Origin of the sequence: Ruminococcus hominis (assembly GCF_014287355.1) — a bacterium.
Taxonomy (GTDB): domain Bacteria; phylum Bacillota; class Clostridia; order Lachnospirales; family Lachnospiraceae; genus Schaedlerella; species Schaedlerella hominis.
Window position 1 is genome coordinate 173,015 of sequence record NZ_JACOPE010000001.1, and the last position, 115,343, is coordinate 288,357.

The 115,343-nt window shown below is 38.7% G+C and carries 100 protein-coding genes, 3 pseudogenes and 2 riboswitches (1 of these 105 cut by a window edge); of the genes and pseudogenes, 85 read left to right on the forward strand and 18 right to left on the reverse strand.

What is annotated here, in order from left to right; translation table 11 throughout:
• Positions 1 to 20: 20 nt before the first annotated feature.
• The 10 genes from H8S40_RS00700 to dnaB all read left to right on the forward strand — a co-directional run bounded on the left by H8S40_RS00700 (position 21) and on the right by dnaB (position 8,544).
• Positions 21 to 1,544 (forward strand): ATP-binding protein, encoded by a 1,524-nt coding sequence (locus H8S40_RS00700; RefSeq protein ID WP_186864313.1) that lies wholly within the window; start codon positions 21 to 23, stop codon positions 1,542 to 1,544.
• 16 nt (positions 1,545 to 1,560) lie between these two features.
• Positions 1,561 to 2,196: a lactate utilization protein gene (locus H8S40_RS00705; RefSeq protein WP_186864314.1), complete on the forward strand. Its 636-nt coding sequence runs from the start codon at positions 1,561 to 1,563 to the stop codon at positions 2,194 to 2,196.
• 10 nt (positions 2,197 to 2,206) lie between these two features.
• Positions 2,207 to 3,031, forward strand: coding sequence for a class B sortase (gene srtB / locus H8S40_RS00710; protein ID WP_186864315.1), 825 nt, complete (start codon positions 2,207 to 2,209; stop codon positions 3,029 to 3,031).
• A gap of 51 nt (positions 3,032 to 3,082) precedes the next feature.
• Positions 3,083 to 3,271 (forward strand): DUF951 domain-containing protein, encoded by a 189-nt coding sequence (locus H8S40_RS00715; protein WP_022074690.1) that lies wholly within the window; start codon positions 3,083 to 3,085, stop codon positions 3,269 to 3,271.
• Positions 3,272 to 3,392: 121 nt separating this feature from the next.
• Positions 3,393 to 3,680, forward strand: a complete 288-nt coding sequence (rpsF, locus tag H8S40_RS00720) for a 30S ribosomal protein S6 (RefSeq protein ID WP_022074689.1) — start codon at positions 3,393 to 3,395, stop codon at positions 3,678 to 3,680.
• 15 nt (positions 3,681 to 3,695) lie between these two features.
• Entirely contained in the window at positions 3,696 to 4,148 is a 453-nt protein-coding gene (locus tag H8S40_RS00725; RefSeq protein ID WP_022074688.1) for a single-stranded DNA-binding protein, read from the forward strand.
• A 39-nt stretch (positions 4,149 to 4,187) separates the two neighbouring features.
• Entirely contained in the window at positions 4,188 to 4,454 is a 267-nt protein-coding gene (rpsR, locus tag H8S40_RS00730) for a 30S ribosomal protein S18 (RefSeq protein WP_022074687.1), read from the forward strand.
• Between the two features lie 225 nt (positions 4,455 to 4,679).
• Positions 4,680 to 6,725 carry a DHH family phosphoesterase gene (locus tag H8S40_RS00735; protein WP_022074686.1) on the forward strand — a complete coding sequence of 682 codons (2,046 nt, stop codon included), beginning with the start codon at positions 4,680 to 4,682 and terminating at the stop codon, positions 6,723 to 6,725.
• A gap of 1 nt (position 6,726) precedes the next feature.
• A complete protein-coding gene (gene rplI, locus H8S40_RS00740; RefSeq protein ID WP_022074685.1) occupies positions 6,727 to 7,176 on the forward strand; it encodes a 50S ribosomal protein L9 in 450 nt (149 codons plus the stop codon).
• Positions 7,177 to 7,197: 21 nt separating this feature from the next.
• Complete coding sequence (gene dnaB, locus H8S40_RS00745; RefSeq protein ID WP_117992051.1) at positions 7,198 to 8,544, forward strand: replicative DNA helicase; 1,347 nt, start codon at positions 7,198 to 7,200, stop codon at positions 8,542 to 8,544.
• 97 nt (positions 8,545 to 8,641) lie between these two features.
• Here dnaB and H8S40_RS00750 read toward each other — a convergent pair whose 3' ends face one another.
• Together H8S40_RS00750 and fdxA are read right to left on the reverse strand one after the other, a co-directional pair.
• Positions 8,642 to 9,241: a helix-turn-helix domain-containing protein gene (locus tag H8S40_RS00750; RefSeq protein WP_186864316.1), complete on the reverse strand. Its 600-nt coding sequence runs from the start codon at positions 9,239 to 9,241 to the stop codon at positions 8,642 to 8,644.
• 299 nt (positions 9,242 to 9,540) lie between these two features.
• On the reverse strand, positions 9,541 to 9,711 hold the full coding sequence (gene fdxA / locus H8S40_RS00755; RefSeq protein WP_022074555.1) for a 4Fe-4S ferredoxin: 171 nt from the start codon (positions 9,709 to 9,711) through the stop codon (positions 9,541 to 9,543).
• Positions 9,712 to 9,929: 218 nt separating this feature from the next.
• Here fdxA and H8S40_RS00760 point away from each other — a divergent pair, with 218 nt between their 5' ends.
• Positions 9,930 to 11,096, forward strand: a complete 1,167-nt coding sequence (locus H8S40_RS00760) for a substrate-binding domain-containing protein (RefSeq protein WP_186864317.1) — start codon at positions 9,930 to 9,932, stop codon at positions 11,094 to 11,096.
• Between the two features lie 107 nt (positions 11,097 to 11,203).
• Here the strand turns inward: H8S40_RS00760 and H8S40_RS00765 are convergent, their stop codons facing one another.
• The 3 genes from H8S40_RS00765 to H8S40_RS00775 form a co-directional block, all read right to left on the reverse strand.
• Positions 11,204 to 12,607 (reverse strand): sensor histidine kinase, encoded by a 1,404-nt coding sequence (locus tag H8S40_RS00765; RefSeq protein WP_117990736.1) that lies wholly within the window; start codon positions 12,605 to 12,607, stop codon positions 11,204 to 11,206.
• A gap of 73 nt (positions 12,608 to 12,680) precedes the next feature.
• Positions 12,681 to 13,382 carry a response regulator gene (locus H8S40_RS00770; protein WP_022074935.1) on the reverse strand — a complete coding sequence of 234 codons (702 nt, stop codon included), beginning with the start codon at positions 13,380 to 13,382 and terminating at the stop codon, positions 12,681 to 12,683.
• Between the two features lie 13 nt (positions 13,383 to 13,395).
• On the reverse strand, positions 13,396 to 15,771 hold the full coding sequence (locus H8S40_RS00775; RefSeq protein WP_186864318.1) for an endonuclease MutS2: 2,376 nt from the start codon (positions 15,769 to 15,771) through the stop codon (positions 13,396 to 13,398).
• A gap of 143 nt (positions 15,772 to 15,914) precedes the next feature.
• Here H8S40_RS00775 and H8S40_RS00780 point away from each other — a divergent pair, with 143 nt between their 5' ends.
• The 4 genes from H8S40_RS00780 to H8S40_RS00795 are packed head-to-tail and all read left to right on the forward strand — an operon-like array spanning position 15,915 to position 20,275.
• The gene (locus H8S40_RS00780; RefSeq protein ID WP_186864319.1) at positions 15,915 to 17,231 is read left to right on the forward strand and encodes a S1C family serine protease; all 1,317 of its coding nucleotides are present in this window, start codon (positions 15,915 to 15,917) and stop codon (positions 17,229 to 17,231) included.
• Between the two features lie 17 nt (positions 17,232 to 17,248).
• A complete protein-coding gene (locus H8S40_RS00785; RefSeq protein ID WP_118724919.1) occupies positions 17,249 to 18,208 on the forward strand; it encodes a 3'-5' exoribonuclease YhaM family protein in 960 nt (319 codons plus the stop codon).
• Complete coding sequence (gene rlmD, locus H8S40_RS00790; protein ID WP_366482107.1) at positions 18,205 to 19,872, forward strand: 23S rRNA (uracil(1939)-C(5))-methyltransferase RlmD; 1,668 nt, start codon at positions 18,205 to 18,207, stop codon at positions 19,870 to 19,872. The genes H8S40_RS00785 and rlmD overlap by 4 nt, the downstream gene beginning before the upstream one ends.
• A 31-nt stretch (positions 19,873 to 19,903) precedes the next feature.
• Positions 19,904 to 20,275: a TnpV protein gene (locus H8S40_RS00795; protein WP_117636582.1), complete on the forward strand. Its 372-nt coding sequence runs from the start codon at positions 19,904 to 19,906 to the stop codon at positions 20,273 to 20,275.
• Positions 20,276 to 20,354: 79 nt separating this feature from the next.
• On the opposite strand, the gene mobQ is transcribed toward H8S40_RS00795, so the two are convergent.
• From mobQ to H8S40_RS00825, 6 genes are all read right to left on the reverse strand, one after another.
• Positions 20,355 to 22,064, reverse strand: a complete 1,710-nt coding sequence (gene mobQ, locus H8S40_RS00800; RefSeq protein WP_117996605.1) for a MobQ family relaxase — start codon at positions 22,062 to 22,064, stop codon at positions 20,355 to 20,357.
• A 135-nt stretch (positions 22,065 to 22,199) separates the two neighbouring features.
• Positions 22,200 to 22,421, reverse strand: a complete 222-nt coding sequence (locus tag H8S40_RS00805; protein WP_005428277.1) for a hypothetical protein — start codon at positions 22,419 to 22,421, stop codon at positions 22,200 to 22,202.
• Positions 22,422 to 22,590: 169 nt separating this feature from the next.
• Entirely contained in the window at positions 22,591 to 23,448 is an 858-nt protein-coding gene (locus H8S40_RS00810) for an ATP-binding protein (RefSeq protein WP_005428275.1), read from the reverse strand.
• On the reverse strand, positions 23,445 to 24,161 hold the full coding sequence (locus tag H8S40_RS00815; RefSeq protein ID WP_005428274.1) for a replication initiator protein A: 717 nt from the start codon (positions 24,159 to 24,161) through the stop codon (positions 23,445 to 23,447). The genes H8S40_RS00810 and H8S40_RS00815 overlap by 4 nt, the downstream gene beginning before the upstream one ends.
• A 24-nt stretch (positions 24,162 to 24,185) precedes the next feature.
• Entirely contained in the window at positions 24,186 to 24,569 is a 384-nt protein-coding gene (locus tag H8S40_RS00820) for a hypothetical protein (protein ID WP_005428271.1), read from the reverse strand.
• 3 nt (positions 24,570 to 24,572) lie between these two features.
• Positions 24,573 to 25,676: a ParM/StbA family protein gene (locus H8S40_RS00825; protein WP_436286257.1), complete on the reverse strand. Its 1,104-nt coding sequence runs from the start codon at positions 25,674 to 25,676 to the stop codon at positions 24,573 to 24,575.
• Positions 25,677 to 26,027: 351 nt separating this feature from the next.
• Between H8S40_RS00825 and H8S40_RS00830 the strand changes: the two genes are divergently transcribed.
• The 6 genes from H8S40_RS00830 (at position 26,028) to H8S40_RS00855 (ending at position 31,371) form a co-directional block, all read left to right on the forward strand.
• Entirely contained in the window at positions 26,028 to 26,783 is a 756-nt protein-coding gene (locus H8S40_RS00830) for a hypothetical protein (RefSeq protein ID WP_005428267.1), read from the forward strand.
• Entirely contained in the window at positions 26,776 to 27,669 is an 894-nt protein-coding gene (locus H8S40_RS00835; protein WP_005428264.1) for a hypothetical protein, read from the forward strand. Before H8S40_RS00830 ends, H8S40_RS00835 begins: the two co-directional genes overlap by 8 nt.
• 12 nt (positions 27,670 to 27,681) lie before the next feature.
• Positions 27,682 to 28,323: an ABC transporter ATP-binding protein gene (locus H8S40_RS00840; RefSeq protein ID WP_009245407.1), complete on the forward strand. Its 642-nt coding sequence runs from the start codon at positions 27,682 to 27,684 to the stop codon at positions 28,321 to 28,323.
• 73 nt (positions 28,324 to 28,396) lie between these two features.
• On the forward strand, positions 28,397 to 29,917 hold the full coding sequence (locus H8S40_RS00845; protein WP_117636856.1) for a DUF6034 family protein: 1,521 nt from the start codon (positions 28,397 to 28,399) through the stop codon (positions 29,915 to 29,917).
• Positions 29,918 to 30,217: 300 nt separating this feature from the next.
• Positions 30,218 to 30,418 (forward strand): hypothetical protein, encoded by a 201-nt coding sequence (locus tag H8S40_RS15970; protein WP_240577903.1) that lies wholly within the window; start codon positions 30,218 to 30,220, stop codon positions 30,416 to 30,418.
• Complete coding sequence (locus H8S40_RS00855; RefSeq protein WP_226817998.1) at positions 30,412 to 31,371, forward strand: ATP-binding cassette domain-containing protein; 960 nt, start codon at positions 30,412 to 30,414, stop codon at positions 31,369 to 31,371. The genes H8S40_RS15970 and H8S40_RS00855 overlap by 7 nt, the downstream gene beginning before the upstream one ends.
• A gap of 336 nt (positions 31,372 to 31,707) precedes the next feature.
• Here the strand turns inward: H8S40_RS00855 and H8S40_RS00860 are convergent, their stop codons facing one another.
• A complete protein-coding gene (locus tag H8S40_RS00860; protein ID WP_330603360.1) occupies positions 31,708 to 34,017 on the reverse strand; it encodes a tetratricopeptide repeat protein in 2,310 nt (769 codons plus the stop codon).
• A 202-nt stretch (positions 34,018 to 34,219) separates the two neighbouring features.
• Between H8S40_RS00860 and H8S40_RS16260 the strand changes: the two genes are divergently transcribed.
• The gene (locus H8S40_RS16260) at positions 34,220 to 34,354 is read left to right on the forward strand and encodes a hypothetical protein (RefSeq protein ID WP_255646893.1); all 135 of its coding nucleotides are present in this window, start codon (positions 34,220 to 34,222) and stop codon (positions 34,352 to 34,354) included.
• A gap of 40 nt (positions 34,355 to 34,394) precedes the next feature.
• On the opposite strand, the gene H8S40_RS00865 is transcribed toward H8S40_RS16260, so the two are convergent.
• Entirely contained in the window at positions 34,395 to 35,003 is a 609-nt protein-coding gene (locus H8S40_RS00865; protein ID WP_117636858.1) for a GNAT family acetyltransferase, read from the reverse strand.
• Complete coding sequence (locus tag H8S40_RS00870; protein ID WP_117636859.1) at positions 34,996 to 35,181, reverse strand: hypothetical protein; 186 nt, start codon at positions 35,179 to 35,181, stop codon at positions 34,996 to 34,998. Before H8S40_RS00870 ends, H8S40_RS00865 begins: the two co-directional genes overlap by 8 nt.
• Before the next feature lie 294 nt (positions 35,182 to 35,475).
• Here H8S40_RS00870 and H8S40_RS00875 point away from each other — a divergent pair, with 294 nt between their 5' ends.
• The 22 genes and pseudogenes from H8S40_RS00875 (at position 35,476) to H8S40_RS16270 (ending at position 57,963) form a co-directional block, all read left to right on the forward strand.
• Positions 35,476 to 37,161 (forward strand): recombinase family protein, encoded by a 1,686-nt coding sequence (locus H8S40_RS00875; RefSeq protein ID WP_118725392.1) that lies wholly within the window; start codon positions 35,476 to 35,478, stop codon positions 37,159 to 37,161.
• 311 nt (positions 37,162 to 37,472) lie between these two features.
• Complete coding sequence (locus tag H8S40_RS00880) at positions 37,473 to 37,676, forward strand: helix-turn-helix transcriptional regulator (protein WP_186864320.1); 204 nt, start codon at positions 37,473 to 37,475, stop codon at positions 37,674 to 37,676.
• Between the two features lies 1 nt (position 37,677).
• Positions 37,678 to 38,001 (forward strand): hypothetical protein, encoded by a 324-nt coding sequence (locus H8S40_RS00885; protein WP_055061723.1) that lies wholly within the window; start codon positions 37,678 to 37,680, stop codon positions 37,999 to 38,001.
• Positions 38,002 to 38,317: 316 nt separating this feature from the next.
• Positions 38,318 to 38,419: pseudogene (locus H8S40_RS16510) on the forward strand (antirestriction protein ArdA); the annotation flags it as partial.
• Positions 38,420 to 38,566: 147 nt separating this feature from the next.
• The gene (locus H8S40_RS00895; protein ID WP_207723242.1) at positions 38,567 to 39,268 is read left to right on the forward strand and encodes a lantibiotic protection ABC transporter ATP-binding protein; all 702 of its coding nucleotides are present in this window, start codon (positions 38,567 to 38,569) and stop codon (positions 39,266 to 39,268) included.
• A gap of 1 nt (position 39,269) precedes the next feature.
• Positions 39,270 to 40,013, forward strand: a complete 744-nt coding sequence (locus H8S40_RS00900; protein WP_077718111.1) for a lantibiotic immunity ABC transporter MutE/EpiE family permease subunit — start codon at positions 39,270 to 39,272, stop codon at positions 40,011 to 40,013.
• Complete coding sequence (locus H8S40_RS00905; protein WP_074048952.1) at positions 40,013 to 40,756, forward strand: lantibiotic immunity ABC transporter MutG family permease subunit; 744 nt, start codon at positions 40,013 to 40,015, stop codon at positions 40,754 to 40,756. The genes H8S40_RS00900 and H8S40_RS00905 overlap by 1 nt, the downstream gene beginning before the upstream one ends.
• A 167-nt stretch (positions 40,757 to 40,923) precedes the next feature.
• Positions 40,924 to 41,583, forward strand: a complete 660-nt coding sequence (locus H8S40_RS00910) for a response regulator transcription factor (RefSeq protein ID WP_021404737.1) — start codon at positions 40,924 to 40,926, stop codon at positions 41,581 to 41,583.
• The gene (locus H8S40_RS00915; protein ID WP_186864321.1) at positions 41,574 to 42,938 is read left to right on the forward strand and encodes a sensor histidine kinase; all 1,365 of its coding nucleotides are present in this window, start codon (positions 41,574 to 41,576) and stop codon (positions 42,936 to 42,938) included. The genes H8S40_RS00910 and H8S40_RS00915 overlap by 10 nt, the downstream gene beginning before the upstream one ends.
• A gap of 312 nt (positions 42,939 to 43,250) precedes the next feature.
• On the forward strand, positions 43,251 to 43,940 hold the full coding sequence (locus H8S40_RS00920) for a response regulator transcription factor (protein WP_186864322.1): 690 nt from the start codon (positions 43,251 to 43,253) through the stop codon (positions 43,938 to 43,940).
• Positions 43,916 to 45,181: a sensor histidine kinase gene (locus tag H8S40_RS00925; protein WP_186864323.1), complete on the forward strand. Its 1,266-nt coding sequence runs from the start codon at positions 43,916 to 43,918 to the stop codon at positions 45,179 to 45,181. Before H8S40_RS00920 ends, H8S40_RS00925 begins: the two co-directional genes overlap by 25 nt.
• A gap of 171 nt (positions 45,182 to 45,352) precedes the next feature.
• A complete protein-coding gene (locus H8S40_RS00930) occupies positions 45,353 to 46,027 on the forward strand; it encodes an ABC transporter ATP-binding protein (protein ID WP_015520995.1) in 675 nt (224 codons plus the stop codon).
• Positions 46,024 to 48,468: an ABC transporter permease gene (locus H8S40_RS00935; RefSeq protein WP_186864324.1), complete on the forward strand. Its 2,445-nt coding sequence runs from the start codon at positions 46,024 to 46,026 to the stop codon at positions 48,466 to 48,468. Before H8S40_RS00930 ends, H8S40_RS00935 begins: the two co-directional genes overlap by 4 nt.
• Before the next feature lie 211 nt (positions 48,469 to 48,679).
• Positions 48,680 to 49,183 carry a helix-turn-helix domain-containing protein gene (locus H8S40_RS00940; protein WP_243238138.1) on the forward strand — a complete coding sequence of 168 codons (504 nt, stop codon included), beginning with the start codon at positions 48,680 to 48,682 and terminating at the stop codon, positions 49,181 to 49,183.
• Between the two features lie 353 nt (positions 49,184 to 49,536).
• Positions 49,537 to 49,686 carry a potassium-transporting ATPase subunit C gene (locus tag H8S40_RS16265; RefSeq protein ID WP_279286794.1) on the forward strand — a complete coding sequence of 50 codons (150 nt, stop codon included), beginning with the start codon at positions 49,537 to 49,539 and terminating at the stop codon, positions 49,684 to 49,686.
• 154 nt (positions 49,687 to 49,840) lie between these two features.
• The gene (locus H8S40_RS00950; RefSeq protein WP_186864325.1) at positions 49,841 to 51,181 is read left to right on the forward strand and encodes a TrkH family potassium uptake protein; all 1,341 of its coding nucleotides are present in this window, start codon (positions 49,841 to 49,843) and stop codon (positions 51,179 to 51,181) included.
• Positions 51,182 to 51,194: 13 nt separating this feature from the next.
• Complete coding sequence (locus H8S40_RS00955; RefSeq protein WP_118738370.1) at positions 51,195 to 51,842, forward strand: potassium channel family protein; 648 nt, start codon at positions 51,195 to 51,197, stop codon at positions 51,840 to 51,842.
• A gap of 345 nt (positions 51,843 to 52,187) precedes the next feature.
• Positions 52,188 to 52,769: a hypothetical protein gene (locus tag H8S40_RS00960; protein WP_055148571.1), complete on the forward strand. Its 582-nt coding sequence runs from the start codon at positions 52,188 to 52,190 to the stop codon at positions 52,767 to 52,769.
• Entirely contained in the window at positions 52,714 to 54,054 is a 1,341-nt protein-coding gene (locus H8S40_RS00965; protein WP_227156865.1) for an ISAs1 family transposase, read from the forward strand. The genes H8S40_RS00960 and H8S40_RS00965 overlap by 56 nt, the downstream gene beginning before the upstream one ends.
• A gap of 295 nt (positions 54,055 to 54,349) precedes the next feature.
• Positions 54,350 to 57,049 carry an ATP-binding protein gene (locus tag H8S40_RS00970; protein WP_186864326.1) on the forward strand — a complete coding sequence of 900 codons (2,700 nt, stop codon included), beginning with the start codon at positions 54,350 to 54,352 and terminating at the stop codon, positions 57,047 to 57,049.
• Entirely contained in the window at positions 57,042 to 57,743 is a 702-nt protein-coding gene (locus H8S40_RS00975; protein ID WP_118724458.1) for a response regulator, read from the forward strand. Before H8S40_RS00970 ends, H8S40_RS00975 begins: the two co-directional genes overlap by 8 nt.
• An 85-nt stretch (positions 57,744 to 57,828) precedes the next feature.
• Complete coding sequence (locus H8S40_RS16270) at positions 57,829 to 57,963, forward strand: hypothetical protein (RefSeq protein WP_278278244.1); 135 nt, start codon at positions 57,829 to 57,831, stop codon at positions 57,961 to 57,963.
• A 39-nt stretch (positions 57,964 to 58,002) separates the two neighbouring features.
• Here the strand turns inward: H8S40_RS16270 and cptIN are convergent, their stop codons facing one another.
• Positions 58,003 to 58,491, reverse strand: coding sequence for a type III toxin-antitoxin system CptIN family toxin (cptIN, locus tag H8S40_RS00980; RefSeq protein ID WP_117990650.1), 489 nt, complete (start codon positions 58,489 to 58,491; stop codon positions 58,003 to 58,005).
• Between the two features lie 288 nt (positions 58,492 to 58,779).
• On the opposite strand from cptIN, the pseudogene H8S40_RS00985 reads away from it, so the two are divergent.
• From H8S40_RS00985 to H8S40_RS01025, 8 genes and pseudogenes are all read left to right on the forward strand, one after another.
• Positions 58,780 to 59,067, forward strand: a pseudogene (locus tag H8S40_RS00985) (recombinase family protein); the annotation flags it as partial.
• Positions 59,068 to 59,326: 259 nt separating this feature from the next.
• On the forward strand, positions 59,327 to 59,839 hold the full coding sequence (locus H8S40_RS00990; RefSeq protein ID WP_117990647.1) for a CarD family transcriptional regulator: 513 nt from the start codon (positions 59,327 to 59,329) through the stop codon (positions 59,837 to 59,839).
• Positions 59,840 to 60,613: 774 nt separating this feature from the next.
• A complete protein-coding gene (locus H8S40_RS01000) occupies positions 60,614 to 62,134 on the forward strand; it encodes a DUF5060 domain-containing protein (protein WP_186864327.1) in 1,521 nt (506 codons plus the stop codon).
• 685 nt (positions 62,135 to 62,819) lie between these two features.
• Positions 62,820 to 63,986, forward strand: a complete 1,167-nt coding sequence (locus H8S40_RS01005; RefSeq protein ID WP_186864328.1) for an MFS transporter — start codon at positions 62,820 to 62,822, stop codon at positions 63,984 to 63,986.
• A gap of 294 nt (positions 63,987 to 64,280) precedes the next feature.
• Positions 64,281 to 64,377, forward strand: a riboswitch (purine riboswitch).
• Positions 64,378 to 64,578: 201 nt separating this feature from the next.
• Positions 64,579 to 65,937 (forward strand): NCS2 family permease, encoded by a 1,359-nt coding sequence (locus tag H8S40_RS01010; protein WP_366482118.1) that lies wholly within the window; start codon positions 64,579 to 64,581, stop codon positions 65,935 to 65,937.
• Between the two features lie 36 nt (positions 65,938 to 65,973).
• Entirely contained in the window at positions 65,974 to 66,315 is a 342-nt protein-coding gene (locus H8S40_RS16365; protein ID WP_366482120.1) for an amidohydrolase family protein, read from the forward strand.
• Positions 66,260 to 66,844: an amidohydrolase family protein gene (locus H8S40_RS01015; protein WP_366482662.1), complete on the forward strand. Its 585-nt coding sequence runs from the start codon at positions 66,260 to 66,262 to the stop codon at positions 66,842 to 66,844. Before H8S40_RS16365 ends, H8S40_RS01015 begins: the two co-directional genes overlap by 56 nt.
• A 366-nt stretch (positions 66,845 to 67,210) precedes the next feature.
• Positions 67,211 to 67,417 (forward strand): hypothetical protein, encoded by a 207-nt coding sequence (locus H8S40_RS01025; RefSeq protein ID WP_118737869.1) that lies wholly within the window; start codon positions 67,211 to 67,213, stop codon positions 67,415 to 67,417.
• Between the two features lie 189 nt (positions 67,418 to 67,606).
• Here H8S40_RS01025 and H8S40_RS01030 read toward each other — a convergent pair whose 3' ends face one another.
• Together H8S40_RS01030 and H8S40_RS01035 are read right to left on the reverse strand one after the other, a co-directional pair.
• Complete coding sequence (locus H8S40_RS01030; protein WP_186864330.1) at positions 67,607 to 68,944, reverse strand: MFS transporter; 1,338 nt, start codon at positions 68,942 to 68,944, stop codon at positions 67,607 to 67,609.
• A gap of 91 nt (positions 68,945 to 69,035) precedes the next feature.
• On the reverse strand, positions 69,036 to 71,048 hold the full coding sequence (locus H8S40_RS01035) for a beta-galactosidase (protein ID WP_118724464.1): 2,013 nt from the start codon (positions 71,046 to 71,048) through the stop codon (positions 69,036 to 69,038).
• A gap of 157 nt (positions 71,049 to 71,205) precedes the next feature.
• Between H8S40_RS01035 and H8S40_RS01040 the strand changes: the two genes are divergently transcribed.
• The 12 genes and pseudogenes from H8S40_RS01040 to H8S40_RS01085 all read left to right on the forward strand — a co-directional run bounded on the left by H8S40_RS01040 (position 71,206) and on the right by H8S40_RS01085 (position 81,719).
• Positions 71,206 to 72,411 carry an AraC family transcriptional regulator gene (locus tag H8S40_RS01040; protein WP_186864331.1) on the forward strand — a complete coding sequence of 402 codons (1,206 nt, stop codon included), beginning with the start codon at positions 71,206 to 71,208 and terminating at the stop codon, positions 72,409 to 72,411.
• 388 nt (positions 72,412 to 72,799) lie between these two features.
• Positions 72,800 to 73,795, forward strand: a complete 996-nt coding sequence (locus tag H8S40_RS01045) for an ROK family protein (RefSeq protein WP_186864332.1) — start codon at positions 72,800 to 72,802, stop codon at positions 73,793 to 73,795.
• A gap of 362 nt (positions 73,796 to 74,157) precedes the next feature.
• Positions 74,158 to 75,186 (forward strand): zinc-dependent alcohol dehydrogenase, encoded by a 1,029-nt coding sequence (locus tag H8S40_RS01050; RefSeq protein ID WP_118724468.1) that lies wholly within the window; start codon positions 74,158 to 74,160, stop codon positions 75,184 to 75,186.
• A 9-nt stretch (positions 75,187 to 75,195) separates the two neighbouring features.
• The gene (locus H8S40_RS01055) at positions 75,196 to 76,560 is read left to right on the forward strand and encodes an MFS transporter (protein ID WP_186864333.1); all 1,365 of its coding nucleotides are present in this window, start codon (positions 75,196 to 75,198) and stop codon (positions 76,558 to 76,560) included.
• Positions 76,544 to 77,506 (forward strand): carbohydrate kinase family protein, encoded by a 963-nt coding sequence (locus tag H8S40_RS01060; protein ID WP_186864334.1) that lies wholly within the window; start codon positions 76,544 to 76,546, stop codon positions 77,504 to 77,506. The genes H8S40_RS01055 and H8S40_RS01060 overlap by 17 nt, the downstream gene beginning before the upstream one ends.
• A complete protein-coding gene (locus H8S40_RS01065; RefSeq protein WP_186864335.1) occupies positions 77,506 to 77,925 on the forward strand; it encodes an amidohydrolase family protein in 420 nt (139 codons plus the stop codon). The genes H8S40_RS01060 and H8S40_RS01065 overlap by 1 nt, the downstream gene beginning before the upstream one ends.
• A 439-nt stretch (positions 77,926 to 78,364) precedes the next feature.
• Positions 78,365 to 78,643, forward strand: a complete 279-nt coding sequence (locus H8S40_RS01070) for a helix-turn-helix domain-containing protein (protein ID WP_118737862.1) — start codon at positions 78,365 to 78,367, stop codon at positions 78,641 to 78,643.
• Positions 78,640 to 78,843, forward strand: a pseudogene (locus tag H8S40_RS16375) (ORF6N domain-containing protein); the annotation flags it as partial. The gene H8S40_RS01070 and the pseudogene H8S40_RS16375, both read left to right, overlap by 4 nt.
• Before the next feature lie 3 nt (positions 78,844 to 78,846).
• Positions 78,847 to 79,095 carry a hypothetical protein gene (locus H8S40_RS16380; protein WP_366482123.1) on the forward strand — a complete coding sequence of 83 codons (249 nt, stop codon included), beginning with the start codon at positions 78,847 to 78,849 and terminating at the stop codon, positions 79,093 to 79,095.
• Between the two features lie 145 nt (positions 79,096 to 79,240).
• Positions 79,241 to 79,423, forward strand: coding sequence for an immunoglobulin domain-containing protein (locus H8S40_RS16385; protein WP_366482124.1), 183 nt, complete (start codon positions 79,241 to 79,243; stop codon positions 79,421 to 79,423).
• A gap of 98 nt (positions 79,424 to 79,521) precedes the next feature.
• Positions 79,522 to 80,844, forward strand: coding sequence for an MATE family efflux transporter (locus H8S40_RS01080; protein ID WP_186864336.1), 1,323 nt, complete (start codon positions 79,522 to 79,524; stop codon positions 80,842 to 80,844).
• An 8-nt stretch (positions 80,845 to 80,852) separates the two neighbouring features.
• Positions 80,853 to 81,719: an AraC family transcriptional regulator gene (locus H8S40_RS01085; RefSeq protein ID WP_186864337.1), complete on the forward strand. Its 867-nt coding sequence runs from the start codon at positions 80,853 to 80,855 to the stop codon at positions 81,717 to 81,719.
• Between the two features lie 279 nt (positions 81,720 to 81,998).
• Here the strand turns inward: H8S40_RS01085 and H8S40_RS01090 are convergent, their stop codons facing one another.
• Entirely contained in the window at positions 81,999 to 83,003 is a 1,005-nt protein-coding gene (locus H8S40_RS01090; RefSeq protein ID WP_186864338.1) for a LacI family DNA-binding transcriptional regulator, read from the reverse strand.
• Positions 83,004 to 83,276: 273 nt separating this feature from the next.
• Between H8S40_RS01090 and H8S40_RS01095 the strand changes: the two genes are divergently transcribed.
• From H8S40_RS01095 to glgB, 21 genes are all read left to right on the forward strand, one after another.
• A complete protein-coding gene (locus tag H8S40_RS01095) occupies positions 83,277 to 84,518 on the forward strand; it encodes an extracellular solute-binding protein (RefSeq protein ID WP_118724475.1) in 1,242 nt (413 codons plus the stop codon).
• Positions 84,519 to 84,530: 12 nt separating this feature from the next.
• Entirely contained in the window at positions 84,531 to 85,910 is a 1,380-nt protein-coding gene (locus H8S40_RS01100) for a carbohydrate ABC transporter permease (protein WP_118724476.1), read from the forward strand.
• A 2-nt stretch (positions 85,911 to 85,912) separates the two neighbouring features.
• Complete coding sequence (locus H8S40_RS01105; RefSeq protein WP_118224767.1) at positions 85,913 to 86,785, forward strand: sugar ABC transporter permease; 873 nt, start codon at positions 85,913 to 85,915, stop codon at positions 86,783 to 86,785.
• An 8-nt stretch (positions 86,786 to 86,793) separates the two neighbouring features.
• Positions 86,794 to 88,731, forward strand: coding sequence for a type I pullulanase (gene pulA, locus H8S40_RS01110; protein ID WP_186864340.1), 1,938 nt, complete (start codon positions 86,794 to 86,796; stop codon positions 88,729 to 88,731).
• Between the two features lie 20 nt (positions 88,732 to 88,751).
• Positions 88,752 to 90,707, forward strand: a complete 1,956-nt coding sequence (locus H8S40_RS01115) for an amylo-alpha-1,6-glucosidase (protein ID WP_186864341.1) — start codon at positions 88,752 to 88,754, stop codon at positions 90,705 to 90,707.
• Between the two features lies 1 nt (position 90,708).
• Positions 90,709 to 92,463, forward strand: a complete 1,755-nt coding sequence (locus H8S40_RS01120) for a glycoside hydrolase family 13 protein (protein ID WP_186864342.1) — start codon at positions 90,709 to 90,711, stop codon at positions 92,461 to 92,463.
• Positions 92,464 to 92,533: 70 nt separating this feature from the next.
• The gene (locus H8S40_RS01125; protein WP_186864343.1) at positions 92,534 to 94,165 is read left to right on the forward strand and encodes a glycoside hydrolase family 13 protein; all 1,632 of its coding nucleotides are present in this window, start codon (positions 92,534 to 92,536) and stop codon (positions 94,163 to 94,165) included.
• A 372-nt stretch (positions 94,166 to 94,537) separates the two neighbouring features.
• Positions 94,538 to 95,527: a LacI family DNA-binding transcriptional regulator gene (locus tag H8S40_RS01130; RefSeq protein WP_186864344.1), complete on the forward strand. Its 990-nt coding sequence runs from the start codon at positions 94,538 to 94,540 to the stop codon at positions 95,525 to 95,527.
• 256 nt (positions 95,528 to 95,783) lie between these two features.
• The gene (locus tag H8S40_RS01135) at positions 95,784 to 97,112 is read left to right on the forward strand and encodes an ABC transporter substrate-binding protein (RefSeq protein ID WP_186864345.1); all 1,329 of its coding nucleotides are present in this window, start codon (positions 95,784 to 95,786) and stop codon (positions 97,110 to 97,112) included.
• A gap of 95 nt (positions 97,113 to 97,207) precedes the next feature.
• Positions 97,208 to 98,080 carry a carbohydrate ABC transporter permease gene (locus H8S40_RS01140; RefSeq protein WP_186864346.1) on the forward strand — a complete coding sequence of 291 codons (873 nt, stop codon included), beginning with the start codon at positions 97,208 to 97,210 and terminating at the stop codon, positions 98,078 to 98,080.
• Position 98,081: 1 nt separating this feature from the next.
• A complete protein-coding gene (locus tag H8S40_RS01145; protein ID WP_186864347.1) occupies positions 98,082 to 98,912 on the forward strand; it encodes a carbohydrate ABC transporter permease in 831 nt (276 codons plus the stop codon).
• Positions 98,913 to 98,950: 38 nt separating this feature from the next.
• Positions 98,951 to 100,294 carry a glycoside hydrolase family 172 protein gene (locus H8S40_RS01150; protein WP_186864348.1) on the forward strand — a complete coding sequence of 448 codons (1,344 nt, stop codon included), beginning with the start codon at positions 98,951 to 98,953 and terminating at the stop codon, positions 100,292 to 100,294.
• Between the two features lie 20 nt (positions 100,295 to 100,314).
• Positions 100,315 to 101,796 carry a glycoside hydrolase family 32 protein gene (locus tag H8S40_RS01155; RefSeq protein WP_186864349.1) on the forward strand — a complete coding sequence of 494 codons (1,482 nt, stop codon included), beginning with the start codon at positions 100,315 to 100,317 and terminating at the stop codon, positions 101,794 to 101,796.
• 60 nt (positions 101,797 to 101,856) lie between these two features.
• Positions 101,857 to 102,819, forward strand: coding sequence for a carbohydrate kinase family protein (locus tag H8S40_RS01160; protein WP_186864350.1), 963 nt, complete (start codon positions 101,857 to 101,859; stop codon positions 102,817 to 102,819).
• Positions 102,820 to 103,026: 207 nt separating this feature from the next.
• Complete coding sequence (locus tag H8S40_RS01165; protein WP_186864351.1) at positions 103,027 to 104,142, forward strand: heparan-alpha-glucosaminide N-acetyltransferase domain-containing protein; 1,116 nt, start codon at positions 103,027 to 103,029, stop codon at positions 104,140 to 104,142.
• Between the two features lie 172 nt (positions 104,143 to 104,314).
• Positions 104,315 to 105,772, forward strand: coding sequence for an SPFH domain-containing protein (locus H8S40_RS01170; protein ID WP_186864352.1), 1,458 nt, complete (start codon positions 104,315 to 104,317; stop codon positions 105,770 to 105,772).
• Positions 105,773 to 105,928: 156 nt separating this feature from the next.
• Positions 105,929 to 106,558: a uracil phosphoribosyltransferase gene (gene upp, locus H8S40_RS01175; RefSeq protein WP_186864353.1), complete on the forward strand. Its 630-nt coding sequence runs from the start codon at positions 105,929 to 105,931 to the stop codon at positions 106,556 to 106,558.
• Positions 106,559 to 106,595: 37 nt separating this feature from the next.
• Positions 106,596 to 106,766: riboswitch (Lysine riboswitch) on the forward strand.
• Between the two features lie 107 nt (positions 106,767 to 106,873).
• Positions 106,874 to 108,484 carry a Na+/H+ antiporter NhaC family protein gene (locus H8S40_RS01180; RefSeq protein ID WP_186864354.1) on the forward strand — a complete coding sequence of 537 codons (1,611 nt, stop codon included), beginning with the start codon at positions 106,874 to 106,876 and terminating at the stop codon, positions 108,482 to 108,484.
• Between the two features lie 139 nt (positions 108,485 to 108,623).
• Positions 108,624 to 109,427 (forward strand): Cof-type HAD-IIB family hydrolase, encoded by an 804-nt coding sequence (locus H8S40_RS01185; RefSeq protein ID WP_022075077.1) that lies wholly within the window; start codon positions 108,624 to 108,626, stop codon positions 109,425 to 109,427.
• Positions 109,428 to 110,141: 714 nt separating this feature from the next.
• The gene (locus H8S40_RS01190) at positions 110,142 to 114,467 is read left to right on the forward strand and encodes a hypothetical protein (protein WP_366482129.1); all 4,326 of its coding nucleotides are present in this window, start codon (positions 110,142 to 110,144) and stop codon (positions 114,465 to 114,467) included.
• Between the two features lie 273 nt (positions 114,468 to 114,740).
• Positions 114,741 to 115,343, forward strand: partial view of a 1,4-alpha-glucan branching protein GlgB gene (gene glgB, locus H8S40_RS01195; RefSeq protein WP_186864355.1) — the beginning only. The gene runs 1,380 nt beyond the window's last position; the window shows 603 of its 1,983 coding nt (coding positions 1-603); the start codon lies at positions 114,741 to 114,743; its stop codon lies beyond the right edge, outside the window.

Consider the following 115,343-nt stretch of genomic DNA (forward strand, 5'->3'; position numbering starts at 1 on the left):
AGTATAGAAGGGAACATAAAATGGATATAAAGCGTGCGAAACAGGAAATCAAAGATTCTATAGAAGCGTATTTGACGAAGGATGAGTTTGGAGCATATCGGATTCCGGCTATCCGTCAAAGACCGGTACTTCTGATGGGACCTCCTGGGATTGGTAAAACACAGATTATGGAACAAATTGCAAAGGAATGTAAAATTGGTTTGGTTGCATATACAATTACGCATCATACAAGGCAAAGTGCAGTCGGATTACCATTTATCAAAGAAAAAATATATGGCGGACAGACTTATTCGGTAACAGAATATACGATGAGTGAAATTATTGCGTCAGTGTATGAGAAAATCGAACAGACGGGAATCAAAGAAGGAATTCTGTTTATTGATGAGATTAACTGTGTGTCAGAAACACTGGCACCGACAATGCTTCAATTTTTACAAGGAAAAACATTTGGAAATCAGAAAATTCCGCAAGGCTGGATTATTGTGGCAGCAGGAAATCCACCGGAGTACAACAAGTCAGTTAGAGAATTTGACATTGTTACATTAGACCGAATTAAAAAAATCAATGTAGAGGCAAATTTGGATGTATGGAAAGAATATGCGTATAAGCAGGGCATTCATCCGGCAGTGATATCATATCTGGAGCTGCGTAAACAGAATTTTTACCGGATTGAGACAACAGTAGACGGCAAAGCATTTGCTACGGCGAGAGGCTGGGAAGATTTGTCACAGCTTATACAGACTTACGAAGTGCTTGGAAAAACAATAGACAGGGATGTCATTGCCCAGTATATTCAGCATAAAATGATTGCAAAAGATTTTGCAAATTATCTGGAACTTTTCTATAAATATAGGAAAGATTATGGAGTGGAAGATATTCTGGAAGGAAAATGGAATACCGCAACGTTACAGAAAATCAAGGCGGCTCCGTTTGATGAGCATTTGAGTGTAGTGAGTCTGTTAAATGGTAAAGCAAGTGAAATGTTCCAGAAAAGTTTCCTGGAGGATGCATATGTTTCAAAAGTATACGAATATTTATTGATTTATAAAGAAAATCTGGAATCTATGCGCCCAGAAGATATCTGGCATCAGGCAGAACGCGATTATCAGGAACAGATACGAAAAGAATTATTGAGCCATACAGAAGAAATTGTAATGAAAAAGGCGGTTTCGGCACTGGAAAAATTTGCAAAACAAAGCCAGAATAATATTTTGGAAAGTAATAGCGAAGAACAATTTGAACAAGTAAAAGAAATGTTCGGAGAGCTTGTACAGAACCGTGAAAATCTGATAGAATTGACTTCAGAGATGCTGACGCATATTTTTGATTTTATGGAGGCTGCATTTGGAGAGAGTCAGGAAATGGTTGTACTGATCACGGAATTGAATGCCAACAGTTATGCGGTGTGGTTTATTAAAGAAAATGGCTGTGACCAGTATTATCGGTATAATAAAGGGCTGCTGTTTGATGAGCGTCAGCAGGCAATTGTGCAAGATATGGATGCAGTAGAGACATTATTAAACAAGCAAGGGGCAATCAGCTAGGAAGGAGCAATCGAAGATGAATGTAAGAGAAATGAGAAATGAAGTATTGGCTAACCGGGTAGTGAAAAATTTGGAATCCCGTAATATGGAAGCATATTTCGTGAAAACAAAAGAAGAAGCATTAAAAAAAGCATTGGAGCTGATTCCAGAGGGAAGCTCAATCAGCTGGGGAGGAACCGCTTCAGCTAAGGAGATTGGATTGTTAGATGCTGTACATGAAGGGAATTATGAAGTATATGACAGGGAAGAAGTCCAGACACCGGAGCTGAAAAATGAAATTGCTCATAAAGCGCTGGACTGTGACTTTTTTATAGGAAGTACAAATGCATTGGCAGAAAATGGCGTGATGGTTAATATAGATGGAAATGCAAACCGTGTGGCAGCGTTTGCTTTTGGACCGAAAAATGTACTTTTAATCGTAGGCATGAATAAGGTTGTAAAATCTGAAGAAGATGCCATGAGCAGAGCTAGAAATGAGGCGGCTCCGATCAATGCACAGAGATTCGGACTTGATACTCCATGTTCTAAAAATGGAATGTGCTATGATTGCAAATCACCGGATTGCATTTGCTGTCAGATTTTGATCACGAGATATTCCAGAGCGGCGAAGAGAATCAAGGTGATTCTGGTAGACGAGAACTTAGGGTTCTAAAGGATAATGCATGAGTAAAAGAAATAGAAAACCAAATAGAAAAAAGAAAAATAAGACAGGGAATATCATTTCCACTATCATATTGATCATAGCTGTCTGTGTATTTGTGGTTGCTGCATATCAGTTACTCCTTAATGTTCTCCCGTATTATCAGGGTGGGAAAGACTATGATAAGGTAAAGGCACTTGCAGTTCAGACAGACGGCACAGACGATAAAGATGCAAAAACTTCAGGTGAAGAACAAGTAGGGGAAGCAGCTTCAGGATTCAAAGTAGATTTTGCAACACTATTGGAGATGAATCCGGATACAGTAGCGTGGATTCGATTCGATGAGCCATCGATCATCAGTTATCCGGTAGTAAAAAGCCAGGATAACAATGAATATTTGACAAAGACGTTTACAGCAAATGACAATAAATTGGGAGCAATCTTTGTTGATAAAGATTGTGCATCAGATTTTTCGGGAAGAAATACGTTAATCTACGGACATCATTTGAATTATGGCGGGGAGATGTTTTCGAGATTAAATGAATATGCGGATGAGAGCTTTTGCAAGGCGCATCCATATTTCTATATTTACACACCAGATGGAAAAACGAGAACATATCAGGTGTTCAGTGCAGGTGTGGTTAAAGATATGGCAGACAATTATATACTGTCCTATGCGACAGATGAGGATTTTATGAAATATATTGAACTGTGCAGGAGCACATCTAATTATGCTGTGGATGTAGAAGTAAATGTACAATCCAAGATCGTAAGTTTATCTACATGTACGAATGTGAATGAAGATGAAAGATTTTTGTTACAAGGCGTATTGGTAGAAGAAAAATAATTGCAAGTCACAGCAGGCTGTGGCTGATAACGAAAAAATAGGAGGAGAGGCATGGAAGATCGTTTTGCGGTAGGAGACATTATCCGGATGAAGAAGCCACACCCATGTGGAAGTCATGAATGGGAAATTCTTCGTGTGGGAGCGGATTTTCGTTTGAAATGTGAAGGCTGCGGGCATCAGGTTATGGTGTCTAGAAAATTGGTTGAAAAAAATACAAAAGAAATACGAAAAAAGGCTTGAAAGAAATAGAACACTATGATAAAATAGCAAATTGTGACATGCCGTTTAAATAAACGGTTGAAAACATTTCCTTGCTCTCGTGCAAAGTCGAGGGCCAGAGACCAAAAGGAGGTAAAAACACATGAACAAGTATGAATTAGCTGTTGTTGTCAGCGCTAAAATCGAAGACGACGCTAGAGCAGAAGTCATTGAAAAAGTGAAAGATCTGATCACTCGTGTAGGTGGTAATGTAACAGACGTCGATGAATGGGGTAAGAGAAGATTTGCTTACGAAATTCAGAAGATGAAAGAAGGATTCTACTACTTCATCCACTTCGAGGCTGAGAGTACTGTTCCTGCAGAGTTGGAACAGCGTATCCGTATCATGGATCACGTTCTCAGATATTTATGCGTTAGACAGGATGCATAATAGAAAGAGGTATATATGAACAAGGTAGTTTTGGTAGGAAGATTAACCAGAGACCCGGAAGTTAGATATTCTCAGGGTGACAGCTCAACAGCAGTTGCCAGATATACATTAGCAGTAGACCGCAGATTCAAAAGAGATAATGAGCCAAGCGCAGATTTTATTCCGTGTGTTGTGTTCGGTCGTTCAGGTGAATTTGCAGAAAAATATTTCCGTCAGGGAATGCGCGTTTCCGTTTCCGGTCGTATCCAGACAGGAAGCTATACAAATAAGGATGGCGTAAGAGTCTACACTACTGAGGTAATCGTAGAAGAACAGGAATTTGCTGAAAGCAGAGCAGAGAGTGAAGCGAACAGAGGTGCGTTCCACCAGTCAGCTCCTAGCCAGGCAGCACCATCACCAAGCGTTGATGCCGGAGATGGCTTCATGAATATTCCAGATGGAATCGATGAGGAGTTACCGTTTAACTAAAGTCTGACTTCCAAATGAATAATTATGGAGGTAAACGAAATGGCTTACGAAAAAGGTAGCAAACCAGAAGGCGGCTTCAAGAGAAGAGGCCCAGCACGCAGAAGAAAAAAAGTTTGCGTATTTTGTGGTAAAGAAAATAACGAAATCGATTACAAAGACGTTGCAAAATTAAAGAAATATGTTTCTGAAAGAGGAAAAATTCTTCCAAGAAGAATCACAGGAAACTGTGCAAAACATCAGAGAGCTCTTACAGTAGCAATCAAGAGAGCAAGACACATTTCTTTGATGCCATACGTTCAGGACTAATTGAAATGATAGAGTTGTCATACTTTTGTGTGGCAGCTCTTTTTTTATATTTTATGAGAAGTCTGATGCGAAAAAATCCCAGTGGATTAAATGTGTAAAAAGTGATATACTAGAACTCAATAATGGGGTAATAAGATTGTTCATTCGTGAACGGATACAGAATAATTACATATTTACGTGCATACTCAAGGGGAGAGACGAGTATAGCCTGAAAGGGAAAGTTTCATGGATAATAGAAATGTGCGTTTAAAAGGGCAGCTGCGAATGTATATGCAGTGGCCGGTCATTATGACAATTCTTCTGGTCGCTATGAATATATGGATGTATAAGGTAGACCGGAAAGCCGGCTTAATGATGTCGGTATTTGTCATCATCTATATGGTAATTGTAGGCGTGCTGTATTTCTACAATCGCTCATTAATTCTTGCGGACATGATCCAATTTTCCACACAGTACAAGGGAATCCAAAATACACTTTTGAAGGAACTTGCAATTCCGTATGCAATATTGATGGCAGATGGAAGAATATTGTGGAAGAATGATAGTTTCGAAGAACTGTTTGTAGATCAGAAGTGGGAAAAGTATATGAACAAACTGATTCCGGAGTTGAATCGCGGTGTATTTCCAAAGCAGAATATGGAACAAGTGGAATTACAAGTACAGTACAAGGAACGCGATTATCAAGTGACACTTAGAAAGGTGTCAATGGAAGGATTCAGTGAGAAAGAAGAAGTGCTCCAGATTCCGAAAGAACAGGAGTATTTTATTGCAGTTTACATGACAGATGTTACAGAATTAAATGAGTATATCAAAGAGAATGAAGACCAGCGTATGATTGCAGGACTCATTTATATTGATAACTTTGACGAAGTCATGGAAAGTGTTGAGGAAGTGCGACAGTCCTTATTAATCGCGTTGATTGACCGAAAGATTAACAAGTATATCGGAGATGTAGATGGAATTGTTAAGAAACTGGAAAAGGACAAGTATTTCATTGTAATCCGAAAAGAAAGCTATAAGAAATTCGAAGCAGATAAATTTTCGCTGTTGGAAGAGGTAAAACAAGTCAATATTGGTAATGCCCGCTCAGCGACATTAAGTATTGGATTAGGATTAAATACAGCAACATATGCTCAGAGTTATAACTATGCCCGTATAGCAATCGATCTTGCACTTGCAAGAGGGGGAGACCAGGCAGTAATTAAAGATTGTAATGGCATCACATACTTTGGCGGTAAGAAAGAGATGACTTCAAAAAATACACGTGTGAAAGCGCGTGTTAAAGCAGAAGCGTTGCGTGAATTTATTGTTGCCAAGGATCAGGTTATTGTTATGGGACATAAGATTGCGGATGCAGACTGTCTTGGAGCTTGCATGGGAATTTATCGAGCTGCAAAGGAGTTGAAGAAGAAAGCGCATATTGTCATGAACAGTGTGCCAAGTTCTGTTCGTCCATTATATGATGAGATTGTGGACAGTACTGCATATGAGGATGATATTTTCCTGACATCAGAGAGAGCAATGGATTATATCAATGATAATACGATGATTGTCGTGGTTGATACAAATAAGCCACAGATGACAGAGTGTCCGGAGCTGCTTAAGAAGTCGAAGACAATTGCTGTATTGGATCATCATAGACAGAGCAGTAATATAATTGAGAATGCAGTTTTGTCTTATGTAGAGTCGTATGCGTCATCTGCCTGTGAGATGGTAGCAGAAGTACTTCAGTATATTGTGGATGATATTAAGATTCCAAGTGTTGAGGCAGATTGTCTGTATGCAGGAATCATGATCGACACGAGAAACTTTATGAACAGAACGGGTGTCAGAACATTTGAAGCCGCTGCATTTTTGCGAAGATGCGGTGCGGATATTACAAGAGTCCGTAAGATGTTCCGAGATGACATGGATTCATATAGAGCGAAGGCAGAGGCTGTCCGTATGGCAGAGGTATATCGCAAGGAATTTGCAATCGCAGAGTGTCCGAGTGATGTTGAAAGCCCGACTGTTCTGGCTGCACAGGCTGCAAATGAGCTGTTGGATATTAGTGGAATCAAGGCATCATTTGTCTTGACTATTTATGAGGGCAAGATTTATATGAGTGCCCGTTCTATTGATGAGGTAAATGTTCAGATTGTTGCGGAAAAACTTGGTGGAGGCGGCCATATCAATGCTGCCGGTGCTCAGTTTGATCATACCGATATGGAAGAAGCAATCAAGGCGTTAAAACAGACGATTGATAAAATGATAGAAGAAGGAGATATTTAACATGAAAGTTATTTTATTACAGGATGTAAAATCCCTTGGAAAAAAAGGTGAAATCGTAAATGTAAACGATGGATATGCAAGAAATTTTATTTTGCCAAAGAAGCTTGGTCTTGAGGCAAATGGAAAAAATATGAATGATCTTAAGCTCCAGAAGAATAATGAAGCAAAGGTTGCAAAAGAGCATCTTGAAGCTGCAAAAGAGCTTGCAAAACAGTTGGAAGCAGGTAAAGTTGAAGTTGCAATTAAAGTTGGAGAGGGCGGAAAAGTATTCGGTTCTGTCTCAAATAAAGAGATTGCAGCAGAGGTAAAGAAGCAGTTAGGCCTGGAAATCGATAAGAAGAAAGTACAGCTGAAGGATGCATTAAAAACACTTGGTACACACAAAGTGCCTGTAAAGCTTCATCCTGAGGTAACAGCTGAAGTGACAGTAGAAGTAAAAGAAGAAAAATAAAGACGTTCTTAAGGGGAATGTATGGAAGAAGCAGTAATTAAAAGAATTATGCCGCACAGTACAGAGGCAGAGCAGGCTGTCATAGGAGCCATGCTGATGAATAAAGATGCAATTATGGAGACATCTGAGATTTTGCATGGTGAAGATTTTTACCAGACTGCTTATGGAATTTTGTTTGATGCGATGGTGGAGATGTTTCATTCTGGTAAACCGGTTGATCTGATTACATTGCAGGAACATTTAAAAGAAAAAAATGCTCCGCCGGAAATTGTCAGTATGGAGTATGTCCGTGATTTGTTGATGAATGTTGACACTTCTGCAAATGTAAAGTATTATGCGCAGATTGTCCAGGAGAAATCAACATTAAGAAAACTGATCAAGATTAATGAAGAAATCGCCAATACCTGTTATATGGAAAATCGTCCGCTTGAGGAGATTTTGGAAACGACAGAAAAAAAGGTATTTGAGTTAGTTGAACGGGGAAATGTACAAGAATATGTTCCTATTAAGCAGGTTGTGTTAAATGCGTTGGATGTAATCGAAAAAGCATCCAAGACGAAGGGAACAGTAACCGGTATTCCAACCGGCTTTATAGACCTGGATTATAAATTATCCGGATTACAGCGTTCGGACTTAGTTTTGATCGCTGCCCGTCCTTCTATGGGAAAAACAGCGTTTGTGTTAAATATCGCACAGCATGTTGCATTTCGCGAAAATCTGGCAGTTGCAATATTCAGTCTTGAGATGTCGAAGGAACAGCTGGTTAACCGACTGTTCTCGCTGGAATCTCATGTAGATGCACAGGTGCTTCGAACCGGTAATTTAAAAGATACAGATTGGGAGAAGCTGATAGAAGGAGCAGGACGAATTGGAAAATCGAAAATGATCATCGATGATACATCCGGTATTTCAATTGCAGAGATGCGTTCGAAATGTCGTAAGTATAAGATGGAGATGGGACTGGATCTTATCATTATTGACTACTTACAGTTGATGAGTGGAAGCGGTGGAAGAAGTAATGAGAGCCGTCAGCAGGAAATTTCAGAGATTTCACGTTCGCTTAAAGGGTTGGCAAGAGAGTTAAATGTTCCGGTTATTGCACTTTCGCAGTTAAGCCGTGCAGTAGAATCCAGAACAGATAAGCGTCCTATGTTGTCTGACTTGCGTGAGTCCGGAGCCATTGAGCAGGATGCCGACGTATGTATGTTTATTTATCGAGAAGATTATTATATTCCAGATACGGAAGATAAAAACATTGCTGAGATTATTATTGCAAAACAGCGTAACGGCCCGATCGGTACAGTGCGACTGGCATGGATGCCTCAGTATACAAGATTTGGAAACGAACTGCGACAGCAGGATCAATAGTTGGGAGAACCGGAGAGCCAAATGGGGACGGAGTTAGTGGCTTTTTGCGTAGCAAAAAGCCACTAACTCCGTCCCCTTGGCTCTCCCCGGTTCTCTCCTATGTAAGAATTTTTCGAAGGCGGGTGAGAGGAGTATCTTTCACGGCCTCTTTTCGAATTGTCTGTTGCTGTCGGATCAAGGTGTCAAGTTTACGATAATGTTCTTCTTCCTGACGTTCATTTGCCTGAAAAAGAAAATCTACCTCTCGCAGAACATCCTGAGTTACTTTTTTGCTAATGTTTGTTTCCAGCGTTTTATTATTTTCAGTTACAACTTCTGTCAATACATCCCCAATGAGATTACGAACCTGTTCCAATTGAGTGATAGGAATTACATCAGCAGAGTCCACTTCTTTTTTAGTGATATCAGTGGATGTTACATTTGCCGGAAGTTTAGCGTTTTCTTTTGGCTCGGTTAATTTTTCTTTTGCGATTGTTAGTTCATGAATCATAGGTTTCAAATCTTTTAGCATAACGCCTTCATCTTTTAGTTTTTGGATACATCGGAATAGTTGTATATCATCTTCAGTATAGTATCGGTGTCCCATTTCTGTACGGCCGATTTTCAAATCCAGTTCATCTTCCCAGTAACGAAGTACATGAGCTTCAACATGAACTTGTTTAGCGGCCTCAGAAATCATAAATCTGACTTCACCCATAAAATATAGATACCTCCTTAAGATATTCGGATAACAAGTCTAATAGAAATGATATAAATATGAATCATGTTCCTTAAACAAGTATAGCATAGAGTATACTTATTGCGAGGGAAAATCGTTCGTCAAATTCTGCGCAGAGAAGACAAAAAGTTACTGGGAACAGTAACGATAAAAATGAGGTTATAAAGAAATATTGAGAAAAAAACAAGTAAAGCAATAAAAAAGAAAGCCATACGCCATCTGATATCAGATGAGTAAGGCTTTCTTTTTTGTGATCACTTTGCTTTATAATATGATTCTTAAGCTTCAGAAATAGCTCCTGTAGGACATGCAGCTTCACAAGCTCCACAATCAACACAAGCGTCTGCATCTACAACGTATTTGCCATCTCCTTCAGAAATAGCGCCTACTGGACATTCGCCTTCGCAAGTACCACAGCTTACACATTCATCACTAATTACGCGTGCCATAGTATGTACCTCCTTCGAAAAATTACAACATTTTTCTGTTGTTATTCTCTATTCTAATACAAATGTGTAGAATATACAAGCAGAAAATTATTACAGTATAAGTTGCAAAAAAGAAAGATTTAAGAAAAAATTCCTTTTATTTTCACAATAATCGTGTACAATAAGTAAGGTACAGTAAAGCAAATACAATGATTTGTTATAAAAAGGGGAGATAATGAATGAAGAAAAGATGGATGACTGTTACAGCAGTTGTAATGGCAACGACATTCATGATATGTGCATGTGGAAAACAGCAGGAGCAGACAACAACATTTACCGGAAAAGAAACGGAAAAGCCAGAATACCAGGGGAATCTTAATGCGATATCGCCTGCGGCATATAATAATGTGGAAGGCTTGAATCTTGAGCCGGGTACATATATTTCAATTATCGGAAAAGATGATTCATCATCTTATTGGACGAATGTTAAAAAAGGTGTTATGCAGGCTGCGGACGATTTAAATAAAGAGCTTGGCTATAAAGGCAGCGATAAGATTAAAGTTACATATAATGCACCGGCAAAGTCAGAGGACATCGATGAGCAGGTGAATATTCTGGATGAAGAGCTGTCGCGCTATCCGGATGCGGTTGGAATAGCAAGTATTGACAGTGCTGCATGCAGTGTACAGTTTGACTTGGCAACAGCAAATGGAATTCCGGTCATTTCACTGGACTCAGGAAATGAGTATAAAGGAATCCAGTGTATCGTAAAGACTGATAATGAAGATGCAGCCCGCACAGGAGCATATAAATTGGCCAACGAAATAGGAGATGAAGGACAGGTTATCCGTGTTGTACATGATTCCAATTCTGAGACAGCAAAAGAAAGAGCAAAAAGTTTTGAAGAGGAGATAAAAAATAATTATCCGTCTGTATCAATCGTAGAAACGATATATTGTGATAAGCTGGATGATTTGAAAAAGAAGATTGCAGTAGAAAAGAATCCAAATATGTCAGAAGACCTTCAAAAGGCAGCAGTAGAGAAGATGACAGATGATGAAGTAATGCAGTATTATTTGAAAAAATATCCTGATTTAAAAGGTGTGTTTGGAACAAATGAATCCTCAACAATTTTTGCTCTGGAAGCATTGCAAAAAACAGAGCTTGCAGGCAAAGTGGCACTTGTAGGATTTGATATCAGTGAGGAACAAATCGCTGCAATGAAGAATGGAGAAATCTCAGGACTTGTAGTGCAGAATCCATTTGGTATGGGATATGCTTCCGTTGTTGCAGCAGCGAGAACCATATTGCAGAGTGGAAATGAAGCAGTTGTAGATACAGGATATATCTGGGTTACAAAAGATAATCTGGAAGATGAATCAATTCAGAATATGTTGTATAAATAGAGCCAATGGGGAGAGCCAAGGGGACGGAGTTTAGTGGCTTTTTTGCGTAGCAAAAAGCCACTAACTCCGTCCCCTTGGCTCTCCCATCCCCTTTGGCTCTCCCTGCCTTAGCTTCGAGTAAGCGAAAAAATAAATTCTGTTCCGACACCTTCTGTACTGATGACATTAATATGTTCATCGTGAGCTTGTATGATTTCTTTTACAATAGAGAGCCCAAGTCCGGTTCCTTTTTTGTCTTTTCCACGAGAGAGGTCTGATTTGTAAAAACGTTCCCAGATTTTTCCCTGGTCATTTTTAGGAATACCGATACCGGTATCTTTGACAGAAGTAAAAATCTTGTCGTTTTTCAGTGTGACTTCGACGGTGACAGTAGAATCATTGTCGCTGAATTTGATAGCGTTATCGATTAAGTTATATAGTACCTGCTGGATTTTTCGTCGGTCGGCATGGACCAGAACTGTTTCGTCTACCAGTACTAATTTAATTGAAACATGTTTTGGAGTGCAGACTCCTTCAAAGGATGCAGCGGTATGCTTGATCATTTCCTGCAAGTCAAAATCGGTTTTATCAAGCAAAAGTTCTTTTGTATCAAATTCATTTAAGGTGAGCAGGTCATTGGTCAAATCAGTCAAACGTTCTGTTTCAAATAAAATGATTCCGAGATACTTCTCATATAATTCCGGCGGGATTGTTCCATCAGACATAGCCTGAACATACCCTTTCATAGAAGTAAGAGGAGAACGAAAATCATGAGAAACATTTGCAACGATTTTCTTTTGATAGTCTTCCATATCCTTTAACTGGGCAGCCATATAATTGAGGGATGCTGACAGATATCCCATCTCATCCTGTGTATGTACAGGAGTTTCGTACTCAAGATTTCCAAGCGCATATTGTTTTGCAGCATCTGTAATCTGTCGGAGAGGGAGAAGTATAAAATACTGAAAACCAATCAGAAAAATAAATGCCATAATATAAATTACGAAAATAGTAATATAGAAAGGTTTCATCAGCTGAACACAAATGTTGTCAATATAAGATACAGGGGTGTGGATTAAAAGATATCCCTTGGTATCAAATCCTTGTATAACAGGAGCGATGACTGTAATCATATCTTCTTTAAAATATCCATGATAATCACCTGTTAAATATTGATTTCCGGCGGTTTCAGCCGGATCGAAATCAGCAATAGAAGAAGGCGCACTTGTGTTATTCCAATTGCTGGCAGTAATGATTGTTCCGTCTTCTGATACAAACCAGAGAGAAGAATTCATGTAGATTTTCATAGCACTTAACTGAGTATGCACAGACCAGGCAGTAGTTTCGCCGGAAAAATAAGAAGGCAGGTAATTGGTTGTAAGGATATTGGCCTCTTTGTACATGTTTTGTGCGGTGTTGACTTTAAGAGTCTCAATTAAAAGCTGATTTCCAAGAGTGGCGGCAGTGAAAAAGCTCAAAAATCCAAAAATAATATATAAAATAATAAACTTTAAATTAAGTGTACTTTTCATAGATAGATAAGCCTTTCTTTTTTTATATAATCATTGCCGTACAGCTAAAGGACCGTACGGCATAAGAACATAGTTATTTTGTCTCAAATTTATATCCGATACCCCAGACAGTGCTAAGCCCCCAGGAATCATGATTTTTGATTTTTGCACGAAGGCGTTTAATATGAACATCAACAGTGCGGGTGTCTCCAATATATTCATATCCCCAGATCTGATCTAATAATTGTTCCCTTGTAAATACCTGGTTTGGTGATGATGCAAGAAAATAAAGCAGTTCCAGTTCCTTTGGTGGCATGTCGACCTGTTGTCCATCACAAACAACAGAGTAATTGGTCAGGTTAATAATAAGTCCGTCATATTCTACACATTTAATCTTCTCGGCAGCAGCCGGTTCCGGACGGACTGGCTGATAACGGCGGAGAACGGCGCGTACACGGGCAACCATTTCTTTAGAGTCAAATGGTTTTAAAATATAGTCATCTGCACCAAGCTCCAGCCCGAGCACCTTGTCAAAAACTTCTCCCTTGGCGGAAAGCATGATGATAGGCGTAGCAGATTTAGCACGAATTTCGCGGCACACCTGATAACCGTCAATGCCTGGAAGCATAAGATCTAGAAGCACAAGATTTGGCTGATAAGTGTCAAATGCGTTGAGTGCATCTTCTCCGTTATAGACCATTTTAGTATCGAAACATTCCTTTGTCAGATAAAGAGAAATAAGCTCGGCAATATTTTCATCATCATCTACGATTAAAATTTTCTGTTTTGTGACCATTTCAAATTCCTCCTTATTTCAATTCTACAATAGTAACACCGGCATCACCTTCGCCGTATTCAGCAAGTCGATAAGACTTGACGTGTTTCTGACGGCGTAAGTATTCATGAATTCCCTTTCTCAAAGCACCGGTTCCTTTTCCATGTACGACACGGACGCTGTTCAGATGAGAGAGAAGTGCATCATCCAGATATTTATCCAATTCGGAAACGGCTTCATCGACAGTTTTTCCAAGTAAATTAATCTCTGGACTTACAGAAAGTGATTTACTCATTTTGATTTTACCCTTCGAAGTTCGCTTCATTGCTTTTGGACTGTATGGATTCACATCCTCGATAATTTCCAGGTCAGAAATATTTACCTGAGAACGTAAGATACCCATCTGTACAGTTACATTTCCACGAGAATCAGGTTTAGAACTGATTGTTCCTGTCAGATTCATACTGAGAACCTTAACAGATTCACCAAGCTTAAAATCGGATGGCTTATAAGCTTTTTTCGGCTTCTGTGCTTTGATTGTAGATGCAGCAGAAGTGTCTTTGATTTTTTTGCGAAGTCGTTCACGTTCCTTTTCCATATCAGCCGCAGAAATATTTTCCTTTCCAAATTTACGGAAATTCTTAATCGTTTCGTCGGCAACATCTTTGGCATCACGCAAAATAGCGTTTGCTTTTTCATTTGCTTCTCGTAAGATACGTTCCCTTTGTTCATCCAGTTTATCTTGTTTTTGTCGAGTCTGCATCTTTAAAGCTTCAATCTCACGTTTATATGCAGCAATTTCTTCACGTTCTTTTTCAATTGTACGTTTGCTTGTCTCAAGATCAGTCATCATGTCTTCAAAAGAGACGTCCTGTTCAGTCAGTCGTTTTTTCGCATCTTCAATAATATAATCCGGAATTCCAAGCTTGCTGGAAATTGCGAAAGCATTACTCTTACCAGGGATACCGATTAATAAACGATAGGTTGGCTTCAGACTTTCTACATCAAATTCACAACAGGCATTTTCAACGCCCGGAGTAGATAATGCATACACTTTTAATTCACTGTAATGTGTAGTAGCCATTGCCCGGATTCCACGCTTGTGTAAATATGAGAGAATGGCAGTGGCGAGGGCAGCTCCCTCTGTCGGGTCAGTTCCGGCACCTAACTCATCGAAAAGAACAAGAGAATTCTCATCTACATCCTGCAAAAAGGAAACGATATTCGTCATATGAGAAGAAAATGTACTTAAACTTTGTTCGATACTCTGTTCGTCTCCGATATCAGCATAAACCTGATGAAATACAGCCAGTTCGGAATGGTCGCCGGCTGGGATATGAAGTCCTGCCTGTCCCATCAATGTCAGTAATCCCACAGTTTTAAGAGACACCGTCTTACCACCGGTGTTTGGTCCGGTTACAATTAATAGTGTAAAATCCTTTCCGAGAGAAATTGTAATTGGAACAACTTTACGTGCATCCAGTAGCGGATGACGTCCCTCACGGATATAAATACGTCCTTCGGTGTTAAAAAGCGGGCGGCTTCCGTTCATTTCCAATGCAAGACGTCCTCTTGCAAAAATGAAGTCTAAGTCAGTTAAAGAGCGATAGTCTGTTCGAATCTCTTCGATATATTCTGCAGTATCCTCGCTTAGACGAGCCAGGATCACCTGGATTTCTTCCTGTTCTTTCGCATATAATTCCTTCAGATCATTATTTAATTTCACAACAGCCATAGGTTCGATAAATAAAGTAGAACCCGTAGAAGACTGATCGTGGATCATACCCTGTACATTTCCACGGCATTCTGCTTTGACCGGCAGACAATAACGATCTCCGCGCATTGTGATAATCGGGTCCTGCAAATAAGTTCTAAGAGAACCATTTACAAGATTTGTTAAGGTAGCATGCACTTTGTCATTCATATTATTGATATTACGTCGGATGTGCTTCAGTGTGCTGCTGGCATCATCGCTGATTTCATCTTCGCTGATGATACAGCGCTCAATCTCATTTGCCAAAAGAGTCAGAGGCTCTAGTTGTTCAAAATAGGCATCCAGACAATCAGTAAGTTCATCTTGTGTGTCATGACGGCCATATGCTTTGACACGTCCGGCTGTTTGAAGAAGCTTGAGAATGCGGAGTAATTCGCCGCTTCCGAGAGCTGCGCCAACCTCCAGACGTTTCATGGACTCTTCCACAGGAGCGGCATCGCTGAAAGAAATACGCCCTTTTTTAATCAGTCTGGTAAATGCGGCAGCAGTCTGTTCCTGAGACGTATTAATCTTATCCAGATTAGTCATCGGCTTCAGTTTACGACAAAGCTGTCTGCCACGGAAGGAAGATGCCTGTTCTTCCAACATGGCAATAATTTTATGATATTCTAATTTGGTTAATGTTTTCTGATTCATAATCTATCCTTTTTATAAAAATATTAATTAAAATACTATTTTACCAATCCTCATTATATCTTATTTACAATCCATTGGAAAGGATAATATTGAACAATCCGCAGGAATACGTTATACTGATTTGGTAAAGGAGACTGCAGCGTATGTCGAAGGAACAGAAAGAAAAAAACAGTGACAATTCAAGTGCTGACGAGAAAAAAGATACAAGGAAAAGTCAAAAAGAAGCAGGAGAAAACTTTTCTTTTCTTCAAGAGACTGTAAAGACAAAAAAGAAGAGCGGGAAAAGCCGAGTTATGCAATATATACGGAATATATTGTATGGTATAATTTTCGGGATTTTTGCCTGCTGTAGTTTTTTTGCGCTCAAACCATGGGCAGAAGAGATATTTTATCACGATGAGACAAAGGTAACGATACCTGTTGAGGATGGAGATACAGCACAAGACGATGATTCACAAGACGATGCAGATGATTCACAGCTTAGTACCGAGACTGCGGCAGAACACTATGAAGAAATGTTGGACAGCATGTATTCTATAGCAGAGAAAGCAGAAAAAAGTGTTGTAATAGTTCAAGCGACCGAAAAAGGGGACTGGACAACAGAGACTATGAATCTGAGACAATCTTCAGGAGTGATCGTAGGTGAAAATTCGAGGGAAATACTTGTTTTAACAGACGCTTTGATCTGTAAAGAAGCAACGCATTGGAAAGTGACATTTAACGGGAAGGAAGAATCTGATGCGGCATTAAAAAAGCAAGACAAGAATAGAAATATTGCAGTGTTTAGCATAGATAAGAAAAATGTTTCCGATGCGACACAAAAGGGAATCGAAGTAGCCACATTTGGCAATTCAAATACTTGCAAAAGAGGACAGGTTGTTATTGCACTCGGATACATATTTGGCTATGATGATGGCTTAAGCTATGGTATGATCAGTTCCAAATCACAGGAGGCGGTATTTGATGACAGCCAGTGTCAGGTGCTCAGTACAAATATTTCTTTAGCCGAAGGCGGTACAGGGATTCTTGTGAATCTAAAAGGAGAAGTATTAGGGCTGATCCGAAGTGATGTATTGAAGGACACAGGAAGCAGGACAGCAAATGCACTTGCGATTTCAGATTTGAAGGAAGTGCTTGAGATGATGTTAAACGGAGAAAGTGTACCATATCTGGGAGCGTATGGAAATGCTGTGACAGAAGAAATTTCAGAACAGCAGAACATACCAATCGGAGTATATATTACGAATGTACAGTCAGATTCTCCGGCGATGGATGCGGGAATCCAGCATGGAGATATTATTCAGGAAATTAAAGGAATGACCGTGACAGGAACAGCATCATATACAAAAGCGATTGAAAAGTGTACCGTGGGTGAAACAATAAAAGTCTGTGGACAACGCCGTGGAAGTAATGGGTATGTAGAAGTGACATATAATGTCACGATAGGAAGTAAAGAATAGAGAAAGAGGAAATAATAATGAAATATATTAAAGAGCTGCATGAGGGTGAAACGATCAGAAGTATTTATCTGTGTAAAGGAAAACGCTCAGCCGAGACAAGAAACGGAAAACCATATGATAATCTTATCTTACAGGATAAGACAGGTACGTTGGACGGAAAGATATGGGATCCGAACTCACAGGGGATTGCAGATTACGACGAGAAGGACTTTGTTGAAGTTGTCGGAGATGTAATTACATATAACAATAATTTACAGTTAAATATCAAACAGCTTCGTATTGCAAGTGAAGATGAATATAATCCGGGAGACTACATGCCGACTTCAGAAAAAAGTGTAGATGGTATGTATGAGGAATTACTGGGTTATATTCGTAAAATTTCCAATCCATATTTACGACAGGCTGTAGAATACTATTTTGTAAAAGACGAAGCATTTATCAAATCCTTTAAAGGACATTCAGCAGCAAAGACAGTTCATCATGGATTTGCAGGAGGGCTTTTGGAGCATACTTTGAGCGTGACTAAGATGTGCGAATACTTTGTAAATGCATATGATATTTTAAATGCAGACTTATTGTATGCATCAGCAGTTTGTCATGATATTGGAAAGACGAAAGAACTGTCAAATTTCCCAGACAATGATTATACAGACATCGGACAGCTCGTTGGACATATTGTGATAGGAGTTGAGATGATAGGGGAGGCAATCCGTACAATTCCGGATTTTCCGGAAAAACTGGCAAATGAATGGAAACACTGCATCGTAGCACACCATGGAGAATTAGAATATGGTTCACCAAAGAAACCGGCACTGGCAGAAGCTGTGGCACTGAATCTGGCAGATAATGCAGATGCAAAGATGCAGACATTGAAGGAGATTTTCAAAGATAAATCAGGAACAGACTGGTTGGGATATAATCGTCTGTTTGAATCAAATCTTAGAAAAACATCATTGAGTGAGGAAAGCAAATCATGATGCAGAAAAATGAAACTGCGATTGTAACCATTGAAGACATTGGTGTCAATGGTGAAGGAATCGGAAAAGTAGACGGATATACATTATTTATTAAAGATGCTGTAATTGGCGATGTAGTAGAAGCGAAGGTTATGAAAGCCAAAAAAAATTATGGCTACGCAAGACTGATGAAGATCATCACACCATCGAAAGATCGTGTGACACCAGTCTGTACATTTGCCAGAAAATGTGGCGGATGTCAGATTCAGGAAATGTCGTATGAGCAGCAGCTTCAATTTAAACATAATAAAGTACGTGGTAATCTGGAGAGAATCGGTGGATTTTCTCCAGAACTTTTAGAAAAAATCATGGAGCCGGTTGTCGGAATGGAAGAGCCGTTTCACTATCGAAACAAAGCCCAATTTCCATTCGGAACAGATAAAGAGGGGAATCCCATTACAGGATTCTATGCGGGCAGAACACATGATATTATAGCAAATACGGACTGTGCACTTGGAGTGGCAGTCAATAAAGAAATATTGGAGAAGACCCTTTCGTTTATGAAAAAATATCAGATTCCGTCATACGATGAGAATACAGGAAAAGGTCTGATTCGTCATGCTCTTATCCGATATGGATTTACAACAAAAGAAATCATGGTTTGTTATGTAATTAATGGAAAACACATTCCACATGTTGAAGAACTTGTAGAAACATTGCGAGAACTGGAAGGAATGACAAGTATTACATTTAGTTCCAATACAAAAAGAACAAATGTAATCATGGGTGATTCTTATGAAATAATTTGGGGACAAGGATATATTACAGACTACATCGGGGATGTAAAATATCAGATTTCTCCATTGTCATTTTACCAGGTTAATCCTGTACAGACAGATAAATTGTATGGGCTTGCATTGGAATATGCGGATTTAAAAGGGAATGAGACAGTTTGGGATCTGTACTGTGGAATTGGAACGATTTCATTATTTTTAGCACAGAAAGCAAAAAAGGTTTACGGAGTTGAAATTATTCCACAGGCCATTGAAGATGCTAAGAGAAATGCAGCAATCAACGGATTTGAAAATGCAGAATTTTATGTTGGAAAAGCAGAAGAAATTTTGCCAAAATACTATGAAGAATATGCAAAAACACATGACGGAGAAAGAGCTCATGCAGATGTTATTGTGGTAGATCCGCCACGTAAAGGATGTGATGAGATATTGTTGCATACGATGACAGAGATGCAGCCGGATAAAATTGTCTATGTAAGCTGTGATTCGGCGACATTGGCAAGAGATTTGAAGATTCTTTGTGAGAGAGGATATTGCCTGGAGAGAGTCAGGGCGGTAGATCAATTTCCGATGTCGGTGCATATAGAGACAGTTGTTCTTTTGTCCCAACAAAAACCAGATGACACGATAGAGATCGACTTAGACCTGGACGAGCTGGATGCCACCAGTGCCGAGTTGAAAGCAACCTATCAGGAAATCAAAGATTATGTGCTGAAAGAATTTGGCTTGAAGGTTTCAAGTTTATATATTTCTCAGGTAAAACGCAAATGTGGAATTGAAGTGGGAGAAAACTATAATCTTCCAAAATCAGAAAATGCAAGAGTTCCACAATGCCCGAAAGAGAAGGAAGAAGCTATCAAGGCTGCCCTGGAATATTTTGCGATGATCTAAGGGCATCGCTGATTTCAAGGAGGAATAACACATGAAAAGCACATTTGAAAAAATGGGTGGAACCTACACACTTGGCGCAGACGGAATTTACTATCCGAATCTTGTCAGTACAGATGAAGAACCGTATTATGGAAAATATGGAATGATACGAAAAACGTATTTGAAAGAGCATCGTCCGGCAATATATTCACTGTATATATTGGAGGACAGACTGGTGGAACATCTGAATGCTGTGGACGATGAAGCACAGGAGAGGATGGATATTCTGGTGTGTCAGATGATGAAGAGGCAAGGTATTACAGAAGAAACGAAAGCCTGTGACCAGATGGCTTGGGTAGGAACGGTAAATAATATCCGAAATGCGGCGGAAGAGATTGTGTTGAAAGAATTGATTTACAGGTAGACAAAGAGCTGAACAGGTAGGACGAAAAATCCTATTTGTTCAGCTCTTTGTGTTTGTACGGGTTCAAAGAAGAATCAAATTACAATTCTATATCATGTGATTTTTTCTTAGTTCGGACAGGCTGATTTCGTCGCATCTCTTGTTTTCTCTGATATTCAAGTTCCCAGGCACGATGGGAGAAAACATCAGGATCTTCAACATTGAGATAATCTACTTCATTAGCTGCAATATCACGACGGTGATAGTCATAATATTCACCAAAAGTACCTTTGAGCTGCTCAATCAGTTTATCTCGGAAAGTAGGTCGTATCTGGATTCTGGCATCCAGTAATTCAGTGTATTGCTCCGGGTCAGGACGGAATTTTTCCTCTTGGAAAGCGACAGCATCTTTTTTAAGCTGCCCTTTGAGAGACATATCTTGAGAATCGAGAATATCCAGATTCTTATCCATCTGGTCGTATTTTCTGGAAAGGCTCGCCATATCTTTCTCTGTGGAGCATTCAGCCTGAAACAGCAGCTGTTCTTTGACAGATTTCAGTTCCTCGATTTCTTCTGTTACGGTTGTAAGCTGCTGATTTAACTTTATATGCTGGAATGGATTTAGAATACTGGTTTTACTTTTTTGCACATTTAGTTCTTTCTTTTCAGTAACTTTCGCTTTGAGCTTTTTCTTAATGGTATCATATTGATTCAGGATAGGACGAAAATGCTGCATCCAGTCATGGATCACTTCTTTTTGCATTTCATTATGAAGTAAATGATATTGTGTAAAAATCATATGATTTCGGATTGCTTCTAATGTTTCTGCAATTACCGGAATAGATTTTTCGACAGCTTGGGCAAATTTTTTCACCTGTGCTTTTAATTCCCGAAGCATTTTGTTATCTGCACGAATCTGACGGTTGATTTCACACCGGTCTGCTATCATGCCTTTCTTTTCCATATTCTGGGCAATGTAGCCCTCATGGATGGTTGGCTGTTCTGTGATTCCCTGAGCTGCAAAACTGCGGTGATCAATGGCGGCATTTATCTGATTAAGGGCAAGCATTTTATTTACGGCATCTGCCCAGTTTGCTCTCCAGAGGCAGAGCTGTTCCTCACTGTTCCATTGTTCGGAAATCGGGTTTTGTCTGCCATACCGGGTGCTTTTTGGATGTTTGTCGATACGTTCATAACCTTTCTCCTGTGCTGCCGAGGGAGTCAGATATACTTTCTTTTTCCCAGCTTTATAACGATACTGTTTTTCCCAGCCCTCTTTCTGAGCATCCTTAAATTCAGAAGCAGTAAATCCCTTTTCCTCTCCATCTTTGATGCATAGATATTCTTTTTCGGTTTTATACTGCCATGTTCCGTTTTCGTTTAATGGACGGACAGTAAGTAGAATGTGTGCATGGGGATTGTGACCATCTGTATCGTGAATGGCGAAATCGGCACACATTCCCATATCTACAAAATTCTTTTGAATAAAATTCTGAAGAAGAGAAATATTGCTGTCTTTATCCAACTCAATAGGGAGTGCGACAACAAATTCTCTTGCCAGTCGGCTGTCTTTTGTTTTTTCAGCAGCTTCTACAGCATTCCAGAGTTGCTCCCGGTTTTTCCATTTAGGCGGAGCCATAGGGGGAAGCATTACTTCCTGATAGATCAGTCCATGTTTTCGGGTGTAGTCATGCTGGATGCCATCGTAATCATTGTATATGCGGCTACAGCTCATATAAGCAGATGCAGCGACAGCAGACCGCCCGGAACCACGGCTGACGACCTTGGCTTGCATATGATAAATTGCCATATCTGGCACCTCCTTTCGATGTTGCCTGCAACAGCGGATAGCCCTCGGCAGAGCGCACGAGCCCCGTAGGGGATACCACCGCCCGATTTATCGGGTGGTGAGTAAGTGCGCCCTTTGGGAGTAGAACTTGTGTATTTACATTCCTCTTAGCCGGAGCATCAGCTCCCGCTTTAGGGTATCTAAATCCATTTCTTTAATATGTGGAGCAATGCTTTCCAGAATCGCTCCTTCTTGAATCAATCTGCGTGTTCTGGCATTACGTTCCTTTTTACGGTTTCTTGCTTCGATTTCTTCCAGTCTGTGTTTTGCCTGTAAAAGCACTTTTTCTTCTGGTGTCATAATTCTTTTATTTGCCATATCTGGCACCTCCTTTTTATGCCCGTATCCGGGCGATTTAGTTTTAAAATCTTGTGGTTTAGTACTATAGTTTTAGATAACTGACAGTGGCATGTCTCTGGTGATAAATAAGAAAAGAAAGTAGTACTACTGTCAGTGAAAAATAGTTATTGTGCGATGCTGCTTTGTTTCAACTCTGGTTTGAAGTGTGATTATCTAACAGAATTTTTTTCGTTTTTTTTAAATTAGCTGTTGCATTGTCCTGACGGATATTCCGGTTATTGATACGGATGGGAACACATCTCTCCAGAATCCGGTCATAAATTCGCTTGTGTGCGATATCAGCGGCGTTATTCAGCTCTGATAAAGTGAGATTGGTTGTTATGATCAGGGGCTTTTTACTGCGGTAACGGCTGTCAATCACATTGAATACCTGTTCCAGTGCAAAGTCAGAGTTCCGTTCAATTCCGAGGTCATCAATGATCAGAAGGCTGTAGCGGTTTAAGCTGTGGATGAACTGATTCCTGTCTTCAAAATGCATTCCGGTAAGGGTATTCAGAATCCGGGAAAAGTTGGTCATCAGTACCGGGACGCCTTTTTCCAGAAGGGCATTGGCAATGCAGCCTGCAAAGAAAGATTTTCCAGTACCGACATCGCCCCAGATGAGAAGTCCGGAAGCGTTTGCTTTCATCTCTTCCCAGTTACTTACATAATTGTGTGCAAGTTTCATTTCCGGATTGCTGCCGTTATCTTTGGCAAAGGTGTAGTCATAAAGTGATTTGTCCTGTAAGCCGCTGGTTTTGAGATGCTCTATTTCCATTTGCTTTTCATGAAGTTTTCTCTGGGCTTCCTCCTGTTCAAAGATCTCCTGCTGGCACTTACAGCGGATGGAAGGAATAAGAACCTTTCCCTGTAATTCATGCCTGCACTGTCTTGGCGTATTGCATTTGGAACAGTAGATCAGGTGATTTGTTTCGTTAAAATATTCATCAGACTGAAGCTCTCTGTTTGGTGTGATAGCTGTTGGTTTTTCTGTAAATGTTGTCATAATGTTTCGTATTCCTCACTTTCATAATTTCGTTGCCGGGAAACAGGATGATCCTGTCTTGCCCAACGGATGATGGTAGCTGCATGGTTTTGGTATTGCTTTCCGGTAGAAGCCATATAACCGGATAAGCGTTCCATATAGTCCTGCCAGTCAGGGATTGTCTGCCGGATATTTTCCAGCTCCGTCTCTGACAGAAAAACATTTTGAAATGTTCCATAGGGTGAGCGTGGCTCTTTACTCCCTCTTATTGTTAAATGGTTCTTTTTTATCTCTTTCTTATTACTGGACAGTTTTCTGTCTGTATCAGGGAAAGAATCCTGTCTGTCAATAGGACAGTTTTCTGTCTGTCTTGAGGAAAGAATTCTGTCTGTATTGCTGAGGGTTTCTTTCGGGATTTTTACATAGATCCGATTAGGGTGTCCGGGTCCCTGCCGTTTTCGGAAGATAAGCTCTTGTTTTTCCAGTACTGCCAGAGCAGTTTTCACCGTCATCTGGCTTTTGTGGAGAACTTCTGCCAGTGCTTCAATCGTAAAGTAGAGGAACACATGACCATTTGTATCTGACCAGCCCTCATTTTTCTGGGAAAGCCTTGCACGGTCGAGCAGGATCATATAAAGCATTTTGGCAGTTTCGTTTATTTCCATGTCCAGAAGAAAACGGGGAAACATCATATAAGATGGCAGGCTTGTGTCTGCTGTCAGAAAGTCCGTCATGTGTTCACCTCCAATCACAATGGTTTATTCTCCAAGAAAATCCCAGTCTATATCACGATCCGGCTGTTCTTTTTCAGGAGCTGGAAAGGGCATCCTGATGGGGGATTCCCTTTCCAACATGCCTGCAGTCAGCCCGGACAGAAAAATCGGCAATGACTGTTTCAGGCTGTGTTCTACTGCTTCTACAATCTGTTTCACAAAAAGTTCTTCCCGTTCCCTTGTTTCCAGATAGGGATCAGCCTGAGTGCGGTAGTAGCGGTCAAAATAATCGACCAGTGCAAGGGAGATTACCTGGCTGTAAGATTTAAAATTCTGTCTGTCCATCGTCTGTAAATATTCCCAGGCTCTCCGCTGCTGGTCTTTGTCCAGATTAAATCGCAGGTTTGTGTTGCGGATATGGTTCTGCATGGCTTATCCCCTCCTTTTCAGGCTCATATAAGCCAGAGATTCATAACCTTTGGCAGTGGCACAGATATCATCAAGGATGGTAACTCGTGATTTGTCATACGCTCCAAAGTTACGGATCAGGCATCCACCGCCTCCGACCACATACAGGCGCATCAGGCCAGGATTGTATTCATATTTGCGGAGCGTGGCAAAAATATCTGTGACATACTGTCTGGCAACAGCAGTAATACAATCCAGATAAGACGCTGAAATGTCAGCGGTTCCAAACCGCAGAATCTGCTCTACGGTAGATTCTTCAATCTTTACTCCGAAGTTGTCCAGAACAGCGTTTTTAGCGGCAATCATGCATTGGTTTACGCCAAACTTTTCTGTCCAGCACCGGCTTTCCTGTGCTTTCTTATTATTGATATACAGAATGTTCATGGTTCCGTTGCCGATATCTGCAAGAAGATTTGTCCCCTTGAAATCTCCAAGTCGGTTTACGATAGCCGGATATCCCTGCGGGTAAAGGCTGCATCCCACAAAACGGAGATGATACTCTTTGCTGTTAAATCGGTAATGGACTTCTGGATTCTGGAGCAGATAGGAACGGAAATCTTCTCTCTGGTTTCTGATCCATGTCAGAGGAAGCCCGGCAGCCAGATGAACGTCTGCTTCACGGATGGAAAAGACATTCAGTTCCCTTGCAATCGCCATGAGAGTTAGAAGATAATATTCTTCGTCCATAGCTTTATCTGGGATAAATTCTTTGTGTCCTTCGCCAATCCGGTAGTAAATGCCGTTATATTCCAGAATATTCCCGGTGAAGATGGGTTCTGTTTCATAGGCTTTGATTCCGGTTGGTGTGACGGTATTTGCTGTTTTCATGTTGCCGTAGCCGTGATCTACAGCAATGATTTTTGTGTTTCTGAGTTCTCGCATAAAAAACACCTCCATTTTCGTATTGATTAATTCAGCAGGCTGTACCGGTGTGGTACTGCTTTGCTGTGAGATAAGCATACGAAAGTTGGAGGAAAAAGACATTGAGGGAAAATTGAGTTGGAATTGAAAAATAGGATATAATTTTGTAAAATAGAGCAATTTCTTTAGTTTTTTATAGCCCTGCATTTTTTTGTTATAAACGTTCATTAAATGTTGACATGTTATTATATAAATGGTAAAATTGTACAATAAAACGTGGAAAGTTGGATGGAATTTATTGAATTATAATAAAACTAATCGTACTTAACTGGCGGCTTATGTATTTGTAGAACTTAGAATAATAGAAAATTTAAAATATTATCAATTTTTACAGCTGTTGCAATGCTTTCAGTAGGAACAACAGTTTTTGCAAGTCCTTAACTGTTGTTTGATAAGGAGTGTAGTTTTATACAAATAGTGATATTATTGCAAAAAACTAGGATTTTATAAAAATAAAAAAATCAAGTCTATAGCTGTTTGAAGTGAGGAGAAAAGCGTATGAGAAATGTGTTGGCAACGGACATAAAAAACAATATTCGAAGCATTCGCTTTATTTTGGGGATTTTTCTAATCGTTTCGGCTACCCTGATGTCTGAGCATGAGATGTTGCAGAAGATCATAAATGCAGGCGGATCTGCAGAAGGACCAGGCTGGTTCGTAGCATACACCTATTGTATGAACAGCGTTAATATGCTTCTGTTTGTTCCCATTGCTGTTGCTTTTGCGGGTGGAGAGAATACGGAGGCTGAGCTGCACAGTCGTTTTTTTCTGTTCAGTTATATCCGTTCAGGGAGAAAACAGTATCTCGTAGGAAAAGCAGCAGGATTGTTGGTCTCCGGAGGTTTGACAGCTTTTTTAGCCATGGTGTTCCTTCTTGTAATCTGTATACTGAGGTTCGGTCAGTATCCTTCTCTGATTGACGGAAATTATGAGATGGCAGTGCTTGTGGGCAGAACGGCGGTAAGCTTTCTGAGATTGTTTTTAAATGGCGCTTTTTGGGCGCTAATTGGCGGTACGTCGGCTGTCATAACAAAAAATCGCTATATGTCCTATGCCGTTCCTTTTATTCTTTATTATGTCCTGACCGTATTTCAGGAGCGTTACTATCAAAAAGCATTCTTTCTGAGTCCCCGCTATTGGGCGGCGTCTATTTACTACAATGATATCTTCTGCATTGCTATATTAGCGGTTGGAAGTTTTTTAACGGCACTGATCTTTATGTGCGCAATAGAAAGAAGGTTGCGGTATGCGTGATATTAAACAGGCTTTTTGGATTGCAGGCCAGAATTTCTATGGATGGAAAAAAAGTCCGAGGATCTGGATGACCTTTATTTTGGCAGCTATATTATGTCTGATGCTGTCGGATCAGATTATTTCCCATGCGATAAAATATGAGACAATCCTTCAGGTATTCGAGCCGTTTATTTGGACATATGGGGATGCATCCTCTGTTATGCTGTCCTCCCTGCTTTTAATCCTGCTCTTTGCGGACATGCCATTTATCAGTCAGGCAACTCCGTATTGGCTTGTACGCACAAAACGGAAGATATGGCTTGCGGGTCAGATTATCTATGTGATCCTGGCGACTGTGATCTATAATATTTTTTTGGCTGTGATGCTTGGAATTATGGGAGCTCCCTTTTCCTTTACGGGAAATGTGTGGAGCGAAACAGCGGCAATGTTGGGCTATGGCGGTGGGGAGAGCATAACCGTTCCTGTTTCCATAAAAACAATGGAAAGCTCAACTCCTTATATGTGCGCAGCAATAGTGTTTGGACTTGTACTTTTATATACTCTTTTTATCGCAGTTCTCATGTTGTTTTTAAATCTGGCTGCGGGAAATATGGCAGGGGTGATCGGTGCTTTTGCAGTCAGTCTGTATGGGCTCCTGCTGAACCCAGATGTTTTCCGGAAACTGTTTCATTTTACAGAAAGTCAGGAATATAGGGCGAACGTGTTCTGCGGCTGGCTGTCTCCGTTGAACCAAGCTACCTTTCCCATGCACAGCTTTGGTTATGATTACCTGCCAGGGATCGGGATGAGCATGTTCATATTTGCAATATTAATCATAGCGCTGATCGGCTTGTCAGCCGTCCGAATTAAGGGCTATAATTTCTCTTTTACGCAGACAAACGAATAAATGGAGGGCAAAATGGAATATGCAATCAGGTTGAAGGGACTGACAAAATCCTTTCAAAAAGAAAAAGTATTAAAGAACATTACCCATGATTTTGAAAAAGGGAAGATTCATGGGATTATGGGGTTTAACGGTTCAGGGAAAACCGTAATGTTTAAATGCATCTGTGGATTTTTACAACCTGAGAGCGGCACAGTGCTCGTAGGGGGAAAACAGATCGGGAAGGAGCTGGACTTTCCAGATTCCGTAGGCATTATCATTGAAAACCCTGGCTTCTTTCTGGATCTCAGCGGTTTTGCGAATTTAAAGAGACTGGCGTCTCTGAAACACCGTATTTCCGATGACGATGTGAGGGCGACGATGCGTGCCCTAGGGCTTGATCCTCTGTCTAAAAAGAAGGTAGGACAGTATTCTCTTGGAATGCGTGAACGTCTTGGTATCGCACAGGCAATCATGGAAGATCCGGAGCTTTTGATATTGGACGAGCCTTTTAATGGTCTGGACAAGCAGGGGGCAGGAGAGGTCTGCGAGCTTTTGCGGGGATTAAAGGAACGAGGGAAGACTATTCTTATCGCAGCACATAACATGCTGGAGATCGAATGGCTCTGCGATACGATCTGTGAGATGGATGCAGGTGTCCTGACGCAGATAAAATAAAAATACGGGGGAAAGAGTTTATAATTGAAGTTTCGTGAAAAAGCGACAATTCTATAAGATATATGGAGGAAAAATGAAAAAAAGTGTTTTAGCAATTATGGTAGGTGCGTTGTGTATTATTCTTTCCAGCTGTCAGGAAACACCAGAGGAGAGTTCGGTAGTCAGCAAAGTGGATGGGATTAGCGAGGCGGCTGTCTGTGAACCTCTTAAAAAAGGAGAAAAGAGAGAGACAAATGTTCCAACGCATTGGAAATTTGAAGAAAAGAAAAGCAACGACCGTGTGGTTATCCAGGCAGATATTAAGTTGGCCGAACAAAGCATTGGCAATCTTCCAGTCATAGAGATGCAAAATCACGAGTTAACGCAGGAAGAACTGAATGGATTGATTGATTATTTTACGGACGGTGAGGAACTATATATGCCACAGATGGTGACAAAGGATGCGTATCAGGAAGTGTTAGACAGGATTTCCAGCAAGGAAGGAAGTTACTTGCAATCAGCATATTCTACATCGATTGCAGGGATTCAAAACGCAACCCGAGAGGGGATGGAGCTTGCACCGGATGAAGCGTCTGCACCGGAAAAGATGGAGATAAAATTTCAAAAAAAAACAGAGGATCACGGTGTGGAAGCGGCACGGAGTTGGATGAGTACTGAATTGGAAAACACAGATACAGAGGATTATTTTACTGCAGATGTGGGCGAGGACAGGAAGGCATATATAGAAGCAGAGCGGTATAATCAGGAAATTGACAATGACAGTAGTTTTCTCTGGATGGAGGGTTCTAATTTTATAGAAGAAGAAACAATAGAAACTGAGGAAATGCAGAGTGAGTATTACAGTAGCTTTGGCATGGATACCAACGGCTATACAGAGAAATTTCATGAACTGGCAGATGCGTATCGAAAGTGCATGGACAAGATCACCTTTACAGAGGAAGATGGAAAGGAACAGGCAGAACAAGTTTTAGAGGATTTAGGTATCGATGGAATGGGCCTTGTAGATTCTGATCGTACCGTGTGGTTCCCGAATGGCGCATGTTCAGAGCGCAATGGTCTGGGACTTGGTAGTGATGCTTTGTGGCAGGGAGATCTGGATAGAGGATTACCGGGATATCTGTATTGTTTTTCGAAAAGTGTAGAGGGTATTACTTCAGTTCCTGATGGCGTGGTTGCGGAAGAAACAGTGGATAGTTATGTGCCTCCGTTCCAGGTAGAAACAATCTCTATTCTGATAACAGAGGAAGGAATTAAATATTTTAAATGGGATGGGATATCGGAAGAAGTCTGTACGGTGACGGAAAATACAAAGCTTCTGCCTTTTGAAAAAATACAGGCAAAGCTGACAGATCAGATTTTTTATTGGTATTCCGGAAAAGGCCAGTCTGCCAACGACACTACCGCACTGGAGTATGATGTGGTAAACGCAAAATTGCAGTATACTTATACCACAGCCTATCAGGAGCCGAAACACGCATGGTTGGTTCCAGCATGGATTTTTACTGTCAGGGAAAGTATTGGTGGAAATTCTCTACAGGAGCTTTCTTATGTGATCAATGCTTATGATGGCAGTGTGATTGGAGAAGCATATTAGGGTTCAGCGACACTTGAATTTTTATTGACCATAGAATTACAAGGTTTATCATGAGAATAATAAATATGCGATATTTGGCTTGGATATATAACAGGTAAGAATAGGAATAGTGCAAATGATTAAGCTCGCATTGATTGATAACGGTATACCTTATCATATGAGAAATAACAGGAATCAAAGGATTGTTCATAAATCTTTTTTGGCTTCTAAATGCGATCCAAGTGAGTATAAAGACGATAAATCATTCCATGGCGCTGTATGCGTCGGAATTATCACAAGCATATGTAGTGATATAGAATTATGGGACTTAGTCAGAACGGTTATTACGCAATAAATCTGCAGAAAAATCCTTTAGATGAAAATGTAATTCCTTTAGAATATTATGACGATTCCAATGAGTCATTGAACGATATCCTTTATACAGTATATATAGCTTATGAACCTGATATTATTCTTTTGAATCAAGAGGAAGAAATATTTGAAAGTAGTAAGGCATGCTAGATGAATATAGTACTGTCAGTGTTGTAGTAATAGACACGGTTGTAAATGCGTTATTATATATATTAAGTGGGCTTTTTATAATAAAAGGAGAATTCACTATAGGCGGAGCATTTGCTTTTATTACATATAGTGCATATGTTGTAAATCCAATTTCAGCATTGATAAACATTAAATATTATTTTGCGCAAATTGAGCCATCGGCAAAACGTCTTTTTGAGTTATGGGGACAACCGGAAGAATTGGAAATGAAATTATGTGAAATGAAACCTGAGAAAATTTATCAAGATAGGGATATGGTTTTTGAAGTAAAAAATCTTGTCTTTGGTTATGAACCAGGACACCCTATTTTAAATGGTATTTCACTATGTGTAAAAAAAGGGGAACGAATTGCGATCGTAGGAGAAAATGGAAGTGGCAAATCAACACTTTTGAACCTTTTGGCGGGATTCTACCGGCCACAAAAAGGAATAATAAAATTGTATGGAGCTCCTGTGGAATTGATGGATATACAAGATATGAGAAATAGAATTGCGGTTATAAGCCAAAGGCCATATCTATTCCAAGGGACTATAGAGGAGAATGTTAATATCGATGGAAAGGCGTCAAGAGATGCAGTTGTTGAAGCATGTAGAAAAAGTGGTGCTTTAGGTTTTATTGAAAAATTGGATCATGGATTTGGACAAAAAATTGGACAAGATGGTGCAAAACTTTCTGGAGGAGAAAGACAAAAGATAGCTGTAGCTAGGGCTCTGCTGAAAAATGCAGACATTTTACTTATGGATGAGGCTACAGAAGGATTTGATGTTGAATCAAATGAAGCTTTACGTGAGTTATTACATAGTGAATTAAAAAATAAGACTATCGTTTTTATTACGCATAAGTATAAAGAACTGGAAAGTGTTGATAAAGTATATCGCCTTTCAAAAGGAATTTTAGAATTGGTGCGGAGTTAGAGATATAAATTTCTAATAGAACTGAGCCACTATGCATTTGACATATTGTATCAAACAGTAGGTTGATGACGAGATGATTGTAATGTATCGCAGATTGAACAAGCAGAGGAGCATATTTACAAGTTCTCAGGCATTGATGAAGGCAATATACCTAGACTATAAAAAATTTGAGATAGGAGGAGCGAAAAGTGTCAAAAAAAGAAAAGTGATCCTTATGTAAACGCTCCATGTCTAAGAAAAAATGGAAATGGACAAGCGCCTAGTCTTGGAGTGTATCTCAAAACTAGGCGTTTACATTATTGAGGCAATATATTTTACAAGTGTTTGTAGGAACCGTTAGTGCTTGGTGAGAAGAATACTTTTTGCCAGAGCAATTCCAGCTTGTGGATACAATTCTTGAATTGCTTGATATTTTTCTTCAATCAATTCGGGTTCGTCTGCCCATATATCCTCATAAATTTTCAAGGCTTTTTTAAAATGGGTTTTCGCTTGCGAAATATTTGCAGTGATCAGGCAGATACTTCCAAGGGATTCCTGTACCTGGGCATAATCCAAACAGTGGTTTGAATTATATTCTTTGATAATCTGTGCTAATTTCTGAAGAGCAGACAGGGCAAGGTCAGGTTCTTGTATTTCAATTAAGAGGACAGCATAATTATTAATCTGGGGAATGCTGTCATTAGTATAAAGAAGCTGGTATTGTTCTAAAAGAGAGATACCCATTTTCATGTGTTTTTTAGCCAGATCAAGCTGTCCGTTTGTTCGGTAAAGTCCTCCAAGATTGGAATAGAGGTTGGAAACAAGGTGGGCATTTTCTTTTGTGATTTCTTTTATTTGAGCAAGTGCTTCTTTTTCTAATTTTATCGCTTTTTCTGTTTGGGGTTCCAGAGTTGCCTGATAATCCAATAGTAAGGCACGGTCAGAGGCAGTCCCGTAAGTACTTGCTTTTACAAAATGCTGTAGTTCTTGGACAATTTTTTTCATGCCCTTTTGATAGCGGTACTTCTCCATATATGGAAAAACATCTTCTAAAAATAACAGGTATTGGGGAATATCATCCTTTTCAATGAATTGGATGATATTTTCTGCTGTCTGAAATAATTTTTTATAATAGCTAACTTCAATGCCATGCATTAAACATATTTTTCGCAGAGAATCCAATAACGTGTGGCAGCTTGTAATAGAAGGTGCGGTCTCGGAAACGGCAATTTCCTGAATCAGTGGATGTAGAGAAATAGTATGCCGGAGACTTGACTGTACAAAACCTGTCTCAATCAGATCGTTGATATCATTTAAATTTCTTAATTGAAGCCATTCAGCCCAAAGCCGTGCAGAGATACCACCAGAAGGAAGAAAGCACAGATTACGCATGATTCCCCTTTGTTCCTGGGAGAGAGAATAGAGGGAAAATAGGGTGTGAATATGGTAATAGTAGGTTGCATTACTGCTCTGTCCGTCTTTGAAGGCTTTGATTTTGTCCTCATTTTCGAGAGAAGCCTTTTCTCTTTGAAGCTTTTCTAGTAATTGCTGCGGAGCTAAAATTCCGTTTTCCAGAAGCTTTGCTGCTAATTCTACGGCGAAAGTATGACGATGAACGGTTGCGATGATTTCATCTACAAGTGACCGATGTTCTTCGGCTTCCGAATAAAAGGAAGATACCAGTTGAAACAGGCTGGATGATTCTTTAATCTCTTTTAAGTGCAGGGTACAGTAACTATCGAATTTGCTTCTTGTTGTAAAAAGAATCCGGCAGCGGTATTTTAACATTACGGACAAAAAGGAGTCCTGTGTTGCGGTTGCATTGAAGTTGTCTATGATGATTAAAGTATCATCTTTCAAAGAACGAAGGAAACGGTTGTGTTTTCGGAAACGTTCTTCTTCGGCATCTTCAGGTAAATCATCAGCAAAATCCATATCCGTAACAGATTGATGTAAATCTCCGGCATATTCAAAATACAGGATGTTTGTGTAATGCTTTTTATAGTACTTTGCATAGGATTTTGCCAGTTCGCTTTTCCCGATTCCGGCAATTCCGTAAAGAAATACTTTGCTATTATCTTCCAGAAGGGAATGTAATTCTGTTGTTTCATCTTCTCTCCCTACAAAATGGCGGCATGGTCTTGGGACTTCACTATCCATAATATAATCCAGTACCATTGGTGAGAGGGAACCACCTGCGATCAATTTCTGGTTTTTGGTATCACGTTTAATAAACGGGCGTTCCATACCAAAAGAAATTAGCTTTGCCAGAAACAGCAGACGTAAATTGGCAGGTTTGTATAGAGAGGTAAGCTCTGCTTTTTTGGCCTCAGAAATTGAAGAATCATGGATAAATAAGGTATAAATATCCTGAAGTGCTTTGTCGCAGTCAGCCATTAAGGGGACAATATTTTGGTGTATAGTTTTCGCCAGTTTTTCCTGATTGCTTGGTCTTGCATAAAAAGAAGATATTTTGGGACTGATTTTCGCCTGGCCTGTCATCCAGCGGCAAACCAGACCATTATCCAAAGTAAATTCTTTGTTTTCAGGACTGTCTAAAAAATCTTCAAATATTTCATATAAAAATTCAGGCTGGCTCATCTGATTGCTTTCACTGATTTGGTTTTTTAAATATGTCATTATCGAACTAAAATCACAACGATCCAATAGGCATTTCCTCTTTTCTATAGATTAAATTAAGTGAACAGGTTTGAATAAGTATATCATACCACGAACATATATTCGGTTCAAGATAAATAGAGATTTTCGTTACATGATTTTCTCAATTTACGGTCAATTCCGGTTCAATGTTGTTTATGAAGAAATTCTGTAAAATAAGCTCAGATTAAAACAATGACAGGAGGAGCTTATGCAACAGAATATTGAATTTGAGCGGTGCATTGATTTTCTGGTACGGATGATTGATAAGTACGGCGATGAAGTCCTCCGGGAGTTGGAGGAAGAAAAACAGAATAAAGAAGAAAAAGAAGCGGCAGTTTCCTGAAATACTAAATGTAAATCAGACTGCCGCTTTTTATGTGTTTTCAGATGAATTTCAAAAGCTGATATAGAGTGTGAGGTTCATTGTTCTGGGAAGCGGTAATACGGGTATCAAATGGCTTGAAATGATTTTGTGTATAAAAGCTCAGAAGAAATTCATTATCTTCGCATTCAAGAAATTCCATAACGCCGCCTACGGAATATTTGAGACCGGATATGGTTTCCAGTGCAAATCCCAGCAGGATGTTTCCAGGGATTCGTTTTTCCTTTGGTAGAGAATAGTTCTTTCCTAACTGTGCAATCAGGTAAGCTGCTGTGTTGTAAGACTGTGTTTCTTCATCCAGAATACTGACACGGGACAGCTTCTTTGCCATCGTCTTACTGATATTTGAAGCCCGGACAGATATTGGCTTTACTGTAAGAGAAAAATAGCCGACCAGTGAAGCATCTTCGGCATCGAATACCAGATAAGTGATAGATTGATCTTTTTTGGTAAACTCAACCGCATTATGTAATAAAAAGTATTCCACATCGGGATTTTGGGGACAAGAAAAATCGGAGAGCAAGTCGTAAAGACTTTCCTCTCCGATATATGTCGGTTCGTCTTTATCCAAATATGCCCGAATATTAACGGTAAAATATTTATCAGACATGTTTTTTCTTCCTTTTTGACATTAAAGCTAAGATTTCCTGTGGGTTTGTTAACTGACGTCCGGGAAGTGCCTGCTTTGGTGTGCGGTCACGATCGGCTTCGTCAATCGCTGCGACAAAACGCTTTACACTATTTGGATTGGATACGACAAAATTATGAGTAATACTTGAAGTAGCCATACTAACACCTCCTCTATTTCTGGCTTTTTGTGTATTTATAGTATATGCAATGTGTGATGAAAACACAATATCAAAAACTGAAATAATTTCTAAATAATTTTCAAGCCGGATATTTATTAGATGCTTCCGGTAAGTGGACGATATTTTGATAACAGATATTCTCTATATCTAATTTAATTATACAAGTGACAGAGAAATGCGTCAACATGGAAAATAAGTATTGAAAAGAATTGGAATAAGTACTAAAATAAAGTTGGGACAATAAAGCGGAGTTACTATATAGAGGAAAAGACTATGAAGAATATAAAAATTAAATGTAATATCTATACCAGAGTATCCACAACCATGCAGGTAGATGGATACAGTCTGGATGCTCAGAAAGAAAAATTAAGGCGTTATGCAGAATTTCAAAATATGGAAATCGTAAATGAGTATTCAGATGAAGGTAAATCTGGAAAAAGCGTGGAGGGAAGACCTGAATTTCAGAGAATGCTGGATAATATAGAGAATGGCACAGATGAGATACAGTTTGTACTGGTATTCAAACTTTCCAGATTTGGCCGTAATGCGGCAGATGTGTTAAACTCTCTGCAAAGAATGCAGGATTTTGGAGTGAATCTGATTTGTGTTGAGGATGGGATTGACAGCTCCAAAGATAGTGGAAAGCTGATGATTTCCGTTCTGTCTGCGGTGGCAGAGATTGAAAGGGAAAATATCCTTGTCCAGACAATGGAGGGACGTAAACAGAAAGCCAGAGAAGGGAAATGGAACGGTGGATTTGCTCCATATGGCTATGAACTGGTAAATGGAGAATTACAGATTGCAGAGGATGAAGCAGAGGTCATACGTCTGATTTATGATAAATTTATTCATACGAATATGGGAATTGCTGCGATCGCCATATGGCTGAATCAGCATGGATATAAAAAGAAAAAGAGACAGAATAATACACTGGATGCATTTGCCGCTTCTTTTATAAAAGGTGTTTTGGACAATCCGGTTTACTGTGGAAAACTGGCTTACGGACGAAGAAAGAATGAAAAGGTTGCTGGAACACGAAATGAATACCGTATTGTAAAACAGGAGAATTATATGTTATATGATGGTATTCATGAAGGGATTATCTCAGAGACAGATTGGGAACTGGCACATCAGAAAAGGGTAAAAAATGGAGTGAAATATGAGAAAATCCATAGCTTAGATCATGAACATATTTTATCCGGAATCTTGAAATGTCCGCTATGTGGAAGTGGAATGTATGGAAATGTGAACCGAAAGAAAAAGAAAGATGGAACTTTGTATAAGGATTATTTTTATTATGCCTGCAAACACCGTCGTTTAATGAATGGTCACAGATGTGATTACCATAAGCAATGGAGCGAGGATAAGGTCAATAATGCAGTTGAAGAGGTTATCCGGAAACTGGTACAGAATCCCAAATTTGAAGAAGCGATCCGAAAAAAAATCGGTTCAAGGATTGACACAGATGAAATTGAAAGAGAAATCGAAAATTTGGAAAAACAGCATAGGCAGTTGACAGGAGCAAAGGCAAGGCTAGGCCAACAGATGGATAACCTGGATATCATGGACAAATTTTATGAAAAGAAATATCAGGATATGGAGACAAGGTTATATCGGCTGTATGATGAAATTGAAGGCGTGGAAAATAGCATAGAAGAAGTTAAAAAGCGTTTGCTGAATATCCAGCAGCAGAAAATATCAGAAGAAAACGTCTATCAATTCCTTTTATATTTTGATAAACTATATGATAAGTTCACCGACTTGGAGAAGAAAGAATTTCTCAACAGCTTTGTAGAACGTGTGGACATTTACGATCAGGAGCAGCCGGATGGCAGATTCCTGAAGCACATAAAGTTCCGTTTTCCGGTGTATTTTGGAGACAGGGAAACACAGGAACTTTGTTGGGACAACGAAAGTACCGTTGAGACTTGTGTGTTGCTACAAAGACGAACTATGTAGAAATCCTTAATTTTAGGCACTTTTTTAAGCATATAGTCTTTACGAGCGAGGGCGATAAAATCAGAAATAGAGAGATAAAAAACTATATCAATGTTTCAGTAGTTGTTGATATAGAGTGTGGAGATACAACAAACTAATTCTTATGTTTAAGGGATTATCAATTATGAATGTTAGAACAGAAATTAAAAAAATAAAAATTGAAAATTTGCTTTAAATCATAATTCTATATGTATTCTTGTGTTGACAAAATGTAATGAGTACATTACATTAAAAGTAATCAGTACATTATATTTTGGAGAGGAGCGATAACTTTGATATGGAACAGTATTAAAGTTTTACGTGCTGAAAGGGACTGGACACAAGCAGATTTAGCTGAAAAAGTTGGAATTTCACGACAAGCAGTTATATCAATAGAAAAATATAAATATACTCCGTCATTAGAATTGGCATTTAAAATTGCAGAAGTATTTGGTGTTTCTATTGATGAAGTTTTCGAGCATAGGGAGGACAAATAGTATGAATGAGCAAATTATTATCTTGATTTTTCTTGTTTTAGCATTAGGAGCAACGTTGTGGCTTTATATATTGAAAGCAAAAAAGCAAGTTGAATATAAGGGTGATGAACGCTGGTTGACGATACAGCTAAAAGCAAATCAGTCTGCTAATATAGCAAATTGGACATTGATTATATTATTAGCGATTGCAACATCAGTACCATTATTTATAGATATTCAAATTATGTTTACACTTGACCGAGTAATTCTTTTTGGAGAACTTTTTATTGGTTTGCGTAATTTGCTTGAATTGATTGCAATTATGTATTTTGATAAACAGTTATAAATCATTAGGAAAATATGATAATTTTATACACCTATACACAAAGCAGTTAGTCTTAGGATTGACTGCTTTTTTCTTACCTAAAATCAGATTGGAGTGATGAAATGAGCGATATTTTTAAGGATATGCAGGCAAACGTCGGCTGTGATTATATTTCTAACCTGCCCTCTTACAAGCGTAAAGTGTGGCATGAAATGAAGCGATTACCGCTTACGAATTATGATATAAAACAGTTAGAAGATTTTTCAAAGTATGTGTTTGGTATGTCGTACCAGAGCTTAAAAGATGTGATGGAACAACAGAAAGGACGTGAGGAACAATGCAGGAAACAAGGGTGCTGGTGGAAACGAGAGGAACAACTGGCAAAGAAACAACATCATACTGGTTCGACCTACCGATAGATGTTGCCGAGTTTGAAGAAATCAAAAAATGCCGTAGCTTTATTTTGCATTTATTGCAAGTTACACGCTACGGCTAGATTAAAATATAATATTTTGAAATCTTCATAAAATCTTTAATTTTGCTTTTTATACTTTAACTAAAAAATAAGGAAAGGGTATGAACAATTATGAAAGCAATTTTAAAAACAAATAATCTATGTAAAGATTTCAAAAAGCAAAAGGCAGTGAATAATGTATCTATAACTGTCCGTGAAAATTCAATATATGGGCTACTCGGTCCAAATGGTGCTGGAAAATCTACCACTTTGAAAATGATTACGGGTATGCTCCGTCCTACTAGCGGTAAAGTTCTTTTTAATGGACATGAATGGAACAGAAAAGATTTAGAACAGATAGGAGCTTTGATTGAAACTCCTCCACTTTATGAAAATCTTTCCGCAGTAGAAAATTTAGAAGTCCGTGCAAAATTACTAAATACTCCTAAAACCCGAATAGATAAAGTTTTAAAAATGGTAGATTTGCAAAATACAGGAAGGAAAAAAGCTGGACAATTTTCAATGGGAATGAAACAACGTTTGGGAATAGCTATCGCTTTGTTGAATAGTCCCAAATTGTTGATTTTAGATGAGCCGACAAATGGATTAGACCCTATCGGCATACAAGAATTACGTTCTCTTATTCGTTCTTTTCCCTCTAAAGGGATTACTGTTATTCTATCCAGTCATATTCTATCAGAGGTTCAGCTTATCGCTGATGATATTGGTATCATTTCAAATGGTATTTTAGGATATGAAGGACAGATGAATAAAGATGAAAATTTAGAAAATCTGTTTGTAGAAGTTGTAAGGAAATCACAGGAGGAACGATAAAATGAAAAATTATATATCCTCTGAATATTTAAAACATAAAAATACATTCGCAAAAAAATTAGTATGGTTAGCTCCTATACTAACTTTATGTCTGAATGTACTTACTCCTATGTGGTATCAACAAAATTCATATAACTGGTGGTATGTATTCTTATATCCTGGTTGTTTAACGCTATTATCTATTTTGATAATTCAAAGAGATAATGGCAAATTAAAATTTAGAGCAATTTTGTCATTGCCTGTTGACTTAAAAAAAGTATGGTATGCAAAAATAATCACTTGTATAATATACATTGTACTTGCAAATACAATTTTGATGTTATGCAATGTTGCAGGTGGTTTTATCATTCAACACATTTTTGATATACCTATGACAATTAGCCCAATGCAGGCATTGTTCGGAACACTTTGCATTATTCTGGCAAGTATATGGAATATTCCATTATGCTTGTGGTTTACAAAAAAAGTGGGTGTATTTGCCACTCTCATATTAAATGTTGGAATGAGCTTTATGTTGGGAACATTAGGGGCAAATACAAGTTTTTGGTTCATATGTCCTTATAGCTGGGTTACTCGCCTTATGGTTCCCACATTAGGAATATTACCGAATGGAGAATCAGTAACAGGAAGTGCTTTATCAACTCCTTTACCGTTGGTTATTATGACAATCTGCTTGTCATTGCTTTTACTATATACAATTTCAAAGTCAACGGCAAAATCTTTTATAAAGCAGGAGGTTCTTTAATGTTTAGTATTATCAGATGTTTTCAAGCAGAATGGCTTAAAAGCAGACATACACCATTACTTTTAGTCCATGTGCTTTTTCCGTTAATAGGAGCTGGTGTTTTTGCAGGATATTTTCATATATCCGGTTGGAGTGAGATGACAAATGTAACGACCTTTTTAGAGGTGTTAGCAATTATTTTTCCATTTGTTATTGGTATCGTTGTAGGTATGATAGTCGAACTAGAAAATGGAGCAGGTCATTTTCAGTTAATCTTAGGTACGATCCGTTCACGTATAGCGGTATATATCGGAAAATTAGTATATCTTATCGTTTTAGCAACCTTTGCAACAATACTTTGTATTTTCTTGTTTGCCGTACTCTATCCAGTTATGCCATTTTCGTTTTATATAAAACCTCTTATTATGTTGATATTGTCTGTAATACCACTTTATCTTATTTCCATACCTGTTGGTTTCAGTTTAGGCAAAAGTGTATCTATGGGCATAGGTATTGTAGGAAGTTTATTATCTGCATTGCTAGTTACAGGACTTGGAGATTTTATCTGGAAATTCCTGCCGTGGGGCTGGGGTGTACGATTTATGGATTATTGTGTTTTAAGATATGTTAATGAGGGGCAGTTTCATTCTAACTTACCCGAATTTCAACTAGGTTTTATACTCATGCTGGTTTTTACAGTAGTGCTGTTTATCATAAGCTTAGTGTGGTTTCAGAGATGGGAAGGAGCAAAAGAAAATGAGTAAAAAAATGATGATATTGCTGTTTGTTGTTATTATATGTTTATCTCTTGCAGGCTGTTCTTTGCAGTACAGATAAATGACCGCTACTATATTGCAAAGCGTCAATGACCGATTTTTGTTTTTCTGCCTTTATGGATTATGATATACTAAAAAAGCTAGGAGGCGATACTATGGCAACAATCCTTATGATTGATGATGAACGACCTATTTTAGAACTTGTGAAAAATGGACTGCAAAAGGACGGACATTTAGTTACAGTCTATACGTCCGCCGCACAGGTTCCTCTTGATAAACTGAACAGATATGACTTGATTATACTGGACATTATGATGCCGGATATAGACGGGTTTTCTTATTGTGATAAAATCCGTTCATTAGTGGACTGTCCTATCCTCTTTCTGACTGCTAAGACAATGGAAAATGACATTACATTCGGTCTTGGATTAGGAGCAGATGACTATTTGACAAAACCATTCCGTATTACAGAATTACGGGCAAGAGTAAATGCCCACTTACGCCGCGAACACCGAGAACGACATATAGCTCTTACATTTGACCGGATAAAAATTGATTTATCTGCAAAAGAATTACGGGTAGATAATATACCAGTGCCTTTAACGAAAAGTGAATATCTGATTTGTGAGTATCTTGCTAGTAACAAAGGACAGGTTTTTTCAAAGGAACAAATATACGAAGCTACATTTTCCCTTTATGGAGAAAGCGATAGTTCTACAATCTCGACACATATAAAAAATATAAGGTCAAAGTTTGAGAAAACGGGTGTTCAGCCAATCGTAACAGTTTGGGGGATAGGTTATAGATGGGAATAAAAATGAAAACATCACTTACAAGAACTTTTTATAAATTTCTTGTTTGTCTACTTGGCGGACTATGCTTGTCCGTTGTCGTCCCTTTTGCCTGTATGATGTTTGCTTCCAGTATAGGGCTTGTAACACTTGCAGATAATAACGAACGGCAAACGAAAGCTTTAGTACCGATACTAACTGCAACACCAAATGTATCAGATATACATTTTCCTACTGGAACTAAATTTCTTCGATTAACTAAAAACTATGGATACATAGATACGAATATGAGTGAAGAAGAAAAAGAAAAGGCTTTAATGTTTGCTAAAACGGGGTTCATGGATACAAGTGGTAAAACACAGTTTATTTTCATTACTCGAGATGATGAATATATTGTTTTACAGTATGTTATAGGTTCTCAATATTTAAATGCACAATTTAATCAGTATTTACCATCCCCAGAAATTATGATGATTTCTTTAATCACTATAAGCAGCTTAGGGGTATGTGTTTATCTGACTGTTCATTTTGCTAAAGAGTTGAGAAAAGAATTGACACCTATTTTAGAAGCTACCAAAGAAATTGAGAATAACAACTTAGATTTTACTATCGGACATTCTAAAATATTGGAATTTGAAAACGTGATTATATCCTTTGATAGTATGCGAAATAGTTTAAAAGGTTCATTAGAAAAACAGTGGCGAAGTGAAAAGGCACAAAGAGAACAGATTGCATCTTTAGCTCATGATTTGAAAACTCCATTAACTGTTATGCAGGGGAACATTGACCTATTAGATGAAACAGAACTTGACGAAGAACAAAAGCTATATTTATCGTATGCAATGAGTAGCTCTGAGCAGATGAAACAGTATATAAAAATTTTGATTGATATATCTAAAGCATCTGCTGGCTATCAATTACAAATGGAAGATGTAAATTTTCCAGAGTTTTGGAAACATATCTTATCTCAAACTGAAATCATCTGCAAAGATAAAGGTATTGTTATTCAGCAGACACAGCATAATTTCCCACAGAATATAACTGGGGATAGAATGTTACTGGAACGAGCATTGATGAATTTGGTTTCAAATTCTTTAGAGTACTCGCCTGAAAACTCTACATTATATATAGATGTAAATAGCAAGGACAATTACTTGAATATCTGTATTACAGACTGTGGCTGTGGCTTTTCGCAAGAGGCATTGGATCACGCAAAAGAACGTTTCTATATGGCAGACCAAAGTAGGAGCTCTAAACTGCATTATGGAATGGGTTTATATATTGTTGATAGCATTATAAAACAGCATAAAGGAAAACTTCTGCTAGATAATTCCACAGAAACCAAAGGTGCCAAAGTTACTATAAAGTTACCATTATAAGAGAAGTAATTGTAGGTGGACTTGATGAAAACGGAAATGTTGACCCTGCACAGTTGACTTTTGTTTATAAAACGGGCTTGAAGAATAGCGTAGATGGTGCTAAATTTAAACCACAAAGAAAAAATGCAAGAGGACGACATAGGACTGACGAATTGTGTTCACATGACAGCAACGAGGTTGATATTGAACTTGATGATGTGGATATAACATCTGCAGAGACTAAGGCAACATATGATGAGATAAAGAAAGTGCAATTGTGGAGGCATTGAAGCATTTTAAGATGAATAGTTAATAAAGAGAGGTGCATATGCTATGCCAAGTATACTCGTGGTTGAAGATGATGAAAATTTAAATCGTGGAATTACATTCTCACTGAAAAAATCCGGATATGAGGTTTTTTCAGCAGAATCAGTGAAAAAAGCGAAAAGAATTGCAAGTGATAATAATGTGGATGTTACCATTTGTGATGTGAATCTTCCGGATGGGAATGGACTGGAATTTGTAAGGTGGATGAGATGCAGTCAAAATACATACATTATCTGCCTTACGGCACTAGATCAGGAGATGGATCAGGTTATGGGATATGAAGCAGGGGCAGATGATTATATTACAAAGCCGTTTAGTCTTTCGGTACTTCTTTTGAAAATAGAAGCACATTTCCGCCGCAGACAGGAGAAAACGGAAGCCGGAAAGATGATTTCGGGAGATATCGTATTTATCGCAGGAGAAATGAAAGTCCTGATAAAGAGTCGTGAAATCAGTCTGACAAAAACGGAGTTGAAAATGCTGACTTTTTTTCTTCAGAATCCGAAACAGATTCTTTCAAAAACACAAATATTGGAAAATGTGTTTGATCTGGAAGGGGATTTTGTGGATGAAAATACAATCGCTGTCAATATCAGAAGACTCCGTGAGAAAATCGAAGACAATCCGGCTGCACCGGTCTATATAAAGAATATCAGAGGTCTTGGGTATATATGGAATCAGGGGGTAAGGCAGTGACAAAGAGATATCGCAAGAAGATTACAGTAGTGCTCTCCTTGGTATTACCTGTCATATTATTGTTTGCAATATTAAATTGCTTTACCACGTATGTGTTTTATGAAGATTATAAATATAAAATGAATCTTATGACAGAGATTGCTGCAAAGGAAGAATTTTCCGGGCTGGATGCTGTTTCGGAATTGCTTAAGGATAAGGATGTTGAAACCAACGAACAGGGAATGCAATTATTGGAGCAATATGGATACTGGGGAAATAAAGGAAATGCATGTTATTTGCAATTCCGGCATCAGGTTATGGTGACCGGTGCTGTAAGCACTGTGATATGTGTGCTTCTCTTGACTTTTTTATTTTATTGGAAGAAAAAAGAAGATGCGTGTCATCAGAAAATTTTAGACCAGTTGGAAGAAATTCTGATCAGATTCCGTGAAAACAAATTTGATGATTTACTGAAAACGGAAAATCATGCAGAACTGGAAAAATTGAATGACCAGCTTGAAGCAATCGGACATCATATTCAGTTGCTAAAGGAAGAAGCACGGGCAGAAAAGGAGAACACGAAAGAAATGGTTTCTGATATTTCTCACCAGTTAAAGACACCGGTTGCAGCTTTGGATACATGTTTTAGTGTGCTGATGCAGAATGACTTAAGTGCCACAGAACAGGAGGAGTTTCGTATCCGTTGTCGGAGTGCTCTGGATGGACTGGAGACATTATTGCAGTCACTTCTTGAAATATCCAAGATGGAAACCGGACTGATTCAGATTAATAAGAAAAAACTTCCGCTTATGGATACTGTCATATCTGCTGTGAACCGTACTTATCCCAAAGCGGATGAGAAAGAAATTGAATTCGTTTTTGACTATGCAAAAGAGCTGGAAACATGCACGATTATGCAGGACAAAAGGTGGCTTGGTGAAGCTGTAATCAACGTTCTGGATAATGCGGTCAAGTACAGTCCGTTTGGTTCAAAAATATTTATCCGGTTACAAAAAAGAAACGATCTTGTAAGAATGGAAATTGAGGATCAGGGAATTGGTATTCCGCAGAATGAGTATCACAAAATTTTTCAACGATTTTACAGAGGAAGTTCCAAGGAGGTCATGGAAAAGAGTGGTACAGGAATCGGACTTTTTCTATCGAGAGAAATTATCGAAAAACACGCAGGTACGATTACGGTAACCTCCGGCAAAAAGAAAAAAGGAAGCACGTTTGTGATTCAATTACCATATGTTGGTTAAATTTTAAGTGAGCAGAAATCTTACAATTCTGTAAGACTTCTGCTCGTTTTTTGAAAGTGAAATGAAAGATTGTCCTGCTACAATTTGGATGCAGGTTGAAAATAATATATAAACAGGCAAAGAAAGTGTGCTGAAAAGGTACGTTTTACAGAATTGAAAAGGAGGCAACACATGAGTGTGATATTAGAAACCAAGCAACTTTGTAAATTTTATGGCGCAGGTGAGAATCAGGTCAAAGCGGTCAATCAGGTGGACATTCAGATTGAGCAGGGAGAATTTGTCGCAATTGTTGGAAAGTCAGGTTCCGGTAAAAGTACATTACTTCATATGCTTGGAGGGCTAGACACCCCGACAAAAGGCAGTGTTACTTTAGCAGGGAAAGATTTATACAGGATGAAGGAAGATGCCCTTGCTGTTTTCCGCAGAAGAAAAATCGGATTTGTTTTTCAGGCATTTAATCTGGTTTCATCTGTTAATGTCTGGGAAAATATTGTACTGCCACTGGGGCTGGATGGAAGAAAAGTGGATGAAGCGTATGTAAATGATATCATTGCAACTCTGGGGATTGAAAAGAGGATTTACAATCTGCCAAATCAATTATCCGGAGGACAGCAGCAGAGAGTAGCAATTGCAAGAGCACTGGTGAATCGTCCGGAAATTATATTTGCAGATGAGCCGACAGGAAATCTTGATTCCAAGACCAGTGATGAGGTAATCGCCCTGCTTAAGATGACAGCAAAAAAATATGGACAGACAATTGTAATGATTACCCATGATGACGAAATTGCACAGGTTGCTGATCGTATTCTGGTAATTGAGGATGGACAGGTGGTGGATTTCAGATGAAGACAATAAGCAGAATTGCATATAGCAATGACAAAAAGAACAAGACAAGAAGTATACTGATTATGATGTCCATATGTCTGACTACGATGCTGCTAGTGATTATCAGTACTGTGGGAAATGGAATGATACGTTTGCAGAAAAGTCAGGTGGCAGGCTCATATGGAAGCAATTATGGTCTGTTTGTCGCAGCAGATGCCTCGCAGTTAAAGGAAATAAGCCGCCGTGCAGAAATAGATGCAATAGGAATTATGTGTACAGAAGGCATCATAAAAGGCAATGAAAAAGGTGGGTTTGTCTGCATGGATGAGACTGCAAGAAAAATGCTTCCTTATAATAAAGAATATGAGTTGAAGGAAGGAAAGTATCCGGAAAAAATGCAGGAAATTGCCGCAGGAAGAGCATTTTTTCGTGCAATGGGGTATGGTGATGTAAAGATCGGAGATACGGTTACACTGGATTACCGCGCAGGGATGCAGTCAGAATATAAGCCGGAAGAGTTTGTTGTCAGCGGAATCCTATATGATCGGGATGAGTATACCATCGAGGCATCTTATGTTGCTTTCGGGTCACAGGAGTTTTATGATGAGCACGTCGCAGAGAATGACAGACAGTATAATATCTATTTTACGTTAAACGATTCTGCAAATGTATCTATGAATAATATTGAACCGGTTATAAAGCAGATTGCAGCATCTTGTGGAATCGAAGAAAAAAACGTTATAGTCAATGATCTCTATTTGCAATGGGTCTTGCAGCCGAGTTATGAAACGATTGCGGTATGTGGAATTCTGATTCTTGCAATTGTACTTTTCTCTGTTGTGGTCATTTATAATATTTTTCAGGTCGGTATTGTCAACAAGATACAGGAGTATGGAAAAATCAAGGCTCTGGGAGCGACAAAAAAGCAGATGAAACAACTGATCTTCAGAGAGGGCATTTTTTTGGCAATTTTTTCCATACCGGTTGGATTGCTTCTTGGTTTTCTGATTGCAAAATGCGGTTTTAACTGGCTGGTAGAACAGGGAAACCTTGTATCAACCCAAACTGGCTCTATGGGAGTCCAAAATCAGCAGGTGCCACTGTTTTCCCTGCCTGTTATACTTCTATGTATTTTCGTATCATTTCTTACCGTTGCTTTGGCACTGCGCAAACCAATGAAAATTGTTTCACGGATTTCACCTATCGAAGCAACACGGTATTTAGAAAATGCAGAAACACACAAAAAAGGAAAACGAAATGGCAGAAAAAATGTCACCGTGTTTTCTATGGCAATGGCAAATATAACGGGTAATCCAAAAAGAACCATTGGTACCATCCTCACACTGGGGCTTTCCTGCGCATTGTTTGTGATTATCTCTAATTATGTGGGAAATATTGACACGGAGCATGAAGCACGTCGTTACATAAATCATGGACAATTTGAACTGCAGCTTGACTATTCTGATGAGTATGATGAAAAATATCCGGAGAATAATCTGGATACGATTCTGACGGATAATCCATTGAATGATTCGCTGATTGAAGAAATCAAAAGCATTCCGGGAGTGACAGATGTCATGACGAGAGAGATTGTCTCTGTAAATCTGAACGGAACAAGATTTCCGGCTGATATTGTGAGTAAAAATGATTTTGATTTTATGCGCCAGGACGGGGATATTGGCTCTATGGACTATGATCAGGCGGTAAAGAATGGTGATATTTTCTTTGGCTGGTCAACGTGGATGGAACAAGATGGATATGCTCCGGGTGAATCCATTGCATTTGACTTTGAGAATGGAAGTGGAACCTATACCTATCAGGGAAAGATTGCAGGATCTTTTGTAAGTGCGGACACTTATCTTGTCATTCCGGAAGGTGTATATCGTTCCATGAATCCGAGAGGAACAGCCTATGGCTATCTGTGGGTGGACTGTGATAAAAAAGATGTTGCATCTGTGGAACAGAGTCTGAATGCTTTGATTTCTAATACTTCGCATATAAAAATGGATACCTATCATGCACAGTTACAATCTGCCGAAGTCGCAGCCCGCATGATGAAGCTCGGCTGTTATCTGTTCATGGCGGTTGTGGGACTCATCGGTTTTATGAATATGGCAAACACCATGATCATGAATATTACGACAAAAAAGCAGGAATATGGTGTATTACAGGCTGTAGGTATGACAAATAAACAATTAAATTTATGTCTGCAGTTACAGGGACTGATTTTTACGGTTGGCACCATATGCGTAGCTTTGATCATTGGTCTGCCGCTCGGCTATACACTTTTTTCCTATGCAAAACATAATGGAATATTTGGAATGAATATCTATCATGTTCCAATCGTACCAATTCTTATTATGATTTTTTTGGTCGGCCTATTGCAGATTGTACTTTCCTGCGTTTTAAGCAGTAATCTGAAAAAGGAAACGCTGGTAGAAAGAATAAGGTATCAGGGATAGCAAGTAATATGTAATGAACTAGGTCTTAACGAAGAGGAGAAATAGATAACTTCCATTTTGTATGTATGATAAATCTAAACAGTATTTTAGCAACATTTCCTACTGGTTAATTAAATTAAATAGAAATTAAACACTGTTCAATTGAGCAATCTATATGAATCTGATATGCTGAGTATACAAAAGCTTTTGAATTTTTTAGGAAATGAAGCAAATGGATATAGGCGTTGTTATAAAAAAATATAGAAAAGAAGCTGGTATGACGCAGGAGGAGATGGCAAACAGATTAGGCGTGACGACACCGGCTGTAAACAAATGGGAGAATAGTAATTCCAAGCCGGATATTGAACTGCTGGCACCAATTGCAAGACTGCTTGATATTTCACTTGATACATTACTTCCTTTTCATGAAAAACTTTCAGATACTGAAATCGAAGAAATTATCAGGAAGATGGACAGGATGTTTTCAGAAGAAGGCTATGAAAAGACTTATGAATGGGCATTGAGACTTATAAAGGAATATCCGAATTGTAACATGCTTATCTGGCAGACTGCGGTAATGCTTGATGCAAGAAGAATAACGGATAAATGCACGAATCAGGAAAAATATGATAAGCAGATTAACGCATGGTATGAGCTGGCACTACATGATGAGAATGAAGAGATACAGCATCATGCAGCAGAAGAGATTATGTTAAAAGAATTGATTTATACTTAAAAAAGAGGGCGGCAGCATTTTGACTGTCGCCCTTTGGTTATTTATGGATATTTCTTTTCTAATTCTCTTCAATTTTTTTGGCTATATCCAATGGTACTTACTACTAATGAAATTCCGAAAATTATTACTGCAACAATAGCGGCAACTATCATATATGAGTAAGCAGAGTTCAACATTGCAGATATTCCCGGTCCATCTTCAAAATATTTTACAAAGTAAAACATGGGGATTACCACAATCAATCCCATAGTTTGTGCAGAACGAAAACCAAAGCAATAAGTTAATGGCAAGCAAATTCCTGTCCATATCAATGGGATAATAAATGCTGCAACAATCGAAAATAGCCAGATAAACTGGCAAAACAGGACCGGACAGCTGATGTAAAACCATCCGGAATATTCACTACTATTGAAAAATGCACCGACAGTAGATTTTTAGGTGTTTTTGGAGAGAAAACAGTAAATGTTCTGAAAGTCAATTTGATGTTGGACGGTATCCTGTAACGCGTGCTCTCAAAAGATGAGCAAAAGATTTCAGACTTCTGCTCATCTTTATACAATCTTAATTTCAAAACAAACTTACTTACGCCCATTTAATACAAATAAAGATAGAGTAAAGGCAATATAAAAAAGGAATTAAGATTATGGGGATATAGTTATGCAACAGACAAACAGATCAAGACATCGACATATGACATCATTTCAAGTGATTAGTTTAGGGTTTTTATCCGTGATTCTCTTAGGAAGCCTGCTTTTGATGCTGCCGGTTGCCACAAAAAGCGGTCAGTGTACCTCCTTTTTGGATGCTTTGTTTACCGCAACTTCTGCGGTTTGTGTGACTGGACTGGTTGTTAATGATACGGCAACCTACTGGTCTTTATTTGGACAAGGAATTATTTTACTGCTGATTCAAATCGGAGGTATGGGAATTGTTACGATTGCTATTGCGATTGCTGTTGTATCCGGACGCAAAATCGGGTTGATGCAGCGAAGTACCATGCAGGAGGCAATTTCAGCTCCAACGGTGGGCGGCATTGTACGGAGAACGCAATTTATTATCCGGATTACTATTCTTATCGAAATCATTGGTGCGGCTCTTTTAGCCCCTGTTTTTTGTAGGGACTTTGGGTTTTGGAAAGGAATATGGTATTCGCTGTTCCATTCTATTTCTGCTTTTTGCAATGCAGGATTTGATCTAATCGGTATAAGAACTCCTTTTTCCTCGTTGACCTTTTATTCTGTACAGCCGATTGTAAATCTTGTAATTATGGCGCTGATTGTTGCAGGAGGTATTGGATTCCTTACATGGGAGGATATAAAGAATCATAAATGGCATTTCAAAAAATACCGGATGCAAAGCAAGGTGATTTTTATGGTAACAGGACTATTGATATTCTTACCGGCTCTTTACTTTTTTTATTTTGAATTTTCAAATGTGCCTCTTACGGAAAGAGTATGGGTTTCCTTGTTTCAATCCGTTACACCGAGAACTGCAGGATTTAATACGGCAGATTTGACTTTACTCAGTGAAGTTGGGCAAATGCTTATCATTATTCTGATGCTTATCGGTGGCTCTCCCGGTTCCACTGCAGGTGGTATGAAAACGACAACTCTTGCAGTTCTCGTTTCATCGGCATTATCTGTATTTAGGAAAAAGGAACACACCCATTTTTTCGGCAGACAAATTCCAGATGGCACTATCAGAAATGCAGCTACAATTTTTTTGATGTATATCGTTTTATTTCTTGTCGGAGGAATGGTAATTAGCAGCACAGAAGATATTCCACTTATGACCGCTTTGTTTGAGACGGCGTCGGCAATCGGAACAGTAGGGTTATCGCTGGGAATAACTCCTGATCTGGGGCTTGTTTCCCATATAATCTTGATTTGCCTGATGTTTTTTGGCAGAGTGGGAGGATTGACCTTGATTTTTGCCACCATTTCTGAAAAAAAGTCTAACGGTTCAAGATATCCTCAGGAAAAAATTACAGTAGGTTAAGGAGAATAAAAAAATGAAATCAATATTACTTATCGGTCTGGGAAGATTCGGACGGCATATTGCTATAAAATTAGATGAATTGCATCATCAGGTGATGGCGGTAGATAAAGAAGATACTCGAGTTGATGCTGTACTTCCCTTTGTAACTAACGCTCAGATTGGGGATGCGACGAATGAGGATTTTTTAAGTTCGCTTGGTGTTGGGAATTTTGATGTTTGTATTGTGGCTATCGGAGATAACTTTCAGAATTCATTGGAAGTAACGTCCCTTTTGAAGGAACTCGGTGCAAGAATGGTGGTGTCTCGTGCCGCTCGTGATGTTCATGCAAAATTTCTTTTACGGAACGGCGCAGATGAAATTGTTTATCCCGAAAGGCAGCTTGCCGATTGGGTTGCGATCCGTTATAGTGCTGATCACATTTTCGATTACATAGAACTAGATGAAGAACATGCAATTTTTGAAATATCTATACCGAGAGAATGGATAGGAAAAACAATCGGTCAGTTGGATATACGAAAAAAATATAACATCAATATTATGGCGCTGAAAACAAATGATATTATGAATTTGAAAATAAGTTCCGATACGCAGTTGTTAAAGGACAGTACCATGCTTGTTCTTGGGGAGACAAAACATATTCAAAAATGTTTTCATATTTAATTTTTGAAAGAAGTTGGTGATATGAAAGACTTTGTTTTACTTATAGTGGTATTGGCAGCATTTATTTATGGTTATTTTCTTATGGAAAAGCTGGATAAATTCCTCGAGGAAAATCAATCCTAAAAACTTATTTGTCGAAAAATTGAGTGATTTTTCGGAGCGTTTTCTGCTTTCGGCTACACAGGGTTGTTTCATGAAGGATTTTTAAAAACATAAAAAGATCAGATTTTATCGGGGGTTATGCATGTTATACAAAACATGTGTAACTCTTGATTTTTTGTGCCTGTAGAGGTATAATATCTATATGGTATAGGTGTATTGCACCTATACAGAAAGGAGGATATTATGCCAGTAACTGAGAAAAAGTACCCGGATTGGGTTCAGAAGTATCGGATCAAAGGAACTACCGTGAAGAAAAAAGGAGATTCGTATTATCTCTATAAAAGAACATCCCGGCGCGTGAAAGGGAAAAAGTATCCGCAGCCAGTCGATACCTATATCGGCGTGATTACTCCGGAAGGAGTAATACAAAGCAATAAAAGAAAAGTATCTTTGACAGATGCAGAAGTATGGGAATACGGATTTTCAAAAGCCGTCTGGGAGTTGTGTCCGGATGATTGGAAAAAACCGTTGGGGGATGACTGGCAGGATGTACTTTCCATTATTCTTCTAAAACAGTCTCCAACCTCTTATATCCAGAAAACACGAGTGATGAAAAAAGAATCGGATTTCCGATATCAGTTTGCAGCCCAGACAGCGTCCCTGTCCCGCAGAATTTATAAAAAACAGGGCATTGGCCTGGAAGAATTACATCAGTTAGAGACCATCTATTTAGTATGCCTGGATAAAACGGAAATCATTTCGAAAGTGAATGAGGGGCAACGGAGACTCCTGGAGAAAATACAGGTGGCATTGGAAATGTGCTGAAAAGACTGTTCTGACAGAAAAATTGATCCATTATTTCAGGCAGATTCCGGATTATCGGTGCGGCAGAGAGAAAAGACACGATCTTGGAGAAATGCTGGTATGCGTCACCCTCGGATTCCTTTGTGGCCGGACAACGATCCGCAGGAGCCTGAAATGGTGCAAAACCCACTTGGAAGAGCTGCGGAAGCATATGAACTTAAAATACGGGATCGCCTCGCCTTCCACTATTACCCGGATGTTGAATGGCATTGATGAGGAATTAGCTTTGTATGCTTTTATGGAGTGGATTGGCGAGATCGTGGAATCCAGAAATACCCATCTAGCTATTGATGGGAAAGCATTGTGCGGTGCAACGGAAAAAACGAAAGGTGAGACAACCCCGATGCTGCTGAATGTAGTGGAAACGGTCCGGGGATTGATACTTGCACAGCTTCCGGTAGATTCAAAGACGAATGAGATTACGGCGATTCCTGAATTATTAAAGCTTCTGGATATCAGCGGGAGCATTGTAACGATTGATGCTGTTGGGACACAGACTGCAATCATGGAACAGATTCATGAACAGGGAGGACATTTTGTGTTAACAGTAAAGAAAAATCAGCCGGAGGCCTATGAGGAGATTCATACGTTCATGGATAAACTGGGGGCGGAAGATCTCAAAAGAAAAAAAGGCGAAGCTATGGATCCTGGGATGAAGGAGTTCCTTGAGAAATACGAAGAAATCAGCCAGATGGAAAAAAACCGGGACAGAAATGAGTATAGGACTTGCCAGATATGTAAAGACGCTTCAAATCTGACCAAAAGCCAAAAAGAATGGCCGCACGTTCAAAGTATTGGGCGGATCAAGCAGGTGAGGATACCCAAGGAAAAAGACAGCCAGGGGAATGATGTGACGCCGTCGAAGGAAGAGTTTTTGGAAAAAGGCTCCAGAAGAATCCCAGCTCCTTCTGCTGGAGAGGGAGCCGGGAAAGATGTCCAGTGTACGGCACTGATATCAGACCTGATCCTTACAGCAGAGGAGCTGGGAAGCATAAAAAGAATGCACTGGTCAATAGAGAACCGGCTCCATCATGTGCTGGACGATACATTTAGGGAAGACCGCTCGCCAGCCAAAAAGTCCCGGAACAACCTGTCGCTCATCAGAAAATACGCATACAACATCCTGCGTCTGGCAATGTACGAGACGGGTCTGGCAAATATAATGACAGAAATGATGGACTGCTTTTGTGACAATGCCGCTTTGCGGGAACGGTATGTGTTTCAAGGCATAGCCAGTCTCTATTGACTATATAAAAAGAATACCTCTGAAAAAAGGTCCTGTAAAGGGATATAGAGTTAATTTGCGCTTTTTTACATGACCAATGAATCAGAAACAATATGAGAGATGTGATAGCAAGGATGCAATAAGTTAGATCTGCCCATGGATAGTTCATGAAACAACCCTGTCGGCTACAAGCCCGAATGGAAAAAAAGAAGAAAAGGTGGTATAATCTTTATGCGATTTTAATGTTAGTGTTAAAATACTTTTCTGAAATTTACTTATTATTCTATATAACGTTTTTGTACAAGGAGATGACCGTATGGGTGAAAGCAGACACAATCCGGATCAGTTATTAAAGGCAATCCAAGCTGATGAAGAAAACCGTAATAAAGGACATTTGAAAATCTTTTTCGGATACGCAGCTGGCGTGGGTAAAACCTACGCCATGTTAGAAGCGGCTCATATGGAAAAACAGAAGGGAATTGACGTGGTAGCCGGTTATATAGAACCTCATGCACGCCCCAAGACAGCAGCTCTTTTGAATGGCTTAGAAGTTCTTCCTACAAGAGAAGTTCTCTATAATGGTATGATACTGAACGAATTCGACATTGACATGGCGCTGAAAAGAAAACCACAGATTATTCTTGTAGACGAACTTGCGCATACGAATGCCGAAGGATGCCGTCATGCAAAACGGTATCAGGACATTAAGGAACTTTTGAATGCAGGGATTGATGTCTATACGACTGTCAATGTTCAGCATATTGAAAGCCTTTGTGATACAGTTGCATCCATTACGGAAATTGTTGTACGAGAACGCATCCCGGATTCTATTTTTGATAATGCAGATCAGGTTGAATTAATAGATATTGAACCACAGGATTTGATCAACCGTTTGAATACAGAAAATGTATACAGACAGACACAGGAAAAACAGGCAGTAGAAAATTTTTTTACAATAGAAAATTTGACAGCTCTCCGGGAGATTTCACTGCGGCGATGTGCGGACCGGGTGAATATCCTCACAGAAAATACCCGCATAAAAAATCATGGAGATTATCACACAGGCGAACATATTCTTGTATGTCTATCTTCTTCTCCATCCAATGCGAAAATTATCCGTACCGCCGCAAAAATGGCTTCTGCTTTTAAAGGGGAGTTTACGGCTCTATTTGTAGAAACCCCAGATTTTTCGGTGATGAGCGAGGAAAATGTAAAACGCCTGCGTTCAAATATTCGTCTTGCTGAGCAGCTTGGGGCAAAAATTGAAACAGTTTACGGAGAAGATGTTCCGTTTCAGATTGCGGAATTCACCCGTTTGTCCGGTGTGTCAAAGATTGTGATCGGACGTAGTTCTGCTACAAAACGGCATTTGCTCAGCAAACCGACCCTGACAGAAAAATTGATTGATTATGCCCCTAACCTGGATGTGCATATTATTCCGGATACGGTTTCTAATGCGGCAGTGTATCAGTTAAAAGGGGGAAAGAAAAAGAACCATATTCTATTCTCTGTCACTGATACATTAAAATCTACTGCGATTTTGATTTTATCCAGTTTAGTCGGAATGATTTTCCAGAAATTTGGATTTGACGAAGCAAATATCATTACTGTTTTTGTTTTAGGCGTTCTTGTCACCGCTGTCATCACGAAACATCAGATATACAGCCTAATTTCCTCGATTGTAAGTGTTTTGGTCTTTAATTTCCTGTTTACGGAACCTCAATTTACTTTGCAGGCGTATGATCAGGGTTATCCTGTTACTTTTATTATCATGTTTTTGGCGGCATTTTTAACCGGTTCTCTTGCTATACGGATTAAAAACCAGGCAAAACAGGCGGCACAATCTGCTTACCGTACCAAAGTGTTATTTGATACAAACCAGCTATTGCAACAGGCAAAAGATAAAAATGAAATTGTATCTGCAACTTCAAATCAGCTCATTAAACTCTTGGGAAAAGATATCGTTTTTTATTTAGCTGATGGAGAAGTGTTGGATACGCCGCATATTTTTTCTGTGACGGAGGAAAATTTGGAATCGTGTATTTCCGAAAATGAAAAGACCGTTGCCGGCTGGGTATTGAAAAACAATAAACGTGCCGGAGCTACAACAGGAACGCTTTCCAATGCAAAATGCTTGTACCTTGCTGTTCGCAGCAACAGTATGGTATATGGAGTTGTTGGAATCGTGATGGGGGAAATACCTCTTGATCCATTTGAAAACAGTATTCTACTGTCCATTCTTGGAGAATGTGCCCTGGCTTTGGAAAATGAGAAAAATGCCCGTGAGAAACAGGAGGCGGCTATCCTTGCAAAAAATGAACAGTTGCGAGCGAACCTGCTGCGTGCTATTTCACATGATTTGAGGACACCGCTGACATCCATTTCCGGTAATGCCAGCAACCTTTTGTCCAATGGCGATTCCTTTGATAATGATACAAAAAAGCAGCTGTACATGGATATTTATGATGATTCCATGTGGCTGATTAACCTTGTAGAAAACCTGCTGGCTGTAACCCGAATTGAAGAAGGACGGTTGAATCTCCGTATAATGGAAGATTTGATGGATGACGTGATCACAGAAGCGTTACATCATATTAACCGAAAGAGTGAAGAACATCATATTTCCGTTGAAAGCAAAGAAGAATTTCTTCTTGCAAAAATGGATGCAAAGCTTATTGTTCAAGTAATCATCAATATTGTTGATAATGCTATCAAATATACACCTAAAAATTCTCATATTGTTATTCGGACAGAAAAGCAGGGAAAACAAGCAATCGTATCTATATCGGATGACGGAAACGGAATTGCTGACGAAATAAAGCCACGGATATTCGATATGTTTTACAGTGGTGCAAATCAAATCGCAGACAGCCGCCGAAGTTCAGGACTTGGATTATCTTTGTGCAAGTCCATTATTAACGCCCACGGCGGAGAACTTACTGTTTCAGATAATCTGCCGCACGGAACAGTATTTACATTTACATTACCGGCAGGGGAGGTCAAAGTATATGAATAAGTCACTAATATTAGTTGTAGAAGATGACACATCTGTCAGAAATTTAATTACAACAACCTTAAAAGCGCACGAATACCGATATCTGACGGCGCCCGATGGTCAATCGGCAATTTTAGAAGCATCTTCACACAATCCTGACATTGTTTTACTTGATTTAGGACTTCCTGATATGGATGGCATTGAAATTATTAAAAAAATCCGTACTTGGTCAAACATGCCAATTATCGTAATCAGTGCTCGCAGTGAAGATACCGATAAAATTGATGCGTTGGATGCTGGTGCAGATGATTATTTAACAAAGCCATTTTCTGTTGAAGAACTGCTTGCCAGACTACGAGTCACGCAAAGAAGGTTATTGATGATGCAAAAAGTATCCCCTGCCGAAGCGGTTGTTTTTGTAAACGGAAAACTTCGTGTAGATTATGCTGCAGGTTGTGCTTATTTGAATGAAGAAGAGTTGCATTTAACACCTATTGAATATAAGTTGCTTTGCCTGTTGACAAGAAATATAGGAAAAGTTCTGACCCATACTTTCCTTACGCAAAGCATTTGGGGAAGTAGTTGGGATAACGATATTGCCTCCCTTCGTGTGTTTATGGCAACACTTCGTAAAAAAATTGAGAAAGAACCGAACTCTCCACAATATATCCAAACACACATTGGTGTTGGGTATCGGATGCTGAAAGTTGATTGAACTTCACAACACCATAGTTAAAGTTGGAATATAAGCTGTAGATCTGTATAAGAGACCTGTACGCACGGTTCAATGGAAGGGGCTTATGCAACAGAATATTGAATTTGAGCGGTGCATTGATTTTCTGGTACGGATGATTGATAAGTACGGCGAAGAAGTTCTCCGGGAGTTGGAGGAAGAAAAACAGAATAAGCAAGAAAAAGAAGCGGCAGTTTCCTGAAATACAAAATGTAAATCAGACTGTCGCTTCTTTGAGAAATTATTCGGCTGTATTATCTTTTACTTCCGCAAGCATAATCTGCTCAAGTCTGTCAATATCTGGAAATACCACTTTTTTGCCTCTGGAATGAAGTTGACGAATTTTTTTCATACGTGTTGTTACTTCCTTGTGAATGGAATGCTTAACAGGAACCGGATTATCATTTCGAGTATGTATATGGTCAAGATAGTAATCTCTGATTGGAAACATATTCTGGAGAAGAAAAGCAGCTTCTTTTCCATCAAATTCGCCTAAAACAATCGTTAGGCACTTTCCGTATTTAGCCATTTGTTTATCGTGTATTGTTTTAAACTTTTCTACACGAGAACTGAGCGGAACCATCCATAACAGAGAAGTTTTATTGTCACGCAGACAGTAAAAAGTAGGACGGTATGTACCACCTTCTTTGTTCTGCATTAAGTTGGAATCCTGTACTTTCTCAAAATATTCATCTTTAATATGGTAAACGTACCCTTCTTGATATATCATGTTCATCACCTATAAAAAAAGCCCTGCCATGCGGCAGGGCCGAAATTTTCGAGCCGGACATTTATTAGACGCTTCCGGTGAGCGAACAGTATTTTCGAGCCGATCACTTATAAGCCGCCAACGGTGGGCGAACAATATTTTCGATGACAGAAATCCTGTCTCTATCATTATTATATGGTTGTAATGAAAATATGTCAATAAAAAGTAAAAAGAAGTATTTGGAATAGTTGGAACAAGTACTAAAATATAGTTGGGACAATAAAAGAAAGTTATATTGCGAGGAAGATTATGAAGAATAAAAAGATTAAATGCGATATATATACCAGAGTATCCACAACCATGCAGGTAGATAGCTATAGTCTGGATGCTCAGAAAGAAAAACTTAAGAGATATGCGGAATTTCAGAATATGGAAATCGTAAATGAGTATTCAGACGAAGGTAAATCTGGAAAAAGCGTAGAGGGCAGACCGGAATTTCAGAGAATGTTGGATAATATTGAGAATGGAACAGATGAGGTTCAGTTTGTACTGGTGTTCAAGCTTTCCAGATTTGGTCGTAATGCGGTAGATGTTTTATAAACCGATACAAAAAAATGTGGGAATTGTGTTGCTAAGAATGCATCTTAGAAAGAAGTTTGAGTACTGTAAATGCATGGTAATAATATCTAAAAAGAGAAGATACATTTTTAGTAAAAACCGCTTTTGCAATAAAAATGAAATAGTTTTATAATAAAATTAACAGTGGGAAGCGTAATAGTAACAGGAGATAATCAAAGCTCTTTTGTACGTTATACTTTTACGGAATAAAAGTGTTGGTCAGTAAGGAGAGAAGTTTATGAAATATGAAATTGGAGACTTGGTCAGTAAACCAGTTACAGGTATTTGTAAAATAGAGGATATTTTATATTTGAATCCGCAGGACGAAAGAAATAATAAATTGTATTATCTGATGAAACCAATTGAAGATGAAAAAGAAAAAATATATGTTCCGGTTTCAAACGCAGATTCAAGGCTGAGACTGTGTATGACAAAGAAAATGGCATGGAGTTTGATTAAACGAATTCCAGAGATTCCAACAGCATGGGTGAATAATGAAAAAATGAGAGAGCAGAATTATAAAGAAGCAGTAAAAGCAAATGAACCAGAAGCTTTAGTTTCTATTATAAAAATGATTTATCAGAGGAACCAGAAAAGACTTGCTCAGGGGAAAAAATGTACCGCAACGGATGCAAGATATTTTCAGACAGCAGAGAATTTATTATATATGGAATTGGGAGTGGCACTTGGAAAACCAAAGCAGGAAATATGTAAAACAATTATCGAGTATATTAACCAGAGCAAACTGTGAATTAGTGACGACGTAATATTCCCATGGCTGCTGATTTCCGGCAGATGGAGCTGCCATAGCTGCCCGGAGCAGCTGTTCTACTTTTCTCTACTCTATTTGTCTGTCCAGATAATTTCGGATACTTGTTCTGTGAAAAATTTCGTTCATTTTCTTACCTCCAATTTGTGTGCGAAAATTGTTTTTAATAATTTATGTGACATGCAATAACTATAAATGCAGGCAACGATTTCTGCGATCCAGACTGCGTACCAGCCATGTGAAATGCCAGAGATTTTTATGAAAATCAAGAGGCAGGGAACTAATAAAATAAGTTGCCTTATAGCAGCACTGACCATATTAATGATGCCGTTTCCGGTGTATTTTGGAGACAGGGAGACACAGAAGAACTACAGAGAGTAAAGAACGGAGAAAAAATTTAATACACTGAACTTATAGAAGAGAACTGTTAGTGCGTCAAAGCATTAGCAGTTCTTTTTTCGTGTAAGGGAGGTGGTGCCGTTGGGCTGCGGAATACAATTTCTCGGATGAATCTATATCCGATACAAGGTCTGCAATTCTAATCTAAAACAAGGCAAATCTAAGGAGACAATATTATGGCATTTAAGAAATTTTGTTTTTGGTTAGAAATAAAGTTCGGTAAAAAATTAAGCAAAATTCACTTAATTTAAACGTGAAATTAAGTTTTCCTGTTGTTATGATAATAAAAGAAACAGACAGGTCTTGCTGCGATATGGCAGAAGATGCGGGAAGATCATTGCGAAAAGGAGGAAAAAAATGAAGCAGTATGAAGTATTTGAACTGGTGCTGAACGGACAGCCGCCGGAAGGATCAGAAGCACTTGCGGAGGTGAATGCTGTTTTTTCACTGGACGGACAGGAAAAGGAAGTAAAAGGATTTTATGACGGAAACGGAGTCTATAAGGTTCGTTTTCTGCCGGAAAAATGTGGGGTCTATTCCTGGAAGGTGAGCGGTGCTGTCGTGGATGAGGGAACAGAAGAATGTGTTCCGGGAGATGGACACGGTCTGGTCCGTGCAGAAAAAACACACTTTGTCTATGAAGATGGAAGCCGATATATCCCATTTGGAACAACAATCTACGCTCTGGTTCATCAGGAGGATGCCCTTGTCAGGGAAACGATGGAGTCACTGAAGAAGGCTCCGTTCAATAAAGTGCGCCATTGCGTTTTCCCGAAATCCTATGAGTTCAATCAGAATGAACCGCCCTGTTTTGCATTTGAAAAGGACGGAGACGGCAAATGGGATGTGAATCGTCCGAATTACAAGTTCTGGGAAAGACTGGAAAAAGCAATCCTTGAACTTGCAGACATGGGTATTGAAACGGATCTGATTTTGTTCCACCCATATGACAGATGGGGGTTTGCAACAATGACTGCAGAGGAGAACGAGATCTATCTCAGATATGCGATTAGAAGATTGGCCGCTTTTCCCTCTGTCTGGTGGAGCATGGCAAATGAATATGATATCTGTTTCGCAAAGACTGTAGAAGACTGGGCGAGATTCGAGGAGATTATCAAAGAGGAGGATCCTTACGGTCATCTGCTCAGCAATCATTACTGCATGAAACCTTATGACAACAGCAGAGAGAACATTACTCATCTTAGTATGCAGAATATCCTGTTCTATAAAGCGCCCCAGTGGATTAGAGAATACAAAAAGCCTCTGATTTATGATGAGTGCTGCTATGAAGGGGATATCCATCTTTCCTGGGGAAATATTTCTGCGGAGGAAATGGTACATCGGTTCTGGTGTGCATATTGTGACGGGGCATTTGCGACCCATGGAGAGACTTTTCTTTCAGACGATGATGTGCTCTGGTGGGCAAAAGGCGGAAAACTCAAGGGAAAAAGTCCGGAAGGGATCGCGTTCCTTCGTGAAGTGATGGAAAGTCTGCCTGGGGCACTGGAACCCTGGGATGAACCGGTCTGGACTTTGTATGAGCCGGATCTTCAGGACGGTGATGCTCCTGCAGATCTGATGGAGAATCCCTTTTTTAAACTCCATGCAAGTCTGACAGAGGCGGAAAGAGACGCTCTGAATCTGAAAGACAGTGCATACTGCGGACATTATGAGGAGAAAGCATTTATCAAATATTACGGTATACAGCAGCCGGGAAGATCCTGCATGTTCCTTCCGAAAAACCATACCTACAGAATCGAGCTGATCGATACAAGGGAGCGGAAGAAATCTGTTCTCATGAACGGGGCTTCCGGTACAGTGTGGTTTGATATGCCGGGGAAAGAAAAAATGGCGGTTTTTGCAATAGCGACGAGCTAAAGTCCGGGCTTGCCCGAGACCTTGGATGCCGATCGTACTGAAGATCTTCAAGACATGTGGAGACCGTGTGCCTCTTGAGCAATCGAAAACCAGATATCACGGAAAAACTCAGCGTGGATATGGATGATTACTACCGTATTGTAAATGGTAAAGATCTTAAATAAAACCGAATAATACACTGAATCAAAGCAGGATAGAAGCTGTTGATGCGTTAGAAGATAACGTGTCAGCAGCTTTTTCTTGTGGGTCGGATAGTAAAATGTAGGTGGATGTGGTAAAATGAAATGAACGTCTTGTCAAGAGATGAAAGTATTTCATATGGTTTTTCAACTGAACGATAAAGAACAAAAGAGTTTTTAAAGTACCTGTTTACCATAGTAGAAACGAATAAAAAGGTTGAACTTTTTCCGTGGACGAATGAGGTTCAGGCTGTGATATGGATAGTGGAATGTATCAAGATATTTTTGCTACAGAATTTGTTGATATGTTTCCACGAACAAACGGAGATATTTTGGTATAAACCATATTAGCTTGAATGGGTCTCCGATAACCGACATCAATCCGGACCTATCGAGCCAAGTGGAATATCGGGGAATATTGAGAGAACCATGGTATCATTTACAGATTACAAAAAAGTGTTAATAAGTTAAAATATGAATTATTAAAGAAAAGGAAGTTTACATCGATGTTTCAACTATTATTACTTATCATTTACTTATCATTTATTAGTTTGGGATTGCCGGATGCGTTGCTTGGAGCAGCGTGGCCATCCATGTATCGGGAATTACACGTGTCGATATCATATGCAGGTGCAATTTCGATGATCATTGCATTTGGAACCATTATTTCCAGTTTGCAGAGTGATCGACTGACGAGAAAATTAGGAACGGGAAAGGTAACTGCAATCAGCGTAGCGATGACGGCGGTCGCGTTATTTGGATTCTCCACCAGTCATTCTTTTGTGGCATTATGTTTGTGGGCGATTCCTTACGGACTCGGTGCGGGAAGCGTAGATGCTTCTCTGAATAATTATGTGGCATTACATTATGAGAGCAAGCACATGAGCTGGCTGCATTGTATGTGGGGAATCGGTGCAGCAGCAGGACCATACATTATGGGATATGTCCTGACAAACGGAAGAAGTTGGAATAGTGGATATCGTGTGATATCTGTATTGCAGATCGTACTTACAATGATTTTGATCTTCAGTCTGCCTCTGTGGAAGAATCGACCAGAGATTATAGATGACAATGGACAAGAAGTCTCAGCAAAAGCCTTATCTTTAAGAGAAGTTATCCGAATACCGGGAGCAAAAGAAATCATGGTATGCTTTTTCTGTTACTGTGCATTGGAACAGACCGCGGGATTGTGGGCAAGCAGTTATCTGTCATTATATAAGGGTGTATCTGCAGAAACAGCAGCAACATTTGCAAGCATGTTTTACATAGGCATTACCGTTGGACGTGCGCTAAGTGGATTTGTTACAATGAAATTAAATGATGTTCAGATGATTCGGTTAGGACAAGTGCTGATTGCGGTCGGAATCTTGATTATGTTCTTACCATTTGGTCAGACATTGTCATTGGTTGGCTTGATAGTGATCGGACTTGGATGTGCACCAATCTATCCATGTATAATCCACTCTACGCCAACGCATTTTGGTGCAGATAAATCACAGGCAATTATCGGGATACAGATGGCAAGTGCGTATGTGGGAACATTGTTGATGCCACCTGTTTTTGGGTTGATTGCAAATCATATCACGGTTGCGTTATTGCCGGTGTACTTATTTATTATTTTGATTTTGATGTTTGTGATGCATGAGGCGTTGACGAAGAAAACAAAGGAATAGATTATGAATTTATTATTGACAAACTTCAATTGATGCAATCAATTTTGGGAAAAGATAAGACAATAAGAGTTCTCAATGGTCTTCTGGATAAAAATGTAATTACACGAAGAGGAGCAGGACGCGGGGGAAAATATAGGGTGAATTAGAATGTGTCAAGGTCTCTGAAATGTGCATAAATACATAAAAAATGCAAAAAATAAAAACAAAACATACAATATACACAAAAAACAATCGCGCTTTTTGAACATAAAATCAATGATAATTGTAAACAAATATATTATAATGGTATTAAATTAATTAATGCGAATGCTATTATGTATATGCTGGAGATTGGTCCAGTGTTTCTACCAACTACCGTAAAGGGTTGACTACATAATCCTATGTAGTGACTCTTTTTTTGTTTGCCTAAAAAGAGTTTTGTTTGATGCCTCTTTTTAGGCTAATATTTTTTATAGGGAGGAGGAATTTTTCATAACAAGAGCCGAACTGCATGGATGGCAGAATTGCAAAATGTGAAAGTGAGGTTATACTAATGGAAAAAAGGGATAGTTTTTTTGAAAGATTTTTTGGGATTTCACAAAGTGGTTCTACAATGAAAATTGAAATTTTAGCGGGAATAACAACATTTATTACAATCGCTTATATTCTCATTCTGAATCCACAGATTTTAGCAGACCCATATGTAATTATGGGAGATGCTGTTATGGCAGGAAAGATTTCCAATGGTGTATTTATTGGTACTTGTATTGGTGCATTCATTGGAACAACATTATGTGCTCTGTATGCAAAGGTTCCGTTTGCACAAGCTCCGGGAATGGGACTGAATGCGTTTTTTGCTTATACCGTTGTATTAGCTATGGGATATACCTATAATCAGGCATTAGTAATTGTATTCATATCGGGTATTTTCTTTATTGTTATTACAGCAGTTGGACTTAGAGAAGCAATCATCCGTTCAATTCCGGATGCTGTAAAAATGGCGATAACGCCAGGAATTGGTTTATTTATTACGATTATCGGTTTGAAAAATTCTGGATTAGTTGTAGGAAATTCAGCAACACTTGTAAGTATGGTAGATTTTGCACAGTGGAGAAGTGAAGGTGGAGATGTTTCATTAATTTGTGGAGCACTTGTTGCACTGATCGGTCTGATTGTAATTGGTGTATTAAATGCACGAAATGTAAAAGGTTCTATTATCATTGGTATTTTAGTGGCAACTGTAGCAGGAATTCCTTTGGGAGTTACACAGTTATCTTCTTTTGATATGAATTTGGGCGCAAAATTCAGTGATTTTGCAGAAGTATCATTATTTAAAATGGACTTTGCAGGTTTATTTGCAGGGGACAATATAGTAAGCACATTCTTTACAGTAGTAATGCTTGTACTTAGTTTTTCTTTAGTTAATATGTTTGATTCTATAGGAACTCTGATGGGTGCTGCAAGACAGTCTGGTATGATTGATGAGAATGGAGAAATCCTTCACATGAAAGAAGCATTGATGTCAGATGCGATTTCAACAGCAGCAGGTGCAATGGTTGGTACATCTACAGTTACAACAGTAGTAGAATCCAGTGCAGGTATTGCCGCAGGTGGAAGAACAGGTATGACAAGCTTAGTAACAGCAGTAATGTTTCTTGCTTCAATCATATTTGCACCAATAGTAAGTATCGTACCGGGTCAGGCAACAGCTCCAGCTCTGATTTTTGTAGGTATTCTGATGCTTAGTAATATTAAAGAAGTTGATTTCAGTGAAATGTCAAATGCATTGCCAGCATTCTGTACAGTTGTATTTATGCCATTTACATATTCTATTGCAAATGGTGTAGCAGTTGGATTGATCACATATTGCTTTATGAAACTGTTTACAGGTAAAGCTCGTGAAATCAAAGCTTTGACATGGATTATTTCAATTATATTTATCTTACGTTATGCCTTTATGACATTGGGATAAAGCAGAAGGATGTTATTATAGGAGGTTTAGCAGATAATGAATGAAAAAACAGATCTTAGAGCTTTAAGGGGGCAGATTGTATATTCTGAATCCTCTAACAAATTAAAGATTTGCGAAAATGGATATCTTGTATATAAAGCAAATAAAATTGAGGGAGTGTATTCGATACTTCCGGAAGAATACGAAGGAATACTGGTAGAGGATTATGGAGACAGAATCATCGTTCCTGGATTTGTAGATTTGCATGTACATGCACCACAATATGCTTTTCGTGGATTAGGTATGAACATGAAACGATTACCGGCGAAGAATTTATGGAGAGATTGCATGGGTACAGGAATTATGTCCAAAATCAGAATTTTATGGAGATGCATATGATCAGTTTGGGCTGTTTGGAAGAGACAGCAAGACGGTTATGGCTCATTGTGTACATTCAGATGAAAATGAGATCAGGAGGATGAAGGAAAATGGTGTGTTTATCGCACATTGTCCGGAATCTAATACGAATTTATCATCAGGAGTTGCACCTATCAGACAATATTTGGAAGAAGGAATGCATGTAGGATTAGGAAGTGATGTAGCTGCCGGATCTACGGAAAATATGTTTGTAGCTATGAGGTATGCAGTTCAGGCGTCAAAGTTGCGTTGGAGATTGAAAGATAAAAAATTGACTCAATTAACTATGGCTGAAGTATTTTATATGGCTACAAAAGGAGGCGGAGAATTTTTTGGTAAAGTGGGAAGCTTCGAAGCAGGGTATGAAATGGATGCAGTAGTGCTCGATGATAAACGATTGATTTATCCACAGGAGATGAATGTGGAACAGCGTTTAGAACGAATGATTTATTTGGCGGATGAACGAGAAGTTTATGCTAAATATGTAGCAGGAGAAAAAGTAGCTGATTAAAAAAGAGATTCTTTATAATTAACTAAAGATTGAGGGTCGGCGATAAGATTTCTCGCAAGAGGCAGACCCCCCAATCTGCCTCTTGCGAGAGAATACCTTTTTCACCTCTTGGATTAGTATTTAATTAATGCAAATCCAAGAGGTTTATTTATGCAATTTTTACAAAGAAGTACTTGACAAGACCTCTTAAAAGTGAGATGAGTTGATATGGCAAATGATATGGTACAAAATCGCAACAGGCGTTGAAATTACAACAGGAACAGAACAAGCAGGAACGCAAAGAAATTATTGCATCGTATGAACGGTGATATATTTTTAGTCAATTTTAGATAATTTGAAGAACGGAATATAAAGGACTTTTGGAATATGGATAAGAAAACAATATATGCAATGAAAAATGCTTTTGATGAAATTGTAAAGATAATACAAGAAGAAGCTGTTGAATTTTGGTATGCAAGAGATTGCGTTTGCTCAGAGCTATTTTGTTGTTCAGACAAGAAATTAGAGCGTAGGGTAAAGTCACAGGAAAAGAAGCTTGTTCAAGAATCTAGGGAATTGCCACAAACAAAGTGATTATTTGAGAAAACAGTGTTGTTACATATATACGAGAGTATCTACTGCCATGCAGGTGGACGCGAACATGAAGCAATCCTTAGTGTAGAAGACTGGAAAACTGCATAGAAAAAGTTGACCACATTGGTGCCTGACACCAATGTGGTCAAAGGGAGCATATCATTCTTTCCGCAATGTTAAAAAAATATGTTATTCTTTTGATTTACGGCGTTCCAGAAGATCTTTTTCAATCGTTGGATAGATTTTATCAATGTTTCCGTTTAAGATAGCGATGATTCCAACCAGTGTTACTGCGAGTGGAATATATGTATAAAGTGCTTTAATAGATTCAAGGGCACTTGCACTTTGTACAGTGGCACCACCAACATAATTACCGAGTGCCAGTCCCCATCCTACAACCGCTGAACCAATACCTGTTCCGATTTTCGTGCCGAAGCTTGTAGCGCTGAAAGTTAAACCTTCATTTCGAATACCATTTTTCCATTCGCCGTAGTCCGCAACATCAGCAACCATTGCATATATACCCGCAGAGTTGGGAACATGACCTATTCCTCTGACTGCAAGTCCAAGAAGTACCATTGGAAAACTTGTAGGAGCGAGCAAAATGATAAGATAGCCTGCGGCTTCAAGAATGTACCCAACTAACATACATTTCCATTTTCCAAATTTTCCGGCAAGTCCAGGGAAGGCAAAAAGCCCAATCATGATCGGTATGTAGTTTGCAAATGTCATGGTTCCGTACAGAGCGGAATTTCCCAGAAAATCTCTTGCAAAATATATGCCAACGCCTCCAGTCAAGCCCATATTAATAAAGTTTACCACAAAAAGAATTGTTATTACGATAAAATACTTGTTTTTGAGAAGGAGTATGAATGATTTCGCAATGCTGATATTGTCATCCGTATTCTTTTTGTTCTCAATATTCCTTTCCTTTGTTCCAAAAAATGTGATAAGAAGGCATATCATTCCCGCAATGCCGAATATAACAGACATTCCGGTCCATCCAAAATCTTCTACTAAAGGCATGGTAGTGTATGAAATAAGGATCATGACAGCATAAACAAGGATATAACGGATTGACGTCATACTTGTGCGGTCATCCTGCCTTCCTGTAATCAGCGCGGTTAATGTTGAATAAGCCAGATTACATGCAGTAAAGATAATTACTGCAAGCAGGATGTAAGTGACCACAGCGTAGGCGATTTTCCCATTTTCGGAAAGCCAGTTGGGAACTGAAAAAGTCAGGATAAGTCCAATACCCATGAGCGGTGCTGTAATGAGAACCCATGGCCGGGCCTTTCCCCATCGTGTATGTGTATGGTCAATGATAACACCCATACCCAGATCAGATACGCCATCAAGAATTCTTGTAATCAGCATGATTGTACCTACTACAGCGGCGCTGATTCCTACGCTGTCGGTATAATACAGAGTTAGAAATGATCCTACTACGGTCCATATAAAATTGCAGCCTACATCACCGAGTGCGAATGCGATTTTTTCCCTAAGTGAAACTTTATGATTCATTAAATTATCCTCCTTGTATTTTATATATTTCGGTATAGCATGTTTCTCAGAGGTTCATTACCGATTTGAGCCTTATGAGTGTATTTCGGGACTATTGTTCCGGAAGTGTCTTTTCTTCCAGGATCAAGACATCCCAGTCTTTCAGCCTGATTGCATCTCCCTTTTGGTAAGTGATTTCGCTTATAAGATCTGCAGCGGATTCATATGGGCATGTAAATTCCCGTTCCTCACTACTGTAATGGAGAATGAAATGAAGCTGAGTATTATCTGCGGATATTGCATTTTTGATTGTCACTGGCCATGTAAGTTCCGATACAGGGATGGAAGCATCTGCAAAGGCCTTTTTATAAATATCCTTGAGAACGCTTTTATCCGTGTAGCAGCCTATATAATATGCTACCCCGTTTCCGTAGTTATGGCGTGTTATTCCGGAATAGTTTCCCCAGTATTTGTGTTCATACTCCGCGAGACTTTCTGCTTTATCTGGTATCAGCAATTCAGCCAGATACTTTACCGGATGTCCAAGAATTCTGATTGTTCCCGGATATGTATATTGATTGCAGTTAATACCAAAACATTCCTGAAGGTGATGAGGTTGGGTATCAGAAAAGACTTTGACATATTCATCTGTTATAAATGATTTAAACGAACTTATGAGGACACCGCCGTCTTTTACAAAGTCATTCAAAATTTTCAATTTTTCTTCTGTGATACAGTACAGTGCCGGTGTAATGATAACTTTATATTTGGAGATATCAAGTGCATTGATATCGACCACATCACACTCTATGTTCATTTCATAAAGGCTGTCATACATCCAGCGAACCACATCGTTATAGGTGAGATCTTTATCAATGGGAAACCATTCAAATGCGGTCATAGAATGATTATCTACTATGAGAGCAACTTTGTTTGATTTTTTCAGTCCACACAGCTTTCTGCTGAGTTTTTTCCATGACTTCCCAATCTCACATGCTTCATAGTAAGGGGGATTAGGCTTGAGGTCATGGCTTAGAAGTCCTTTCCAGTATGTCTCGTATCCGCAATGGATAGAATGCCAGTTCCAATACAGGATTCCAAGTGCTCCGGATGCCAGATGGCTGAAGGCATGAAGCTTAAGCTGATCAGGATATGGAGTCCAATATTTAAACGCCTGTGCCTGGCACTCCATCACAAGATAGTTGTTGTCCTTCAGGCTTCTTGTAACGTCTCCTCCAAATGATATTTCAGCACCGGTCAGCTGGTCCTGCGTCGGATGATAGATATCCGATGCTGCAAGTGTGAGGGACTGTGAGGCCTCGTAAAAATTAATACTTCGTTGTACTCCGTATGAGTATCCGTCATGGGCTATAGGGGCTCCGAATTTTTTCCATGAAAAACCCAAGTTATTTGTAATAAACTGATCGGAACGTTTATAATCACTGATAATATCAGCCTGCCATTTCAGAAAATCCGCTGCCATAGAGCGTTGGAATTTTTCAAATTCTGACATTAATCCACCGTTGATACATCCTTTCAAATCCGGAAGATCATCCCAACTGGAGATAGAATTGCTCCAGTAAGCGAGACCGAACGTATCATTAAAGCGGTCTGTAGTAATGAATTTTTGTTTCAGATAATCGAGAAACAGCTTTTGGATTTCTTTGCCCATATTACCGTGGTGTTTTGCCTCATTATCAATCTGGTAACCTATTACATTTTTTTTATCTGCTGTATGTGCCGCTAGTTTACGGAGCATTTTCTCAGCATGATTGCGATAGGTGTGATTTAGCAGATTGATCAGCTGTCGGTATCCATAGCGCGCTCTTCCATCTTTTGTATCTACGAGAATGTCCGGATCTTTTTTAACAAGCCATGGCGGTACGGCATAGGTGGGGGTTCCGATAATGACCATCATTCCGGCTGCCTCTGTTTTCTCAATAACACGGTCGATATAGGAGAAATTGAAAATCCCTTCCTCCGGCTCAAGGGTGCTCCATGTGGATTCGGCAATACGAACTACATTCATTCCCGCCGACATCATCATGTCGATATCTTCGTCCATTCTTTCACCAGGAAGATATTCTGGATAATAAGCTGCGCCGAACAGCAGTGTTTTGTCCATTTGCTTTACCTCCTTCAAGTTTTTATGATAAAGATGATACATGGAAAATATACAATTTTATATTAAAAATTTTGGGGTTTTATCACAAATTTGTGATAAATATGATAATATTATAAAAAATAAATAAAATAAACACCAAAAAAAGGAGATAAAACAGTTGAATGATTGTTATCTTTTACACTATGTAAGCAAACAGCTGAGAACCATCATACGTCAGTATACTTTAGAAGGAGAGATTACAGAAAAATTTACATATTGTGATCAGATGAAGGACGAATTCGGGGAGATGGAAATTTATAATTTATTTATTTCTGAAAAAAAGCGTCCGGTATCTCCGGTACTTTTGTCAAGCGGATATAAATTGACCTATGCGTTTATACCGACAAAAAGTTATGACTGTATTGTTGGTCCTGTCAGAATTTATCAGCAGAATCTGAATATTAAAACTGCCGAAAGGGAGGAGGATACAGGGAAGACAGATGCGTCCCTGCCGGTAGATCAAAGTTTCTTAGAGGACCAGATTCTGCTTATTTATAACCTCTATCGCGATCATCCTATTGACTGCGAAATTTTGTATATTGAGGAACAGCAAAATGTTGCATCGGACAATAAGGTGAAGCGGTATTTTTTTGATCTGATGTTTCAAAACCGTGAAAATGAGAAAAGACATAATCCTTATGATCAGGAAATGAGAGTGGTTCGCAGCATTGAACATGGTGATATCGAAAGATTGAAGCGGAGTATTACGGAGGACTATAAAGGAGAGATCGGAACTCTTGCAAAAGACCCCATGCGTCAGGTGAAAAATCTGGCTCTTGTAATACTTACGCTTGCCAGTCGCGCCGCAATCAGAGGAGGAGTTGTGTCGGAGACGGCATATTCTCTGTTTGACTCTTACAGTATCCAGATTGAGGAAAGCCAAAAAAGGGAGGAGGTAATCCAGCTTTTTCGAGCGGCGGAATTCGAATATGCCTATATGGTGAGGGAACTCAAGAGGAAAAAAGAACGCATGCAATATCCTGGCAGAAATCCGCATATCATTAAATGCAAAGCTTATGTCTCGGCGCATCTTAATGAAAAAATAAGTATTGGCAGCATCGCAGATGCTCTCCAATTAAATGCCAGTTATCTGTCAGGGCTTTTTAAAAAATGTGAAAATATGTCTCTTACAGAATATATCCGTGGCGAAAAAATACGGCAGGCAGAAAGTTTTTTGATGTATTCTGAGTATTCTTACAGTGAGATTGCCGCTTATCTGGGATTTTCGTCTCAGAGTCATCTTGGGAGATATTTTAAGAAGGAAGTCAATATGACAATGAAACAGTTTCGGGCGGCTTATGGAGTAAAAAAGACAATAGACTGATACAGATTGCCGGGAGAAGGAAATCTGTACCGGTCTATTTTAGAAAAATTTCAGAATTCCTTCAGCCCCGATTTCATCGGCATTTGTAAAAATTTATTGGTGCCTGGCACCAATGATACAGAACAGGGTGTATATCTAAAGTGTGGAAAGCTCCTTCGGGAATTTTTTGCTGTTTATAAGATAAATTCTGTCGGAGATTTATTATAAAACATTACTTTACAAGAAGAATAAAAAAGCATATAATTCTTTTATAATATATTTAATAAAAGAGGGTAAGAAAACGGAAAATAAAGATAAAAAAAATATAACAAGAAAAAAAATAATTAATTATGTGCTAAACAATCATGTTACATCCAAGGCGGGAATTGCAAAAGAGTTAAACTTGAGTATGCCGACTGTATTAGCAAATGTGAATGACTTGTTAGAAAAAAGGGTGTTGGAAGAAACTGGGGAATATGCTTCAACCGGTGGAAGGAAGGCAAAAAGTATAGGGATTAATAAGTCATACTGTCATGCAATGGGAATTTTGATTACAGCGAATCATGTAGAAATGGTATTAGTAAATCTTGGAGATGAGATTATAAAAAAAGATCGCATCCGTTTAAAATTTACGGCAGAATTATCCTATTGTACAGAGGTGGCACAAAAGGTCAAAACTTTTCTTGAAGGCGAAGTAGCGAAGGATACGCTACTTGGGATTGGAGTGGCAATTCCAGGAATTATTGATCAGAAAGAACGGATCGTTTTAAAATCCCATGCTTTAGGTATAGAGAATTATAGTCTGCGCTTTTTAGAGCAGGCGCTGGAAATTCCAGTATATTTTGAAAACGATGCTAATGCTGCAATGCTTGCAGAAAAAAAGCAAAAGTATCCAAATGCGATATATCTGTCTTTGAACCACACCTTAGGAGGTGCATTCTGCATAGATGGAAAGCTGTTTCGTGGGCAAAACCAGAAAGCAGGGGAGTTTGGTCACATGATACTCGTTCCCGGTGGAAGAAAGTGTTATTGTGGTAAATCAGGATGCGCAGATGCATATTGTGCTGCAAGTGTACTGACACAAGATAACAGGCAGTCACTGGATGCATTTATGGAAAAAGTTGAAAGTGGTGATGAAAAAATTTTGCAGACATGGAATGAGTATCTGGATCATCTTGCTGTTTTGATATCAAATCTGCGGATGGCATATGATATGGATATCATACTAGGCGGTGATGTGGGAGGTGTATTGTCAGATTATATGATACCACTGGGAGAAAAAGTGATGGCATATAATGGCTTTGAGCATGATGTTTCATACTTGAAAAATTGTTCGTATAAGAAAGAAGCGTCGGCTGTTGGAGCTGCGAAATACTTTTTTACAAAACATATAGTAGAATTGTAGTAACTGTTCACAGGTAGGAATTTTCTGAACTGAAAATTCCGTACGGTACAGCTCCCACTGACAGGTTGCAAAGCGAATGCGGACGTTCGACTTGATATGTGTGAAAAACGAGAAGTTGTGTAAAATTAAAAAAAGATATTATAGTAAAAAACGGAAAGAAAACAGTAACTAAGGTTTTCTTTCCGCTTTTTTTGCGTGTTAATTGTGAAAAATATACAAAAAATGTGTTTTAAAATTATGAAATATATAAAAATATGAAAAAACATATTGACAAATTGTGTTTATGTGGCAATAATATAATTACTTTGATAAAACATTTTATAAAACATAAAACAAAACAATGTGAAAAGGAGGAAACAATTATGTTACAGCAGGTAATGACAAATCCAGGAGAAATTATTTTCAGAGAGGTTCCGGTTCCGGAGGTAAAGGAAAATCAGGTGTTGGTAAAGATTATGAATATTGGTATTTGTGGATCAGATATTCATGTTTATCATGGAAAACATCCGTTTACAAAATATCCGGTAACACAGGGACATGAGGTTTCCGGTGAGATTACAGAACTTGGAAAAAATGTCACAGAGTTTCATGTGGGACAGAAGGTGACGATAGAGCCTCAGGTATATTGTGGACACTGCTATCCATGTCGTCATGGAAAGTATAATCTCTGTGAGGAATTAAAAGTAATGGGATTTCAGACGACAGGAACAGCATCTGAGTATTTTGCAGTGGATGCATCTAAAGTAACACCTATTCCAGAAGATATGTCCTATGAAGAAGGCGCTATGATCGAACCTCTTGCTGTGGCAGTTCATGGTGTAAAACAGATAGGCGATGTGGCTGGCATGAATATTGCAGTCCTTGGAGCAGGACCGATTGGAAATCTCGTGGCACAGGCAGCAAAAGGAATGGGGGCAGCGAAAGTACTGATCACAGATATCAGTGATCTTAGACTGGCAAAAGCAAAAGAATGTGGAATTGATGTGTGTGTGAATACCCAAAATAAAGACTTTGGTGAGGCAATGATCGAAGCATTTGGACCGGACAAGGCGGATGTGATCTACGACTGTGCTGGAAACAATATCACAATGGGACAGGCAATTAAATATGCAAGAAAAGGAAGTACGATCGTATTGGTGGCTGTTTTTGCAGGAATGGCAGAAGTAGATCTTGCAGTGGCAAATGACCACGAACTTGACATTAAGAGCACGATGATGTACCGCCATGATGATTATATAGATGGAATCAGACTGGTAAATGAGGGCAAAGTTCATTTGAAACCGCTCATCTCAAAGACATTTGCTTTTAAAGATTATCTGAAGGCATACCAGTATATTGATGATAACCGCGAGACAACGATGAAAGTAATTATCAACGTCAGTGAAAAATAAGGAGTGTATATGGAAAGCGAAAACAAAAATGGAAAAGTACCGCTGATCAGTAAGATTGCATATGGGTTTGGTGATGTTGGATGTAATTTCAGCTGGATGTTCGTCAGTAATTTTCTGATGATATTTTATACAGACGTGTTCGGAATCAGTATGGCGGCTGTGTCAGCACTTATGCTTTTTTCAAGATTCTGGGATGCAATCAATGATCCAATCGTCGGGGGACTTACAGATAAAACAAAATCGAGATGGGGACGGTACCGTCCATGGCTGTTAGTAGCGGCACCAATCACAGCGATTCTTCTTGTTATGACATTCTGGGCAAGACCTGACTGGCCGCAGAATGGAAAGATCATTTATATGGTAATTACATATTGTCTGCTGGTTTTAGGGTATACCTGTGTGAATATTCCATATGGAACCTTGTGTGGTGCTATGACACAGGATATTGATGAACGTGCAAAAATAAATACATCCCGTTCGGTTGCAGCGATGATTGCAATTGGTGTGTTAAATATTATCACAGTTCCACTGCTCAGTAAATTCGGCAGTCATAGTGCAAAGACAGGATATCTGACGGTTGCGGTCATATATGGATGTATTTTTACAGCCTGTCATTTCTTCTGCTTTGCGAAGACGAAAGAGGCAGTGATTACTCCGGAAAAAGAAAAAATTTCTATAAAGATACAGTTGAAAGCAGTCATGCAGAACAGACCATATCTTCTTGCATTGGCAGGACAGATATTATTTGGATTTACACTGTATGGTAGAAACGCAGATATTCTGTATTACTTTACATATGTGGAAGGGAATGCCTCCTACTACACAACTTATTCGATGTGCATCACTATTCCTTCTATCATCGGGGCAGCCTGTTTTCAACCATTATTCCGCAAGTTGAATAACAAAGGAAGAACAGCATCTCTCTTTGCTTTATTTACAGGAATTTCCATGTTGTCTATGTTTTTCTTCAATGCCAAAGAATCACCGGCTATTTTTTATGCATTATCTGGTCTCACACAGTTTTTTTTCTCTGGATTTAATACCGCAATCTATGCAATCATTCCAGACTGTGTGGAATATGGGGAGTGGAAAACCGGACTTAGAAATGATGGTTTTCAGTATGCGTTTATTTCACTTGGAAATAAAATCGGAATGGCAGTTGGAACAGCACTTTTAGCAGGATTACTTGGAAAATATGGTTATATTGCAAATCAGACACAAAATGCAATTGTACTTTCAATTATGAAACATGCATTTACGACGATTCCAGGTGCACTGTGGATTGTGACTGCGGTTGTATTATTTTTCTACCGGTTAAATAAAAAACGTTATAACGAGATTGTGGAGGAACTGAAAAATGGAAGAAAAAGTTGATATCGTGGCATTGGGAGAATTGCTGATTGATTTTACGGAAGCAGGATACAGTCAGGATGGGAGAAAATTGTTCGAACAGAATCCCGGCGGTGCTCCGGCAAATCTTCTAACCGTTGCAAGTCACTTTGGGTATCGCACATCTTTTATTGGAAAAGTTGGAAACGATATGCATGGTAAATTTTTAAAGAAGACATTGCAAAAGGAAGGAATCAATACAGATGCTATTGTTGAAGACCCGGGTTATTTTACAACGTTGGCATTTGTGGAAATCGGTGAAAATGGAGAACGAAATTTTTCTTTTGCAAGAAAACCGGGTGCAGATACACAGTTAAAAAAAGAAGAACTGGATCAGACATTAATTTCAGGTTGTAGAATTTTTCATTTTGGATCATTATCGCTGACAGATGAACCGGCAGAAAGTACAACGATTGAAGCGGTAAAAATGGCAAAAGCAGCGGGTGCACTTATTTCATATGATCCGAATTATCGCCCGTCTCTTTGGAAGAGCAAAGAGGATGCAGTGAAAAAAATGAAATCTGTCATAGAATTGGTAGATGTCATGAAGGTATCGGATGAAGAGAGTACTCTGTTGACAGAGGCGAAAAGTTATGAGCAGGCTGCAGATCAACTTCTTGCCATGGGACCAAAGCTGGTTGCCATTACATTGGGAGAACAGGGCGTTCTTATGGCAACAAAAAGCAGAAAAGAAATCATCAAAGCATTTCAGATACATGCGGTCGACACGACTGGGGCAGGTGATTCATTTTGGGGAGGCGTATTATGCAGTATCCTTTCTATGAATAAGAATGTTGAAAAAATGGAATGGGAAGAAATCAAAAAGTGTGCTGTTTTGGGAAATGCAGTTGCTGGATTGTGTGTGCAAAAGAGAGGTGGAATCCCTGCGATTCCGACGAAAGAGGCAGTGTTTGAATTTATGCAGAAATAATGAATGTATACGAACAAACTCGGGGCTGTAAAAATCCCTCTATTTTTAACAAGGATATAAGCAGGAAAACTTTCAAGATTGGGTTGTTTGGAAGAGACAGCAAGACGGTTATGGCTCATTGCGTACACTCCGACGAAAAAGAAATTAAAAGAATGAAGGAAAATGGTGTGTTTATCGCACATTGTCCGGAATCTAATACGAATTTATCATCAGGAGTTGCACCTATCAGACAATATTTGGAAGAAGGAATGTTCGAAGCAGGATACGAAATGGATGCAGTAGTGCTCAATGATAAACGATTGATTCATTCACAGGAGATGAATGTGGAACAGCGTTTAGAACGAATGATTTATTTGGCGGATGAACGAGAAGTTTATACTAAATATGTAGCTGGAGAAAAAGGTATTTCAATATATTGAAGAACAGGATGAAAAGAAATAACTTCATAATAATATCGAACTTAAGCAATGGCTGTTGGTGCGAAAGCATCAGCAGCTATTTTTTTACTTAAGGGAGTTGATACTTTGAGTAAATATTATTCTATACATAATCATTTCAGATTCAGAACTCAGAAAAGAATTTACAAAGCTTAGATATTCTGAAGAATATGCAAGATTGCTGAATATTTCAAATAATGTAACCAAACAGGCAATCAAAGATGCCTGTACTGCGTATAAGAATTTTTTCGAGTGTTTGCAAAAATTTCCAAGATTCAAGTCCAGAAAGAGATCAAAGCCAAAAATGAATTGGGTAAGACTTGTAAAAAATAATACAACATGACATAATCGGATTGACTAAAGAAACACCGATATTTATAATATAGACAAAATGAGAATGACATGGATGGAGGACAGGGTAATGGAGAAATCTGTAACACTTGAAGAGGCATTAAAAAGAATTGAGGAGTTGGAAAAAGAGAATGTAGAACTTCGGGAGGAATTGGAGTATTACAGAAATCGTAAATTAAGCGGTCGTCAGAAACATAACGCCAAGTGGAGGGCAATTTATAATGATTTTGTTGTTGGGTATGAGAGCGGTATGACGATGATAGAAATTGCGAAGAGGAACAATGTCAGTGAGAGGACGATTTATAGGTATAAAGCATATTATGACAAAATGAAGAAAAAAGAGGAATAGGCCAGTTTGCTGAATATGGATATGAACTTAAGGCTTTTAATCAGCAGGTAAAAAGAAATATAGAAAGATTTCAGAATGATATGATGTTTCAATTATCTGATAATGAAGTTAAATATTTGCGGTCACAATTTGTGACCGCAAATATAAGCAGCAAATCCCGCAGCAATCCTTACGTTTTTACGGAACAAGGTGTATACATGTTAATGACGGTACTAAAAGGAGAACTTGCAGTAAGACAAAGCATTGCATTGGTGAGAACCTTCAAAAGAATGAAAGATTACATTTTAGAAAATCGTGATTTAATAGGTCAGCGGGAAATACTTCAGTTAAGCATGGAAACTGCTAACAACAGAATAGAAATTAACAAAATTAACTCAGATATGATATCTATTGAAAAGCAGATTTCAGATGTTGCAGAAGGCTTGAAGGATGTTGTGACAATATGTCGTTGACAATTATATTGGTTTAAGGACGCTGGTACACCTTAAGAATTCTCCTACTGGAGTAGATATTATTTTATTCAGTGATAATGTTGGAAATAATAAACTTCACAACATAGAATTTATAGATTTCTGCAAGGAGTACCCAACAGTAAATTTGTCAATGAAAAAGACAGGCGGTATATTCCATGATCGTTTTATCGTGTTGGATTATGGAACTGCTGATGAAAGGGTTTTCTTATGTGGTGCTTCATCAAAGGATGCAGGCGCTAGAATAACCAGTATTGTTGAAGATTATGGAATATCTAAATATGTCCCAGTGCTCTTTAAGATAAAGTAGAAATAGTGCAATTTTCGCATGATATTATACAAGAATTACATAGAAATATATCGTATTATTGATATGGTATTCTTGAATTGTATGTGAGGAGAAAAACTATGGCAGCGGAAAGAAAAACATTAACACAGCTATCTGTGCCAATATGCTTAGAAACTTTATTTTATATGCTTTCAGGTATGGTTGATACGCTTATGCTATCATCTGTAAGTGATCAGGCTGTAGGAGCAGTGGGAACAGCAAATACATATATAGGTGTTTTTATTATTATGTTTGGAGTAATATCATCGGGTATGATAGCCGTTATGTCACAAAATATCGGAGCCGGAAGACCGGGGATAGCATATCAGGCAAGACAACTTGGACTTATATTCAACGCATTGATAGGTATCGTAATGTCTGTCGTTCTTGCTACTTTTTCTGGTGGGATACTTAGAATCGTAAGTATTGCTCCGGCTTTGCTTGAGCCGGCTGAAATATATCTTAGAATTGTTGGCGGCGCATGTTTTTTAAATGCACTGATTCCTATTTTCTCCAGTTATTTGAGAGTGTTTGGATATACAAAACATTCTTTGATAGGAACTGTTGTTGGAAATGTTCTCAATATAATACTTAATTCAGTATTTTTATTTGCATTCAACTGGGGTGTGATGGGAGTTGCTGTTGCCACGGTTATTTCGAGAGTTGTAAATCTTATTATTGTAGCCGGCATGGGGGCTGTACTTATAAAAGCAAAGCAGAGTCCTGAGCGGATTACATCAAGAAAGATATTTGCGCAGATTGTTAAGATTGGTTTTCCTTCTGCGCTTGAAACAGCACTTTACAACATCGCAATGACATTTATAGTGCGTTTTATGAATCAGATGGATGTGGATGGAATGAATGTTATAGCGCGTTCATATGCTGTACAGATTGCAAATTTCTCGTATTGCGTGGGAGCTGCCCTTGCTCAGGCAAATGCAATTATGACCGGTTGGAGAATTGGAGCAAAAGAGTTTGAGGAATGTAACAGGGGGACGAGAAAAGCTGCGATATATGGTATCATCACAGCAACATGCTTTTCCGTGACCTTTGCATTTGCCGGACATTTTATCGTGCATATATTTACTGATGATTCACAGATGATAAATCTTGTGGTAAAGTTGTTAATAGTAGATATATTTCTTGAACTTGGAAGGGTAACAAACCTTGTATATGGGCAGGCGTTAAAAACGAGCGGAGACGCACTTTTTCCGGTTATATTAGGTGCGATATTTATGTATTTGTTTGCAGTTGGCGGAACTTATTTTCTCGGAATACACATGGGATTTCTGGCTGTAGGAGCATATATTGCTATGGCAGGTGACGAATGTGCGAGAGCTGTGGGAATGGTACTTAGATGGAAGAGTGGAAAATGGAAAAGTAAAGGTCTTGTAGAAGTATAGGAGAGATTATGTACTTTGAATTAAAAGAAAATAAACCACACGGTACAAAGGATGATCCGTTTAGTACATATCATATAAAAAATGGGGGACGATCATTTCAGATACCGGTACATTGGCATGATGAACTAGAAATTATATATGTAAAAAGTGGTTTTTTGACTGTAAGTATATCAGGAGAAAATTATATTGGAACTCCCGGGGATGCTTTTGTAGTGTCGCCGGGTAATCTGCATTTCATGGGTTCACAGACTGGTACAGTAGATTATTTTACTTTCCTTTTTCCGGTAGAATACATATCTTTTTGCATAAATGATATGTTAGATGATAAATTACTGAAGCCGCTAAAAAATGGTCATCTGATGATAGGACCAAGAGTAAAAGATACAGCAAAAGAACTGTGTGAGCAGTTGGTTGAGACACATATGGCAAAAAATAAGAAAATTGAGTCCGAAATAACTGCTCAGATAAAGACAAAAAGAATTCTTTTACAATTTATTCTTGAAATGTGGGAGAAGGGCTTTGTGATCGAAAATGATAAAAGTGGGAGAAATACTGTAGAAAAAGAAATGATTTCATATATACAGCAGAATTTTAAAGAAAAGATATCGTTGAAAGAATTTGGTGAGCTGTTTCATCTTTCAGAAAAATATATATCGCGATATTTTAAGGAACATTTTCATATTACACTCTCGCAATATATAACACATTTACGATTAGAATATGCAAAACAGCTGTTACAAGATACGGATACTCCTGTTACAGAGATTGCAATGCAGAGTGGATATCAGAATGTAAGCTATTTTATCAGAATCTTCAAAAAAACATATGGAGTTTCTCCGTTAAAATATAAAAAAATAAACCAAGTGCATGGTTGAAATAGGATTTGAAAAAATATAAAAGATGCTATCCAAAAGGGTTAGGGAACAAGCAAAAGAGAGTTTCCTAGCCCTTTTTGTATAAAAATAACCAGTTCAAGTCGAACGTCCGTGAGACTTGGCGCGTGATTCTGGTCAGCGAAGCTGACATATTCCAATCAGAATCACTGCGCATCCTCGCGGAGCGTTTATCTCAGTCGGAGATTGGACTCCCACTGAGACAAATTTGTTATTACTCACCACCTGAAGAGGTGGGAGTCTTCTCGACTGAGATAAATATTATGTCACAGGTACTTCCCCTGTAGATTTCCGTTCAATTAGCTGCGCATGCAATAAAAATGTGCTGATTGAAATGTTGTTAAGTAGACTTGATAGTGCAAAAAAACCGCTTTTTCCAAGTTCAAGCCGATCTTGTCTGATTGTAGTCAATGGAGGAGATGTATATGCTGCAATCGGAATATCATCAAATCCAATAATACTGATATCCTCAGGCACCTTGTATCCTAGTTGTTGACACTGGATAAGGGCTGCATTGGCAAGAGTGTCCTGGCTACAGATGATAGCAGTCATTCCTTTTTCCAGAAACCGTGGCAGGTGCTTTTCCATACATTCAGACAAATAATAAGAGCAGCCGGTAGAATCAGAAGAAGTCTTCAGTCCATGCTGGTGCATGGCACGGAGAAAGGCTGCATGTCGTATCTGAAGAATCTGAGAGCCAAGAGAACCGCTGAGATAGGCAATCTTACGATGACCAAGTCCGGCAAGATAAGAGACAGCAAGTTCCATTCCCTCATCATTATCAATACCTACATAAGCAGTAGAGGGATTCCCGATAATATAGTTATCGAAAAGCACGGCAGGAGTGTGGCTGGTTTTAAAATCCTGAATCCAAGGGTCATTCAAGGAAAAGCCGATTACAAAAGCTCCTACGTAATTATGCTCCAACATAAAAACATCATAATGTTGGTTCCGTTGCATCTGAACGTCCACAGGTACGATTTCAATATCAAAACCGGCTGGTTCAGCCATTTGGCGAAAACCAAGCAGAATGTCATAGGCAAAATGATGTGGCTCTTCGTATTGTATATTCTCTTTTTCTGTTATAATACAGATTTTTTTTACGGGTTTCTTATAACGACGTAGTTTAGTATAACCGAGGGCTACAGCAGTTTCTAAAACCTGTTTCCGTAAAGTTTCGCTGATATCAGGTGCATCATTGAGTGCTTTGGATACAGTACTCTTGGAAATGTTCATCTTATCAGCAATATCTTGGATTGTAGTCATAATATGTGATCCTTTCATGAAGTAGGAAAATAAATCTTATTTTATTATATACAATGATATGGTAAAAAGCAATGAACTATAAGAAAAATAAAAGTTTAGACAAGTTTCGAAAACGGGAAAATAAAAAATAATGCACAAAAAACAAGGTGAAAAAATGTAAAAAATGACAAAAAATAAGTAGTGGATTGAAAAAAGATTGACGAAAAATTGAAAAAGACGTATATTGAGTTCAACGAAACAATACGAAACAAAGAAGCGAAAGGGAGAAAGATGATGAAAAGAAGACTGGCAACATTTCTAACAGGAATCATGACTGTAGCTCTGGTGGCAGCAGGACTAACCGGATGTGGGAGCAGTACGGCGGATAAAGGGTCAGAAAAAGTCAGACTGATGGTATGGTCTCCATCGGAAGATCAGTCAAAAGACAGTGGTGAATGGCTTCAGACAATGTGTAACAATTTTGCAAAAGAGCATCCGGAGTGGGATATTACATTTGTCTATGGAGTAGCTGACGAAGCGACTGCCGCAGATCAGGTGGCACAGGATCCGGAAGCAAGCGCAGATGTATTTATGTATGCAAATGATAGGATCACATCGCTTACAGATGCGGATGCAGTAGCAAAATTTGGTGGGAAATATAAGGAAGAGATTGAATCAACCAACTCGAAGGAACTTCTAGATTCGTTGAAGGTTGACGGAGAACTTTACGGGGTTCCGTTTACAACCAATACCTGGTATATGTTTTATGATAAGTCAGTGTTTTCAGAAGAAGATGTGAAAAATCTGGATACGATGCTGCAAAAAGGAACAGTATCCTTCCCATTTACTAATTCATGGTATCTTCCGGCGTTCTATCTGGGAAATGGATGCACCTTGTTTGGAGATGGAACAGACGAGTCAAAAGGAGTTGATTTTGCAGGAGAAAAGGCAGTGGATGCAACCAATTATGCAATTGATCTGGCAGCAAATCCAAATTTTAAAATTGACGCAGATGGATCAGGACTTGCAGGACTTCGTGATGGCAGTGTAAAGGCAATGTTTACCGGATCGTGGGATGCAAATGCAATAAAAGAAGCACTTGGAGACAATATGGGAGTTTCATCGCTTCCGACCTATACAATTAACGGACAAGAGAAGCAGATGCTTGCATATGCCGGTTCAAAGGCAATCGGAGTTAATGCACATAGTGAATATATGGAACAGGCAGTTGCACTTGCTGTTTATCTGGGAGGAAGTGATGCACAGAGAGCACACTACGAGATGAGAACCGTGATTCCATGCAATACAGAGCTTTTAAAAGAAAAAGACATTGCATCCGATCCGCTTGTTCGGGCACAGAATGATACCTTTAACAATACATCCATACTTCAGCCATTCGTGGCATCCATGAGTAACTGTTGGACACCGGTTGAGAATATGGGAAAAGGAATTCGTAACAAGAGTGTGACACATGAAAATGCTAAAGAACAGACGGAAGAAATGAACGAAGCAATGAACAGCAATGGAATCAATTAAGAGGTAAGCGGAATGAGTATATTTAAGAAAAAAATCAATGAATTTCCAACGCCATATACCTGCAAAAATGCAGTGAAAAAAGGTGGATTAGAGACTAAGCTTTCCATGGTCCTGATGGGATTTGGAAACATCGTACACGGTCAGATTATCAAAGGTCTTTTGTATCTGGCAATTGAAATTGCCTACATCGTCTTTATGGCGGTAAATGGAATCGGATTTATAGGCGGTCTTCGGACACTTGGAACCGTGCAGCAGCAAGAGGTGTGGGATGAAGCAAAGCAAATTTATCTTTACACAAAAGGAGATCAGTCCGTTCTGATTCTACTTTATGGGGTGACGACAATCCTGCTGACGATTCTTATGATTTTGGTATGGAGAGGAACTCTGAAAAGTGCATATAAAGCAGAGTGTCTTCAGAAAGCAGGAATGCATGTGAATACATTTGCAGAAGATTTGAAGTCTCTTCTGCATGAGAATCTGTACCGTTTATTTATGACACCACCGACAACATTCATCTTTGTATTTACTGTACTTCCGTTGGTATTCATGATTTGTATGGCATTTACTAATTACAGCCGTATCGGAAACCATCTGATGCTGTTTGACTGGGTAGGACTTGATAACTTCAAGACATTATTTGATTCAGGAAGTATTCTTGGAAGTACTTTCTGGTCGGTTCTTGGATGGACAATTATCTGGGCATTTTTTGCAACTTTCAGCAACTATATTTTCGGAATGATTCTGTCCCTGCTGATCAATAGAAAGGGAACAAGAGCAAAAGGATTCTGGAGATTCTGTTTTGTTCTTTCCTGTGCAGTACCGATGTTTGTATCCCTTTTGATCATGCGTACTATGTTACAGCCGGAAGGGGCAATCAACGTACTCCTTAGAAATGTAGGACTGATTGCAAGTGATGCAAGCCTTCCGTTTTTTACAGATGCGACATGGGCGAGAGTGACTGTTATCATCATCAATATCTGGGTAGGTGTGCCGTATACTCTGCTTCAGCTGACCGGAGTGCTTCAGAACATTCCAGAAGAACTTTATGAAGCTGCAAAAGTAGATGGTGCAAATGCATTTCAGACATTTACCAAGATTACACTGCCGTACATGCTGTATGTGACAACACCATATTTGATTGTAACCTTTACAGGAAATGTCAATAACTTCAATGTCATTTATCTTCTTTCAGGAGGGGATCCGGTAACAAACCTTTCTTCAACTGCAGGTAAGACAGACCTTCTTGTTACATGGCTCTATAAACTGACAATTGACAAACAGTACTATAACATTGGTGCGGTAATTGGAATCATGACCTTTATCATTCTGGCAATTGGTGCACTTTTCACATACCGTAACAGTAAATCCTATAAAGAAGAAGGAGGATTTTAATCATGGCAGGAAAGAAATTACAATCTGCAAAAAAGAAGAAAATGATCAACAATACGATCGTACATATTGTTCTTGCGGTGTTGGCAATTATCTGGCTTTTCCCAATTGCATGGGTAATCCTGACGAGCTTCCGTGCGGAAAAAGGCTCTTACGTATCAACCTTCTTTCCGAAAGCATTTACGCTTGACAATTATATAAAATTATTTACTGATACATCCATTTTAAATTTCCCACAGATGTTTATGAACACGCTGTTTATCGCAATCTGTTCCTGTATTTTATCAGCATTTTATGTGCTGGCAGTTTCCTACTGTTTGTCCAGACTGAAATTTAAAATGAGAAAACCATATATGAACATGGCAATGATTTTAGGTCTGTTCCCGGGATTTATGTCCATGATCGCTGTGTACTTTATTTTAAAGGCGATGGGGCTTACAGAAGGAAGTCTGATTAAGCTGGCTCTGATTTTGTGTTATTCTGGTGGCGCGGGACTGGGCTTCCAGATTGCAAAAGGATTCTTTGATACGATTCCGGTTGCGATTGATGAGGCTGCACTTTTGGATGGATGTACCAGATGGCAGATTTTCAGTAGAATTACACTGCCACTTAGTAAGCCGATCATTGTATATACAGTACTGACATCTTTTATGGCTCCGTGGCTCGATTTCATTTTTGCGAAGGTAATCTGCCGAGCAAATTCAGACCAGTATACGATAGCAATCGGACTTTGGAAAATGTTGGAAAAAGAATACATTGACAGCTGGTACACCAGTTTTGCGGCTGGGGCAGTTCTGATTTCAATCCCAATCGCAATTCTCTTCTTGTTCATGCAGAGATACTATGTAGATGGCGTATCAGGTGCAGTGAAAGGATAAGGAAGACGATGAAAGATAAAATAGAATTAAAAAAATATTACTCTACAAAAGAATTTCTTGAAAATTATATTTATGAGGGAAATAATCTTGGCGTAGAATGTACAGAAGAAGGAACGACATTCCGTCTGTGGTCACCACAGGCGGAATGCGTTAGTTTAAACCTGTATCAGACAGGGGATGGAGGAAATGCATACGAGCAGATTCTGATGAAAAAAGAAGAAAAAGGTGTGTGGAGTTGGGAGAGTAAAGAAGAACTTCACGGCGTTTATTATGATTATCTGATTACCCGCGATGACGAAGAAGTCCGATCAGCAGACCCATATGCAAAGGCATGCGGAGTTAATGGATTGCGCAGCATGGCAGTGAATCTGAAAAAGACCAATCCAAAAGGCTGGGAAAAAGATCAGGCACCAGAAGAAGGACCGGAGCGAATTGTCTATGAACTTCATGTAAAAGAATTTTCATGGGATAAAGCAGGTGGGTTTCCGGAGGAATATCGCGGAAAATATAAAGCATTTACATGCAGACATACGACTTTGAACGAGGACGGAATTCATCCGACCGGGTTGGATTATTTAAAGGAACTCGGGGTGACACACATCCAGATTATGCCGATGTACGATTATGGTTCTGTAAATGAAGCGGGGGAGGATACGGAATTCAATTGGGGATATGACCCGGTTAATTACAATGTGCCAGAGGGCTCCTATGCGACAGATGCCAGACATGGAGAGGTGAGAATCAGAGAAATGAAAGAGATGATTCAGGCAATTCATGAAGCTGGTTTTGGTGTGATTATGGATGTGGTTTACAATCATACTTATTCATTAGATTCCTGGTTTCAGAGAACTGTACCTTGGTATTTTTACCGGGTATTTCCAGATGGAACAGCATCTGACGGCTCTGCCTGTGGGAATGATGTGGCAAGTGAAAGAGAGATGTGTGCAAAATACATTCTGAAGTCGGTGCTTTACTGGACAGAGGAATATCATATTGACGGATTCCGCTTTGACCTGATGGGACTTCTGGATGTAGATCTGATGAATCGGATCCGAAGTGAACTGGATCAGAGATACGGAAAAGGAAGGAAGATCATTTACGGAGAGCCATGGGCGGCGGATAAGACAGCTGTAGAAGGCGGCAGAAAACTGGCAACAAAAGAGAATGTTGGGCTTCTGGATGAAAATATCGGAGCGTTCTGTGACAGTACCAGAGATGGAATCAAAGGCTCTGCGTTACGTGCAAAGGAAGCCGGATTTATAAACGGCGCAGAAGAAAAAGAAGATGAAATACTTGCAAGTGTGGCAGCATGGTGCACAAATCCTTATCATGCGGAAGGATTTGAGAATGTCAAAGCACCTTCACAGATCGTAACCTACGTATCAGCACATGACAACCATACCTTGTGGGATAAATTAAAAGAGACAGTCGTAGAGGAAAAAGAATGTATGAGGCTGAATAAAATGGCTGCAGCAGTCTATATGACTTGTCAGGGAACACTGTTTTTCTTATCGGGAGAAGAATTTGCCCGTACAAAAGATGGACAGGATAATACCTTTAAGGCACCGATCACTCTAAACCGTCTCGACTGGGAAAAGGCATGGGAAAACAAGGAACTGGTTCATTATTATCAGGGGCTGATCGCACTTCGCAAACAGCTTTCTGGGCTTTGTGACAAATCAAAAGACAGTTATAAACGAATTACGGATATGTGGAAAGAAAAAGACGTAGTAGGATTTACTGTGCTCAATGATAAAAAAGCAAGATGGAGCCAGGTAAAGATAATTTATAATGCAAGAAAAAGTAATTATAAAGTAAAATTCTTGAATGATGGATGGGAAATCTTAAGCGATGCAGATGACAGCTGGTGCTGGGAAAAAGGAATCTGTGCGGACAGACAGATAGAAGCCGCACCGCAGAGTGTGCTGATACTTGGACGTAAATAATGATTAAGGAGGAGTGGTGCATGAAATGGATTTATGGAAGACAGGATTGGAAAACGTTGGAGAGAGGACTTGAAAACTGCTATCTTTTAACTAATGGTCTGGGAGGTTTTTCTTCGCTTACGATGACCGGAGCTGTGGCAAGAAATGATCATTCGGTATTCATGGCATGTACGAAAGCTCCAAATCACAGAGTAAATATGGTTCATCGTATAAAAGAAGAACTGGGTATTGGGGAAACAAAGTATGTTCTTTCAACTCAGGAATTTGCGGATGGAACAAAAGAAGAAGGATACCGTTATCTTACAGAATTTTCTTTTGAAATTCTTCCTTCGTGGCGTTATCTGATAAACGGAATAGAGATAGAAAAAGAGATTGTGATGGCACAGGGCAGCAATCAGATTGCAGTGAATTATCATCTGAAAAACCGTGGTCAGAAAGAGGCCGCTCTCTGTGTAACTCCGTTTTTTCAATTTGAACCTAAAGGGGAAGATTTGAAAGAAGATAAGATATTTTCAAGACAAGCGCAAAAGATTACCGATGGAAAGTATGATCTTTTCTTTGAAACAAATGGGAAAGTAGAGGGCTTTCAGGAAAAGAAAGAAACGTATTTTTATCGCTATGATGAATGTGACGGAAGACGGGAAAATGGAACGGCAAGCGCAGTGTATCAGATTAAAAAACGGGTAAAGCCAGGAGAAGAGACAGATTTGACAGTAATTTATTCGCTGGAAAGTCAGATTGGTATGGATGCAAAAAAATTATTTGATATAATTAAGGAAGAACAGATCCATCATCAAGAGAAGCTTATAAAGACTTCAGGTTTGAAAAATAAACTGGCACAGACACTGGTTTGTAGTGCAGACAAGTTCCTTTCAAAAAGAGAGTCTACGGATGGATTGACCATCCTTGCCGGCTTTCCATTTTTCGAAGACTGGGGAAGAGATACAATGATTGCACTTCCGGGAATCTGCATCTCCACAGGAAGAGTTGAAAGTGCAAAATCAATCTTGCGGACATTTGCATTTTATGAAAAAGATGGATTGATGCCAAATCTGTTCCCGGAGGGGGAGAATGAGCCTCTTTATAATACTGTAGATGCCGCACTATTATTTATCAACTGCGTGTGGTTATATTATGAAAAAACTCAGGATATCAAATTTGTAGAGGAAATGTATCCGGTAATGCAAAGAATTATTTTCGGTTATGAGAAAGGAACAAATTTCAATATCCATATGGAAGAAGACGGTCTTATCAGTGCCGGGGCAGGGCTGGATCAGGTAACCTGGATGGATGTGCGCGTTGGAGAGATTCTTCCGACACCAAGACATGGGAAACCGGTGGAGATCAATGCTTACTGGTATAATGCGCTTTGTATTATGCAAAAGTTTTCAGAAGTTTTGAAGAAAAATGAAGAGCAGAAATATGGAAAACTCGCACAGAAAGTGAAAGAATCTTTTGCACGAGAATTCTGGATGGAGGAAAAACACTGCCTGAAGGATGTAATCTCAGAAACAAAGGCAGATACACAAATTCGCTGTAATCAGATATGGGCAGTGTCTATGCCGTTTACTATGCTGGACGTAGAGAAAGAAAGACAGATTGTAGATACAGTGTTTGAAAGGTTGTATACGCCTTATGGACTTCGGACATTAGATCCAAAAGACGAGGAGTTTCATGCAAGCTATGGTGGAGAGATGATAAAAAGAGATCTTGCTTATCATCAGGGAACCGTCTGGACTTTTCCGATGGGTGGATATTATCTCGCCTATCTAAAAGTAAATAAAGATTCAAGAGAAGCAAAAGAGATTGTGGCAAAACAGTTGGAAGTGTTGGAAAGTGCAATGCGTGAAGGATGTATTGGCCAGCTCCCTGAAATTTATGATGGAGAGATTCCGGTTTCTTCAAAAGGATGTTTTGCACAGGCATGGAGTGTAGGGGAAATCCTGCGTGTTTATGAAAAATTGGAGGAAAAATAAGATGGAGTTTACTGGGGTATACCATAAAACATCAGAGCAAATGAGTTATCCGTTGGATGAGGACAGATTAATTGTAAATATTAAGACCGGATATGATGTAAAACAGGTGTTTATTCATTACGGAGATCCTTATGAAGCAGGAATCCTGGGTGGAAAGGAAAAATGGATTGGAAAAAGAGAGGAAATTATTTATAAAAAACGTCTGCCTTATCAAATCTGGTGGACAACAACGCTTTTTCCAGAATATAAACGATGTAAATATTATTTTGAACTGAGAACAGAAGAGGAAGTCTGGTATTATTTTGAAGATGGCTTCCTGACTGAAGAGCAGCTTCAGATGGATGGCCGTATGCAGCAGTGTTTTATTGTACCATGGATGAATCCCGCAGATATAAACCGCACACCTGCATGGGTGAATGATACGATCTGGTATCAGATTTTCCCGGACAGGTTTTGCAATGGGACACCGGAAAAGAATGGAAATGATATCACACCGTGGAGAAATCACGGAACAGTGACAAATCAGGAAAAATTCGGAGGAAATCTGGAGGGAATCCGTCAGAGACTACAGTATCTTCAGGAGCTGGGAATTACCGGAATTTATCTGAATCCGATCATGGAAGCAGAATCTAACCACAAATATGATACTACAGATTATACAAAGATTGATCCGGCTTTCGGCAATGAAGAAATGATGAAAGCACTTTGCAGGGAAGCGCACGAAAAAGGAATCCGTATTATGGTTGACGCAGTATTTAACCACTGCGGAAGAAAATTTGCACCGTGGGTAGATGTACTGGAGAATGGGAAAGATTCCCGTTATGCGGACTGGTTTATGATAGAAGACTGGGAACAGATTGGAAAAAGAGCAGACACCAGAGACAAGCGCTTTTACTCTTTCGCATTTGCAGATACGATGCCAAAATTAAATACGAATAATGAAGAAGTAATTGAGTATTTTTGTAAGGTCTGCGAGGAATGGATTCAAAAATTTGATATAGACGGAATCCGTTTTGATGTAGGAAATGAAGTATCACATCGGTTCTTAAAGCGGATGCGAGAACATTTAAAAGCGATAAAACCGGACATTTATCTGTTGGGAGAAATCTGGCACGATGCAAGCCAGTGGCTGCAAGGAGATGAATATGATTCCGTTATGAATTACCCGCTGCTCAGTGGAATCCATGACTTTTTTCTAGATAAAACGATGAAAAAAGAGGGGTTTGAATATATGGTAAATCGTTGCTATACTATGTATATGCAGCAGAATAACGATGTACTCTTCAATCTGCTGGATTCCCACGATACGGAGAGGCTTATGAACCGTTTTCATAATCTGGATAAATTCTATCAGCAGCTTGCAATTCTCTTCACACTTCCGGGAAGTCCTTGCATTTACTACGGAACAGAGATTGCGATGGAAGGTGCACATGACCCGGATTGTAGAAGATGTATGCCATGGAGTGAGATCGAAAGCAAAGAGAATCAGGAAAAAATTGCAATGATGCGGAAACTGATCATGCTTAGAAGAAACGAGAAAATGTGCAGAAGCCCGCATTTCCATTTTCCGGATACGTACAAAAATGATCGATGTGTAGAATATATAAAATTAGATGAAGAAGGTAATAAAATTGAGGTTCTATTAAATGCATCGGAGGAAGAAATAAAAGTAAAAGGGAATGGAAAAATTCTTTTTGCCCGAAAATTTGATGGAGAGATACTTGGCGTAAACGGAACGCTCATTCGTAGAATTTAGAGAATATAAAGAAAGGAGAGGATATCCCGGTAGAACCAGATAATCTGCCGGAGAGATATCGAAATTGGGTATGGAAAATAAGAATAAATGGTGGAAAAATGCAGTCGTATATCAGATTTATCCGAAAAGCTTTCAAGATTCGGATGGAGATGGAATTGGTGATATTCCAGGGATTATCAGCAGATTGGATTATTTGAAAAAACTTGGAATAGATGCAATCTGGCTCTCACCGGTGTATCGTTCGCCACAGGATGACAATGGATATGATATTTCAGATTATCAGGATATTGAGCCGATGTTCGGAACAATGGAAGATATGGAACAGTTATTTGCGGAGGCAAAGAAACGCGGAATCCGAATTATGATGGATCTTGTATTGAATCATACTTCTGATGAACACAGATGGTTTTTGGAAGCAAAGAAAAGTAAAGACAATCCGTATCATGATTATTATGTGTGGCGTGACGGAGAAGAAGACGTTTATCCAAACGATATGAATTCTGTATTCGGCGGACCGGCATGGGAGTGGGTTCCGGAACTGGGACAGTATTATTTTCATCAATTTTCAGTGAAACAGCCGGATCTGAACTGGGAGAATCCGAAAGTGAGAAGAGAACTCTATGATATGATTCTCTGGTGGATGGAAAAAGGGGCAGGCGGATTTCGTCTGGATGTAATTGATCAGATTGCAAAAGAGCCAGATCTTAAGATCACAAATAATGGACCAAAGTTGCATGAATTTCTGCGTGAATTAAGCAGGGAAACATTTCAGAAGGGCGACATGATCACTGTAGGAGAAGCCTGGGGAGCAACACCGGAAATTGCAAAGAAATATAGTAATCCGGATGGAAGTGAATTTTCCATGGTTTTCCAGTTTGAGCACATTATGCTTGATCAGGAAGAAGGAAAGGAAAAATGGGACACGATTCCATTGAATCTGGTAAAGCTGAAAAAATGCCTTGCAAAGTGGCAGAATACTTTATATCAGGTAGGATGGAACAGTCTGTTCATGAATAACCATGATCTTCCTAGAATTGTGTCGCGCTGGGGAAATGACGGAAAATACAGAAAAGAGTCGGCAAAAATGCTGGCGACAATGCTTCATGGAATGCAGGGAACTCCTTACATTTATCAGGGAGAAGAGCTGGGAATGACGAATGTGCAGTTTGACAGCATTGAAGAATATGAAGATATTGAGACATTGAACATGTACAAAGAGCGACTGAAAAAAGGATATCAGCCAGAAGAAATCATGCAGTCTATCTACGCAAGAAGCCGTGATAATGCCCGTACTCCGATGCAGTGGAGCGGGGATGAGAACGGAGGATTCACAACAGGAGAACCATGGTTTGCCGTGAATCCAAATTATACCAGAATCAATGCCAAAGAGGCACTGGAAGACGAAAATTCGGTATTTTACTATTATCAGAAGCTGATTCGTTTAAGAAAAGAAAATGCAGTATTCGTGAATGGAAAATTTGAACTTCTTCTGCCGGAAGATGAGAGAATTTTCGCCTATACGAGAACAGATGAGCATACAAAGATGCTGGTATGTACAAACTTTACGGATGAGGAAGTTAGCTGCCCATTGCTTGATGAGTGGAAAGCTGGGGAAGTCTGGATCCGGAATTATGAGGACGAAAGAGAAGGAAATATATTGCGTCCTTATGAGGCGGTGATAATTGGAGTTACTATAAAATAATTGCCGTTGAAAAAGTATGGTATCCGAATGTGAGAATAAATATATAAGAGTCAATGAATATAGAAGTTCTGTCTGGTTGGCAGAACTTCTATGTTTTATATTATGGATTTTAGTTTATCATGTGAGAGGAAGATTGACAGTTGTAGTGAAAAGTAACCAGAAATAGATATTATAAATGTGTATTAAAAAACACTTGCAACAGAAAGCTATTTATATGATATTATAAGTATTAGTAGAACTCCTTTTGATTAATGCATCTTAATTTTAATAGATTTAAAGTAGCATATTCAGGGGGGTTTTTTTGTCATAAAACTTATAAGTATGCGATGCAAGGTGTTTGGCAAAAGAAAAATTTATGTAAGGAGGAATAAAATGGCAAGTATTAAGGATGTTGCTCAAAAAGCGGGAGTGGGGGTAGGAACAGTCTCACGTGTATTGAATAATAGCGGTTATGTATCCGAAGATACCAGAGAAAAAATTGAGCAAGCAATGAATGAACTTCAATATACTCCAAATGAACTGGCTAGAAATCTTTTTCATAAAAAGAGTGGAATAATTGCAATACTAGTTCCATCTGTAGAAGTTCCGTTCTTTGCAGAATTAGTGCATAATATTGAGGAAGAATTGTATAAACAAGGTTTTAAGATTATGCTTTGCAATACGGATAAAGAGCATAATGCAGAATCAGAATATTTAGATATGTTAAATCGTCATATCGTGGATGGAGTTATTACAGGGGTACATTCACTAGATGTAGAGGAATATAAAAAGATTAAGAAACCGATAGTAGCGTTAGATCGTTATCTTGGAGAAAATATTCCACTAGTGACAGTCGATCATAAAGAAGGTGGAAGAATAGCAGCTGAAACATTGATTGCCAATGGATGCAAAAAAGTGGTTCATTTCCGGGGGGCGATAGCTGTTGAATCGCCATATCATGATCGACATTATGAATTCGCACGTATTATGAAAGAACATAATGTGGAGTGTTATGACTATGAACTTGCATGGAATAGATTCGATTTGGAGTATTATGAAGAAGCAGTAAAAGATTTATTTCAAAAGATTGGTGATTGGGAGTTTGATGGGATTTTTGGGTGTGATCGTGTTGCAATAGAATGTATGAATGAAGTTATCCGAAGACATAGGAAGGTTCCAAAAGATGTAAAGTGCATAGCTTATGATGGAACTTATGTGACACAGATGGTGGAGCCTAGTGTGACAGCAATTGTTCAACCGATAGAAAATTTAGCAAGAGAGTCAGCAAAATTAATTTGTGATTTAGTAAATGGGAAACATCACAAGAATAAACAAGTAGTCTTGAATGTTTCGCTGCGAAAAGGGAAAACAACTATTGTATAAAACATGTAAAATCTTACGGTAAAAATAAACAAAAAAATAAAAGAAAAACTATTTAAAAGTGACAAAATAACGATAAAAGTGAAAATGAGGATTGACATATGAACACTGAGGCGTTATATATTAATTATACAATCAATTACGCGTACAATTGATTTTTTATTTTAGCAAACATGGAACGGGTTCCACAATAATTTTTTTGATGCGTGTGGAACGGGTTCCACATCAAAACTATTTTATCTTTATAGGAGGAGCGGAAATGAAGAAGAAAAACTTAAAAAGAATCGGATCAACAGTTTTAGTAACAACTATGGCATTGGGATTACTTGCCGGATGTGGCGGAAAATCTGGTGACAGCGCAAACTCAACCACAAAAGATGCTAATGGAGCAACAGTAATCAAATTTGGCATCCATGTTGCAAATCCAAAGGAACAAGAATCGGTAACATATAATATCGTTGAAGCTTTTAATAAAGAATATGAAGGAAAATATAAAGTTGAATTTGTGGCGGCTGATACAGAAGCCCATTCAAAGAATATGAAATTAGCAGCACAGGACGGAACATTGCCAGAAATCATACATTTAGATTCAGCAGAAGCTCCTGAATATAATGAGGCGGGATACTTATTAGATCTTTCAGATTTCTTAAAAGAGAACGCAGATATTGATGAAGCACTTAATGGTATGGAAGATGCCTTTGCCACAGATGATGTTCAGTATGGTCTTCCTTATCAGTGTAACGTACAAGGTTTCTTCTATAATAAAGAGTTGTTTGATAACGCAGGGGTAGAATATCCTACAGACGATACGACATATGAAGAATTTATTGAAATGATTGCAAAATTAAAAGAAAGTGGTGTTACACCGATTGCAATTGGAAGTAAGAATAGTGGTTTCGCAATGTGGGAGTTTAATGAGTTCCTTTCAAGATATGGTTGGGAAGATAATATTGATTCGTACACAGGTGATAAAGCCAGCTATTCAAACAATGATTTAAAAGCTTGTTACGAGAAAATGAAAGGACTTGCAGATGCAGGTGCATTCCCGGATAATATGGCCACAATCGAGTATTTTGATGCAAAACAGCTTTTCAATGAAAGCAAGGCTGCAATGTTCGGAACAGGACAGTGGGATTGTGCAGAATTTGACAAAAACCTTGGTGATAAGATTGGATTCTGGTGGGGACCAACATTTGAAGATTCTTCATATAATCAGGAAATTGATATGAAAGTACCTTCAGCCCCATTAGTAGTCAGTGAAACAGTTGGGGACAATGATACAACAAAAGAGGCTGTATATACTTTCCTTAAGTTCTATTATGGAAAAGATGCAGCAAGTATTTCTTATGAAGGATCCATTTTCCCGGCAACTAATTACGAAGGTGTTGTAGCAAATGATTCTCAGTATGCAATGAACGCAATGATTGAAGCACTTGGAAATGGTTGGGAAACACCGGAAGCAGCTCCAGATCAGACTGTAAATTCAGCAGTTCAGGAAGCTATGTATGATGGTATGTTTGGTGTAATGCAGGGAACATATACCCCAGAAGAAGCACTTTCAAATATGGATCAGGCAGCAGCTAATTAGCAGAAGAATAGAATACTAATTAAACAAGATTATAGATTCGGAGGGTGTATCTGACACCATGTCGGATACACCATTTAAAATTGAAGGATGGTAGTATGCATTGGTTAAGTAAAAAGCGATACAAAATATGTCTAGTAGTTCCGACGTTGCTAGTATATATGGCGTTTATTATTCTTCCAATAGGAATGGCAATTGGATATAGTTTTACAAAATATTCTGGAATTGGAAAAGCTAAGTTCAATGGAATTACAAATTATATACGATTATTTAAAGATCGCTTATTTTGGATATCATTTAAAAACACAATGATTATGTTTATTTTGGCGTTTTTGCTGTTGCTGACGATATCATTTCTGATTGCTTTGTTATTAAATAATAAATTAAAAGCAGTAGATTTTTCAAAGGCATTGATATTTTCACCAGCAATTATTGCTCCGATTATTGTAGGTATTATTTGGGTATATATCCTAGATCCTAATATAGGTATTATCAATAGTGTCTTGGATGCAATCGGTGCTTCGGCATTAAAACATAAATGGATTGGTGGAAGCGTCTTATCACCATATAGTATTGCTGTTATTTACTTCTGGCAGCAGTTAGGATATTTAGTAACAGTATTCATTGCTGGATTAAAAATGATCCCGGAAGAAGTAATGGAAGCAGTAAAAATTGATGGGGCGAGTTTTTGGCAGAAAACATTGTATGTAACAATTCCTATGATGAAATCGACGATTTCTACAGTTTCAGTGTTAATCATAACAGGTGTATTTAAAATTTTTGAAATTGTGCAGCAGACAACGGGCGGTGGTCCGAACCACTTATCTGAAACATTAGTAACTTATAGTTATTCAATGACTTTTAGCAGTAGTGATTATGGTTACGGAATGTCATTGGCAACATTTACATTTGTTTTATCATTGGTAATTACCGGTATTTATTCGTTACTTACAAAGGAAAGGAGTAGTTAAGATGATTCCGAAAAAGAGAAAAACAGTCATGTATATAGTGATGGCATTGATTACTGTAATCGTTGTATTTCCACTCCTTTGGATGGTTTTACTTTCGTTTAAAACCAGCTCTGAAATCATGTCTAATCCGCTGGCGTGGCCAACAGCATTTAACCTGGATAACTTTAAAAATGCACTAAACACATTGGATTTTCCGAGGTTGTATGCAAATACTTTTGAAGTTTGTATAGTATCGTTGGCACTTGAATTGATTATTACATTTTGCAGTTCATTTGTAATTGCACGTATGGAATTTAAGCATCCGAAATTAAAACAATTATTATACGGTTTCCTGATTATGGGATTAGCTGTATCACCATTTATCTTATTATTCCCAGTATATAAGATTAATGCCTTTATGGGACTTAGAGGAAAATGGGCATTAGTATTTCCATATGTAGCAAGTTCTATTTCATTTAATACGTTGTTATTGACTGCATATTTAAAACAGCTTCCGGTAGAAATTGATGAAGCAGCAGTAATTGATGGATGTAATCTATGGGATTTAATAACGAAAGTTGTACTTCCAATGGCAAAACCCGTTATTGCAACAGTTGTGATATTTAATGCACTTTATATATGGAATGAATATCCGTATGCATCTGTAATGCTTCGGGATGTATCAGATTATACATTATCTATGGGAGCCTCATTCTTTAAAGGAAATTATACGGTAGATTATGGCGGAATTGTAGCGTCAAGTCTTATGATTATTATTCCAGAGTTGATTTTCTATGGAATTTTCCAAAAGAATATTGTAGAAGGTATGACTGCAGGTGCGGTTAAAGGTTAAAAATAGAATTCAAAAATCAGTAGAAAAGGAGAACAATTATGAGTAACGTATCAGGATTATTTAAAGATTTGACAACAATTAAAAAGGCAAGAAATGGTAGATTGGCAAGTTGGGATCAAAGAGGTAAAAATCAAGATTATTGGGAAATACCAGCCGGTGAAACGATTTCTTTAGGAGAAATAGAAGGACCTGGATGTATTACACATATTTGGATGACTTCTTCATGCAGAAAAGTAGTTGCACCAAGTATCTTAGATCCGGTATTGAATGCTTCTGCAGCACCTGTAATGGAGATACATCCGGCGCTTGGTGTTATCTGGGATGACTATGATCCATTCTATTATAGAAAAGTTTTAATCAAAATCACATGGGATGATCAGGATACACCGAGTGTATTAGCACCATTAGGTGATTTCTTCTGTATAGGAAATTGCTACCCAGGTAATTTTTCATCATTACCATTTAATGTTTCATTAAAACCGGAAGAAGCAGGAAGATATGGAGCACCATGTTCTGTATCATGTTACTTCCCTATGCCATTTAACAAAAAGGCAAAAATTGAAATCGTAAATGAAAATGAACTTCCTTTTATCTTATATTTTAATATTGATTATGAAATGTATAAAGAAGCATTAGATGAAGATACAGCTTATTTTCATGCAAGCTGGAGAAGAGAAAATCCTTGTGAAGGATGGGGGCCGGATTTGCAGACAAACTGTCCGGAAGTAAATAATGTAACCAATTTTAAAGGTGAAGATAATTATACAGTTCTTGATGTTGAAGGAACAGGACATTATGTAGGTTGCAATTTAACGGTTAAACATTACCAGGGTAGCTGGTGGGGTGAAGGAAATGATATGTTCTTTATTGATGGTGAAGAATATCCTTCATTAAATGGAACAGGAACAGAAGATTATTTTAATCATGCATGGGGAATGCAGAAGAATGCATATCCATTTTTTGGAACAATAGTACATGAAAGTGATACAGATGGTTTTCAGGTATCTTACCGCTTCCATATTACTGATCCTGTCCGATTTGAAAAGAGTTTGAAAGTTACGATTGAGCATGGACATGCAAACCATTTATCTGATGATTGGAGTTCTACTGCTTACTGGTACCAGACACTTCCAACATCAAAGCCGCTGACAATTTTACCTGTAGAAGAGCGATTGCCAAACGTAGCTACTTTACCGGAGCGCAATCTGAAGTTGCCAGAGCTTACAGAAGAAATGAAGGCAGCAAGAGATTCATGGGCAAAGCGTTGGGAAGAATATAAACCGGCAAGAGAAGAACAGTTTAGAATTAAAGAAAGTAAAGCACGCCGTGAGTCTAAACTTAATACTGAATTTGCAAAAAAACTTCGTGAAGATTATAAGTAATACATGCATGGAGGATTATTATGTCACAGAAATTGATGCTTGAAAAAATAGAAAAGGCTCAAAGAGAGATTGATACAAAAAGAGAAGTAGTGAAGCATGGTAAGATGCGTCAGTGTTATCATTTCATGGGAGAAACGGGATGGATTAATGATCCGAATGGTCTGATTTATTTTAGAGGTAAATATCATTACTTTTACCAGCATAATCCATTTAATGGATTTTGGGATTCTATGTATTGGGGGCATGCAGTTAGCAATGACTTAATTCATTGGGAATATCTTCCACTCGCACTTGCACCAAGTGAATACTATGATAATCATCTAAAAGGTGGATGCTTTTCAGGTAGTGCAATAGAACACGACGGAAAATTATATCTTGTATATACCGGAACTTGTAATAATGGAAATGGATTTGAACAGGCACAGTGTATTGCATATAGTGAAGACGGAATTCATTTTGAGAAATATAAAGAGAATCCAGTGATTTCAGCTCCTAAAGGAGTGCCGACAGATATGTTCCGAGATCCGAAAGTATGGAAACATGAAGATACTTTTTATTTGGTATGTGGTGCAAGCATGAATGGGTTTGCACAGGCACGTTTATATAAATCAAAAGATATGCTTAACTGGGAATTTGTAAATGTTCTCGCTGAAAGTAGAGGAGAATGGGGATTTATGTGGGAATGCCCGGATTTCTTTCAAGTAGGAAATAAATATGTTTTGATGTTTTCACCGATGGGAGGAAAAGAACGAACAAGTGTATATCTTGTTGGAGATTTTGATTATAATACAGGAAAATTCTTTTATAAGACTTCTGGAGAAATAGATTGGGGATTTGACTATTATGCACCTCAGTCATTTGAAGCAGCTGATGGAAGAAGACTTCTGGTAGGATGGGCAAACGCATGGGACTGGATGCCTTTCTGGAAAGATTGGGGTCCTACATATAGAGAAGGATGGTGTGGATTTTTCAATGTTCCGCGAGAAGCTGTTTTAAATAAAAATGGAACTTTAAGCTTTATTCCAGTGAAAGAATTGGAAGTTCTTCGCAAAAATAAACTGGAGAGAAAAGAAATTTTATTGGAAGACGGAAGAGAAGAAGAAATTTGTGATGGTAGCATTTATGAATTAAAACTAAAAGTAAATCTTAAAAATACTACTGCCGATAAAATTATTTTAAAACTTCGAGTATCTGATCATAAAAGAACAGAAATTGTGTTTGATCTTAAAAAAGCTGAAATTCGTTTTGATCGAAATCATGCTGATGACTGGAGTAAGGGAATAGCAAGAGGACCACTGAATTTGATGAATAAAGATTGCTTAGATATACACATTTATTCAGATAAAATATCAGTAGAGTTGTTTAGCAACGAATATCAAAATAATTTTTCGTGCAATATTTATAACGTAGAAAAAGGCCAGAAAAATTATATAGTAGCTGAAGGCGGCGTTGCAGAAATTGATACGTTAGAGAAGTGGGATTTAGAAAATGTAATGCAATAAGCAGTTTTCAGAAATTTGAAAAAATAAAAGATATAAAGAAATCATGGAGGATTATTAACCATGAAGCAAATGATTGATATCGTAGCTTTGGGTGAATTATTGATTGACTTTACAGAAGCAGGAGTCGGTGCTGATGGAATGAAATTATTTGAACAGAATCCAGGAGGGGCACCGGCAAATCTACTGACTGTGGCTAGTCATATGGGATATCGAACAGAATTTATAGGCAAAGTTGGAAAAGATATGCATGGCGCTTTTCTGAAAAAAACTTTGGAGAAAGAAAAGATAGGTGTTTTAAACTTGATTGAGGACGAGCACTATTTTACCACGTTAGCATTTGTTGCAATTGATGAAAATGGTGAGCGAGAGTTTTCTTTTGCAAGAAAACCAGGTGCAGATACCAAATTACAGGCGGATGAATTGAATTTGGAGTTATTACAGAACTGTAAAATTTTTCACTTTGGTTCCTTATCTTTGACGGCACAGCCTGCACATGAGGCAACAGTGACAGCGGTCTCACGTGCTAAAGCAGAGGGGGCATTGATTTCTTATGATCCGAATTATCGAGCTTCTCTTTGGAGCAGCGAAGATGTTGCCATAGAAACAATGAAATCGATGATTTGTTATGCAGATGTGATGAAGATATCAGATGAAGAAAGTTTGCTTCTGACTGGAGAAAAAACTTATGAAGCTGCAGCAGATCAATTCTTACAGATGGGACCGAAGTTAGTTGCTGTTACGCTTGGTAGCGAAGGCGTTTTAATAGCATTTGGAGAACGAAAAGAACGTATTGCAGGATTTCAAGTGAAGTCAGTAGATACCACAGGTGCAGGAGATTCTTTTTGGGGCGGTTTCTTGAGTGCTTACTTGGAATTTAGAAAACCTGTTGAGGAACTATCTTGGAAAGAAATAAAATATTGTGCAGAATACGGAAATGCTACGGCAGCACTTTGTGTGCAGAAACGAGGTGGTATCCCAGCTATTCCAAAAAAAGAAGAAGTAAGTCGAATGATTCAGCGTTAAAACAATGATGAAAAACTCAATCTATTTTCTAGTGCATTTACTGGTAAATAGATTGAGTTTATTTCTTTTTGAGAAAATGAAACATGTTACAAGAATAAAAAAACAGAATTGAACAACGGATGCCTCAATGATAAACTGTTTGTATAAGCATATAACGATAAATATGATGCACTAATAATAGGTACAACAGTGAAAGAGGTGAGAAATATGTTATCTTTACAGGACAGAGAAGTGAACACAGGCCGACAGCGGGAACTTGATCTGGTAAAAGGTTTCCTAATGATCATGATAGTATTTATACATTCATTTCAGACAATAGCAGGCGTGGAAGCAGCAGAATCGAATGTACATAAAATTATGTTTGCACTGTTTATGCCGACAGGTGCTTGCTTATATTTATTTACTATGGGATTTGGAAGTGTTTTTACACGACATTCTAAGCCTGAAGATATGGTTAAAAATGGTGTGAGACTGTTATTGTATCAGGGATTAAGTAATTTATGTTATGCCGCAGCTTTGTTAATTAGTTTCAATATTAGAAATATGATTACAGGAGAAGTCGCAGGCAGCAGAGAATTATATGCACAAAACATGTATGCAGCACTTACATTTGTAAATATATTTTTTATATCAGGTATGTGTTATCTTGTGCTTGCGATATATAGAAAATTAAATGTAAAGATCAGTGGATATGTAATCAGTGCTGTAATAGTAGGAATCGTATCACCATTTACAAAGATGTTGGTTTCTGAAAATCAGGTACTTAACTGGATTTTGGATATGACGTTTGGAGGAAAAGGTGAAACAAGCTTTTGTTTCTTTCCGTATTTGAGTTATGTATTTTTAGGATATGTTTTTGGAAAAGTGATCAGAAGAGTTCCTGAAGATGAAAAAGGAGATTTTTATAAAAAGAGTGGTATAATATGTGGAATTATAGCAGTGATATGGTTTGCATGCTGCATAATGACACACCCTACAGTTGATAGATTTTTTAACTATATGATTGAACAGTACAGAACGCCGGGCCTGGCAAAAGTAGTCGGAAGCTTTTGCAGTATCATGCTTGTATTTGCAATTGCATTTTGGATTATGCCGATGATAGAAAAATGGAAATTTGGATATAACAAATTGTGTTATTATTCAAAACAAATATCTAAGATATATGCAGTGCATATCGGTGTATATTATATAATTTGTGGTTTTGCTGCATTTTCCGGATTTAATGTAAAAGAGTGTTTGATATGGTCGGTTATAGTGCTGATAGTAACTGATTTGCTTGTACAAGGACACTTAATAATTATGAATAAGATAAAAAGAGTGTGACAATAATTGATTATTTTTATATGCTACCCTATTTATTGATATTTTCTATAAGTTGTTTTTTGTTATCAAAATTCACTTACTAGCATAAGTGATAGTGAAATTATGTGGATTTCAACTTATTATAAGTGTAAGATAATAATAGGTGAATTATTCGATGAAAGGAGATATAGGTATGGGACTTATTAAAGCAGTTGCAGGAGCGGTAGGCGGAACAATGGCAGATCAATGGAAAGAGTTTTTCTATTGTGAAGCGATGGATAAAAATGTCATGGTGAGGAAAGGACAGAAGCAGACGAGTTCTCGTTCTTCTAATACAAAAGGCAATGACAATATTATTACAAATGGTAGTGGAATCGCTGTGGCAGATGGTCAGTGTATGATTATTGTAGAACAGGGAAAAGTAGTAGAAATATGTGCAGAATCCGGACAGTTTACATATGATACATCTACAGAGCCAAGTATTTTCTCCGGTAATCTTGGAGATAGTATTTCAAAGACATTTGCAACAATCGGAAAACGATTTACATTTGGCGGCGATACAGGTAAAGATCAGCGTGTTTATTATTTTAATACAAAAGAGTTGATTGATAATAAATTCGGTACACCAAATCCGATTCCATTCCGTGTTGTAGATTCTAAGATAGGTCTGGATATTGATGTAGCAGTACGATGTTCAGGTGTTTATTCTTATCGAATCAGTGACCCGTTGTTGTTCTACACAAATGTGTGCGGTAATGTGGAGAATGAGTATACGAGAGAAGAAATTGACAGACAGTTAAAAACAGAGTTTATCAGTGCTTTGCAGCCGGCATTTGGACGGCTTTCCGATATGGAGCTGCGTCCGAATCAAATTGTAAATCATACTACAGAGCTGGAAAATGCTATGAATGAAACACTGTCAGCAAAATGGAGTGAGCTTCGTGGACTGAAGGTAGTAAGTATTGCACTTGGTTCAGTGACACTTCCGGAAGAAGATGCAGAGTTGATCAAACAGGCACAGCGTACAGCAATGCTTCAGAATCCAACAATGGCAGCAGCAACTATGGTAGGCGCTCAGGCAGATGCGATGAAAGCAGCAGCAAGCAACGAAGGCGGTGCTATGAACGGCTTTATCGGTATGGGTATGGCTATGAATGCAGGTGGCGGAATGAATGCCCAGAATTTATTTGCAATGGGAGCCCAGCAAGAGGAAGCAAGACGAAGAGAAGAGCTTGAAAGACAGGCGGCGCAAGCAGCACAGACTCCGCCTCCACAGGCAGCACCGGCGGCGGACAGCTGGCAGTGTACATGTGGTGCAACAGTTACAGGAAAGTTCTGTCCGGAATGTGGTTCAAAGAAACCAGAGCCAAAACCGGCAGCAGATAGCTGGCAGTGTGCATGTGGCGCAACAGTTACAGGAAAATTCTGTCCGGAATGTGGCAGCCCAAAACCGGTACAGGAAGAGGGATGGACATGTTCGTGCGGAGCAGTAAATAAAGGAAAGTTCTGTTCAGAATGTGGAGCAAAAAAACCGGCAGCGGCACCATTGTATCGTTGTGATAAATGCGGTTGGGAACCTGAAGATCCGAAGAATCCGCCAAAATTCTGCCCAGAGTGCGGAGATCCATTTAATGATGCTGATATTCAGTAGAAAGATTGCGCAGTGATTCTGATAGGAATATGTCAGCTTCGCTGACCAGAATCACGCGCCAAGTTTCACGGACGTTCGACTTGAATAGAAAAAGGTGGTTTCAATACATAAAAATCGTTATAATAAAAGGTACAAATACAATGGAGGACGTAGAAAATGAGTAATGTAATTGAGATGACACACCCGTTGATCCAGCACAAGATTTCAAGATTGAGAGATAAGAATACAGGAACAGCAGAATTTCGTGCACTTGTAGAAGAAATCGCAATGCTGATGGGATATGAGGCATTAAAGGATCTGCCACTTGAAGATGTTGAGGTTGAGACTCCGATTGAAACATGCATGACACCTCAGATTGCCGGAAAGAAATTTGCTATTGTACCGATTTTACGTGCAGGTTTGGGAATGGTAAGCGGTATTCAGGCTTTAGTACCGACAGCAAAGATTGGACATATTGGTCTGTATCGTGACGAGGAGACACACGAACCACATGAGTATTATTGTAAGCTGCCGGATCCGATTGAAGAGCGTTTGATCGTTGTTACAGATCCGATGCTTGCTACAGGCGGTTCAGCAGTTGCAGCAGTTGATTTTATTAAAAAGCATGGCGGTAAGAAGATTAAATTCATGGCTATTATCGCTGCTCCGGAAGGAATTAAACGTCTGATGGATGCACATCCGGATATTCAGTTGTATGTAGGTCATATCGACAGAGAGCTGAATAAAGCTGCTTACATCTGCCCAGGACTCGGAGATGCCGGGGATCGTATTTTTGGCACAAAATAGGGGTAGTTTTTAAAAATAAAATATGCTATTATATAAAATGTTTGATAGAGGCGCGGTGATAAGAGTATCCGGCTGGCAATAGTCAAGGGAAGACTGTCAGTAGGAGAAAGGAGAAGCCGCCGAAGGAATGATATTTCCCTGATATGATTCCTGGGCCGGATGTAGAATATGCTCCGGACTGTCACAGGTGTGGAGAGCTATCGAGGATATATGGATTTTTTGATTTATTTATGCCGCGGGCGACTCACCAACAAAGAGATGCCAGCGGCATTTCTTTGTCTAAAAATGGTTGGAGAAGGAGAAGAAAGAGAAAAAATGAGAAACAAGAGAAAAATGGGCGGGTTGCTCCTGGTTGCAATGAGCATATTATGTTTTAGTTCGATAACAGTATTTGCAGCAGACACATCCGCAGAGTATGTACCAGCAATGTATGCATCAATCTGGTCGTTAGTGCCTCCGGTTATTGCGATTGTATTGGCACTTATTACAAAAGAAGTGTATAGTTCATTGTTTGTTGGAGTTTTGATCGGAGGAGCTTTTTGGGCAGGATTCAAACCGGAAGCCACGATATTACATGTATTTCAGGATGGAGTGGTAGGTGTTCTCACTGACAGCTATAATATGGGTATTCTGATATTTTTGGTAATCCTTGGTGTTATGGTATGCATGATGAATAAAGCAGGCGGTTCAGCAGCATTTGGGCGTTGGGCCAAAGAGCATATTAAGACAAGGGCAGGTGCACAGCTTACAACAATCGCACTTGGAATTTTGATTTTTATCGATGATTATTTTAACTGTCTGACAGTTGGAAGTGTTATGCGTCCGGTAACAGATAGTCACAATGTGTCACGTGCAAAACTTGCATATTTAATTGATGCAACAGCAGCTCCGATATGTATTATCGCACCGATTTCATCATGGGCAGCAGCAGTAACAGGATTTGTAAAGGGAGAGGACGGATTTTCAATCTTTATTCGTGCGATTCCATATAACTATTATGCAATCCTTACAATTATTATGATGGTGACTTTGGTTCTGGCAAAAGAAGATTATGGTCCGATGAAAGAACATGAGGACAATGCAATTGCGGGCGATCTTTATACAACGGATGACAGACCATATGAGAGTGCACAGGAAAATGTTATTTATAATAAGGGAAAGGTAATTGATCTGGTATTCCCAATTATTTCACTTATTATTTGCTGTGTTATAGGAATGATCTATTCAGGCGGGTTCTTCTCAGGAACAGGATTTGTAGAAGCATTTTCAGGAAGTGATGCATCTGTTGGACTGATGCTGGGAAGTTTCTTTGCAATGGTAATCACAATTGCATTTTATGCAGTAAGAAAAGTTCTGCGTTTTTCGGATTCTATGGCTTGTATTCCGGATGGATTTAAAGCTATGGTTCCTGCAATCCTAATTCTCACATTTGCCTGGACACTAAAATCAATGACAGATAGCCTTGGTGCAGCTGAATATGTAGCGTCAATCATGAATTCGGCAGCAAGCGGATTGTTAAATCTTCTTCCTGCAATTATATTCCTTGTAGGATGCTTCCTGGCATTTGCAACTGGTACTTCGTGGGGAACATTCGGAATCTTGATTCCTATTGTAGTTGCTGTATTCCAGGGAACAAATGAAACAATGATGATCATTTCCATTTCAGCTTGTATGGCAGGAGCTGTATGCGGAGATCATTGTTCGCCAATTTCAGATACAACAATTATGGCTTCAGCAGGAGCACAGTGCAATCATGTAAATCACGTATCAACACAGTTGCCATATGCAATGACAGTTGCTGCTGTTTCATGTATCACATATGTAATTGCAGGTGTGATACAGAATGCGGTTATTTGCCTGGTAATCGGAATTGCATTGCAGATCTTGGTGCTTCTTGCAATTCGAAACCATACAAGAAATAAATAAAATAAAAAAATAGTAGTAGAAAAGAGACTGACTTTTTGGGCACCTCCTAAAAACGAGAGTCTCTTTTTCTTTGACTAAATATAAATCTGCGTTATAATTACTTCAAATCAGGTAAAGCAAGCGAAGGGAGAAGAAACGAATGAAACCAATATTTTTTATAGATTATGATAATACAATTTTCAGTCATCAGACATGGCAGATTCCAGAAAGTACATTATGTGCACTTGAACAATTGCAAAAGGACGGATATAAATTAGTTATTGCAAGTGGAAGAGCATTTCGAAATAATTCACTTCCCGAAGAATTTCAAGGACGTATAACTCCGGATTGTCTGGTTAGTGCAAATGGCGCGATTGTTGAGATAGAAGGAAAATTAGTGAAAGAAAAATATTTTGATAAGGATTTACAGAGAAGAATATTAGACTACGTTGTAGAAAAAAATTATTGCCTGTTATCTGGACAGGGTAATGATTGGTGTACTTCCAGCATCGAGCGATTCAAGGAGATTGCATCTCCAAAACAGCAGCAGTTATTGCCAAAGAGTGGGGACGCATACAAGGCGTTATATGAAAAACAGATTCCGTCTATGTTTCTGGCAGATACAAAAGAAGCAATTGCTGATGTGCAGGAACATTTTCCAGAGACAAAGCTTTTGTGTATGGGGGATGAGCTTGGTGGTGCAGATATGATTCCAAAAGAGAATGGAAAGGTTAAAGGTGCAAAGTGTGTTATGGACTATTATCATGCATCCTGGGATGATATTATTGCAATTGGGGATAGTATGAATGATATAGAGTTGATTCAGGCGGCTGGATTTGGGATTGCTATGGGTAATGCGATGGATGAGGTGCAGGAAGCAGCAGATTATGTTGCAAAGCATATTGATCAGAATGGATTTGCGGATGCGGTTTCCAAAGCAAGAGAAGAGATAGCTAAAAGATAAAAAGAATTATCAGAAAAAATAGAATAATTTCAATGCGAAGAAAGAAAATTTAAAATAAAACGCATAAAATATTGACAAAATAACATTTAAGTGTTAAACTATAGGCAATTCGAAAGAAGGAAATATTATAGAGTAGGAGGTAGAGGTCCAATGGACGATATTAGTTCGATTACAACTCAATATGTTAGTGGTATGGCGGATGAAAGGTCCAATAATAAGAGATCTTTACAATAATCCAGCAGACATATTGAACATAGATACCACATAAGATAGGATTTCATAAGATGTGTAAAGAAACATCAGATGTAAATCAGATCAAATAGCGAGATACCTGATTATAGATGGAATAATTAAGTAAGTATTTGGAATATCGAAGGAAGGGTACTGCAGGTATTGAACAGTTATAGAAAGAATAATTCGGGAGATAGCGCGGAAATAAAATAATAAAAAATTGAATAGAGAAAAAGAAATAGAAAATGCATCTGCAATGTCAATTGTGGATGCATTTTTTTGACATTGTGAAGCACTTATGGTAAACTAAGAAATGATTATCGGGGAGTCTACCCTTTGATAATTATAAGTAGGATAAATATAAAAAATATTGAGTTACAAAATCAATAAGAGGCACTAAGAATGCAGAGGCATTCTTGAATTTAAGAGAGTATAAATAATTTAGAGAAAGAAACGACAGAGTAAGTTTACGAGGTGAGTACAGTGGACAAGTATGAGTATAAGCTGAAGACAGAACAAATGCTTGAACTGATGGAAGATGGTGCATACAGCAGAGCAGCAGAACTTGCAGATAGTATTGACTGGCGAAGAGTTCGTAATACTACAATGCTGATGAATGTAAGTGACATATATGAAAAAAGCAGAGATTATCATAAGAGTTTCGAAGTCTTGAAAATTGCTTATCATAGGGCAGAAGGAAGTAGAAAGATCGTATATCGCCTGTGTACACTTGCATTAAAAACAAGAAATGTAGATGAGGCAATAGATTATTATGATGAGTTCCTTCATATTGCACCGAAGGATCCAAATCAGTATATTTTAAAATACCAGATTTTAAAAGTACAGAGAGCTCCGATCGAGCAACAGATTGATGCACTCGAATCATTTAAAAAGGCAGAGTATGTGGAAGAGTGGGCATATGAGCTTGCTAAATTATACGAACGGGCAGGCAAGATTACGGAGTGTCTGGAAGAGTGTGATGATCTGATTTTATGGTTCAGCGAAGGAAAATATGTATATCAGGCGATGGAACTGAAGATGCGTTATAAACCGCTGACACCATCACAGCAGGAAAAGTATAATAGAAGATATGAAAAGCCGGGAACTACTACAGAAGAATTGCCTGATTTAAATAATGTAGATGAGAATGGCGTTAAGGTGGCAGTGAAACCTGTTACTTCAACACAAGAGCAGACTGAGGAAGATGCAGCTAAGACAGCGGAAAAAGCAGAATCAGATAAATCAGCAGAGAGTGAGTCAGATATTAAAATTCCGGTAGTTGAAGAAACTTTAGCGAACAAATTTGTAGATGAGGATGTTGTAAAAGCAGAGGTTCGTGCAAAAGCAAAAGCAGAGATTTTAGGAGAAGCAGATTCTTTTGAGCCTACTTCAATTGATTCATTAACAGAGTCGATAAGAAAAGCAGCAGAGACAGAAACTGTGGAGCAAGAGAAGTTAGAGGAAAAAGAAGAACAAGAGTCGGAAGAAATTGCAGAAAAAACAGAATCTTCCGAAGACGTGAAGGAACAGGTGCTTGATCCAAAAGCAGATTCCGTTGAAGTAAAAACAGAATCAGAAGTCGAGGAGAAACAACTGGAGAAGAAAAAAATCGGTAATACAATGCGTTTAGATGAGGCATTGAAGGCTTTATTACACATTGGTGGTTCAGATAGCGGTTCTAGAGAAAGTTCAGACGAAGAAGCTGAGAAAAAAGATGATGATTTGTCAGATTTGAATGATGCAATTGAAGATATTGAAGATGTTGTAGATTTAAGTCTGGTGCAGAGGGTAGAACAGAAGCGAGCACAGAAAAAAGCGCTGGAAGCAGTGAAAGATGTCAAGGTTGATTCAGATTTGGAAGAACTTAGTATGAAAAAACTAAAATCTAAACCTGAAACGACAGTAAATCTGGATGATACATTGCCAATGAATCTGGAGGATACAGTAGAAATGTCGCCGGAAGAGATAATAGCTATGTATGGTGGAACCAAGGAAGTTATCGAGGAAGAACCAGAAGCCGAGGAGATTATCGAACCGGAAGAGGAAGAAATTATCGAGGAAGAGCCGGAAGCCGAGGAGATTATTGAACCGGAAGAGGAAGAAATTATCGAAGAAGAGCCGGAAGCCGAGGAGATCATCGAACCGGAAGAGGAAGAGCCGGAAGTCGAAGAGATTATCAAACCGGAAGAGGAAGAAATTATCGAAGAAGAGCCGGAAGCCGAGGAGATTATTGAACCGGAAGAGGAAAAAATTATCGAAGAAGAGCCGGAATCCGAGGCAGTTATTGAACCAGAATATGCTGAAGAAGAAATGATAGATGAGGATGAAATTTTCGAAGTAGAACAGGTTCTTGAGGCAAAATATATTGAGCCGGAAGATGAGGAAGAAGATCAGCTGGATAATCAAGTGACAGCAAGAATGAGCCTTGAAGAATTGTTTGCTGCATGGGATGAAGAGGATGCCTTGGCAGAAGCGGAAGAATTTGAAGAACCGGAAGCTGAAGAAGTCATCGAGGAAGAGCCAGAAGCCGAGGAGATTATTGAACCGGAAGCTGAAGAAGTCATCGAGGAAGAGCCAGAAGCCGAGGAGATTATTGAACCGGAAGCTGAAGAAGTCATCGAGGAAGAGCCAGAAGCCGAGGAGATTATCGAACCGGAAGAGGAAGAAATCATCAAAGAAGAACCAGAAGATGAAGAAACAGAGGAAATATCAGAAGAAGATATTTTGAATTTAGATTCGGCAGAAGAATGGTCAGATGATGAGCTGACAGATGCGTTTGAAGAAAATTCAGATAATAAAGCGGAATCGGTAGAAAAAATAGATGAAGCATTGAATGAAGCTGAGTCTGTGAAGGATATCAAGCAGGCAGAGCCTGAGAAAGAGGAAACAATGAGCGTAGAAAGAAAGACAGGAGAGCCAATCTTACCACCAGACATACAACGTCTGATAGACGAGATTGAAGGTGTAATTCCAAGAGAAGATGAAGAACCAATGTCAGAAAGCAGCACATCTGCTTCCAAAATGCAGGAGCGTATGCCAGAAGATAACATGGAACAGGAAATGGACATGTTAAGGGTAGATGACTCAGATGAATATGAAGATGAGTATGAAGATGAATATGCAGATGAATTTCCGGTAGAGGAAGAAGAAAGTTTGGAAGCTGTTCAACCACAGGGAGGTTATACTCAGGAATTTGAAAGAATTATGGATGATCGTTTTGCGTCGTTTGAAGCAGAAGAAGATTATTCAGATGAGCTTGGAGATCTTTATCCGGATATGGAAGATGATATTTCGGACGAGGTTGATGCAATTGCTCTGGAAGAAGAGGCTTTTGAACAAGAAACAGAAATTGATTCGCCAGAGTATGAGGACGATGAGTATCCGGAAGAAGAATACGAAGACGAGTATGAGGACGATGAGTATCCGGAAGAAGAATACGAAGACGAGTACGAGGACGACGAGTATCCGGAAGAAGAATACGAAGACGAATACGACGAGTATCCGGAAGAGGAATACGAAGACGAGTACGAGGATGACGAGTATCCGGAAGAGGAATACGAAGACGAGTACGAGGATGACGAGTATCCGGAAGAGGAATACGAAGACGAGTACGAGGATGACGAGTATCCGGAAGAAGAATACGAAGACGAGTACGAGGATGACGAGTATCCGGAAGAGGAATACGAAGACGAGTACGAGGACGACGAGTATCCAGAAGATGAATACGAAGACGAATATGAATACGAGGATGATGAAGAATATGGTGCAGCTGATGCAGCAGCACAATTCGAAGCAGAATTCCGTCCGCAGTCATCAAATGATGAATATGACGATCGCTTGATGGATGATGAAGATGATGATGCTGGTGTTAATTTCCTTTCTAAGACAGCACCGCTTAGTAGAAAAGAAACAGCAAAATTAATTGCTACAGGCAAGACAGCACCGCTTCCATTGGATGAGATTTCTAATGCATTATCTATTTCTGATACAGGATTCCTTGTTCATAACAGACATGAGTTACTTTCAGAATCAGGAAAGAAAAAAACAGAATTAACAGCAGATCAGAAGAGATTATTCTCTTACTTCGTTCCTGTTCGAGGAATGAGTGAGCAGTTAGTAGATGTTTTGGAACAGGATAAAAATTGTACAAATAGACGTGGAACATCAAGAACAGGAAACTTGTTGATTATTGGTAACAAGGGAAATGGTAAAACTGTTCTGGCAGTAGATGTTGTAAAGGCAATTCAGAGACAGAGAAATATTCATCAGGGTAAGGTTGCTATTGTAACCGGAGAATCGTTGAATAAGAAGAAAATAGGAGAGATTTTCCGTAAGTTATATGGCGGGGCCCTCATTATTGAAAAAGCAGGTAAGCTTAATGAAAGAACAGTTGCAAAATTAAATAAAGTTATGGAACAGGATACAGGAGAACTTCTTATCGTATTAGAAGATCAAAGAAAACCACTGGACAGATTGTTATCTTCTAACCGTGAGTTCCGAAAGAAATTTACAAGCCGCCTGGAGGTTCCGATTTTTATTAATGATGAGTTGGTAACATTTGGTCAGACTTATGCACAGGAAAATGGTTACCGTATTGATGAGATGGGATTGCTTGCTTTATATAGTCGTATTGATGCATTACAAAGAGAAGATCATTTTGTAACAGTTGCTGAAGTAAAAGAAATTATGGATGAGGCAATGGAGCATTCAAAGAAGGCATCTGCAAGAAAGCTTGTAAAACGTGTATTTGGAAAAGGTACAGATGAAGCAGATCGAATTCTGCTGACAGAAAAAGATTTCCATATTTAATATAAGAGCAATAAAAAAGAGATTGTTTTATCACTGAAAAAAGTGATGAGACAACCTCTTTTTTTCTTTTATCAGAGAAATTTTTCGTTTTATCTGACATTGTCTTTTAGTTATAAAATCAAGTATCTTTATAGTAAAAACAATTAAAGAAAAATGTTAAAAATTTTAGAAAAAACACGCTAAAACTCTCGATTCGACACGCTTTTCTCTTTTATTTTTCTATCATATCAAGTATAATAAGATTATATAAAATACGAGTTGCGAGGTGGCTTTATGGCAAACAATATGACAGAGGAAAAGACAGTTCAGCCATACGAAATTGGGGAGTTGGACCAATATTTGTTTGGAAATGGAACACACTATGAATTATATAAAAAGATGGGTGCACATCTGGTTACAGTAGATGGAGTCAAGGGTGTGTACTTTGCAGTGTGGGCACCACATGCAAAGAGCGTGTCTGTAATTGGAGAATTTAATGAGTGGGATTTAAATGCTGACATGATGCAGCGTCATGATCCAATGGGAATTTATACAAAATTTGTACCGGGTGCAAAAGAAGGACAGTTGTACAAATTCTGTATTGAGACACAGAACGGGGCAAAAATTGATAAGGCAGATCCATTTGCAAATTATGCAGAACTCAGACCAGGGAATGCATCTAGGATCACCGATATTTCGAATTTGAATTGGAGTGATTCTTCATGGATGAAGAAACGAGAAAAGTGGGATGAGAAAACGAACCCAATGTCTATTTATGAAGTGCATATGGGTTCTTGGATGAGACATCCGGGAAGAGAAGATGAAGGATTCTATACATATCGTGAATTTGCAGAGAGAATCACGGAATATGTAAAGGATATGGGATATACACACGTG

What these genes read in the sequence shown, in the direction of transcription:
- H8S40_RS00970 (WP_186864326.1), top strand. Translation starts at nt 54,350, where the DNA reads ATGGGTGAAAGCAGACACAATCCGGATCAGTTATTAAAGGCAATCCAA.
- H8S40_RS00910 (WP_021404737.1), top strand. Translation starts at nt 40,924, where the DNA reads ATGGCAACAATCCTTATGATTGATGATGAACGACCTATTTTAGAACTT.
- H8S40_RS01135 (WP_186864345.1), top strand. Translation starts at nt 95,784, where the DNA reads ATGAAGAAGAAAAACTTAAAAAGAATCGGATCAACAGTTTTAGTAACA.
- H8S40_RS00915 (WP_186864321.1), top strand. Translation starts at nt 41,574, where the DNA reads ATGGGAATAAAAATGAAAACATCACTTACAAGAACTTTTTATAAATTT.
- H8S40_RS01035 (WP_118724464.1), bottom strand. Translation starts at nt 71,048, where the DNA reads ATGGACAAAACACTGCTGTTCGGCGCAGCTTATTATCCAGAATATCTT.
- H8S40_RS00895 (WP_207723242.1), top strand. Translation starts at nt 38,567, where the DNA reads ATGAAAGCAATTTTAAAAACAAATAATCTATGTAAAGATTTCAAAAAG.
- H8S40_RS01130 (WP_186864344.1), top strand. Translation starts at nt 94,538, where the DNA reads ATGGCAAGTATTAAGGATGTTGCTCAAAAAGCGGGAGTGGGGGTAGGA.
- H8S40_RS00735 (WP_022074686.1), top strand. Translation starts at nt 4,680, where the DNA reads ATGGATAATAGAAATGTGCGTTTAAAAGGGCAGCTGCGAATGTATATG.
- H8S40_RS01120 (WP_186864342.1), top strand. Translation starts at nt 90,709, where the DNA reads ATGGAGTTTACTGGGGTATACCATAAAACATCAGAGCAAATGAGTTAT.
- H8S40_RS00785 (WP_118724919.1), top strand. Translation starts at nt 17,249, where the DNA reads ATGAAATATATTAAAGAGCTGCATGAGGGTGAAACGATCAGAAGTATT.
- H8S40_RS01100 (WP_118724476.1), top strand. Translation starts at nt 84,531, where the DNA reads ATGAGTATATTTAAGAAAAAAATCAATGAATTTCCAACGCCATATACC.
- H8S40_RS15970 (WP_240577903.1), top strand. Translation starts at nt 30,218, where the DNA reads ATGGGACTTAGTCAGAACGGTTATTACGCAATAAATCTGCAGAAAAAT.
- H8S40_RS00810 (WP_005428275.1), bottom strand. Translation starts at nt 23,448, where the DNA reads ATGACAACATTTACAGAAAAACCAACAGCTATCACACCAAACAGAGAG.
- dnaB (WP_117992051.1), top strand. Translation starts at nt 7,198, where the DNA reads ATGGAAGAAGCAGTAATTAAAAGAATTATGCCGCACAGTACAGAGGCA.
- H8S40_RS00990 (WP_117990647.1), top strand. Translation starts at nt 59,327, where the DNA reads ATGAAATATGAAATTGGAGACTTGGTCAGTAAACCAGTTACAGGTATT.
- H8S40_RS01105 (WP_118224767.1), top strand. Translation starts at nt 85,913, where the DNA reads ATGGCAGGAAAGAAATTACAATCTGCAAAAAAGAAGAAAATGATCAAC.
- H8S40_RS00955 (WP_118738370.1), top strand. Translation starts at nt 51,195, where the DNA reads ATGAAATCAATATTACTTATCGGTCTGGGAAGATTCGGACGGCATATT.
- rplI (WP_022074685.1), top strand. Translation starts at nt 6,727, where the DNA reads ATGAAAGTTATTTTATTACAGGATGTAAAATCCCTTGGAAAAAAAGGT.
- H8S40_RS00715 (WP_022074690.1), top strand. Translation starts at nt 3,083, where the DNA reads ATGGAAGATCGTTTTGCGGTAGGAGACATTATCCGGATGAAGAAGCCA.
- H8S40_RS00820 (WP_005428271.1), bottom strand. Translation starts at nt 24,569, where the DNA reads ATGCAGAACCATATCCGCAACACAAACCTGCGATTTAATCTGGACAAA.
- H8S40_RS00780 (WP_186864319.1), top strand. Translation starts at nt 15,915, where the DNA reads ATGTCGAAGGAACAGAAAGAAAAAAACAGTGACAATTCAAGTGCTGAC.
- H8S40_RS00840 (WP_009245407.1), top strand. Translation starts at nt 27,682, where the DNA reads ATGGAATATGCAATCAGGTTGAAGGGACTGACAAAATCCTTTCAAAAA.
- H8S40_RS01010 (WP_366482118.1), top strand. Translation starts at nt 64,579, where the DNA reads ATGAAAATTGAAATTTTAGCGGGAATAACAACATTTATTACAATCGCT.
- H8S40_RS16260 (WP_255646893.1), top strand. Translation starts at nt 34,220, where the DNA reads ATGCAACAGAATATTGAATTTGAGCGGTGCATTGATTTTCTGGTACGG.
- H8S40_RS01165 (WP_186864351.1), top strand. Translation starts at nt 103,027, where the DNA reads ATGTTATCTTTACAGGACAGAGAAGTGAACACAGGCCGACAGCGGGAA.
- rpsF (WP_022074689.1), top strand. Translation starts at nt 3,393, where the DNA reads ATGAACAAGTATGAATTAGCTGTTGTTGTCAGCGCTAAAATCGAAGAC.
- H8S40_RS00940 (WP_243238138.1), top strand. Translation starts at nt 48,680, where the DNA reads ATGGATATAGGCGTTGTTATAAAAAAATATAGAAAAGAAGCTGGTATG.
- H8S40_RS00925 (WP_186864323.1), top strand. Translation starts at nt 43,916, where the DNA reads ATGGAATCAGGGGGTAAGGCAGTGACAAAGAGATATCGCAAGAAGATT.
- H8S40_RS00725 (WP_022074688.1), top strand. Translation starts at nt 3,696, where the DNA reads ATGAACAAGGTAGTTTTGGTAGGAAGATTAACCAGAGACCCGGAAGTT.
- H8S40_RS01185 (WP_022075077.1), top strand. Translation starts at nt 108,624, where the DNA reads ATGAAACCAATATTTTTTATAGATTATGATAATACAATTTTCAGTCAT.
- H8S40_RS00760 (WP_186864317.1), top strand. Translation starts at nt 9,930, where the DNA reads ATGAAGAAAAGATGGATGACTGTTACAGCAGTTGTAATGGCAACGACA.
- H8S40_RS00855 (WP_226817998.1), top strand. Translation starts at nt 30,412, where the DNA reads ATGCTAGATGAATATAGTACTGTCAGTGTTGTAGTAATAGACACGGTT.
- H8S40_RS01005 (WP_186864328.1), top strand. Translation starts at nt 62,820, where the DNA reads ATGTTTCAACTATTATTACTTATCATTTACTTATCATTTATTAGTTTG.
- H8S40_RS01140 (WP_186864346.1), top strand. Translation starts at nt 97,208, where the DNA reads ATGCATTGGTTAAGTAAAAAGCGATACAAAATATGTCTAGTAGTTCCG.
- H8S40_RS01065 (WP_186864335.1), top strand. Translation starts at nt 77,506, where the DNA reads ATGAATGTATACGAACAAACTCGGGGCTGTAAAAATCCCTCTATTTTT.
- H8S40_RS01155 (WP_186864349.1), top strand. Translation starts at nt 100,315, where the DNA reads ATGTCACAGAAATTGATGCTTGAAAAAATAGAAAAGGCTCAAAGAGAG.
- H8S40_RS00900 (WP_077718111.1), top strand. Translation starts at nt 39,270, where the DNA reads ATGAAAAATTATATATCCTCTGAATATTTAAAACATAAAAATACATTC.
- H8S40_RS00765 (WP_117990736.1), bottom strand. Translation starts at nt 12,607, where the DNA reads ATGAAAAGTACACTTAATTTAAAGTTTATTATTTTATATATTATTTTT.
- H8S40_RS00775 (WP_186864318.1), bottom strand. Translation starts at nt 15,771, where the DNA reads ATGAATCAGAAAACATTAACCAAATTAGAATATCATAAAATTATTGCC.
- H8S40_RS01055 (WP_186864333.1), top strand. Translation starts at nt 75,196, where the DNA reads ATGGAAAGCGAAAACAAAAATGGAAAAGTACCGCTGATCAGTAAGATT.
- H8S40_RS00770 (WP_022074935.1), bottom strand. Translation starts at nt 13,382, where the DNA reads ATGGTCACAAAACAGAAAATTTTAATCGTAGATGATGATGAAAATATT.
- H8S40_RS00935 (WP_186864324.1), top strand. Translation starts at nt 46,024, where the DNA reads ATGAAGACAATAAGCAGAATTGCATATAGCAATGACAAAAAGAACAAG.
- H8S40_RS01160 (WP_186864350.1), top strand. Translation starts at nt 101,857, where the DNA reads ATGAAGCAAATGATTGATATCGTAGCTTTGGGTGAATTATTGATTGAC.
- H8S40_RS00930 (WP_015520995.1), top strand. Translation starts at nt 45,353, where the DNA reads ATGAGTGTGATATTAGAAACCAAGCAACTTTGTAAATTTTATGGCGCA.
- H8S40_RS00750 (WP_186864316.1), bottom strand. Translation starts at nt 9,241, where the DNA reads ATGGGTGAAGTCAGATTTATGATTTCTGAGGCCGCTAAACAAGTTCAT.
- H8S40_RS00960 (WP_055148571.1), top strand. Translation starts at nt 52,188, where the DNA reads ATGCCAGTAACTGAGAAAAAGTACCCGGATTGGGTTCAGAAGTATCGG.
- H8S40_RS00975 (WP_118724458.1), top strand. Translation starts at nt 57,042, where the DNA reads ATGAATAAGTCACTAATATTAGTTGTAGAAGATGACACATCTGTCAGA.
- H8S40_RS01085 (WP_186864337.1), top strand. Translation starts at nt 80,853, where the DNA reads ATGTACTTTGAATTAAAAGAAAATAAACCACACGGTACAAAGGATGAT.
- H8S40_RS01000 (WP_186864327.1), top strand. Translation starts at nt 60,614, where the DNA reads ATGAAGCAGTATGAAGTATTTGAACTGGTGCTGAACGGACAGCCGCCG.
- H8S40_RS00965 (WP_227156865.1), top strand. Translation starts at nt 52,714, where the DNA reads ATGAGGGGCAACGGAGACTCCTGGAGAAAATACAGGTGGCATTGGAAA.
- rpsR (WP_022074687.1), top strand. Translation starts at nt 4,188, where the DNA reads ATGGCTTACGAAAAAGGTAGCAAACCAGAAGGCGGCTTCAAGAGAAGA.
- H8S40_RS16380 (WP_366482123.1), top strand. Translation starts at nt 78,847, where the DNA reads ATGACGGTACTAAAAGGAGAACTTGCAGTAAGACAAAGCATTGCATTG.
- H8S40_RS01045 (WP_186864332.1), top strand. Translation starts at nt 72,800, where the DNA reads ATGCCGACTGTATTAGCAAATGTGAATGACTTGTTAGAAAAAAGGGTG.
- H8S40_RS16270 (WP_278278244.1), top strand. Translation starts at nt 57,829, where the DNA reads ATGCAACAGAATATTGAATTTGAGCGGTGCATTGATTTTCTGGTACGG.
- H8S40_RS00815 (WP_005428274.1), bottom strand. Translation starts at nt 24,161, where the DNA reads ATGACGGACTTTCTGACAGCAGACACAAGCCTGCCATCTTATATGATG.
- pulA (WP_186864340.1), top strand. Translation starts at nt 86,794, where the DNA reads ATGAAAGATAAAATAGAATTAAAAAAATATTACTCTACAAAAGAATTT.
- H8S40_RS00865 (WP_117636858.1), bottom strand. Translation starts at nt 35,003, where the DNA reads ATGTCTGATAAATATTTTACCGTTAATATTCGGGCATATTTGGATAAA.
- H8S40_RS01115 (WP_186864341.1), top strand. Translation starts at nt 88,752, where the DNA reads ATGAAATGGATTTATGGAAGACAGGATTGGAAAACGTTGGAGAGAGGA.
- srtB (WP_186864315.1), top strand. Translation starts at nt 2,207, where the DNA reads ATGAGTAAAAGAAATAGAAAACCAAATAGAAAAAAGAAAAATAAGACA.
- H8S40_RS01050 (WP_118724468.1), top strand. Translation starts at nt 74,158, where the DNA reads ATGTTACAGCAGGTAATGACAAATCCAGGAGAAATTATTTTCAGAGAG.
- H8S40_RS01180 (WP_186864354.1), top strand. Translation starts at nt 106,874, where the DNA reads ATGAGAAACAAGAGAAAAATGGGCGGGTTGCTCCTGGTTGCAATGAGC.
- H8S40_RS01025 (WP_118737869.1), top strand. Translation starts at nt 67,211, where the DNA reads ATGGATAAGAAAACAATATATGCAATGAAAAATGCTTTTGATGAAATT.
- H8S40_RS01090 (WP_186864338.1), bottom strand. Translation starts at nt 83,003, where the DNA reads ATGACTACAATCCAAGATATTGCTGATAAGATGAACATTTCCAAGAGT.
- H8S40_RS00920 (WP_186864322.1), top strand. Translation starts at nt 43,251, where the DNA reads ATGCCAAGTATACTCGTGGTTGAAGATGATGAAAATTTAAATCGTGGA.
- H8S40_RS01170 (WP_186864352.1), top strand. Translation starts at nt 104,315, where the DNA reads ATGGGACTTATTAAAGCAGTTGCAGGAGCGGTAGGCGGAACAATGGCA.
- H8S40_RS16365 (WP_366482120.1), top strand. Translation starts at nt 65,974, where the DNA reads ATGAATGAAAAAACAGATCTTAGAGCTTTAAGGGGGCAGATTGTATAT.
- H8S40_RS01030 (WP_186864330.1), bottom strand. Translation starts at nt 68,944, where the DNA reads ATGAATCATAAAGTTTCACTTAGGGAAAAAATCGCATTCGCACTCGGT.
- H8S40_RS01080 (WP_186864336.1), top strand. Translation starts at nt 79,522, where the DNA reads ATGGCAGCGGAAAGAAAAACATTAACACAGCTATCTGTGCCAATATGC.
- H8S40_RS00805 (WP_005428277.1), bottom strand. Translation starts at nt 22,421, where the DNA reads ATGGCAAATAAAAGAATTATGACACCAGAAGAAAAAGTGCTTTTACAG.
- fdxA (WP_022074555.1), bottom strand. Translation starts at nt 9,711, where the DNA reads ATGGCACGCGTAATTAGTGATGAATGTGTAAGCTGTGGTACTTGCGAA.
- H8S40_RS00835 (WP_005428264.1), top strand. Translation starts at nt 26,776, where the DNA reads ATGCGTGATATTAAACAGGCTTTTTGGATTGCAGGCCAGAATTTCTAT.
- H8S40_RS00885 (WP_055061723.1), top strand. Translation starts at nt 37,678, where the DNA reads ATGAATGAGCAAATTATTATCTTGATTTTTCTTGTTTTAGCATTAGGA.
- H8S40_RS01125 (WP_186864343.1), top strand. Translation starts at nt 92,534, where the DNA reads ATGGAAAATAAGAATAAATGGTGGAAAAATGCAGTCGTATATCAGATT.
- H8S40_RS00870 (WP_117636859.1), bottom strand. Translation starts at nt 35,181, where the DNA reads ATGGCTACTTCAAGTATTACTCATAATTTTGTCGTATCCAATCCAAAT.
- mobQ (WP_117996605.1), bottom strand. Translation starts at nt 22,064, where the DNA reads ATGGCAATTTATCATATGCAAGCCAAGGTCGTCAGCCGTGGTTCCGGG.
- upp (WP_186864353.1), top strand. Translation starts at nt 105,929, where the DNA reads ATGAGTAATGTAATTGAGATGACACACCCGTTGATCCAGCACAAGATT.
- H8S40_RS01060 (WP_186864334.1), top strand. Translation starts at nt 76,544, where the DNA reads ATGGAAGAAAAAGTTGATATCGTGGCATTGGGAGAATTGCTGATTGAT.
- H8S40_RS00700 (WP_186864313.1), top strand. Translation starts at nt 21, where the DNA reads ATGGATATAAAGCGTGCGAAACAGGAAATCAAAGATTCTATAGAAGCG.
- H8S40_RS01095 (WP_118724475.1), top strand. Translation starts at nt 83,277, where the DNA reads ATGAAAAGAAGACTGGCAACATTTCTAACAGGAATCATGACTGTAGCT.
- H8S40_RS00825 (WP_436286257.1), bottom strand. Translation starts at nt 25,676, where the DNA reads ATGCAGGGCTATAAAAAACTAAAGAAATTGCTCTATTTTACAAAATTA.
- cptIN (WP_117990650.1), bottom strand. Translation starts at nt 58,491, where the DNA reads ATGATATATCAAGAAGGGTACGTTTACCATATTAAAGATGAATATTTT.
- H8S40_RS00830 (WP_005428267.1), top strand. Translation starts at nt 26,028, where the DNA reads ATGAGAAATGTGTTGGCAACGGACATAAAAAACAATATTCGAAGCATT.
- H8S40_RS00795 (WP_117636582.1), top strand. Translation starts at nt 19,904, where the DNA reads ATGAAAAGCACATTTGAAAAAATGGGTGGAACCTACACACTTGGCGCA.
- H8S40_RS00845 (WP_117636856.1), top strand. Translation starts at nt 28,397, where the DNA reads ATGAAAAAAAGTGTTTTAGCAATTATGGTAGGTGCGTTGTGTATTATT.
- H8S40_RS00875 (WP_118725392.1), top strand. Translation starts at nt 35,476, where the DNA reads ATGAAGAATATAAAAATTAAATGTAATATCTATACCAGAGTATCCACA.
- H8S40_RS01145 (WP_186864347.1), top strand. Translation starts at nt 98,082, where the DNA reads ATGATTCCGAAAAAGAGAAAAACAGTCATGTATATAGTGATGGCATTG.
- H8S40_RS01150 (WP_186864348.1), top strand. Translation starts at nt 98,951, where the DNA reads ATGAGTAACGTATCAGGATTATTTAAAGATTTGACAACAATTAAAAAG.
- H8S40_RS00950 (WP_186864325.1), top strand. Translation starts at nt 49,841, where the DNA reads ATGCAACAGACAAACAGATCAAGACATCGACATATGACATCATTTCAA.
- H8S40_RS00905 (WP_074048952.1), top strand. Translation starts at nt 40,013, where the DNA reads ATGTTTAGTATTATCAGATGTTTTCAAGCAGAATGGCTTAAAAGCAGA.
- rlmD (WP_366482107.1), top strand. Translation starts at nt 18,205, where the DNA reads ATGATGCAGAAAAATGAAACTGCGATTGTAACCATTGAAGACATTGGT.
- H8S40_RS01070 (WP_118737862.1), top strand. Translation starts at nt 78,365, where the DNA reads ATGGAGAAATCTGTAACACTTGAAGAGGCATTAAAAAGAATTGAGGAG.
- H8S40_RS00705 (WP_186864314.1), top strand. Translation starts at nt 1,561, where the DNA reads ATGAATGTAAGAGAAATGAGAAATGAAGTATTGGCTAACCGGGTAGTG.